This window comes from Lysinibacillus sp. GW823-FHT02G10, from assembly GCF_058797135.1.
In genome coordinates this window covers 1-115343 of the sequence record NZ_JBXAJI010000002.1, presented here as the reverse complement: position 1 = coordinate 115343, position 115343 = coordinate 1, and the positions used below count along the sequence as shown (strand labels likewise).

Below are 115343 nucleotides of genomic sequence, written 5' to 3'. Positions count from 1 at the left end.
TTTCTAGTATGATATTGAATAGTGATAGGGGGGAAACCCGTGGATAACGGTTCAAAAAAACAAGAAATGTTTTCAAAAATGCAAGAAAGAAAATCTGAGGTAAAAATGGTGAGAAAAATCGTCGCAATTATTGCCATTGTTTTCGTACTAATAATTGGAGTTGTTGGTTTATTTGGGTACAATTATGTAAAAGGTGCTTTAAAACCATTAGACCCTAATGCAACGAAAACAATTGCAGTAGAAGTACCAATTGGCTCTAGTTTGTCCTCCATTTCAACACTACTAGAGAAAAAAGGTGTCATTAAAGATGCACGTGTTTTTAAATACTATGCAAAATTTAAAAATGAATCACAATTTCAAGCGGGAAATTATGATTTAACACAGGCAATGACATTTGATGAACTCATTGAAAGCTTGAAAACAGGAAAGGTATATCGTAAGCCTGTCTTTACGATGACAGTCCCAGAAGGCTTAACACTTGAACAAATTGGGAAAGTGATTGAAAAGAAAACACCGTACACACAAAAAGAATTTATGGATCTTGTGACGAGTGACACATTTGTTCAGCAAATGATGGCTAATTATCCTGAGCTAGTTACAGAGGCTGTTTTAGCTGACAATATTCGCTATGACTTAGAGGGCTATTTATATCCAGCTACGTATTCTTATTATGAAGAAAAACCATCTTTACAAGCGATTGTAGAAGAGATGATAGCAGCCATGAACAATGTAGTGAAGAACTATAGTGATGTATTAGCTGAAAAACAAATGTCCGTACATCAGCTGTTAACATTTGCGTCATTATTGGAAGAAGAAGCGACTGCTCAAACGGATCGAGAGACTATTGCAAGTGTCTTCTATAATCGAATCAATGAAGGGATGCCACTCCAAACTGACCCAACCGTGCTCTATGCACTGGGTGATCACAAGGATCGTGTTCTATATGAAGATTTAGAAGTGGATAATGCCTATAACACTTACAAAAATAAAGGTCTACCACCTGGTCCAATAGCAGGTGCAGGTAAAACTTCGATTGAGGCATCATTAAATCCAAGTCAAACAGATTATTTCTACTTCCTAGCAGATAAAGAGGGTGTCAACCACTTCTCAAAAACCTATGATGAGCATTTGCAGAAGGTAGAAAAATATTTACGAAAAGAAGAGTAAACATATAGGAAGAACAAAAATCGTATAGCAAACAGATGGATAGAAGGAAAGAAAAATAGCTTTCCTTCTATTTTCATGCTATTATAAAGTGTGATTTTTGATCAATCCGTTCATTTATGCGGGACAAATATGCGTGGTGGCAATTGTTTGAGCATATCGAAGCAATTGCTCATTTTTGTATGGCAAAGTACCAAGACATCACGTTTGGTCTTTTTCTTTTTGTTGATAAATGATGAAGTACAGACAACGGCAAACGCTCGTTGCCTTTTAAATGAGGGTGGAAACAATGGAATTATCAGATGCATATATACAATCATTTATACAGCCACGTAATGAATTGCTTTTAGAAATGGAAGCATTTGCGGAGGAGCATCACGTACCGATCATGCAGCTAGCAGGTATTGATGCATTAAATCAACTTTTGCGTATTCAAAATCCGTCAAAAATTTTAGAGATAGGTACAGCAATTGGTTACTCTGCTATTCGTATGGCAGAGGCATTGCCTTATGTCCAAATTGTTACAATTGAACGTGATCAAGATCGTGTAGCAAGGGCAAAAGCCTATATTAAACGGTCGACTGTATCAGATCGAATTACGGTCATTGAGGGTGACGCTTTAGAAGTGGATGACGAGGCCATTAACACAACATTCGATGCGGTCTTTATTGATGCTGCAAAGGGACAATACCAACGCTTTTTTGAAAAATATGCACCTTTAGTAAAATCAGGTGGGGTATTGTATATCGATAATATGTACATGCATGGTTTGTCTGATTTAGAGTTGAAGGATGTTCCACGTCGTAAGCGAACAATGATTCGCAATTTAAAAAACTTCACGGATTGGATTATGCAGCACCCAGATTATACAAGTGCTTTTTTACCAGTCGGTGATGGTTTATTACTATGTTTGAAGAGGTGACTACTATGAAAAAACCAGAATTGCTTGTGACACCACAATCATTAGAACATATAAAAGCACTTTTAGTCGCTGGAGCAGATGCTTTTGTTATTGGTGAACAACAATTTGGTCTACGTCTAGCAGGAGAGTTCTCCGTTGAAGAAGTAGAAGAAGCGACAAAGCTTATTCATGAAGCGGGTAAAAAGGTATATGTTGCAGTCAATGCACTTTTCCATAATGAGAAACTAGAAGCACTTGCTGATTATTTAAATGAAATGCAACGTATCGGTGTGGACCGTTTAATCTACGGTGATCCAGCGGTTCTCATTATTCGTAGAGAGCAAGGTGTTACGATTCCGTTACATTGGAATCCAGAAACGACAGCTACAAACTGGTTTACGGCTAATTACTGGGGGAAACGTGGTGCAACGCGTGCCGTGTTAGCGCGTGAGCTTTCTCTTGATGAAGTATTAGAAATTAAAGAAAATACCGAAATGGAAATTGAAGTACAAGTACATGGCATGACATGTATGTTCCAATCAAAACGTCCATTACTCGGCCATTATTTCTTATATCAAGATAAAGTAATGGCTATTGAAAATCGCCAGGAAAATCGTAATATGTTCCTACATGATGATGAACGAAATAACAAATATCCAATATATGAAGATGTAAATGGTACACATATTTTCAGTCCAAATGATATGTGTATTATTGATGAACTAGGCGAATTATTTGAAGGTGGCATCGATGCTCTGAAAATTGAAGGTGTACTTCAAACGCCAGACTATGTAGTCGCGGTAACAGAAGCTTATCGAAAAGCGATCGATACGTATTTTGACGAATCAGAAGAGGCATATGAAGAAATAAAAGACGATTTATTAGCAAAAATTGAAGATATTCAACCAGCTATTAGACCATTAGATACGGGCTTTATCTTCAAGGAAACAGTTTACTAGGAGGGGACAATAACATGGCATTAGCGTTAGAGCAAAATGACAAAATCCGTGAGATTGTCAACGGTAAACGTGTCATTACAAAAAAACCAGAGCTACTTGCACCAGCTGGTAGCTTAGAGAAATTAAAAATAGCTGTCCATTACGGAGCAGATGCTGTATTTATCGGTGGGCGAGAGTTTGGTCTACGATCGAATGCGGATAACTTTTCAATTGAAGAGATGCGTGAAGGTGTAGAATTTGCCAATCAATATGGTGCGAAAATATATGTAACAACAAATATTTTTGCCCACAATGAAAATATGGATGGCTTAGAGCGTTATTTAAAGGATATTGAATCAGTGGGCGTAACTGGTATTATTGTAGCAGACCCGCTCATTATTGAAACATGTCGTACAGCAGCACCTAAGCTTGAAATTCACCTTTCTACTCAGCAATCATTGTCCAACTGGAAGGCCGTGCAGTACTGGAAAGAAGAAGGTTTACATCGTGTTGTATTAGCACGTGAAGTGGGCGGAGAAGAAATGAAGCTGATGAAGGAAAAGGTCGACATTGAAATTGAGGCCTTTGTTCATGGAGCAATGTGTATTGCCTACTCTGGTCGTTGCGTTCTTTCTAATCATATGACGGCTCGTGACTCAAACCGAGGGGGATGCTGCCAATCATGCCGTTGGGACTACGATCTATATGAATTAGAAGATGGTGAAGAAAAAGCACTTTTCGATGAGAGTCATGCACCATTTGCGATGAGTCCAAAAGATTTAAAATTAATTGAAGCGATTCCTCATATGATTGAGCTAGGTATCGACTCGTTAAAAGTTGAAGGTCGTATGAAATCCATTCACTATGTAGCGACAGTTGTTTCTGTGTACCGTAAAGTGATTGATGCTTATTGTGCAGATCCTGATAATTTTAAAATTAAACGTGAATGGCTAGAGGAATTAGACAAATGTGCTAACCGTGATACGGCTGAAGCATTCTTCCATGATGCACCTGGCTTTGAGGAGCAGATGTTTGGTGTGCATGGTCGTAAAACAACCTATGAATTTGCTGGACTTATTTTAGAGCATGATCCAGAGACAAAAATAGTGACAATGCAACAGCGTAATTATTTTAAACCTGGTGACGAAGTAGAATTCTTTGGTCCTGAAATTGAGAATTTCCGTTTAACAATGGGTGAAATTTGGGACGAGGATGGCAATAGCCTAGATGCAGCTCGTCATCCATTACAAATTGTGAAATTTAAATGTGATACACCATTGAAGCCGCATAACATGATGCGAAAGGAGAATAACTAATGGCAGTGAAGCGCCCTGTTGTCATCGGAATCGCAGGTGGCTCATGCTCGGGAAAAACGAGTGTGACGCGCGCCATTTATGATGTTTTCCGTGAGCATTCTGTTGTGGTAATTGAACAAGATTTTTATTATAAGGATCAAAGTCATTTAACATTTGAAGAACGTTTAGGAACTAACTATGATCATCCGTTAGCTTTCGATAATGATTTATTAATTGAGCACATAAAAAAGTTGCTAGTGCGTCAACCAATTGAAAAACCTGTGTATGATTACGTCCAGCATACAAGGGCAGAAGAAGTTATACATGTTGAACCAGTAGATGTTATTATACTAGAAGGTATTCTAGTCCTTGAGGATGCTGATTTACGTGATTTAATGGATATTAAATTATTTGTGGATACAGATTCAGATTTACGTATTATTCGCCGTATTATGCGTGATATTAAAGAGCGTGGACGTACAACGGATTCGGTGATTGAGCAGTATTTATCAGCGGTTCGACCGATGCATAATTTATTTATTGAACCAACAAAACGTTATGCTGATATCATTATTCCTGAAGGTGGGGATAATGAGGTGGCGATTGATTTAATGGTAACGAAAATTAAAACTATTCTTGAAACCGACAACGTATTGTAATAAGATAGAGTGGTATTGACAATATTTACATGCATATTTTGAAAAAGCATGCATACTATTAGGTCAAAGCGTAATTTGAAAACGTTTAAAAATAATAAAATTCGATTAAATGCATCTTCCGTGCATTTAGTCGAGTTTTATGTTTTTATATTGAAGAAACAAGGAGTGAAGGACTTTGGCAAATGAAAAACAGTACCCTATGACAGCTGAGGGAAAACGTAAATTAGAAGAAGAATTAGTAAAATTAGAAACTGAAACACGAAAAGAAATCGTTGAACGCATTAAAATAGCACGTGATTTTGGAGATCTTTCTGAAAACGCTGAGTACGATTCTGCTAAAGAAGAACAAGCCTTTTTAGAAGGTCGTATTTCAACATTAAAATCAATGATTCGCAATGCAGTGATTATTTCTGAAGACGAGACAGATAACAGTGTAGTATCACTAGGGAAAACGGTTACATTCGTAGAAATCATCAATGGTAAGCCATCAACAGATGAAGAATCTTATACAATTGTTGGTTCTGCTGAGGCAGATCCTATGGAATTCCGTATTTCGAATGAATCACCGATTGCAAAAGGTCTACTTGGTCGTGCTGAAGGTGAAGAGGTTGTCGTTCAAACACCTGGCGGCGAAATGAAAGTGAAAATTGTCTCAATTAAATAATATGACTATGTACAAGCAGTTAGCCTTTGGCTGACTGCTTGTACCATTTTTAGCGTGATAACTATGTAGTAAAATAGTGAGTAGAATTATTTTGCAAGTGCTGTCGAACTTGATAGAATATTGCCTAGAGAGGGGGAGACATTATGAGTGAACGACAAACTCGAAGTGGTCGTCATTTGCAGCCATCTCGTAATAAAAAGCTAGATAAACTATTGAATGTTCTAATTGGTGTTGTGGTTGTCCTCATTATTATCACAGCAACCTATGTGTTTAAATGGCAAGATGATGCAGATCAAGCAGTGAAAGAGGAACCCGTTCAAGAAGAACAGAGCGGTGATGATGAAAAAGAAGTAGAAAAAGAACCGACGGATGAAGAAAAAGAAGATCTTGCTGTAGAAGAAGATAAACCTTCAGAAGAAGAATCAGAACCTGAGACATCCCAGGAAGAACAAGGCACAGCAGAAGAATCAGCATCAGATAATCCTATTGTTGAGAAGGTCATCACGAATAAAAATTGGCAACCAACACCTACAACTCAAACAGGTCAGCATGTGTCTTCATATGACGACACGTCTGTAGACTGGGCTGAGAAAGTAGCAACAGTATCTACTGTGACAGGTATTGACCAAAGCAATATGATCATCTGGCGTATGCAAAATAATGGTGGTCCTAATTCATCCATTGCAACTGTTTCGACCAATGATAAATCTCAAATGTATCGTGTAAGCATGGAATGGGTTGATAATGAAGGGTGGAAGCCTGTGAAGCTAGAGCAACTAAATACATTAGAAGGCGCCTATTGACGAAAATCACTCTTTTGATTATTTTTAATAGAGTTGATAAAAGAAGGGAAGTAACAGTACATGAAAATTGCAGTAATTGGCGCAATGGAAGAGGAAGTGGAGCTTCTAAGAGCAGCATTAGACGATGCACACAGCACAACGATTGCAGGTAGTGAGTATACAACAGGAACTTTTGAAGGCAAGGAAGTCGTATTATTAAAAAGCGGTATTGGTAAAGTAAATGCTGCTATGTCTACGACAATTCTTTTACATGAGTTTAAACCAGATGTTGTCATTAATACAGGCTCTGCAGGTGGATATGATGAAGCTCTTGAGGTAGGCGCTGTCGTTATTTCTGATGAAGTTCGTCACCACGATGTGGATGTCACAATCTTTGGCTATGAAATTGGACAAATGGCTGGTATGCCAGCAGCATATAAATCAGATGAGAAATTGATGAAGGTAGCTGAGGAGGCTGTAAAGGCAGTTGGAGAGCACCAGTATGGCGTTGGTTTAATTTGCTCTGGGGATGCTTTTATGAATGATCCTGAACGTGTAGAGGCTGTTCGTCGCCATTTCCCTCAAATGAAAGCTGTAGAGATGGAAGCGGCTGCAGTTGCACAAGTTTGTTATCAATTTGCTACACCTTTTGTAGTCATTCGTGCATTATCAGATATTGCAGGTAAAGAATCGAATATTAGCTTTGATGAATTTTTACCAGTTGCTGCAAAACATTCGACACAAGTCGTATTAAAAGCAATTTCCTCACTATAAACTACACAGAATGGTCAAAATGTGTGGTTTATTCTGTGAGAAAAATCACAGTTGATACAAAAAACAAATGCTACACTGACATTAATAAATCTCTTCATAATAGAATGGGAGGCATTCATGATGTTATTTTTAACAGCAGGTGTAGTGATTATTACAACTTTAATAGGTACGTTGATTTCAGCAGAACTCTCTGAATCAGCACACTAGTATGACGGGAAAGCTCCTTTGCGACATAGTCATGTCGCAAAGGAGTTTTTTATATGCCATGAAATAGGCATATTCTTCTGCCATTGAAGGATTGAATTTTTTTCATAACCATTTTACAATATATTATTCAATAGTTTTTTGGTCTCGTTTATATAGTTGATAGAGTTTAATAAGTGCCCGTTTTTCAATGCGAGATACATAGCTACGTGAAATATTTAAGCGTGCTGCAATTTCCTTTTGCGTAAGTGCATCCTGTTGATTTAAGCCATAACGGAGTGTCACAATTTCGAGCTCACGTTCATCGAGCATATGCAAATAGTGGTATAGTTGTGCTACATGCTCTTTATGCTCTAGCTTCTCTGTGGCACTTTCTTCATCACACTGAAGTAAATCGCGAATTTGCAGTGCGTTCCCATCTTTATCAGTTCCAATCGGCTCAAATAGCGAAACGTCTTTTTGCACTTTCTTTTGGGTGCGTAGATGCATTAAAATCTCATTTTCAATGCAACGAGCTGCATATGTGGCAAGCCTAGTTTTTTTATCAGGGGTATAGCTCTCAACGGCTTTCATTAGTCCAATTGTTCCAATAGAAATATAATCATCGAGTTGCTCATGTTTTGGATGGAATTTTTTAACGACATGTGCGACAAGCCTCATATTACGTTCTATTAGATCAAGACGCGCCTGCTCATCGCCACCTAAAAATCGTTCAATACAAGCAGCTTCCTCTTCTTTTGAAAAGGGTTTATGGAATGTTTGCCCCTTTAAATAGCCAAGCAACGCAGGGATTTCAAGCCATAACTGCAACATCGATGTAAAAATTCCGCTCATTGAATGATTTCATCCTTTCCCCATTTTTCGACAGTATATGTTTAAAAGCCGTGGGAAATGAAAAAAGTGCAACAGCAAATGTGCTGTTACACTTTTTTTAACGTAAATGTACTAATCATGAGTAAAGCTAAAATGGGGAAAAGGAAAAGATAAAATGCCGGATGGAACGTATAAGCTGCGAAATACGTTAAAGTTAAGAACGTACCTGCGGCTGTAATTGGTAAACCTGTGAAATAACCGTTCGCTTCGCTAATATTGAAGCGAGCTAAACGCATCGCGCCACAGACGATAAATAATACGGCCATCATCATGCCGACAAAACCAAAATCAACTAGAACAACTTCATACATTAATAATGCAGGCGCCACACCAAATGATATAATATCACTCATAGAATCTAATTGTTTACCTAATTCTGACACTTGTCCGAGCGCTCTCGCTACCTTACCATCGTAGCGATCAAGAAGAGCTGCTATAAAGATAAACAAGACACTATAGCTATAGTATTCATGTAGAGTGGCCATAATAGCCGCGCCTCCAAAGGACATATTACTAATTGTTATGAAGTTAGCTGCGTGCGATTTCATTTTCTTAACCGTGGTATCCACCAACTTGTGATAAAAAAACAAGGGGGATCACTCCTTTGCACTTAAGATATTGTACCATTATACTTCGAATGCGAAAAAATTGACAGTCTAAATTAATGGATAGGGGTTTTACTGTATGAAAGAAAAACTATATCAACGCTTGATAGAACTAACGAATGGTAAGCAATCTTCCCATCTTTTGCAGACAATAGCAAAAGCGAAGTGGAGTAAACGTATAATACCAAGCTACATGAAGTTATACGATATTAACCTTGAAGAAGTTTCAAAAAAACAACAACAATTTTCATGTTTACATGATTTTTTTACAAGAGAACTTATTGAAGAAGCTCGACCTATTGAAAAAAATCCAACTGTCTATGCCAGCCCAGTGGACGCAAAAGTGGAATCCTTTGGACGTATTGAATGGGATATGACATTTCTTGTGAAGGGTAAGCCTTATGCATTACAAGATTTACTCGGCAATACAGAACGAGCTGCACAATATGCAGACGGACATTTTATTGTTTTTTATTTAAGTCCTGCTGATTACCATCGTATCCATAGCCCGATAGATGGAGAAGTCTTACGACAATATACACTTGGTCAGAAATCTTATCCTGTGAATCAGTTAGGTCTTACATACGGTAAAAAACCAATTTCTCATAATTATCGTTTAGTGACTGAGCTGAAAGCAGCAAATAATCAGCATGTTGCATTTATCAAAGTAGGTGCAACCTTTGTGAATTCCATTGTACTTACCAATACAACAACGAAATGGCAGAAAGGGCAGGAAGTTGGTTATTTCTCATTTGGTTCCACTGTTGTGATGCTGTTTGAAAAGGATACAATTAAATTTACGGATAATGTTGTAAAAGGAAGCCCAATTCGAATGGGTGAAGCCTTTGCAAATATGCTATAATGGTCGAATAATACGTTAAGATTAGGGGTCGCTATTTTGTATAATTTTTTATTACCGAACGAATTTGTGACGAATATTTTTGAAATTACGCCGGAAAAGTTACAAGAATTAGGGATTAGAGGAATCATTACGGATTTAGATAATACGCTTGTTGAATGGGATCGTCCAGATGCAACAGAAGAGCTAATCATTTGGTTACGCATTATGAAAGAATCAGGTATTCGTGTTATTATTGCGTCAAATAACAAGGAAGCTCGTGTAAAGCATTTTGCTGAGCCGTTAGGTATCCCTTATATTCACAAGGCGAAAAAGCCGCTTCGTAATGCTTTTTATAATGCACTGATTCAACTAGGCTTACGTCCAAATGAAGTAGTAATGGTAGGAGATCAACTCCTTACGGATGTAATGGGCGCAAATCGCTTAGGCTTACACACAGTGCTCGTGAAGCCTGTTGCACAATCAGATGGGCTTGTAACAAAATTGAATCGTTTCATTGAACGTCGCGTATTTAATGATTTGAAACGAAAAGGAATTATAACTTGGGAGGAACAAGAATGATTGAAATGCCAAATTGTATTGGCTGTGGTACAACAATTCAAACAGAAGATAAAACAGCAGTTGGGTATGCACCCCCATCATCATTAGAAAAGGATGTGGTCATTTGCCAGCGTTGCTTCCGTTTGAAAAATTACAATGAAATTCAACCAGTATCGTTAACAGATGACGATTTTTTACGTATTTTAAATGGTCTTGGCACACAGCAAGGCTTAATCGTAAAAATTGTTGATATATTTGATTTTAATGGAAGCTGGCTACCAGGGCTTCATCGTTTTGTAGGGAAGAATCCTGTCCTATTGATTGCCAACAAAGCTGATTTATTACCAAAGTCTGTGAAGCCAAAAAAAGTTATCAACTGGCTGAAACGTGAAGCAAAGGCTCTTGGACTACAGCCTATCGATGTCCTATTAGTCAGTGCCCATAAAGGCAAAGGGATGGCAGAAGCAATGGAAGCCATCGATGAATATCGTAAAGGACAAAATGTATATGTTGTTGGCTGTACAAATGTTGGAAAATCTACGTTCATTAACCGAATTATTAAGCAGGCAACAGGTGAGGGTGAAGTGATTACAACCTCACATTTCCCAGGTACTACTTTAGACATGATTGATATTCCATTGGATGATGGTAGTGCATTATATGATACGCCAGGTATTATTAATCATCATCAAATGGCTCATCATATTGATGCCAGTGAATTAAAATATATTATGCCGAAAAAAGAAATTAAGCCGAAAGTCTATCAACAAAATGCTGGGCAAACTCTATTTATTGGTGCATTAGCAAGATTTGATTTTATTCAGGGTGATCGTTCTGCCTTTACCATCCATGTGGCAAATGATTTACCAATTCATCGTACAAAGCTTGAGAAGGCAGATGCGTTATATGAAGAGCATAAAGGAGAATTATTGGCACCCCCAACTGCGGACTTTATCGACCAGTTACCACCATTGGTTCGTCACGAATTTTCCATCAAAGAAGCGAAAACAGATGTAGTATTTTCTGGACTTGGCTGGATTACCGTTCAACATGCGAATGTAGTAGTAGCAGCTTACGCACCAAAAGGTGTACAAGTTTCAATTCGTCCTTCGCTGATCTAAATGGAGGACATAGTAGAGAGAGGGACTAGGAAATGAAGAAATGGTTTGCAGTTATGGGTGATCCAATTGAACATTCAAAATCACCTGCCATGCACAATGCTTGGTTTGAGGACATGTCAATTGATGCGACATATATTCCTTTACATGTAACGCCTGATCAATTAGAATCTGCTGTTGCTGGTTTGAAGACATTAGGGGCAAGTGGCTGGAACGTGACCATTCCTCATAAAACAGCAATCATTCCGTATCTAGACGAGCTAGATGAGCTGGCACAAAAAATGGGCGCAGTGAATACAGTCGTACGAACAACAGAAGGAAAGCTGAAAGGCTATAATACAGATGGTATTGGATTTGTTCGATCACTGGAAGAAGCCGTTGGGGTTTTTCATAAAGACAAGCCTGTATTACTTGTTGGTGCTGGAGGTGCTGCTCGAGGCATTGCCTTTGCTATGCAGCAACAAGGCTATCGTCATGTAACCATCGCCAATCGTACGGTGACGAATGCTCAAATGATTATTGATGAAATGGGTATGGGACGTGCCATTTCATTACAACAAGCGGAAGAAACGCTAGCTGATTTCAGCATTATTGTGCAAATGACATCAGCTGGCCTTTCCACGGGCAATTTTTCAATGCCATTTTCATTAGATCGGCTGATGAAAGAAGCAATTGTTGCGGATATTGTGTATAATCCATTAATGACGCCTTTTTTACAAGCGGCTGAAGAAAAAGGAGCAACGATTGTCACTGGCTTAGGAATGTTTGTCCATCAAGGAGCCATCGCTTTTGAACACTGGTTAGGAAACTATCCAAATACAAATTCAATGATTGCGCAACTGAAGGCGCAATTAGGAGGAAACTAATTTTTATGTTAACAGGTAAACAGAAACGTTTTTTACGTGCAGAAGCACACCATTTAACACCTATTTTCCAAGTGGGAAAAGGTGGCGTTAATGATGAAATGACAAAGCAAATTCGCGAGGCATTAGAAGTACGTGAATTGATTAAAGTACGTATTTTAGATAACTGTGAAGAGGATAAACATGAAGTCGCAGAAGCATTAGCCACAGGCGCTCATGCGGAGCTTGTCCAATTAATCGGTCTGACAGTTGTTTTATATAAAGAGTCACGCAATCATAAAAAGATTGTATTACCAAAAGTAACGAAATAAGGTGAGACGATGAAAAGGGTCGGTTTACTTGGAGGTACATTTAACCCACCACATATGGGTCATCTTTTAATGGCAAATGAAGTATTTCATGCGCTAGAACTTGATGAAATCCGCTTTATGCCTAATGCCATCCCACCACATAAGAATGCACGTTTTGATGCTAGTAATGTTGAACGACTTGAAATGGTAAAACGTGCGATTCGTCCATTTCCTTATTTTTCAGTAGAGTCGTATGAGCTTGAGAAGGGTGGCGTATCCTATTCCTATGAGACACTTTCTGCATTGTGTAGAAGAGAGCCGAATGTGAAATTTTACTTTATCATCGGTGGCGATATGATTGATTCGCTACATACATGGCATTGTATAGATGATTTAGTGAAACTTGTTCAGTTTGTCGGAGTAAAGCGTCCAGGGACAGCCGCGGCAACAGAGTACCCTATACGTATGGTGGAAATACCTCAAATCGATTTATCGTCCACACTGATTCGTGAACGCCTGGCTACAGGAGGAACGGTTACATTTCTACTACCAGAAGCTGTAGAGACGTTCATACGAGAGGAAGGTCTTTATGGAACGCGAACAGTATTTAGCGGTGATTAAGCCAAGAATGCCTGAAAAACGTTATATTCATACAGTCGGAGTGATGGAAACGGCCATCAACCTAGCTCATAAATATGGCGAGGACGTAAAAAAAGCTGAAACAGCAGCTATCCTCCATGATATTGCTAAATATGCTGATATTGAGTGGATGGAAAATATCGTTCGTGATGAAAAATTAGATGAAAGACTAATTGGATGGGGTAGTGAATTACTACATGGTCCAGTAGGTGCATATATAGCACAAAGTGAGTTTGGTATCACAGACGAAGAGCTGTTGAATGCTATTCGTTTCCATACAACTGGGCGGGCTAATATGAGCCGTTTAGAAAAAATTATTTTTGTCGCAGATATGATTGAACCGAACCGTCGATTTGATGGAGTTGATCGTCTGCGCAAAAAAGCACAAAAAAATTTGGATAAGGCGATGAGTGCATGTGTACGCCATACTTTGGCATTTTTAATTGACACAAAGCAGCCGATTTATCCTTTATCTATAGAATGTTATAACGATATGATGAACAGAGAGGATAGTGAAGGATGACTTCAACTTTATTACAAGCAGCGTACAAAGCAATTGACGACAAACATGGTGAGGATATTGTCGTTTTAAATATGCAAGGAATTTCCCTTTTAGCAGATTATTTTATCATTGCTCATGGTAACTCAGATCGCCAAGTGCAAGCCATTGCACGCGAATTACAGGATGTAGCTGAACAACAAGGCTATGAAATTCGCCGTGTCGAAGGATTTGATGGAGCTCGTTGGGTACTAGTTGACCTAGGCGATGTTGTGGCACATGTATTCCATAAGGATGAGCGTGCTTATTATAATTTAGAGCGTCTTTGGGGCGATGCACCGCAACTAGACATGCCAGAGGCCTAAGTGAGTTACGAACGCTTTGCTCATGTCTATGATGAGCTGCAAACGGATATTCCTTACAATCTTTATGTAGATTGGGTTGTACAGCATGCACCAAGCAGCCAGTACCCAAAACTGTTGGATATTGGTTGTGGCACTGGTGTACTTAGCTTGTTATTTGCAAAGTCTGGTTATCAAGTCAGTGGAATCGATTTATCAGAAGAGATGCTGTCCATTGCCGCAGAACGCTTTGCTGGTGCAGGCTACCATGCACCATTATACTGTATGTCTATGGTCGAACTAGATGGATTTGAGGAAATCGATGTTGTCACAATCACAATTGATTCCTTGAATTATGTGGTAGAGGAGCACTCTGTTTATACGACATTAGAACGTATCTATGCGGCGTTGCGTGATGGAGGTCAGCTGTTTTTTGATGTTCACTCGTTATTTAAAATGAATGAGATTTTTTTAGATGGTCCGTTCACATATGATGATGGTGACATTAGTTATATATGGCATACGGAGCCTGCCGACTTTGAACATTCGGTTATTCATCAAATGACCTTTTATGTACGAGATGACGCAAGTGAATTATATGAACGCTTTGATGAGGAGCACGTGCAACGTACTTACACTATCGAGCAGTATATGGCTTGGTTGCATGCCATCGGTTTTAGTCATGTGGAAATTACAGCAGACTTTACAGATGAGGCACCTGATGAGGAAAGTGAACGCATTTTTATTCGTGCGCTGAAATAAAGAAAAGGGAGCTACACTGTGTAATACGCAGTGTGGCTTTTTTGATGGATAGAAAAGCTAAAGTAGTGGATAGAAAGATTAAAGTAGCGGATAGAAAGATTAAAGTAGCGGATAGAACACTTGAACAGGAGGATAAAGAGGCTAAATTGTCGGATAAAACTGGATATAACTAAGAGGATAGCTCTCTTCAACAGGTAAATTGAACCTTCTGACGTTTTTTTATCATTTTCAACCACCCATCCATAGTGTAAGATATATATAACTCCATATGATGACCTTTCGCAAGGAAAGGATGGTACTGTGCTACAATCTTTATGGCAAAAGTACAAAAAAAGTATGTTATTCCCCAGCATACTAGTCGTCAGTGGACTTTGTTACTTCTATTTTTCGAGTTCTGACTCTTCACCTCCCCAAGAAGAGCTCATCGAAACAATCCAACCTATTGAAGAAAAAAATTTGAGTGAATCTGCTGAGGAAGCGGTTATGCAGCAGGTATTTGTGGAAATAAAGGGTGCTGTAATGTATCCAGGCGTTTATGAACTTGAGCAAGACCAACGTATAAAAGATGTTGTACAGCTTGCTGGTGGCTATACAGAGAATGCTGACACACAATTTATCAATCATGCCCAAAAGGTACAGGATGAAATGGTAATCTATATTCCTATCATGGGCGAACAGCTAGAGGAAGGATCCTCTTCTCTGTTAACGTTACCTACTGAGACTAATAAGGAGCAAAAGATTAATATCAATAAAGCTGATGTAGCAACGTTAGCAACATTGCCAGGAATCGGTCCTTCTAAAGCACAAAGTATCCTTACGTATCGAGAGGAAAATGGGCAGTTTCAAACCATAGATGACTTAAAAAATGTTAGTGGTATTGGTGATAAAACATTTGAAAAGCTAAAGGATGCGATTACTGTAAAGTAATGCTTTTAAAGGATGGTATATTGACGCCCCTTTTCTAAAAGGGCTACACTGTAGTAGAAAAGCAAGAGAAAGTTAATTAGTTAGACAATTTTTGGAGGTAGTCATATGGAGCGAATTACTTGGGATCAATTTTTTATGGCACAAAGCCATTTACTCGCATTACGTAGCACATGTACAAGACTAGCTGTAGGAGCAACTGTTGTACGGGACAAACGCATCATTGCAGGTGGTTATAACGGTTCCATTACAGGGGACGAGCATTGTATCGAAAAAGGGTGCTATGTGGTTGATAATCATTGCGTCCGTACCGTGCATGCTGAAATGAATGCCTTACTGCAATGTGCTAAATATGGAACACCGACAAAAGGTGCTGATTTGTATGTAACACATTTTCCATGTTTACCATGTACAAAATCTATCATTCAAGCTGGCATAGAACGTGTGTATTACGCAACGGATTATAAAAATAATCCATATGCACAGGAGTTATTTGCAAAAGCTGGAGTGGAAGTAGTTCATGTACCCTTTGATGAACGTAAAATTGATTTTTTACGAGATGACAAACTAGCTTTGTATACAGAAATGCTGCACGAGCTTCGCGAGAGTGGGGTATCTGCTGAAAAATTGCTCCCATATGAACAGAAGGTGAGTGCATTATTTGGCATCAAGCTTTAAAGCATAGATGGATTATGGTAGCTCTTGCTGTATTGATAGCTGCTATTGCAGTATACAAATCAGCATGGCTACTCATTTTTTTACTGCTACTAGTCCTGTGGCTCACCATAAAAGGTGAGTCACGTTTTCTTGCAATTTTTGTGCTAACTAGTGGTCTACTAACTTATTTTTTCCTTTCTATCAATCATCTGACGGAACCTTCCCCTTTACCGTCAACCTTCCCTATAACTTGGTCAAGTGACTATAAAATAAACGGGCAAAAACTCCGTGGGTTTGCTACAACAACAAATGGCCAAAAACTTTACGTAGTTTATACCTTTTCCTCGGAACAAGAGAAAAATTTTTATGAAAATACCTCATTAACTGGAATGACGTATTCTGCAAAAGGTGAACTCGTGACTCCCTCTCCATCTGCCCATGCTTATGCCTTTTCCATGTCAAACTATTTAACGAGCAAAGGAGCAACAGGCGTTGTTGAAATCACGAATTGGCATTATGTAGGAAAACGAACCTCCATCTTCACTATTCTTGCCGAAGTAAGACACAATATGAAAAAGCATATAGAGAGGACTTTTCCAAAATCACTTGTAGCAGAGGCTCAAGCACTTTTAATAGGGGTGCAAGATCAGATGGAGGATGAACTGCAGCGTGCCTATCAAAAGCTCGGTATTACCCATTTATTTGCGATTTCTGGGCTACATGTTGCGCTGATGTCTTGGCTCTTTTTTGAAGGATTACTTAGAATAAGAGTTCGCAAGGAAATGGCTACTGTCGTGCTATTGATCCTCTTACCAGTTTATGGAGTTATTGCAGGGGGAGCACCTTCCGTATGGCGTGCTGTTTCTGTAGTAGAATTGATGATGTTACTGCGCTTTTTTAAGTGGGTTCTTTCGATCGATGATGCATTAGCTATTAGCTTTATAGGCTTTGTTTTGCTTGAGCCAGGTGTTATTTTCCAAATTGGTTTCCAGCTATCCTATTTAGCAACCGCTAGTCTTCTTTATTCTGGTATTATTTTTAAGCAGACAAGAACTTGGCTAGGTCGTTCTTTTTTTATCACATTCGTGTGCCAACTGCTCGTTTACCCACTATTACTCCATCATTTTTATGAATTATCTTTATCCTCGTTTTTTGTCAATATTGTTTTTGTTCCACTGTTTTCCTTTATTATATTACCCTTTAATATGATTGCCTTTGTGCTATCTTATCTTTCTTTACCACTTGCTAATGTCCTATTTGCTGGCTATGAACCGCTGCGTAATTGGCTGACCGAAGTAATCTTTTATATGCAAGAGCTTCCTTGGCAATTATGGTCACCAGGCAAACCATCTATTTGGCTGAGCTGCGTGGCGATGTTAAGTGTTTTAGCGAGCTTCTATTATTTGGAAATAAAAAGATTCAGGAAAGCTATTTTGATCCTTGTCATCCCTGTTATTTGGATTCATTTGGCACCCATGTTGTATAACGAAACAAAGATTACCTTCTTAAATGTAGGGCAAGGAGATAGTATTGTCATTGAATTGCCTTTTAGACGGGCTGTCTATGTTATAGATACAGGTGGAGTATTGCGCTTTGAGCAGGCATCGTGGAAGAAAGCAGATAGTCCATATGAGGTAGGGAAGCAAGTTGTCGTCCCATTTTTAAAAGGCAAGGGAATACGAACTATCGATATTTTTATTGCTTCGCATGCAGACGCAGATCATATTGAAGGAGCAGAGGAAGTCTTACAAGAGATTAACATGAAGGAAATACACGTTACACCTGGTTCATTGAATGAGCCTTTAATGGATGATTTATTGCGAGAAGCAAATAAGCGACATATTCCTATTAAAGAAAAAATGAAGGGGACTTCGTGGCATGTAGGGGATACAGATTTTTATTACTTATGGCCTGATGACGCCTTTTATGAGGGAAATGATGATTCTCTTGTCCTGTACATGCAGCAAAAGGCGTTTACAGCGTTATTTACAGGGGATTTGGAGCAATATGGCGAACAACAGCTGATCAAGCGTTATGGACCTTTATTGGCCAATCTCACATTGCTGAAGGCAGGGCATCATGGGAGTAAGACATCAAGCACAGAAGAATTTGTCGAGCTGCTACAGCCCCAATTAACCGTTTTTAGTGCAGGTCTCCATAATCGTTATGGTCATCCACATGAAGAAGTAGTACAACGTTTTGTCAGTAGAGATTTAGTGACATGGACAACAGGGGTGAATGGATCAATCGAAATACGTATTCGTGATAATAGCTGGTCCGTTAGCGTAAATGAAAAGGGCCTTGTCCAATGACCAAGGCCCTTCTCCTGCATAAGTCCAATTACTGTGATACAAATTCTACTATAGTTGCAATAATAAACATAAGCGTGAAAACGCCAAATGATACACCGAAGCCAACACCAGAATCGATGGCATCGTTACGTCGACATTGTATGTTTTTTCCTTCAAATGGATTCATTGTTATCCCTCCAATTCTGTTATTTATTATAAGACAACATGGTCATAAAAGCTATATCGAAAAGGTGATTTCCCCGTCTGGCAAGGAATCGACACAATTCGGTCAAAGACACAAAGGACTATGAAATCATGTATACTAATAGTATTGCTAGATGGAGGGGAAATTATGATTTCAACGGTTTGGAATACAATAAAAAAAGGTGAGCTTGCACCAGTATATTTGCTTGTTGGTGAAGAAAGCTATTTTATAGATGAAACCATTAAACGTTTAAAAGAGGCATTGGGTCCAGAAGAAGATCTGGAGATGTCGACATTTGATTTAGAAGAAGTACCAGTAGATGCAGTCATGGATGAAGCAGATACCATTCCTTTTTTCTCAGAACGTAAGCTTATTATTGCTAAAAATGCTTCATTTTTAAAAGCAACCGAGAAAGGGAAGGAAAAAATCGATCATGATGTGAAACGATTGGAAACATGGTTGTCGAATCCTTCTGATTTTTCCGTAACGGTTTTTATTGCTCCTTATGAAAAATTGGATGAGCGCAAAAAAGTGACTAAAATGATGAAAGAGCATGCATTATTTGTACAAGCAGAAACACCAAAAGAGCAGGATTTAGCCGTATGGATTCAAGGCATTGTCAAAACACAAGGTAATAGCATTACACAAGATGCTATTGAATTGCTTGTTACAATGGTCGGAGCCAACATGCTACAATTACAGATGGAAATTGACAAGCTAACCCTTTATTTAGGTGATGGTGGCGAAATTACAACTTCTTTAGTGGAGGATTTGGTGGCAAAAACATTAGAGCAAGATGCCTTTAAAATGCTTAACGCATATTTGGCAAATGACTCTGTCGGAGCCTTGTCTATCTATCATGATTTATTGCGACAAAAACAAGAACCTATTATGTTAGTGGGCTTGCTAGCATCCAATGTTCGTACCATGTCAAATGTTTTTTATTTATTGAAAAAAGGTTATCACCCTCAACAAATCGCTAAAAATTTAAAAATTCATCCGTATCGCGTCAAACTTATGATTGAGCAACGGCATCGGCCTTCAGAAGAAAATTTGCTACGGGCATTATATCAATTAGCAGAGGTTGATTTACAGCTAAAATCGTCTGGTGGAAATCGAGAGCGCTATCTAGAGCTATTTTTATTGCGCCAACTATAGGCAAAGAAAGCTGTCCAATAAGGGCAGCTTTTTATGTTCTCTATAAAATTAAAAAGATCAGCTACTCCTAATAGAGTATCTGATCCTTTAAACAATTACGCTTTTTTAGCAAGGCGAGACTTTTTACGAGCCGCCGCGTTTTTGTGGATAAGTCCTTTTGAAGCTGCTTTATCTAAAGATTTGAAAGCTGCTTGTAAAAGTTCTTGTTTGTTTTCAGCGTTAGCAGCAACAGCGTTTTCAGCTTTTTTCACTGTAGTACGCATTGCAGATTTAGCTTGAGAATTAGCAATGTTAGCTTTTTCGTTAACTTTTACGCGTTTAATCGCAGATTTAATGTTTGGCATATATTTCACCTCCTAAATTAGGTACGAGATGATATCTTCTCATTGATTTCTTGTGTCAATACAACAAAAATCATTTTAACAAACGCTTGGCCAAATTGCAATAGATAAATGCAAAGAATATTTACTTGACAGTTTGAACAAACTACAGCTTGAGGTGAACTGTATGCAAAATTTTAATTGGCAACGAACAGATTTAATCGATGAATCAGAAGAGGTAGTTGTCCATCAGACCAAAGAGCAAAAAGAAAAGCTTGAACAATCAAGTGGCATTCAAATTGAAGATCGGAATGCTGGTAGAGTAAAAATTACAGATGTTCTTGTAGATGCTGAAGGGGAAAAGCAAATTGGTAAAAAAGAAGGGCAGTATATTACCCTTTCTGTCCCGACACTAACATTAGAAGATCAAGAAGGCTTTGCACAACTTGAAAAAGAATTGCTTGTAAATTTCAAAAAAATGCATGACGCACTTTCTTGGCAAGAAGACGATAAAATTTTAATAGTCGGTTTAGGAAATCGCACTATAACACCCGATGCAATAGGTCCATATTTAATTGACCATTTGCATAGTTTAGATGTCATTGATGAAAAATTTGTCATGTATGCTCCTGGTGTAACAGGACAAACAGGCTACGAAACAGGTGAGTTTGTGGCTGCTATTGCTGAACGTTTGCAACCGAAATTAATCATTGTAGTAGATGCACTTGCTACAAGAGCGAGTAATCGACTCTGTAAAACGATTCAATTAACAGATACAGGCATACATCCAGGTTCAGGAGTAGGCAATCAACGGCAAGAGATTTCCTATGAGATGCTTGGCATTCCCGTAACAGCAATAGGGATCCCTACTGTAGTAGATGCACCTGTATTAATTGCGGATGCGGTAGAAACTATGCTACGTTCGATAGCTGCTCGTGTGGCTGAACGCAGTAAACCGTCATCAAAGCTTTCATTATCCTCATGGCAACCAGATATCAACAAGGAACTGGATATGACATTAGTACAACCTATATTTGGAGAATGGGCGACATGGACGAAGGAGGAGCGGCAGCAGCTGTTTGAGGAAACCTTCGCTGGCTCACACACACAACTGATGGTTACACCAAAAGAAGCAGACTATTGGATTGATCGCTATGCAAAATTAGTGGCTTCTATGCTAATGAATTGGGCAAGTGATTTATAAAATAATGAAGAAACAACGCAAAGAGTAGTCCTTCTAAAACACGCTTATTTATGCGTAAAACAAGAAATTTATTTTCGTTCTAATTAACATCCCCCCTCCATACGATATGGGGAGGAGGGTGTGACTTTGCTAAAAAAACTACAATGGTCATTTGGTATATTATTGTTCTTTTTCGTATTACCTGTCATTGCTGGGCAACTTCCGTTCAACAAGCAAGCATCGACTCCGATCAAACAATCAGAAGATAAGCAAGTCGTGTTTGCTGCTACCAATTTAGCTGAACAAAGTGTACTGGAACAAACGAAAGAACCTGAACCAGATCAAGCCCTAGACCCGGACCCATTTAAAGTGTTAGTGTTATTTACCCATACGCATGAAGCATATGAACCTATGGTGAAAGCAGTGAGTGGTAAGGTAGCGACTTCTCATGAAACGGTCAATATTATGAGCCTGAAGGATAAGATTGTGAATCATTTTAATGTAAATGGTTTAAAGACGGATGTTCTTGATGTAGATATTATGAAGAAATTACAAGAAGAAGGTAAAGGCTATCATGAATCTTATAATGTGATGAGGCCATATTTAAGTAAGCATTTAGAAACAAATAATTATGATTTAATAGTTGATTTACATCGTGACTCATTAAAACATGATCTTACAACGATCTCATATAATGGGGAAAATTATGCGAAAATCGCTATTGTTGTTGGGGCAGAACATGCTAATTACCGCTGGAATACAGCCTATGCTGAAAGTTTATCATCCACACTAAACGCCATTGTTCCGAAAATTTCCAAAGGTGTTATTTCTAAAAGTGGTGATGGGGTTGATGGGCGATACAATCAGGATTTAGCAAAGCAAATGATGATTATTGAGATTGGTGGAATTGGTAATACTGAGGAAGAGGTTAATCGTACGATTGCTGTAATTGGTAAGGCAATATCAAAAGCGTTTGTCAATGATTCAACAAAATAGACCAATCATATTAAAAAGTGGGACTCTTGTGGGCTCACTTTTTTAATATTGTATGATAATAAAATTTCCAGAAATAATTCTCATTAATTGTCTTTCCATTGCTCCATTCTTGTCTTATAATTTTCAAGTTGGCTCGCGAATTTCATGATAAAACGTTAAATGAAGGCATATGCAAATAAAGCAAACTTACTTTTGGAGTATATACCATTTTTGGGAATGCCTCTATAGCAAATATACATATGATTTTTTAGAAGACTAAAAATGATAACGTTTCATTTTTCTCTCAAACTTTTATCGTATTTCAATCGTCAAACATATAAGTGAATAAGCAAAAATAATAGAGAGGGGATGGTTATCAATCCAAAAGGTTCTATTACGTGACAACAGGTTTTATCTTGATGCAGAAGGGAATACCTTCAAAAAGCGATACTCCTTGTAGCATTTGGATGTAACTAACATCATTTAACCAAAGCCGTGTGCGGTTATTACAGATTGTGACAGCGCTTTTAGATTGACTTCTACTTTGTACAGCTAGAAAAAACCAACACATTATACCGAAACGAAATTGAGAGATTATTGAAGGAAGGAATAGTATGTCAGGCAAGTCATTAAATCATCGTTATATTCCTGGACTAGACGGGATTCGAGCATTGGCTGTATTAGCAGTTATTGCTTATCATTTTAACTTCAGTTGGGCTAGAGGTGGCTTTTTAGGAGTAGATATCTTCTTTGTATTATCGGGCTATTTAATCACCTCTACCATCTTACCTTTAAAGGGCAATCAATTAACAGTCAGCCTAAAGAAATTTTGGGTGGGACGATTTAGAAGGCTACTACCAGCTGCCTACGTTATGATTGTTACATCATTTGTTTGGGCAATGCTCTTTCATAAAGAGCTTCTCCATACTTTGCGCGGGGATGCATTGTCCTCCATTTTTTATTCAAGTAATTGGTGGTTCATTTTTCATAAACTCTCTTATTTTGATAGTTTCGGTTCTCCATCACCTTTAAAAAACCTATGGTCATTAGCTATTGAAGAACAATTTTACTTGATATGGCCATTGCTCTTAATGATTGGACTTTTTGTTGTTAAAAAACAAAATAAACTAGCAAATATCATCTTTTGTGGTGCCCTTTGTTCAGCATTCGTAATGGCATTACTCTATCAGCCAGGCGCTGATCCTAGTCGTGTTTATTATGGAACGGACACACGTTGTTTTGAATTATTAATAGGCTGTTGGCTAGCACTTGTTTGGCCAATGAAACGACTATCTTCTCAAAAATTATCAGCGAACCATGTGAAGAAACTAAATATTATGAGTTTCATTGCACTTACTATTTTTTTAGTAAGCATAGTGTATGTGGATGAATATCAATCCTTTCTTTATAGAGGAGGCATGTTTTTATTTTGCTTGAATGCTGCTGTTTTGATTGCATGTATTTCTCATCCAGTCAGCATACTAGGAAAAATATTAGCATGGAAGCCATTATGTTGGATAGGCTCTCGTTCCTACGGCATTTATCTATGGCATTATCCTGTCATGGTTTTAGGGACACCCATTCATGAAATTGGAAATCCTTCCTATTGGCGAATATTCCTGCAGCTTTTACTAATCCTGATGATTGCAGAGCTATCCTATCGCTTCATTGAAATGCCCATCCGGAAAGAAGGGTTCCGAGTCTATTGTCAAAAATATCTGATTTGTAATAAAAACAAGTGGGGAAGCCTTACTTTTCCACGAAAAATATCAACGGTTATGGTTCCTCTTTTTCTGCTTGTATTTTTCACAGGCATGACAGGTGTAGTGGGTGAAAGTCAGCAAAACCCATCTAAAACGCTGCCAACAACGATAAAAATTAATGGCGAAGAGCCTACAGCCAATCTGAACAAGCAGGACAAACAAGCTGAAGCCTCTACCGACAAGCCTTCTCAAAGTAAGGATGAGGGAGTAGAGGATGTTCAGAAGGTAGAAACACCTAAGCAAGAAGAAAATAACACCATTATAGAGCCTGAAAAGGATGAGTTTTATCGTGGCATACTAGCCATTGGTGACTCCTTAATGATTGATATTGCACCGAGCTTACATAATATGTATCCGACTATTACAATCGATGGAAAAATAGGCCGTCAAGTTTCGCAAGCTGTAAAACTTGCACCAAATTATGCAAGTTTTAATCAACCTAATCATGCAGTCATTCTACAATTGGGGACAAATGGTTATTTTACGACTGACCAAATGGATGCACTCCTTGAAGCTTTTTCAAATGCCGATATTTATTTAGTGAATACACGTGTGCCGCGATCTTGGGAAGCAAAGGTGAATGAAGCTTTACTGCAAAAAGCACAGGAACATGAGCGAATAACACTAATTGACTGGCATGCAGCAGCAATCAATCACCCTGAATACTTTGCCCCTGACGGTGTACATTTAGAGAAAAAAGGGATAGAAGTTTTAACAAAGCTCATTCAACAATCCTTAAACAAATAAAATAAAAAAGGTCAGTATACACAGTTTTATCTGCGTAGCTGACTTTTTCTATATCTTAGACCTCTATTAGTTGTTCCTGTATGGTAAGCTTGATATTTGATCTGTTCCATTATATGGAAGATGATGCGATGTCCATTCTTTCTTTTACTAATCATAGTTTAGGTTTATAAAAATGGGATTGTGTTCACGCTTTTTAGCAATATGGATGATGATATCTTTTGGAGATAGCGTGCTTTTCTTGGTTGATCAGGCGAGAATCTCTCCTCATGTCGAGTAGACGCATTTTCATTTCAACTGCTACACATCGAGTACTACTATAGCTGATTTGCCTGCATTTATATACTTAATACTGTAAAATTTAAAAACGTCATTAAACACTGAAAGTATTGATATTATAGGCTTTCAAGTCTAGTTGCTGTTGTACTTTGCGTTATGTTCATAGTATAATTCATTATAGTTTAATTAGGAGTGGAAAAGATGAACCGAGAAGCACGTTTAAAACGACAAGAGAATATACGAAATTTCTCTATTATTGCACATATTGACCATGGGAAATCAACGCTTGCTGACCGTATTTTAGAGCAAACAAAATCTTTAACTTCCCGTGAAATGAAGGCACAGCTCCTCGACTCAATGGATTTAGAGCGTGAGCGAGGCATTACAATTAAGTTAAATGCAGTTCAATTAAAGTACGAAGCAAAAGACGGCGAAGTGTATACATTTCATTTAATCGACACACCAGGACACGTCGATTTCACATATGAAGTATCACGAAGTTTAGCTGCTTGTGAGGGTGCCATTTTAGTTGTGGACGCAGCACAAGGTATTGAAGCACAAACACTAGCAAATGTTTACTTAGCACTAGACAATGATTTAGAAATTTTACCTGTAATCAATAAAATTGATTTACCTGCAGCTGACCCTGAACGTGTACGTCAAGAAGTAGAAGATGTTATTGGATTAGATGCCTCTGAAGCAGTATTAGCTTCTGCGAAAGCAGGTATTGGTATCGAGGATATTCTAGAGCAAATCGTAGAGAAGGTACCAGCGCCAACTGGTGATCCAGATGCGCCACTACAAGCTTTAATTTTTGACTCTGTTTATGATGCCTATAAAGGTGTTATCATTTCGATTCGTGTCATCAATGGTACTGTCAAGCCTGGCGATAAAATTCGTATGATGGCAACAGGTGCGGAATTCGAAGTTATTGAAGTTGGGGTACATACACCAAAAGTTGTGCCACAGGCTGAATTAACAGTGGGTGATGTAGGTTACTTAACCGCATCTATCAAAAATGTAGGTGACACACGTGTAGGGGATACTGTAACCTATGCAAACCGTCCTGCAGCTGAGCCATTAGCTGGTTATCGTCGCTTAAACCCAATGGTCTACTGTGGTTTGTATCCAATCGATACAGCCAAATACAATGATTTACGTGAAGCGTTAGAAAAACTAGAGTTAAATGACTCTGCGCTACAATATGAGCCAGAGACATCGCAAGCACTTGGTTTTGGTTTCCGCTGTGGATTCTTAGGATTACTACATATGGAAATTATTCAGGAGCGTATTGAGCGTGAATTTAATATCGACTTAATTACAACAGCACCTTCCGTAATTTACAATGTTCATATGACAGATGGTACTGAGCTGAAAGTCGATAATCCATCCTTTATGCCAGACCCTCAAAAAATCGATCGTGTCGAGGAACCATATGTGAAAGCAACAATCATGGTACCAAATGATTATGTGGGAGCGGTTATGGAACTTTGTCAAATGAAGCGTGGTAATTTCATGACGATGGATTATATTGATACATCGCGTGTAAGTATTATTTATGAAATGCCATTATCAGAAATTGTCTATGATTTCTTTGACTATTTAAAATCAAATACAAAGGGCTATGCTTCATTCGACTATGAACTTATTGGTTACCAGCCATCGAAATTAGTGAAAATGGATATTTTATTAAATGGTGAGCAAGTCGATGCCCTAAGCTTTATCGTACATCGTGACTTTGCCTACGATCGAGGTAAAATCATCGTAGAAAAATTAAAAGAATTAATCCCACGCCAACAATTTGAAGTACCAATTCAAGCAGCAGTTGGACAAAAAATCGTGGCGCGTTCAACAATTAAAGCCATCCGTAAAAACGTATTAGCGAAATGTTACGGGGGAGATATTTCCCGTAAACGAAAACTTCTTGATAAACAAAAAGAAGGTAAAAAACGTATGAAACAAGTAGGCTCAGTCGAAGTCCCTCAAGAGGCATTCATGGCTGTGCTGAAGATGGATGATTCGAAGTAATATTGATATAACAGGGTTTATAGGGGTTTATAAGGGTTTAAGCAAATAGATTTGTATCAGTTAGGTGGAGATTGCCACCGATTTGCCACTGCATTGAAATTGTGCAAGCAATTTAAAAATCTTTAGCGATGGAATCAAAAATATCGGCAGCATCTCTTGCCATCTTCTGTGTTAAATGGACATAGCGGTCTTCAGTAATTGCTGATCTGCTATGTCCTAATCTTTTTGAACTGTTTTTATTGGTTGTCCATTTTCAATTAGCATCGTTAATAATAATGCCGAGATACTCGTATTTATTGAGTATCTGGGTATTTGGCTACTATCAGCTACTTTTTTTCAGGTAGTTGGCTAATTTACAGTGAATCTTTTCACAGAGTCTCGAATCTCCTACTTTTAATTAAGTTATCTTCTCCTTACTCTTTTTCTTTTCTCTTCAATTTTTCTGAATAATAAATAAACTATTGTAATTATAAGATAAAGTATGACAAAATTTGGTATCACATTATTATCACTTTTACTGGCTATATATACATATACCCCTACTACCACCGCTAAAATTAATGGCTTATATATTGAATTCATAATCAATCCACCTTTTCTTAGTGTTAGACGTAATTCACAATATTCTCTTGGAATATATAGTTTATATATTAATATTTTAAACGTTAATCTATAATTAATTATCATATATGGAAATATTTATTTAAATTATTTTTTATGAGGTATTATTAAACTGAAAGAGATTAAGAAGTATATTATTTGTGAAAATCATATAGAGAGGGGAAGTTTAATGTAAATGAGAAAAGTGTACTTGTTATTTGCGATTATCGGCACAGTATTCCCGTATTATTTTTTGGTGCAATTCTTGAACAAAAACGGATTTGATTTAGGGTTATTAGTAGATTTATTATTTGCAAACTCGATATCGACCTTCTTCGCTGTTGACTTTTTTATTTCATGCTTTGTTTTTATAATCTTTATGTTTAATGAGTCAAGAAAGTATAACATTAAAGAAAAGTGGATATGTCTATTAACTTTGTTTACAGTTGGTTTATCGCTGGCATTACCGTTATTTTTGTTTTTCAGAGAGTCATACATAAAGAAAGAAGTGTTGTTAAACTCCAATGAAAGAACGTGAAAATCTTACATTTTCTATGGTGTTGTATTGATTTTGTGTTACATGGATGGCAAACGGAGCAGGTTAGTTTAACAACCGTAAATAATTCTACAGTCCTTATTTAGATAGAGATTACATTAATTAGGGGGAGAAAATGAGTGATTTTAGAGGGATAATCTTAGAAGGCTATTCGAATGCTGGAAAAACATCAGTCTTAAAAGCGTTGAAACAACTTCACGCAAGTGATGATGCCGAACGTAGTGTCATAGTTCTCAGTGAGCATTATTCGCAAGTATTACACAAAGTAAATGGTGAATTAAAGTCGTTAAGTCGAGAGGAACACTTACAGGTCTTAAGAGAAAGAGTCACGATGTTGAAAATGTTAAATAATTGGTCAAGAGAAATTGGACAAACTCAACGTTCAAAAGGCTTATTCTTTATTTTGGAAAGGTTTCATTTAAATCATCGAGTAGCATTTTCTCATTCAATATCAGATGACATTAAGGAATTAGAAGCCCAGTTACTTGGAATGGGAGCAAGATGTACTTTGTTAACTGTATCACCAGAGAATTTAGAGGAAAGAATAAGTAGTAGAAATCCCAATGAATGGGAAGGGAAAACCATGCAAGAAATGAAATTAGCGTGTGAATTATTATTAGACCAACAACAAGAGTATAGGAGTCAAGCTGAAAATTCAATCATACCTACAATTGAAATAAATACTGATAATAAAGATTGGGATTCCTACGCAAAACAGATTTACTTATTCAACTAACGGAATGCTTTAATTAAATACACCATAAAAGACCACTCCAAAATGGGTGGTCTTAAATTTTTCCCAATCAAACCAATAGCAAGGCTGGGGAGCGGTCTAATATGAAGTCTAATCATGCATTTCATATAAAAAACGTTCAGTACCTTTTTATAATTGATTAAATATAAGTGATAGTCTTCCAAAAAATATAAATAGACCTAATTTGGAGAATTGGCTTTTATAATAAATGGAAATAGTTATCCAAATAAACTTTATTTGAGGTATTATTAAAAGAGTTCGAACAAAATTGAACTAGAGGGAGGAGTATGTAATATGAAAATACAAAGCGTTATTATAACAATTGTCGCACTTTTATTTGTAATTATTGCAGGGTGTAGTTCAGAGACAGAAGAAGAGTCTATGGGCGAAGTTGAAAAGGAAATTCATACGCAAGAACTAGTAGAGTCTATGTTCAGTGAGGACAGCCTGGAGGCAGCGAAAGAAAGAATAGAGGAACGGGGCGGCTCAGTTTATATGATTCCACCACCTGAGCATACTGCTATCGGAGAAAATCAATCAACTGTAGTAGAACTTAAAGAGTCGGACATTTTAGACGGAGAAGATTCTAGTTTTGAAAATTATGACAACGTAGGAGAAATACGTCTTGATACGTTAGAGCTGGACTCTACTTTTGAGGAGCAAGATACATATATAAATGTCATGCTTACAGAACTAGGAATGGAGAAAGCTTATTATGCAATGCGTAAAACTTTATTGTGGACAGCCGGTAATCCTCCAGATGGACTCGAAAAACATAGTGATGGCACTCTATCTTTTTATCTAAGTAAATACTCTGAGCTTATAAATTGTCACTTTCAGAGCGCTAACCCTGACGTGAAAGAAAAAATTATCAGAAACATGCAGAACGCTTATAAAAACAATACACCTATAATTGTCTATGGAGAATTTGAGGAGTTTCTAGACGAAGAAGGATACTCTGGCTATCGTCTTATCATACATCGAATAGGCTTTAAAGAGGTCATAAATTAATAAAAGAATTTGATAAAAATCTTGAATTATTCATGGAAATGATGTTTAGAAACCTGCCAATTAAGACCACTCTGTTGTGGGGGACTTCAATGTTTTCTTCCACCTTCATGTCACCGTGTTGAGAGAAGAAACATGACCTATAGAAAAATATAATGAGCATTTCTGCGAGCTTATTGAAAATTGTGTTGGAAAAGGTAATCGGTAATATGATAAATGCATATAAAAAAGAGGAACTTCGGAATAAAATTTGGTGCTTCCTTTGATTCCAAAAAAACCATTATTTAACTCTTCAAAATGGTATAATACATACACAACATAGTAATTAGTCATAATAATGCCCAGTTACTTGTTTTTAATTGAGTACTTGGGCATTTTTTGTTTTGGCTACTATCCTCTGCTTTTTTTTCAGATAGTTTACAGTGAATCTTTTCAAAGGTCTCGAATCTCCTACTTTTAATTAAGTTATTTTTCCTTACTTTTTTCTTTTTCAATTTTTCTAAATAATAAATAAACTATTGAAATTATCATATAAAGTATGACAAAATTTAGAAGCACGCTATTTTCACTTTTACTGGCTATATATACGTATAACCCTATTACCACCGCTAATATGAATGATTTGTATATTGAAATCATATTAATTCCACCTTTTCTCAATATTAGAAATAATTTTATAGTACTTTCATATAATTTTATATTAATATCCCTTTGCAATCTCTTTAATTTTCGGAAAAATCAAATTATTCGCAAAGTGCAATTTAAAGATTTTACGAAACGATCCGTAGCTACTTGCTTTGAAATATGGAATTCAAATTCCTAACAATACATTCATCTAGATTATTTCTATTACTACGTAGGAGTTTATGACATGACTATTAAATGGAACAGAGAAGAAATACTTTTCGATACTCTATATGAAGCTGACACCTGGGCAGATTCAATTGCAAATGAAATATATGGAAGAATTTATAACGGATATGATACACCAGATTACAAAATAGCCTATTCGCTTGCTTTTAGATTAGCTTCTATAAAAGAGTGTAGAGTTTATACAGAAAATAGCATTGAAGGTAGATATAAAGTTTGGGTCATTTTTGAAATTGAATAGTAAAGATGAGGTGCTCATTTAAAATTGAGTAGTTAATTTTTAGTAATTTAAGGTTCTTCCTTTTCATTTATTTAAATGTAGTGGTGTAGAAACTAACGAAGCAACAGTATGTCCTGAGCTTCTCTCACTCTCTCTTTCATTTCCTGGAGCTTTAAGGTATATAGACACCCACAACTTCAAACGTTAGTTTGTCATCAACAATAATATATTTTATATCTATTTCTTTATCAGATTGGAACAACAGAATGTGTACTATTTGGATAACTGTTTCTACCTGAGCTTGCAGCATATTGCAGTTAATTATGGTCACAGTTAAGTAGAGTTATTATTTTGGAATTGTTGGTTTAAATAGTTCACATTTGTTTCATGAATAAATTGGGTGATTGTTTAAATGAAACCAAGCATAGAATTAGCTTGATGGTCATGTTGAAGAATTTTATAATATCGTTAAAGAACAGTATTTGGTAGTTGAGTTTAGATTAGCAAGTCAAGAAAGGTGAGAGGTCGTTGGGACAAATTAAAATTTATGGTGTTAAGGGAAGGTTAAATCCCATTAAGGAAACATTATCGAATATTATCCATTCTTGTATGGTGGACGCACTTGAATATCCATTAGATAAGAAATTTCATCGCTTTTTTCCTATGGACAAAGAGGATTTTTATTTTGCAAGTGAAAGAACTGAATCATATACAATAATAGAAATTAGTATGTTTGAAGGTAGAACGATTCAAGCTAAAAAACAATTAGTAAAGCTACTATTTGAACGCATAAATAACAAATTAAATATTTCACCTCAAGATGTTGAAATTACAATTTTTGAAACGCCTAAACATAATTGGGGAATAAGAGGGTTACCTGGGGATGAATTAGCACTTAATTACAAAGTAAATATTTGATATAAAGCCGCTATTTTTTTAGAGTTAATTCGACTATGTGAAATGTGCTCTGTCTTATTAATTATCTGACCACTAAAAATCGGTAAATGAAGAACCTATAAGGACTAAAATAATCTACATAACTTTATTTAATGAATGATTCTAAATAATGCTTGAAGCAATGGGTTTGTCGCTATTCATAATTTATTTACTATTTTTAGGGAGGAGAAAATTGTATGAGTTATATCATAGACATTTCACATCATCAAGGAGATATTGATTGGTCTGAAGCGGTTAAAGATGTTGATTTGGCTATCATCCGCACACAATATGGTACAAGCACAATTGACCGTAAATATGTTCAAAATATAGAAGCATGTATTAAGTACAAGGTACCTTTTGGTGTTTATATTTATGTTACCTTTAAAAATGGTACTGAGGCATTGGAACAAGCAAAAGACTTCTATAACAGAGCAAAAAACTATAATCCGCTATTTTATGTTGTAGATATCGAAGAAAGCTTTGGTGCTAGTGTCCAAAATATCGTACAAGGCACACAGGTGTTTATTGATTATTTAAAAAGTAAGGCTGTAAAAGTCGGGCTATATACAGGCCATCATTTTTACAAACCTTATCTGATGGATACCGTTAAAAATTATGATTTCCTATGGATTCCTCGCTATAGTGGCTCTAGCTCACCTGGACTAAAGCCAAACTTTGCTTGTGACTTATGGCAGTACACAGACAAAGGGATTGTAGCAGGTATTAAAGGAACTGTAGATTTAAACCAATTAAATGGATCTAAGTCTTTATCCTGGTTCACAGATACTGATAAGAAGAAGGAAATATCATTGTCTCAGTATGAAGAATTACAGAAAGAAAACAAACAACTAAAACAGGAACTTACTGAAATGAAAGAGTTATTAGTTGGGATAAAATCAAATGCTATGGTATCACCAGCACATAAAGAAGATTGGGAGTGGGCCATTGAAGAGGGAGTTATACGAGGCGATGGCAAGTGTATGAATCCTACAGATACACTCACAAGACAACAAATGGCAACGATGCTCAAACGGTTCTATGATAAATTTATTAAATAATAGCATTGTCTCGCCCATAAGTACCTGAGAACTAGCAACAAAATATTTAGCCTAATATTGAGTGTATTCGTCATAAAAGGAATCACTATTTATAGTGATTCCTTTTATAGTGCGACCAACCTGTTTGAAATTTAGTGAAACAATAGGAAAAACTTAGCTAATAAAAAAATGGGGACTCCTACAATTATTACGCCTGCAAAGAAATAACAAAACAACATAAAAACATCGAAAACCGCACCCGCTAAATCATCAATGAATTTTAACATTTCATTCCCCTCCAAACATAATAAGTATTGGCATTTATAATCTCTTTATTGCTTACCAATCATCATACTGATCCAAAGTCTTTTTTAGAGTCTTATCCCACATATCGAGAGTCCCGTAAATTTTTATTAGGATATTTTCATCAGATGGTAACACTTGAAAGCTAAGTGGAAATCATACTGAGTATTCATTGTAATTTGTCATACCCTAAACCACGAACCTTATGTGTAATTCCTAATAACACCCTGTAAATCATTTGGGAAAGTGTTTTATATTGTATGCATAAAGCATGTTATTGACTAAAGATTTGTTTTTTACATAGAGGTTCTTGTGTAATCTGATAGAGCATTTTTTACTTCTATATTTGAAATGGTAGTGTTCGTTTCCATATCATATGGTGACTATTTGCTCCCCAATAGTTTTCAAGGACAAAATCAGGCTGTCCAAATTTCTTCTGCCAGATCATTTGCGCTTGTTTATATCCACTATCTAAACAAAAACTAGGAACCCTTCGATTTTCTAACGTCAGGAGCATTTTCTGTAGTAGCATGGTGCCAATCCCACGATTTTGATAGTCAGGATGAACAAAAACGGTACCGATTTCTAGACAATTGAATAGTTCCTCTTTGATCGTTTGTTGAATGATTTCGTTGGCTGCACCGCATTCGATAGTGCCTATTATGTCATTGGTTTCTTCATTTAAAGCTAACCAGAAAAATCTTTTTTTGCCCTGGCTTTCTAAGTCCATTGCTACATACTGTTTTTTCGTTTCCCATTCATCCTGTTGATCGTCCACTAGCTCGGCAATTCCTTCTTTTTTATAAGTTTCCCGAATGACAAGATCAAAGAATTCGTGTAACGCCTGGATGTCCGACTGTTCTGGACGTCTAATAAGTAATTTCATGATTGCTTGCTCCTTATAATGGATGTCGTTGGTGGTTTAGTAGGGATCGAGCTCGTTGCACATCCACATCTAGTAAGTCATTTATATCTTGCTGTACTGCGGTCAATCGATCAAGTGCCAGCTGTAACCAATGATCGGAGGCATCATATTTTTCAGCGTGCCATAACAACTCTCCATAACAAATGGCAGCACGAATAAATGTGATATGGTCATTCAGCAGATTTGCCAAATGGGTGGCTTGTTTGAGACATGCTTCCCCTTGTTTTACCTTGCCATAATCTAAATAGCGAAGTGCTTTCAAAAATTCCGTGTTGGCTTGCTGTATTATCTGTTCATTCGTATGTTGCATGACAGATCGCTCCCATCCGTTATTTTTGTTCACGTTATGCATACTACCAGTCTATTTTAATGATTATAACATGTTCCCCTTATTTGGTTAATGATGGGGTATGTTAAAATGCAAGAAAGACACTTGGTCATCAAAAGGAGAGAATTCCATTGAAAGATTTAGAAAAGAAACTCGATGCAGTATTACAGCAAATGCGTGATTTTATTGATGAGCTTCAGGAGCGGGAGTCAGCCTATCCCATGGTTTTTTATCATCAATCAGAAGAGGATATTAGCCAATTTGTGGATGGTGGGTGGTCATTGCCAGCAGAGTATGTTTATTTTTTGAGACATTATGTTGTTGAAAGGGTTACATGGGCTACAGGTGATTATATTAATCTAAATATCTATGGCGCAAGAGATTTAATACGTGGGCAGGAGGGCTATAATTATAATCCAGTGACAGATGAGATGATTGAGGATTGGCCACATGATTATTTAGTCATTGCCACAGATGAAGGCGATCCCTATTGTCTAGATCTATCAAGAGGTGATACGGCTGTTTTTACCGCTCCCCATGGGACAGGCAATTGGCATTTTTCAATGGCTTATGACAATTTAATTTTGTTCCTTGAAAGTTTACTGATTCCGCCTGGTTTAGAAGAAATGTTGCCTGAAGAAAGTTCTGTAGCGTACTATGAACTAACTATTACTGGGGAAGGAAAAGATAAACTAAAGACATTATTGTTGCTAAAAAAATTATTATCTTATGATTATTCACAAGCGAGAAAGGCTTTAGAACAGCCTCCGCTAGTAATTTATAGGGGAGTTGAAGCAGGTGCCTTAAAGTTAGAAGCCGAGTTACAGGCTATCCGTGCAGATTTTCAAAAAAGGAAAATTAGCTTAGCTGAATTTATTGAATGAGGGAAATTGACAAGAATGATGGATATCCCTCCTCTAAAGCAGGGAAGGAAGTGTAAGGATGAAAATTAACAAAGCATTAGCACAACATTATCAATGGGGAGCACAGTGTGATGGCTGGCATCTTGTACAAAATAGGGAGCTTAGTGTGATACATGAGCGGATGCCTGCTCAAACAGCTGAGGTAAATCATTATCACCATCATGCACAGCAGTTTTTCTTTGTTCTTTCAGGCACAGCTACAATAGAACTGAATGACCAAAGAATTGAGTTAAAGCAACATGAGGGAATTGAAGTACCTCCAAATTTACCACATCAAATGCGAAACGATTCACAAGAAGATGTAGAATTCCTCGTAATATCGCAGCCAAATAGCAGGGGAGATCGAAAGCTTCTCTAACTATACGAAAGTAAACTTCATTCTTTTGCATGAAGCCATTCTAATCAGCTACTTGTATAGTAGGGAGTGTAAAGGGGTGCTTAAAGATGAAGATTACGAAGGTAAAATTATATGTTCATGATATGCAAAAAATGGAGCAATTTTATGTTGATTTGTTAGGTTTTACTTTGTTAGAAAGAACAGCTGACTATTTTACAATAGCCGTGGGAGAAAGCAGGATGACATTTGAAAAGATGCCTTCTAAAATGCCAAAGCAGTATCATTTTGCATTAAATATTCCTAGTAACTTATTTCAACAGGCAAAGATTTGGGCAGAAGAGCATGTAGGCTTGCTGGATTCAGAGGGGCAGGATGAAGTCTATTTTGAGTTTTTAAAAGCATATGCATGCTATTTCTACGATCCAGAAGGCAATATAGTAGAGCTTATTGCAAGACAGGAAATAAATCCGAAACATGCTGAAGTTAATTTTTCTGTAGAGCAAGTGTTACATATTGGAGAAATCAATTTAACGTCAGATGACATTCAAACAATTGCTGAAAAATTAAAGAAGTATGCTATAAACCCTATAGCAAACAAGGAAATTCAACTGGATGGCCTTAATTTTCTAGGAAACTATGAAGACGGAGCCAATATCCTATTAGGACCGAGTGGACGTCTGTGGTATTTTTCTGATAAGAAAGCAGTTATCAGCCCGATTAGTATTGAAATAGACGAAGCTTTACAATTAAATATGGATGAAGAAGGGCAATTAAAGCTTCTGCAACTCTAACATCATAAACTTATTGTTGATTAAATATGTGTTATTTTGTATATTTATTCAAAATAAGGAGGGTGTTATATGTATATAATCAAAGAAACAAATCCGACGATAGACTCGTATAAAGCATTGCACCAAACAACTGGCTGGAATGCAAAAGGGCAGTATACGTATGAACAATTATACAAGGCTATTTGTAATAGCTGGTTCAGTACATCTATATATGATGAAGGCAATCTAATTGGCTATGGACGTATTATCTCTGATGGTATCTATCAAACATTTATCTGTGATGTGATGGTGCATCCTGATTATCAACGAAAAGGAGTTGGCACAATGGTGATGGATGCTCTTTTAGAGCAATGTCAGAAAGAAAATATAAAATGGGTTCAATTATTTTGTGCCAAAGGTAAACAACCTTTCTATCAGAAGCTTGGATTTAAGGAACGTGAAATAGATGCTCCTGGTATGATGTTGTTCTATACAGAATGAATAAAGGAGCTAGGATCGTTGAAAGCAAAATGCCTAAAAATTTATGAATTTGGAAATCCGCAAGAGGTTGTAAGGCTAGAGAATAAAACAATCGAGCCTCCTCAAGGTCAAGAAATTCTTGTTCGCATGCTAGCCAGACCGATTAATCCCTCAGATTTAATACCAATATGGGGGAAATATGCTCATAGAATCACTTTACCAACTATCCCTGGCTATGAGGGAGTAGGAATAATAGAAGCTGTTGGACCGCTTGTTTCACCAAAGATTATTGGTCAGCGCGTATTACCGTTACGGGGAGAGGGAACTTGGCAGGAAGTAGTGAAAACGCAAGCAGATTTTGCAGTGACTATTCCTGACACGATGAATGATTTTACAGCAGCACAAATGTATATTAATCCAATTACAGCCTTCGTAACATGCTCAGAGGTACTTAATTTACAATCAAACGATGTCTTATTAGTAAATGCTTGTGGCTCTGCCATTGGACATCTCTATGCTCAACTTGCGAAATTGCTAGGCTATCAACTTATTGCTGTGACACGAAGTAATCAGCATACTGAAGAATTACTGCAACTTGGTGCAGCTTTTGTCATTGATACCTCTCATATGCCACTTTACGAAACCGTTATGGCATTAACAAATGGTAGGGGAGCAGATGCAGCAATTGATTCGATTGGTGGAGAGGCTGGCAATCAGCTTGCCTTCTGCGTAAAGCCCGAGGGTATTTTTTTAGCTATTGGTCTTTTATCGGGTATTCAGGTAAATTGGACAAACATTGTGAAGGAAGCAAAGGTACAAGCGAGGATGTTTCATTTACGCCATTGGCAACGTCAGACGTCAATTGAAAAATGGCAACAAACGATGCAACAACTTATACACCTTGTACAGGATGGCTCCTTAAAAATGATGAATGTACATGCTCGTTTTCCATTATTGGATATCCATAAGGCAATCGATGCTGTTGAGGGAACTAAAAAAGGAAAAGTATTTTTAACGAATGTTGATTAAATAACATACTACCGTCGTAGTTGAGCTACTACGTGTAGTATGTTTTTTTATAGGGACATGAGTGTTTTTAGCTCTGGAGAATATAGTTCATACATTGTCCTGCTCCAAAAAGTGAGCAAGTCGCTCAAAAGAAGTGAGCCTCCGCCCAGATTAAAGAATTCACTAGCAATAGTAGTAACATATCTTTAAAACTAACTAAATTAGTAATTTGAGGTAATAAAGAGGTATGATAAGGTTAGGTGTTTTTAAATAAAGGAGTACAGATGATGGAGAAGATCAACCAACTAAAACAGTCAATACAACGATTGAGTGAAGCTGATGCGAAGTCGATGCTTCTTTTAACTTTAATAAATGAACAGTCAAGAGATAGCATGTTACAGTTTTTATTACAGCAAGCTGAGGAGCGGGATGCTTCAACGGTACAAACAGTGCATATTGTATTCGGTCATTCACCTGGGGGGAGCTTGAAAGCAGCCTTTCGTAATCCTGACTATGCTAAGTCCGAGGAGATTATTGTTGTGCCAGGTAATTTTTCTGTTGGTCCTTTAAAAGATGTACATACAAGGGACGGAATTGAAGCTCGTTTTCAATGGTTGGAACAGCGCTATCTAATAGAAGATGATGGATTGATCATATGTGAGCGGGAGATGAAGGAAGCAATAGAGAAAATTAAAAATATCCCCCCTCATCAGGATATACTGATTTGGACTTGTCAAAATGCTCATGAGCAAATAGGGCTTCGACTCGTTTTGGCGATGCTCGAACAGAAAACAAATGATATCTATGTATTAGATACTTTTCAGTTATTTCATGAGTTATATACTTTACCACAGTTAGCAGAGGATCATTATCCAAGATCGACTGGAGAGGTCAGCACAGAGGATTTACTTTACTTTTATGAACATTTCCAAAGATGGCCATTAAAAGAAGCATTGAGGCACTCCCTATGCAAAGAAGGGCTAAATCTGTTAATGGATGATTACGATTGCATACATACATGGAAATATCATGAACTTTGGGGAAATAATAATGAGGATAGAGAGGATGACTTGATCATTACCTGTGCTAAACGTTTACAGGAAGAACAAGAGGAAATTCATTACGAAGTTGCAGCTAGGTTAATTGGAGAGGTACTGGGGCATATGGAAGAATTGAGAGAGGCTGAATGGATCGACTATCGTCTGCGTCAATTAATTCAGCAAGGCATTTTTTCTTATGAAGGTGAGTTAAAGGGAATATTACACTATAAAGTAAAGTTAGCAGATGCAACGAACTATAATCCTTCATGATTTTTATGATATAATTTTTTTGATATAGACGGTTAGAAGGAGTGAGATCATTGTTAAAAACAGAAGTATTTGAACAATTAAAAACGGCAATGAGAGAAAAAGATACGTTAGCGAAGGGTGTATTATCTCTTTTAAAGTCAGCATTAGATTCAGCTGAAAAAGAAAAGGGAGAGGCTTTAACAGCTGACGAAGAAATAGCTATTATTAATCGAGAGGTCAAACAAACAAATCAGGCTTTAGAAGGTGCACAAACGGCTGGGCGAGCAGACCTGATTGAAAAAGAGGAAGCCAAATTGACACTTTTGAGATCCTTTTTACCAAAGCAATTATCAGAAGAAGAAATTGCAGAGAAATTAGTGGCAGCGGGTGTTGGAAAAGGAATGAACATGGGAGAAGCCATGAAAATTGCAAAACCATTGCTGACAGGTCAGGCTGAAGGTGCCGTTATTTCAAAAGTTGTGAAAAATATTATTGCCTAAACTTTTACCATTTTGGTAGGAGAGTTTTTATGGAAAGAAGAATCCGCTATGCCGAAAATGTGCATAGCGGATTTGTTATTTTTATAACTGGAATTTTTGAATGATATTGCGAAGCTGTTGAGCCATTTCAGCTAAGTTATTAGAGGAAGCTGTTATTTCTTCGATACTTGCAGATTGCTCCTCAGAGGCAGCAGCTACGTTTTGAATATTGCCTGAAGCTTGAACAGCTACGACCCCCACTTGTTCAACAGAACTAGCAATATTGCTAACACCTTCATTGATATTGGACATCACGTTATTGACATGGTCCATTTCTCTCGTCAGTGCAGTGACTTGGGTATAAATTTCAGCAAATGCCTCTCCGGATGCATTGAATGTTGTTGAGCTTTCGGCAAGATTACTGCTACTGATAGCCATTGATTTGACGGCTTGTGCAGATTCTTCTTTAATCGTTTCAATGCGTGTACGAATACTGTTAGTTGCCTCTAAAGATTGATCGGCTAATTTACGGACTTCCTCCGCTACAACTGCAAAGCCTTTACCGTGTTCGCCTGCACGCGCTGCCTCAATCGAAGCATTTAATGCAAGTAAATTCGTTTGATCTGTAATTTGGGTAATCAATGTCACAATATCCCCAATTTCATTTGTGTATGTGCTTAAACGTTCTACTACAGCTGCTGACTCTTGAATAGCCTGAGATGTTACGGCCATTTTTTCAGTAGCATCTTGGATTGTTGTGTTGCCTTTTTCTGATATAGCAGATGCTTGGAATGCCTTATCTGTTACATCGGTTACACTTGTCACTACCTCTGACATTTTGTTAGAGATGGTTGTAATATGACTATCCACTTCTTCAATCGAAGAAGTTTGCTTTTCTGAACCCGCTGCAACCTCTTGCATAGAAGAGGTTATTTGCTGAATGGATGCACTTGTCTGTTCAGAGCTTGCTGTTAATTCCTCCGACATTGCGGCCACTTGTTCAGCATTTTGAGCGATTTGTTTAATTAACGAACGCAAATCTTCCGTCATGTTTTCAATGCCTGATGAAAGCTGGGCAATTTCATTGGAACCTTTTATGTGAAGAGGTTCAACAGCCAAATCTCCCTGTGCAACTTGACCAACATAACGTGTCATTTTTTTAATTGGCTTTGTAATGCCTACACTAATAAAGTAAGCAACGATTATACCAAAAATTACAAATACTATCGTTAAAATAATACAAATCCAAAGTGTTTCCGTTTGAAGCTTAGAAATGAAGGAAGCATCCATATCTAAACCGAAAATAATATCTGTATCTTTAAATGGGATAAAAATGGATTTATGGATACCATATTCATCCTTATAAATATCACTTGTTTGTGTGTTACCACTAGCTACGGCTTCATGCATTTCTTCACTAAATACATAATCTTGCTGATGATTGTCGGTATTACTTAGTGCGACGATATGTTCCTTACCATTTGCTTTAGAAAGGATATAGGCGTTTTCAACATCATATTTTTTAACCGTTGCATTCAATTGATCTAAAAGCTTTTTGTATTTGTCAGGGCTACCATTATCCGCTGCCTTTACATCATTTTTCTCAATATCTTCAAAAATTGTTGTCGATGTAATCTCTAAAGTAGATTCAAATTGTTTAATAACAAAGTTGTCAATAATGCGGTAAGAAACGGCAAATAACACAATACTAAAGAGCAAGGAAATAATCGCTATTGGAATGGTGAAACTGGCAATATATTTGTAGAGTAAAGAACTCTTAAATTTAGTGACGATACGCAATGTGGGACGCCTCCAGTACTTTAAGCTTTTGCTGTAAGAAATGAATCATATTAGAGATGTGTTCTGTCTCCGTATAAGGTGAGATAGAGAAAAATTTTGCCGCTGCAACTGGTACTTGTTGTGTTGTATCACTAGTACTAACCGTGCAAACACGCGTTGTGTCACCAAAGAATACTTCGTCTCGACCTTCTCCAATAATTTCAAAGAATGAAGCATTGATACCGTTTATGTGTTCTATTTGGTCTTGTGTATAGTGACCAGCTTGTTCAGCTTGCCAATTCATGCCGTCTGGATATAAACGAAACGCTGTGACTGGCCCAATATTGGATTCATTAACCACCTGTAGCATTGGCGTTTTCGCAGCTAATTGAGCACGGAATGCTAAATTCACACGTACATAATTAGCTAATAGTTGTTGATAGCCTTCCTTACCAAATGCCTGCAATGCAGCAAAAATAGCAATGGAGCTACCCATTCGAGAGCATTCTAATGTATAGCCAGTATGATAAGAGCCATAACCACGATTGCCTACATATGGCGTATCAAAGTCCTCAATATCTAGTAGCTGTAAACTTTTACCTTCCTTAATTAAAAATAGACTAGTTAAATAAGGTGTTTGGCCAAGCTTTTGGAAATCAAAGCATAGGCTATCCGCAATGGCTAGATGTTGCATACGTTCACGGATTTGTGCTAATCCCTGTAAAACCTCTGACTCGAATTGGAGTGGGTTTTTATTAAAATCATAATCATTAAAGAAGGCATAAAAACCACCTAAAGCCGAATCAGCATGAATATGTACTGGTTGTAAGTTGTATTTCTTCTCAAGGGTTGTTGTGACTTCTTTGATGGCTTGGACATCATCAATACCAAATTGATCAGTAGCACCTGTTGTCGCTACTACATAAACAGGAATACCGCCATTTTCGATGACGTCTGTCATGCGTGCACGTAAGTCTTCTACATCCATCGAATGATCTTTACCTGCTTTTACACGCACTAAATGTTTACTGCCGATACCCACGGCTTCTACTGATTTTAAAAGACTGTAATGGGCATTCTCTGAAGCAAAGCAATATAAATTAGTAGGAACACCATCTTCTTTTGCTTGAGGGAATTGTTTTGCAATGGCAAGACGAAGTCCACTAAAAACAGCACCTTGTCCACCCCATGTAGTATAGCCAAAACTTTTCGTATAATCATAGCCTACTAATTTAGACATCATTGCTACTACTTTAACCTCACACTCAGCAGCAGCAGGACCATAAACATCCCATAAATTATTGCCATTCAATAGCGCATTTGTAAACTGTCCTAACACTCCAGGAATACTTGCCATCGGTAAAACATTTGTTACAAAGTTACGTGTATGATAAGGGTGTCCTTGCATTAAATGTGTCAATTCTTTTACAACTTGATCGAGTCCGATCCCAGTTGTTGGCACTTGATGCTCTTGCATAAGCTCTTGATAAAAATTAGCAGATCGCTCTTTCATTGGACCAAGAGTTGTCTTATTTGGGTTCTTTAATTCATCTAATGAGGAAACAATTTTCTCTAATAGGGACAAAAAATTCTCTCTTTGTTGGATATTTCCATCTTCGCTCTGGAATAATTGTTGGATATTTTGCATATTCATCATCCTTTTGTAGTTCATATTTCCTCTATTTTTACTTTGATAAAAATAGGACATTATACTAAAGGTATAATAGCATATTTTAGCAGAGATGGTGATTATATTTTACTGAAAAAATATTTATAGACATTTCTGAAAAATCTAAGTTTTATTGACAAATTCTAACTATGTTACTGTAGCTTGATTTTTAAAGAAATATCTTAAAATGAAAAAGGATGATGATATTATTATAAGAAAAACTTTAAGAGCTATTACTTTTTATCTATTTGACTAGTTAAAAGAAAAAATCTGCACAAAGAAAGTGCAGATTTTAAGAATTTCGTTATAGTTTGTTTATTTTGTGGTTTCAAAATTATAGACATGCTGTGCTTGTTTTTGAATCATTACTTGGGGTGTTAATGTTAATAACTTATTTCTCAGGCTAATTAAAAAACGATTATTCATCTGAGCCATTTTGCCAATATTCCATGATTGCTTAGAGTAGTTGGCAAATGCTTGAGTGATATTTTTAAGATATTCATAGTAAACTCGATGAAAGCTATGGAAGACAAAGAAAAAGATATTTTAAAAACAGCAATCAAGATGGATAAGATTTTAGACAATATGGAATATATAAATGTTCCTGTTAAATACAAAGACATTCACAAAGACATACAAGTAGGGGTTACAGATGCAAGAAAAGCAACAAAGCTTATTAAAGACGCTAGTAAAGAGGATAAACCGAATATGCAAGAAGCTGTACTAAAAAGTACTCCACATTTATCGGGTGTAGATGGGGAAAATTGGGATAATGCACTTTATGAGTTAAGTAAGGAAAATAAAGATGCTTATCTTAAAGCACTTGATAAAATAATGAAAGAACATGCGGAATAATATAGTACTATACAACAATTATAAAGGAATTATTTCGTAAAATTAGTTCTTCAACTAACAGGGTGCTTTAGTTCAATAAGAATTAAACAACTTTAAAGAGCCTTACTACACGCTAGAGTGTAGCAAGGCTCTTATATTTTTATAATAATATTAAACAATTTTATTATCGGTTTACCTTTTAAACGTCCATAGAAGGGGATTTTTAATTAACTATTAATGGATTAGACATACCATAACATGAGAACCTAAACAACTAGCACACGCAACAGCACCTACAACATTGCCACCAAATATTACTGACGCACATGCGGCACTACAAATTTGTTTTGTTAGTTCAGGGGCATCATACCAATAGTTTTTTAAGCATTCCCATGAATCACTCCAATAACCTGCTTTAGCACTATTAGTTGATAAAAGGGAAACTTCTGAATTTTCATCGAAATAAACTTGTTTATCAATTACTTTATTTGTACCTACTTCAAGAGTCATACCAAGCATGTCTTCATTGTTTAATGTTGCATAAGTAACATTGATTTCATTATTCTCTATATCTAAAGTTGATTTCATAATGATAAATTCGCCAACTTCACCAGTGGTTTTATCATAAGTAGTCAATAATCGAATATCAAAACTTTCATTGTTCTTTTTATAAGGAATCATCAAACCATCTTTATTCTTACCGTAATCCATATACTCAGTATTTTGCCAATCAAAGTCTTCTCTACTGTATTCACTATGTGTGAAATTCTCTGCAATATCTAAATCCTGTTTCACTTCATTTACAACTACTGAGTCATTAAGGAAACCATTCTTTTCAATTTGCAAAGGTGCTTGTTGTGAGCAACTATTACAATCAGTAGTGTCAGTAGTTTCATTTTTTTCTTTAGCTAAAGCACCTAAATTTACAGATAGGGGTTGAAATGCTAAAAACATAACCATTACAAAAAAGATCAATTTTTTCTTCATTTACTATTCCTCCTAAATTTAAATTTACTTTTTTTTGAAAAATTTGTACCACGGGGTACCTATAAAGAAAACAGCAAACAATAGGATAAGAAAATCATAGGTTTGTATCCCATCTGAAAAAAGGATAAGCAATACGGCTATAAATGCCAATACTCTAAGTAGGACTGATTTTTTCATTTAAGACCCCCATTCTTTTCTGATATTTCGGGAACGGTTGATATACAAAAACCATTCATGGAAAATTTTAACATAAAAAATATTTAATTACCATAAATATACCAATTATTTTATTTTCTTTTATACTACGAAGTATATTCTGTTCTACTAAATAGGTGTAACATTAGATATTATTTTTAAAATATATGTGATATATAATTTACATAAAGTAAACTATATTTTACTCCATATATATGGAGGTTAATATATGAAAAATCATGTAAAAATTGCACGTGTCAAAGCAGATTTGACACAACAACAATTAGCCGATGCAGTAGGAATATCAAGACAGACTGTACTACGGATAGAGAAGGGGAGTTTTAATCCATCCTTGAAGCTTTGTTTACTGATTTGCTATACAGTGAATGCGACATTGGATGAAATATTTTGGGTTAATCAAGGAGATTTTGAATAGAGATTCTAAATAACCTATTTTAATGTAGAAGGAGCAGAGGGAAATGAATGTAGAAACAACTTTGATAATGATGGAAGCTGAAAGACAACAGGCTCAGATTAAAGTGCTAGAACAAATTAAATTGGCAACATACGATAAAGTGATCGCCCAATTGGAGAAAATTTCGCAAGAATAAAAGAATTTAATTACAATTACAAAGGTTTAAAACAAAGACAAAATAAATCCGATTCCACTATAAGCTAGTTTCCTTTTCATTCACTGTGTCCCCTTTCATCCTAAAGATGTATGGTTTTAATGTATGTTATCTGAAAAACAATATCCATGTTGTTACGTATTGAACGTCATTAGCTGTTTGAATACCAAAAAAATACCCATACTACAATCGAGGTGAGAACATGTATAAATTATTATCACATAACGATTTAGACGGAGTAGGGTGTGGGATTTTAGCCAAGCTTGCTTTTAACGATAAGGTGAAGATACGCTACAATTCCATTACAGCACTTGATCGCGAAATCGAATTCTTTTTGGAGAATGATCAACAGAAAACATTTTTGTTTATTACAGATCTTTCTCCAAATGAAGAGAATGAAAAAAGGATTCATGATTATTATCAGGCGACTGGTAATGTGCAATTGTTGGACCATCATAAGACAGCACTCCATTTCAATCAATATGAATGGGGAAAGGTATTAATTGAGGATGAGCAAGGCTTTTTAACGTCAGCTACATCTTTATATTATCAATACCTGGTTATCCATGGACTATTAGAAAAAACAGAAGCCGTTTCTGAATTTGTAGAGTTAGTAAGACAATACGATACATGGGAATGGGAAAAGAACGGCAATTTACAAGCACAAAGATTAAATGCACTCTTTTTTCTAGTGTCTATTGAAGAATTTGAAGAGAAAATGCTTGAGCGTTTAAAAACAAGTGATCACTTTGACTTTGATGATTTTGAAAAGAAAATTTTAAGCATGGAAGAAGAAAAAACAGAGCGTTACATTCGGCGTAAGAAACGGGAGCTTATTCAAACTACTTTGGGAGAATACTATGCTGGGGTTGTCTATGCAGAATCTTATCTTTCTGAGCTTGGCAATGAATTGGGAAAGGAAAATCCGCATCTTGATTATATTGCGATGATTAATATGGGCAGTAAAAAGATATCCTTTCGAACAATCCATGATCATATTGATGTGTCAGCTATTGCTGCCAAATATGGTGGAGGTGGACATCAAAAGGCTGCTGGCTGCTCATTAACAGAGGAAGCTTACAGGCAGTATGTAGTGGCAACATTCCATATAGAGCCTATTCCAGAGGATGCAAAAAGAAATCGTTATAATGTAAAAGGGTCTACGTTTGGAACTTTCTATAAAAATCAGCAAGATGAAATGTTTATGCTCTATTCAAACGATGAGGTTGATTGGATAATTGAAAAAAATAACATGCTACTGACACAATCCTTTGCGAGTTTTAATGAAGCGGAGTGGTTTTTAAAGCGAAATAAACAAGCATGGCTAGTAAGAGATGATCTCTTTGTGGACTATTTAATGCGTGAAGTCAATAAAGGACGTCATCTACATAAAGGGATGTAATATCCTTTTATACATAAATGAATCTTCAACATAGAAGGTTATATAATGCATTATTGAGCACTACAATGAATCATAATGATTTTTATAAAAATGAGGTGTACGGTTGTCCAATGATATGATTCGAGTTGTGGATTTGGATAAGGAAAATCGGAGAAGTAAGAAGTGGCTTATTGTTGTGATCCTTTTATTAATGATTGCTAGTGGATCGACGCTGTATTTGTGGTGGGATCAGGATGTGAATTTTGAAGCCTATAAAACGGATGTAGGGAAAACAGCTAGCAATAGCTTAGGACGGTTAACATTAAATGAAGTGATTATAGATGACAATCAAATTTTACTAAATGCAACTTTCGAACCTGGAAAAGAGTTTAAGCCAGACCATCAAGTATTTTTCTTTCCGCAAATTCTTGTCAATGGGCAAGATTATATGGTTCGTAATGGAGGACAGTCCATAGCAAAGTCTGCCAACGTCTATACGATATATAATAATATTAAAATGGATGATTTTCCGGCTGATGAACAATTAGAATTAGTTATTCGTTATAAAGATTGGAATGTTGAAACACCAATTGAGAAGCCATGGGAATTTCAGGTAGATGCTTCACAAGAGCAATTACAACAAGATCGTGAAATCTTTTCCATTGATAAAAAAGTGAAGCATGTTGATCAGCAGGAAATAACCATTGACAAAGTTGTCTCCACACCTATTTCCACAACGATTTATTTTCATGCTGAGGAAAGTGTTGTCAATGATGCGTTACACTTTAAAATCCAATCAAAATCTGGACAATCATGGGATTTTGCAGCACCCTATCCATTAAATAAAGAGGGTACAAGGTGGGGAAGTCGTGTAGATGCACTCTATCTAACAGAAAAAAAATACACTTTAATTCCAATCAATAAAGAGGGTAGTAAAGTAGGTTCTGCAATTAAAATAAAGAGAGATGAATAATGAAGTAAATTTTACAAACTCTTAATCTAAAAAAAACTGCTTTCCGTGTAAGATGAAATAAAAGATATGGAAAGTAGTTGAGAGTTTGCGAAGGCTTTGGGAGATTTTTTTTGTTGCTTTAAAATTGGGCTGTACCTCATTCGGAGGCCCAACAGCTCATCTAGGTTATTTTCAACAGGAATATGTACAGAAACGTAAATGGCTTTCTGCACATGATTATGGTCAACTCGTTATGTTAAGTCAATTTTTGCCTGGTCCTGCATCTAGTCAGGTGGGGATGGGGGTTGGTTTACTTAGAGGAGGAGTACTAGGAAGCTTTCTATCATTTCTTGGTTTTACCTTACCATCAGTTCTGATACTTATACTTTTTGCCTATTTCTCCAAGTATACAGAGTTTAAGATGGATTGGATTCATGGTTTGAAGTTAGTAGCAGTGGCGATTGTCGCTCATGCTATTTTTGATATGGGTAAAAAACTACTCTCGACAAAATGGCATTGGTTGATTGCTTTATTGACATTGATAACAGTATTGACATGGCTAAATCCATTGGCACAAATCGTAGCAATATTGATTGCTGCTTGTTTAGGCTTTCAACTACTGAAAAAAAGTGATGAGGGTAATACCTCAAAATTAGTTCATATACCCATCTCAAAAACCACGGGCATTGTTTTACTAGTACTTTTTTTCGTGCTACTCCTAGGTTTACCTCTATTAGCAGCTTTATGGCATCATGAGTGGATTTCTATGATAGAGAAGTTTTATCTTGCAGGTGCCCTAGTATTTGGTGGCGGACACGTTGTTTTACCTTTACTGGAAACACAATTTGTTCAAAGTGGTCAAATAAGTACCTCAGATTTTTTAGCTGGCTATGGTATGACACAGGCAGTTCCAGGACCTTTATTTACATTTGCTGCATATATCGGTATGGTCATTGCTGGCGTTCCGGGAGCTATTATTGCTACTTTCGCAATATTTTTACCAGCGTTTTTGCTAGTGGTTGGAGCGCTACCATTTTGGATTAGCCTAAGTCGAATTGCACGACTTAGAGGTGCGATGGCAGGCGCAAATGCGGCAGTCGTTGGCATTCTAGCCGCTGCTTTTGTACATCCCATTGTGACACAAACCATCATCAGCACGTTAGATATTTTCATAGTAGCTGTCTTTTTATGGTGTTTAATTCGATGGAAAATACAGCCTTATTTATTGGTGCTGTTAGGAATTGCTGTGGGCGTCATTTTTTATACATGAAAAATCTGCACTTTCGATTGTTAGATTCTAACTAATAATCGGAGGTGCAGTTTGTTTTGTCATTACAGAATCAATATTCATTAAAAGTACCTGTGAGGTTTCATAGCGTTCCTTCTATCGATTCGTTATAATGTAGAAATGGAAAAGACTTAACGCGAAAGAAGGGATTGCTATGGCACGAGGTGTTTACATTCATATTCCTTTCTGTCATCAAATCTGTAATTATTGTGATTTCAATAAATTTTATTTTAAAAATCAACCAGTGGATGAATATATAGAAGCACTTGGAAAAGAAATGGCCCTAACAACCGAAAAACATCCTGAAACATTCCGTAACATCGAGACGATTTTTCTTGGTGGCGGAACACCGACAGCCTTATCTCCTGAGCAATTGGACAAACTACTAACGTCTATTCATACGTATATTCCAATGAATAGTGTGACAGAATTTACATCAGAGGCAAATCCAGATGAATTGTCTGCAGCCAAATTGCAGGTGTTGTTCGACGGTGGTGTTAATCGTTTAAGCATGGGTGTACAATCTTTTGACCAGGGATTGCTACAGAAGATTGGACGCACTCATAGTAATGATCATGTCTATGAAACAATCGACTTGGCTAGAAAAATTGGCTTCCGTAATATCAGCATTGATTTAATGTATGGTTTACCTGGGCAAACGATGGCGCAATGGAAGGATTCATTAGCCAAAGCTTTTACTCTTGATTTGCCACATTTCTCTGCCTATTCTCTTATTGTGGAACCCAAAACGATTTTTTATAATCAGTACGCTAAAGGGAAACTGTATTTACCGACAGAAGATTTAGAAGCGGATATGTATGATGTGCTGATGCAACAAATGGCCTTACATGGGCTTCAACAATACGAAATCAGTAATTTTGCAAAACCAGGATATCATTCAGAGCATAACAAGATTTATTGGGATAATGATGAATATGCGGGGTTTGGCGCAGGAGCTCATGGGTATTTAGCAGGTATACGCTATTCTAATCACGGTCCATTAAAAAAGTATATGGAAGCTGTTGAGGCAAATGAGCTACCAATTGTCCACGCACATGAAGTATCACAAGTGGAAAAAAGAGAAGAACAAATGTTTTTAGGGCTAAGAAAAACAGAGGGTGTTATGCACTCTATATATGAAGAGAAATTTAAAACACCTATGACTGCGCATTATGATGTGGTAATAAAAGATCTAGTGTCAAAGGGGCTTTTAGAACAGGATGAGCTTGGTGTTCGCCTGACAAGAAAAGGGCGTTTTGTGGGCAATGAAGTATTTCAACAATTTTTGCTAGAAGATTGAGCGATATCGTTGACATAAAATGTGGGATTTGATAACTTAATAATAGTATTAGCACTCCTCTTAGTTGAGTGCTAACAGAGGTGATAATCATGCTAACAAATCGGCAGTTACAGATATTGCAAGTCATTGTAGACGACTTTATTGTGTCTGCGCAGCCGGTAGGTTCTCGCCAAATCTCCAAAAAACAAGGGATTACATTTAGTCCAGCCACTATTCGAAACGAAATGGCGGATTTAGAGGAATTAGGCTTTTTAGAAAAAACGCATACCTCCTCTGGTCGAGTGCCTTCGGAAAAGGGTTACAGATTTTATGTAGATCATTTGTTGAGTCCTCAAGGTATCAATTCCAAGGACATTCAACAAATTCAATCAATTTTTAATGATCGACTAGTAGAAGTAGAGCATATTATCCGAAAGTCAGCCAACATTTTATCAGAGCTGACATCGTATACTTCCATACTTTTAGGACCTGATGTCCAAAGGCATCGTGTTAAACGGTTTTCAATTGTCCCTCTTTCTAGCGACACAGCAGTAGCGATTATCGTGACGAATAATGGGCATGTAGAAAACCGCATGTTCAATCTACCACCTGACTTTACCGCTTCTGATTTAGAGAAAATGGTAAATATCTTAAATGATCGCCTTATTGGAGTTTCATTAGAAGATCTCCATAAAAGCCTTGAGGCTGAAGTGCTAGCAGTGTTACAGCAACATGTTCGATCAGCGGATGATTTTATTCGCGCACTTATCACAGCAACAATGCATAATTCAGAAAGTAAAATTTTCTATGGTGGGAAAACGAATATGTTCAACCAACCAGAATTCCATGACTTAAATAAAGTCCGAATGATTTTGGACTTAATGGAGACGACTAGCCAAGTGCAGTCACTTTTCCATCCGAATGAATCAGGTATTCATATTCGGATAGGCTCAGAAAATAAACAACTAGAAATGGAAAATTGCAGTGTCATTACCACTACCTATTCTATTGGTGATGATCAACAGGGAGCCATTGCTATTATTGGCCCTACACGTATGGATTATAAGCGTGTTGTGGCTTTATTAGACGTAATGCGCTTGGATTTAACACAAGCCTTTATGAAGAATCGTAGTGAATGATAATGAGGAGGATTCAAGTGACGGAAACAACGGAAAACAAAGATTTAGTACAAGAAGATGTACAAGCTGAAACGACAACTGAGGAAGTAGAGCAAACAGAAGTTCTGGAAGAAGTAGAGTTATCAATTGAAGAACAGTATGAGGCTAAGCTGGCTGAACTACAAGCAAAGCTGGCTGACGAAGAAAATCGTCACCTACGTTTACGTGCTGACTTCGATAATATGCGTCGTCGTAATCAGTTAGACCGTGAGGCAGCTGAAAAGTATCGCGCCCAAAGCTTACTATCTGATCTATTACCAGTCCTTGATAATTTTGAACGTGCTTTACAAGTAGAGACAACTTCTGAAGAGACTGCATCGATCATTAAAGGAATTGAAATGGTGTATCGCTCTTTAATTGAAGCAACAGAAAAAGAAGGTTTGCAAGTGATTAAAGCTGAAGGTGAGCAATTTGATCCAACGATTCACCAAGCTGTTATGCAAGAACAAGATAGTGAAAAAGAAACGGGTATCGTCTTACGCGAACTACAAAAAGGGTATATCTTAAAGGATCGTGTATTACGCCCAACAATGGTATCTGTGAACGAATAGTCTTTGCACTATTTAGTCAATTAAAATTAGTTAGAAAACGCATCCCTTGCGTTGACATAATAGGAGGAAATTTTAATGAGCAAAATTATTGGTATTGACTTAGGAACAACAAACTCTTGCGTTTCTGTACTTGAAGGTGGAGAACCAAAAGTAATTCCAAACCCAGAAGGAAACCGTACAACGCCATCTGTTGTTGCCTTTAAAAATGGTGAACGTCAAGTTGGTGAAGTGGCGAAACGTCAATCAGTAACAAATCCTAACACAATCATTTCTATTAAATCAAAAATGGGTACGGCTGAAAAAGTAACAGTAGAAGATAAAGACTACACGCCACAAGAAGTATCTGCAATGATTCTTCAATATTTAAAAGGCTATGCTGAAGACTACTTAGGGGAAAAAGTGACAAAAGCAGTTATTACAGTTCCTGCTTACTTTAACGATGCACAGCGTCAAGCAACTAAAGATGCTGGTAAAATCGCAGGTCTAGAAGTAGAGCGTATCATCAACGAACCAACTGCTGCAGCTCTTGCTTATGGATTAGATAAACAAGATCAAGATCAAAAAGTATTAGTATTTGACCTTGGAGGCGGTACGTTTGACGTGTCTATCCTTGAGTTAGGTGACGGTGTCTTTGAAGTACTAGCTACAGCTGGTGATAACAAACTAGGTGGAGATGATTTCGATGACGCAATTATCGAATATCTAGTAGCTGAATTCAAAAAAGAAAATGGCATTGACTTATCAAAAGATAAAATGGCGATGCAACGATTAAAAGATGCTGCTGAAAAAGCGAAAAAAGATTTATCTGGTGTAACATCAACTCAAATCTCTCTACCATTCATTACAGCTGGAGAAGCAGGTCCATTACACTTAGAAATTTCTTTAACGCGTGCGAAATTTGACGAAATTACTTTACCATTAGTAAACCGTACAGTAGGACCAGTGCGTCAAGCATTATCTGATGCAGGTTTGTCAACTTCTGAAATTGACCAAGTTATTTTAGTGGGTGGTTCTACACGTATTCCAGCAGTACAAGAAGCGGTACGTAAAGAAACAGGGAAAGAGCCTCACCGTGGTGTTAACCCTGACGAAGTTGTTGCAATGGGTGCTGCAGTACAAGGTGGCGTATTAACAGGTGATGTGAAAGACGTTGTATTACTTGACGTAACACCTCTTTCACTTGGTATTGAAACAATGGGTGGCGTGTTCACAAAATTAATCGACCGTAACACAACTATTCCTACTTCAAAATCTCAAGTTTTCTCTACAGCAGCTGATAACCAACCAGCAGTAGATATTCATGTTCTACAAGGTGAGCGTTCAATGGCAGCTGACAATAAAACATTAGGTCGCTTCCAATTAGCAGATATTCCACCAGCACCTCGTGGTGTACCTCAAATCGAAGTAACATTCGATATTGATAAAAACGGTATCGTATCTGTAAAAGCAAAAGATCTTGGTACGAACAAAGAGCAAACAATTGTGATTCAATCTGATTCTGGTTTATCAGAGGAAGAAATTGAACGCATGGTAAAAGACGCTGAAGCTAATGCTGAAGCAGATGCTAAACGTAAAGAAGAAGCAGATCTTCGTAACGAAGCAGACCAATTAGTATTCCAAGTGGATAAAACAATTGCTGACCTTGGTGAGCAAATTACAGAAGACGAGAAAAAATCTGTGGAAGATGCTCGTGACGAATTGAAAAAAGCGCTTGAAGCTGGTGAATTAGAAGGTATTAAAGCAGCTAAAGAAAAACTAGAAGGCGTATTACAGCCACTAGTGATGAAAGTTTACGAACAAGCGGCAGCAGCTGCTCAAGCAGCTCAAGGCGGCGATGCAGGTGCAGACACTGGCGCTGGTAAAAAAGATGACGGTGTTGTAGACGCTGAATTCGAAGAAGTAAAAGATGATAAATAAGAAGTAACACAGTAAAGTGAAAAAGCCAAAGACCGCTTGCGGCTTTGGCTTTTGTCATGATGTGAGGTCACTTCACGTAAATGCACCATTTATGGGATAGTTGCATACGTTAGCTGCTAGGAAGTGAGTATCTTCATTTTTGGAACTTATAGAACCTTTAATCGAAAAAATGAGGCAGTTTTTTCAACTGCATGTTACAATAGATTTTATGCAAACAGAGCGGAGTGTGAATCATGGAGAAACGCGATTATTACGAGGTGCTTGGTTTAACAAAATCGGCTACAAAAGATGAGATTAAAAAAGCATACCGTAAATTATCAAAACAATATCACCCTGACCTTAATAAAGAGCCAGGTGCAGATGAAAAATTCAAAGAAATCGCTGAAGCATATGAAGTATTAAGTGACGACCAGAAAAAAGCACGCTACGACCAATTTGGTCATGAGGATCCGAATGCTGGTTTTGGTGGTGGCTTTGGAGGGGGCGGCTTTGGCGGCTTCGAGGATATTTTCAGTTCATTCTTTGGCGGAGGTGGTCGCCGTCAAGATCCAAATGCTCCACGTAAAGGGGATGATCTGCAATATCGTATGAACATCCAATTTGAGGAAGCAATTTTTGGAAAAGAAACAGAAATAGAAATCCCGAAAGATGAAACGTGTGAAACATGTCACGGTTCAGGAGCAAAACCAGGCACGCAACCAGAAACATGTTCGACATGTAAAGGTGCAGGTCAAATCAATCAAGCAGTGGATACACCATTTGGTCGTATGATGAATCGTCGTACATGCTCAACATGTCATGGAACAGGTAAAATTATTAAAGAGAAATGTACGACTTGTCGTGGAGAAGGAAAAGTCCAAAAACGTAAGAAAATTAAAGTGACGATTCCAGCAGGTGTGGATGATGGACAACAAATTCGTGTATCTGGTCAAGGTGAACCAGGTATAAACGGTGGACCTGCAGGGGATTTATATATTATGTTCCGCGTTCAAGGTCACAAGGATTTTGAACGAGATGGAGACGATATTTACTTCGAGTTGAAATTAACATTCCCTCAAGCAGCACTTGGGGATGAAATTGAAGTACCAACAGTCCATGGGAAAGTAAAATTACGTATTCCAGCTGGAACACAGTCAGGTGCTCAATTCCGTCTAAAAGATAAAGGTGTTAAAAATGTTCATGGTTATGGTATGGGTAATCAATATGTGACAGTAAAAGTTATGACACCTGAAAAATTAACGGAAAGACAAAAACAATTACTACGAGAATTTGCAGAAATTAGTGGCGATATCCCTGAAGAACAAGGTAGTTCACTATTCGATAAAATTAAGAAAAAATTCCAAGGTGAATAATTAGAGGAGCTGAAGAGCTACGTGAAGTGGTCAGAATTATCCATTCATACAAAAAATGATGCGGTAGAAGCAATTTCGAATATTTTGCATGAAGCAGGTGCAAGTGGTGTTGTCATCGAAGATTCTGCAGAGTTTGCGAAGCCACGTGAAGATCAATATGGTGAAATTTATGCGCTAAATGAAGATGATTTTCCGAAAGATGGCGTGATTGTTAAAGCTTATTTATCAGAGTCTAGTTTTTTAAATGAAACAGTCGAAGAAATAAAAGCAGCTATCACAAATTTAACGAACTTTAACATTGATATCGGTGAAAATGTGGTATCCATTGTGGAAGTCAATGAAGAAGATTGGGCAACGGCCTGGAAGCAATACTACCATCCTGTTAAGATTTCTGAACGCTTTACTATCGTACCGACATGGGAGGAATACACACCTGTTTCAACAGATGAACTAATTATTGAATTAGACCCTGGTATGGCATTTGGTACAGGTACCCACCCAACAACGGTAATGTGTTTACAAGGACTTGAAAAGGTCATTAAAGAAGGGGATACAGTTGTTGATATCGGTACAGGATCGGGTGTATTGTCTATTGGTGCAGCATTACTTGGTGCCAAAAGTGTGCATGCGCTTGATTTAGATGAGGTAGCTGTACGTTCAGCGCGAGAAAATGTAGCATTAAATAAAGTGGAAGATAAGGTGGCAGTGTTCCATGGTAACTTATTGGATACTGTAAAAGAACCAGCAGATGTAGTAGTCGCTAATATTTTGGCTGAAATCATCATGTCCTTCACAGATGACGCGTATACAATTGTAAAACCAGGTGGATTATATGTCACTTCGGGCATCATCGGTGCAAAACGAGATGATGTGAAAGTAGCACTAGAAGCTTCAGGCTTTGTGATTGAAGAAGTATTATTAATGGAAGATTGGGTAGCCATTATTGCCCGTCGTCCACTATAACATGACTGAGGAAGCGCCAAATCGTGAGCCGTGTGCTTGTGATTTGGCGTTTTCCTTTCTTGCTAGAAAGGACTGTGTGGCATGCAACGTTATTTTATTGAGACAGCTATCGAAAATGCACGTATTAGTGGAGAAGATGCACGGCATATTGAACGAGTGATGCGTATGAAGCAAGGCGACAACATTGTAGTTGTTGCACAAAACACTGCGTATATATGCACAATTGAAGGATTTGAAGGGGATGAGGTTGTCATTGAAGCGACTGGACAAACAATCCCTTCCCCAGAGTTACCCATTCAAGTAACAGTAGCATGTGGTTTACCGAAGGGTGATAAGCTGGAGCTTATTACCCAAAAAGCCACAGAGCTAGGAATGTTTGCTTTATTACCCTTTGAAGCTGAGCGCTCCATTGTGAAATGGGACAAGAAAAAAGGAGCAAAAAAGCAAGAAAGATTACAGAAAATTGCTAAGGAAGCTGCGGAACAAGCTCACCGTACGCATATTCCAACAGTTTTTGAACCTATATCATTTAAACAGCTAGTACAACAAATAGATCATTTCGATGCCGTTTTTATTGCTGATGAAGAGGATGCAAAGGCTGAAAAGCGCACAAGGTTTGCGGAGAAGCTAAAAAACGTGTATGATATGAAGTCGAAATCAATACTTATTATCTTTGGTCCTGAGGGGGGCATTTCTCGTCAAGAATCAGAAGCGCTATTACAAGCAGGCGCTCAAACGATGTCATTAGGACCGAGAATTTTACGAGCAGAAACAGCGCCATTATACGCACTGTCTGCCATATCCTATGAATTTGAATAACAGCTATGTATAATTTATTATCAACATAACTTAGAGAAAGCCACTTAATATTATTAAGTGGTTTTTTTACGTAAATCATATTTGAAGGGGGTCTGCGTTAAATCCCTGCTTAAATGGAGTTTTAGCCCATTGTGTAAGATCAACCGGGAAAATCACAACCTCAAACATTCCAAATAAAATATGTAAAAGAACAAGTTCAATGTCCATACATAGATTTAATTGCGACATACTCTAGCGATAGGAGAGCTCACTAATACTATATTGAAATGAGGGAATTTTTTGAGTGAACAATTTAATCAGATTCAACCTTGTCCAGTAACATCAACTGAACAAATACCCTTAACGAATGAGATTACACCACTAGTTACTACACCACTTACGACGCCAACTATTAAAATTCCAGTTGTACTGGCAGAACCAACACTGCAAATCGTTGTCGAGTCCGATATTACACTTAGTCCTGCAGCGACAGAGATTAAACGAGTGAAAAAGAATGTCTTTCTAAATCAAGTGAAATTGGTACCAGTTAGCTTTGCACGTATTGCTAACACTGATTTCTTTAGAGTAACACGAGCTAAATTATTTGTAGCAGGACATATTCGGAAAAATATCGAATATGCTTCATCAGCATGTAATGGGGCCCTTCAGGATAGAATTGCTGATGTTCCGTTTTCAGGTTTTACAGATCTTATATTTCCGCAAACAGCAGGAGGCGCTACACCAATTTTAGGCATTTCTGAGTTTGCCGAAGCGAACTTCCTTAACGAAAGAACACAAATGGATGCTCGATTAGATAAGGCTTTCTTCCAAAATCTCGTTAAATACAATGAACAACCATTTGGTGAATTAGTAGCAGCCAATTTCTTTGAACTTGATTTTTCACCGATTATGGCAGCTCCTGAAGAAGCATTCAGCACATTACGTGAAAAAATTGTATTAGAACTTACTGTAAAAGTATTGCAAGTACAACAAATCCGTTTGGGCGCTGGAAGTAGTGTAGTAACACCTGTTCTACCAGGGCTTACTCCACCAGCAACACCAATTGTTCCTGATATGATTCCGCCTACTGAGCCTTGTTAATTTTTTTATGTAGTGGAGTAAAAATGGTAACAATAATACTGATATAAAATCAAATATGTTGTTGGGCAGTTGAAAGTTCACTTTTACTCGAACTTTTAACTGCTTTTTTTTGGCAAGATAAGGACATGCGCCTTCCAATTGTATCTCATAGTGGGACTGTGACAAAAGTAAAAATATTGCATAATATGGATTGTAATTAGTATTGTAGATTTTCAATTGTCCTAACATAATCGCATCAGAAGAATTAGCTAATGGATTAAAAATTGATTGTTATGCTTTTTTTGTCAAATCATTATTTGGGAGTGAATGAATGGCAACTCCATGGATTAATTTTAGAGAGATGAAAAAAATATCCTCTAAACAAAATAAATACACTGAGTGGAGGTATCAAACTAAAATAGATGACGAATCTCCATTTGAACAGACTTTTAATGGAAATAATAATCTGCTTGATGAAATAGAAGATAAACCAATTACAGAGGAATCAACTTTAACAGACCATATAATCTCTAATGAAGAGCTCCCCGAACCTATGGAGCCGATTATTGAGGAAGAAAACGAACATCACCCAAATTTTGAGAACTTCAGGGAGGATGCTAGCTTAGCAGAGCTATTAGCATCTAATGAAGATCTACCTATATCTAAAGAAACAAATGTTGAGCAAGAAAACGAACATCCTCTAGATATCGATGATAGTCACACAAAAGTGACCTTATTAGAGCAATTAGCGTCCATACCTATAGAAGCGAATGTTAAGGAGAACGAAGAAAATTTCCGACATATGGATGAGAACCATGTAGAGGAATTAACTTTAGACCAGATAGCATGCAATCAAAGTGTACCCAGTCCAACAAAGGTAGAAATTGACCATCTACTAGATAGTGATGAGAACTCCCTTGAAGAACAAAATTCAACAGCCCAATCAGACAATAATCCAAAATCTTTCAATAGAGCTCTGTCAGAGGCTGAAAATAATATGCATTTGGATGATATAGCAGAAAAGGAGAAAAACAATCCTCCAAATCGTAATAAAGAGATTGCAAAGTCTTTACAAGGAGAAGTATGCACCATTATCCAAAAAAGTCCCTTTTCTACTTATGTAGAAATTAACGATTTTCTTCATGCTCCTATTTATGGTGAAAATGTTCAAAATACAATATTTGATTTTCTTGATTTAAATGATAACCTATCTCCCCAACTTCAGACGAAGCTACTCCAAACGATTTCGATTTACCCTGAACAACCAGATTGTCGTTTGGTTAGCTCCAACATTAATCAAATGATTTCTTTAATGAGAACTGATACTAATAAAAAAAATGGTAGTGAGCAGCATCCGTTTAAATCAGTAGTAGTTCCCTTACATAACTCACAAGCAATTAAAAAAGGAGAAATTAACTCCTCTGAGCCTTTTATACATATACGAGTTCCTGTTGTGCTAGGGGAATACAAAATAGAAATATGTATGGAGGAAAAAATTGCTTTTGATAAAGGAATTGAAGAGGTTAAAGAGATCACAAATGAGGTAGTACTATCCGATTGTAGATTTGTACCTATTCATAGATCCCAGTCATTGGGAAATGGAACAAGAACTGTATTAAAGGGGAATTTATTTATAGAAGGCTACATACAGCATAATATTGAGTATAGGGTATCTAATACGCAAAATAAGTCAGCCATTCATCCCAATCGATTGTGTCAAAATATAGTATTAGAATTAATTATCCAAATGTTACAAGTACAAAAAATTAAAGTACTGTTTGACTGGCAAGGTAATGGAGGGTTATAGAAATTTATCCCTTAATTCAAATAAAAAATAAAACTAATATATACGTCCATGTATAGATTTAAATGCTACATATTCTAGCGATAGGAGAGCTCTCTAATACTAAAAAAATGAAATGAGGGAATTTTTTGAGCGATCAATTAGAAAGCCAATTTCAACCTTGTCCTGTAACATCAACTGAACAAATTCCATTAACGAATGAGATTACACCAGTAGTCACTACACCAGTTACAACGCCAACTATCAAAGTTCCAGTTGTATTGGCAGAACCAACACTGCAAATCGTTGTTGAGTCGGATATTACACTTAGCCCTGCTGCTACAGAAATCAAACGAGTGAAAAAGAATGTCTTCCTAAATCAAGTGAAACTTGTACCAGTTAGCTTTGCACGTATTGGTGGCACTGATTTCTTTAGAGTAACAAGAGCTAAATTATTTGTAGCAGGACATATTCGGAAAAATATTGAATATGCTTCATCAGCATGTAATGGGGCACTTCGAGATAGAATTGCTGACGTTCCGTTTTCTGGTTTTACAGATCTTATTTTCCCACAAACACCTGGAGGCGCAACACCAATCTTAGGCATTTCCGAGTTTGCTGAAGCGAACTTCCTTAACGAAAGAACACAAATGGATGCTCGATTAGATAAGGCTTTCTTCCAAAATCTTGTTAAATACAATGAACAACCATTTGGTGAATTAGTAGCTGCCAACTTCTTTGAACTTGATTTTTCACCGATTATGGCGGCTCCTGAAGGGACATTCAGCACATTACGTGAAAAAATTGTCTTAGAACTTACTGTAAAAGTATTGCAAGTGCAACAAATCCGCCTTGGTGCTGGCAGTAGCGTAATAACGCCTGTTCTTTTAGGACTTACACCTCCTCCTAGTCCTTGATAAATGCTAGTTTAGAGGACAGTAGAATATTATAATATATTAAGAAAGCTGGTAGTACAGATGGATATTTTGTTTGTACTACTAATTTTCTTATAGGAGCTGTCAATCTTTAAAAGCATTTATCAATATTATGAAAAATCAAATACAAGTGAATGATTAGCTTCATTAAAAGGAAAAAGGGTTGCCATATAAAATTGGCAACCCTTTTTTCACTATTTATTTCACTGTTTCTAAAACGCGTACAAATTGTCCTTTTGAGTGAGGGTAGCCTGCTTGTGTAATTTTTACTTTTACAAGTTGTCCGATTAGACTTTCTGGACCCTCAAAAACTACTTTTAAGTAATTGTCTGTATAGCCTGTTAGAAGGCCTTCTTCTTCACTGTCATCATGCACAAATTCTTCAGGGATAACTTCTAGCACTTGATCTTCAAAACGAGAAGCATACTCTTTTGCTAGCTGATCGTTTAAAGAGATTAGTCGATGCACACGCTCATTTTTAATGTCTTCATCAATTTGATCTTCCATACGTGCAGCAGGGGTTCCTGTACGAGGAGAGAATGGGAAAACGTGTAGCTCAGAAAATTTATGATCGCGAATAAAGTTATATGTGTCCATAAACTCTTCCTCTGTCTCACCTGGAAAACCAACGATTACATCAGAAGTAACAGCTAAATCAGGTAAAGCCTCATGTAATTTTGTTAAACGTTCACCGAAGAACTCCATTGTATATTTACGACGCATACGTTTTAATACCGTATCAGAACCAGATTGAATAGGGATGTGTAAATGATTCACGACAATCTTTGATTCACGTAGTACTTCAATTACTTCATCTGTTAATTGACTAGCCTCAATAGATGAAATACGAAGACGCTTTAAGCCTGTTACATTGGCCTCTAAATCACGTAGTAATTGAGCAAGATTATAATCTTTTAAATCCTGACCATAGCCACCTGTATGAATACCAGTTAAGACAATTTCAAGATAACCAGCATCTACTAATTGCTGTGCTTGATGTAATACCTCTTGTGGGTCACGAGAACGCATTAAACCACGTGCCCATGGAATAATACAAAATGTACAGAAATTGTTACAGCCTTCTTGGATTTTTAACGAAGCACGTGTACGGTCTGTAAATGCTGGTACATCTAATTCTTCGTATACTCGGTTTTTCATAATATTACGTACAGCATTAATCGGTTGTCGTTCCGCACGATATTGTTCAATATAACCAAGTAATTTCGTACGATCTTGTGTTCCAACAACAATATCAACACCAGGGATTGCCATAATTTCTGCAGGGGATGTTTGTGCATAGCATCCTGTTACACAAATAACTGCATCCGGATTTTGGCGAATTGCTCGACGAATAACCTGACGTGATTTTTTATCTCCAGTATTCGTAACTGTGCATGTATTAATGACGTAAACGTCTGCTTGTTGATCAAATTCTGTTCGATCATAGCCTTCTTCTTTAAACAGCTGCCAAATTGCTTCTGTTTCGTAATGATTTACTTTACAACCTAGAGTATGAAAACTCACGATTTTTGATCGCTCGTTACTCATGATATATATCATCCTTTCAATTCACATTACCTTGTGTTTCCAAACATTTAATAAGTTTTTCGTTGTACATATTTTAGATACGTGATTTATGATAACATAATCCTTATAAAATCAGTACATATAAGATTTTTTTGTGAAATAATTAAGTTATCACTTTCTATATAATCTTTTGAGGACTTCAGATAAACATGACTCGTTCTGGAATGTTTATATTTGGGTGTTCATTATATAGAAAGAAATTAGACGCCATCGCGAAAAAATGATATGATTCGAAGAGGTACGTACATCTTGTTTAATGAAGGAGCGTTTAACAATGGAAAAAAATTTTGCACGTATGATTGATCATACATTATTAAAGGCTGAGGCAACAAAAGAACAAATTGAAAAATTATGTGCTGAAGCTAAACAATTTAACTTTGCTTCTGTTTGTGTAAATCCAACTTGGGTAAAGCGAAGCAGTGAATTATTACAGGGTACAGACGTGTTAGTTTGTACGGTTATCGGCTTCCCACTTGGTGCCAATACACCAGCAGTCAAAGCATTTGAAGCAAAAGACGCCATTGCTAACGGTGCAAAAGAAGTAGATATGGTTATTAATATCGGTGCGTTAAAAGATAAAAACTATGACCTTGTACAAGCAGATATCGCAGCAGTGGTAGAAGCAGCTAAAGATAGCGCACTTGTAAAAGTCATTATTGAATCATGCTTACTAACAGACGAAGAAAAAGTGAAGGCATGTGAGTTAGCTGTAGCAGCGGGTGCTGACTATGTGAAAACATCTACAGGTTTTTCTACTGGTGGAGCAACAGCAGAGGATATCGCGCTTATGCGTAAAACTGTAGGTCCAGAACTTGGTGTAAAAGCATCAGGTGGTGTTCGTAGCTTAGAGGACATGAAAAAAATGGTAGAAGCAGGTGCGACTCGTATTGGGGCTAGCTCTGGTGTAGCTATTATGAATGGTTTAATTGCAGACTCCAACTATTAATATTATCTTTTTATAGAGCCATAAGCTCATGTGTACATTGACATGAGCTTATGGCTTCTTTGTGTTTAATCAGCATAATAATTTTCTATACACATATACTCCACTGATGAATGTAAATACAGAAAGGAGGATGTCATGTTTACACAGTATAAGTCTTGGAGGCCCTATATTAGCCCCTTTGATCCTTGTAAGCCTATAGAAGTTAAGTATTATGCAACACCCCCACAACTATATATGGGTTTTCAACCACCTGGACTTCCACAATTTCCAACCGCCAGAGAAGCGCTAATGGCAGGAACACTATGGCCACAGTTGTTTAGCCCATACCCATTTCCCCTAAAAGGAGGGAGGAAGCATGACTAAAAAGATGCCGCCCGAATTTTATAAGCAATTAGAAGAAATACAAGCAATTGATTTCGTCATTGTTGAATTAAACCTCTATTTAGACACTCATCCACACGATTATGACGCCATTCAGCAATTTAATGAAAATACAGAGAAAAGTATGAAACTTAAAATTGATTTTGAGCAAAAATATGGACCACTCATGAATTTTGGGAGAAGCTATTCGAATTATCCTTTTAACTGGATTGATACACCATGGCCATGGCAAGTCTAAACAAAAGACTAGGAGGAAAAATCTTTGTGGTATTATGAAAAGAAACTCCAGTATCCGGTAAAAGTTAGTACATGTAACCCAATGCTTGCAAAGTTTTTAATTGAACAATATGGAGGAGCGGATGGGGAACTGGCAGCAGCTCTACGCTATATGAATCAGCGCTATACGATTCCTGACAAAGTAGTAGGGTTATTGACCGATATAGCAACAGAGGAATTTTCACATTTAGAAATGATTGCCACGATGATTTATAAGCTAACAAAAGATGCAACACCAGAAATGCTGAAAGAAGCTGGATTGGGTGATCATTATGTAAATCACGATCGGGCTCTATTTTATCAAAACGCCTCGGGGGTACCATTCACAGCAACCTATATTCAAGCAAAGGGTGACCCTATCGCGGATTTGTATGAGGATATAGCAGCCGAAGAAAAGGCACGTGCCACATATCAATGGATTATTGACTTATCAGATGACACGGATTTAAATGATAGCTTGAAGTTTTTACGTGAACGGGAAATTGTTCATTCCCAGCGCTTTAGAGAGGCTGTTGAAATTTTAAAAGATGATAGAGATCAAAAGAAAGTTTTCTAAGACAAAAATGGCAGGCTGTATCAAGGTGAACTTGACACAGCCTTTTTGCGGTTACTGAATATTTGAGAATAAGCTAAGATCTTTTCGATGACCAATCATTACTAATAAATCTTCCTTTTCAATAATTTGCTCAGGAGAAGGGGAGATAATAATTTCACCTTCGCGCACAATCGCAATTACACTGACGTTATATTTTGCGCGCAAGTCTAAATCCCGAAGGTTTTGTCCAGCCATTTTGGAAGGAATCATAATTTCTTCAATGCTGTATTCCTTTGATAATTCGATATAATTCAACATATTTGGGGATAGGAGTTGATTAGCTACACGTTCACCCATATCTCTTTCTGGGTAAATAATCCAATCAGCTCCTACTTTATCTAACACTTGTCCATGTCTTTTACCAAGTGCCTTTGCGATCACTTTTTTGATCCCTAGCTCTTTTAATAAAGAGACGGTTAAAATACTAGATTGCATATCATTACCGATCGCTACGATAACACAATCGAAGTTACCAATACCAATCGATTTTAAGGCTTTTTCTTCTGTTGTATCTGCAACCACAGCGTGAGTCACATAGGGTTCGGCATCCTCTACTCTTTCTTCATTTATATCAATTCCTAATATTTCCTGTCCAGCTTCATGCAATCTGCGAGCGACGCTTGTTCCGAATCTACCTAAGCCAATCACAGCGTATTGTTTAATGGTCATAGCGTTCTGTCTTCCTCTCATTTGGTTATCCAATCATAATATTTCCTTTTGGGTGGCGGAAACTCTCTTTTTTTCTTCGTTTTGCAATGGCAAAAGCAATGGTTAATGGTCCTACTCTTCCTGCGAACATTGTAATAATCAGAAGAAGACGACCAGCAGGTGTTAGCTCTGGAGTTAGGCCCATCGAAAGACCAACAGTACCAAACGCAGAGGTAGCCTCAAATAAGTACATCATAAAGCTATGATGCTGTTCCGTGATACTGAGAATAATCGTCACGACTACAACAATTAATCCTCCACACATTGTAACCGTCAAAGCCTTTAAGATAGTTTCAGTAACAATTCTACGTTTAAAGAGAACGACATCTTCTTTTCCTCGAATTTGTGACCACATAGTAGCTACTAAAACAGCAAAGGTTGTGATTTTAATACCTCCAGCAGTCGACCCAGAGCCTGCCCCAATAAACATGAAAAGAATCATTAAAAATAATGTAGAATGCGTTAAGTCCCCAATAGCCAGTGTATTGGAGCCAGCAGTTCGTGGTGTAACCGCTTGGTAAAGGGAACCTAATACTTTACCCCATTCGGATAATGGTCCAAGAGTTTTTTGGTTGCCATACTCAAACAAAAATATCAAAATGGTTCCGCTAACAGTGAGCAAAAGTGTCGTTACTAAGACTATTTTTGAATGGACAGAAAGCCTTTTAGTTACACGATATTCATACAATTCATTCATCACAATAAAGCCTAATCCACCGATTGTAATAAGAGCACAGATGGTGAAAACAACAAAGGGGTCATCAACATAGGCAGTCATTCCGTTAAAGCCACCCATTAAATCGAAGCCCGCGTTGTTGAAGTTGGATATGGCATGAAAAAATCCAAAATAAAGGGCCTTTCCAATAGGCATATCAAAAGAAAAACGAATCGATAGAATTAGACCACCGATTATTTCAATACATGCTGTAAAGAGTAATATTCTTTTCACTAATCGAACAAGACCAGCAATGGAGATATTATTAAATGCTTCTTTAAGCAGCAGTCTTTCTTTTAATGAAATTTTCTTTCCAAGCAGTAAAAATAATAATGTGGCAAATGTCATAAATCCTAAACCGCCAATTTGGATTAAGAATAAAAGGACCACTTCGCCAAAAATAGAGAAGGTATCACCTGTATCAACTACAATTAAACCTGTGACACAAGTAGCTGATGTAGCAGTGAATAAAGCATCTAAAAAGGGCAAACCCTTCCCATCCTCAGTAGAAAATGGCATTGTTAAAAGAAACGTACCTATGGCAATGATAAGGGCAAAGCCCAATACAAGAACTTTGGGAGGATTTAATGCTCTTTTAAAATTGTTCATTTAATATTTCCTCAATTCTGAATAGTAAACAACTGTTTGTTAGATGGCATAATAAAAAGACCTACGATTAGAGCATGAAAAGGGTAGAAAGCATGCTAATAATGGTGGTCAATAACGACCTCCTTCGCTTTAGCCGACGAAGTTAGCTGACGGGTAGGATGGCGAAAGAGCTTTCTCATCCCTTCTGCTAAAGCAGAATTAACCCCAAAAGATTGGTTCCTCCGTTCTCAAATAGTTGAGATTTGGCCGATATGAAATTGAATGTGATTATTCTACGCCTTTATTCTATTTTTTGTAAACCCCTTAATTGTTAAGAAAATGTAATTATTTTTATTGTGGGCGAATTGTGTGTGAATAATTCGAGCAAAAATAAAACCAAAAATTCACTTGATAATTTCGCATACTTTCTATTGACCATTATTAGACAATACGATATAATTTTTTAGTACACAACAGAAGGTGATTTGCCTAATTGTGTATTGACGTGTGTTCGGAGGGAGGGAAAGAGAGATGTCAAAAACTGTCGTTCGCAAAAACGAATCGCTTGAAGATGCTCTTCGCCGCTTCAAACGTACTGTATCAAAAAGTGGTACAATTCAAGAAGTTAGAAAGCGCGAGTTCTACGAAAAACCTAGCGTAAAACGTAAAAAGAAATCAGAAGCTGCACGTAAACGTAAGTGGTAATTTAATTTCCCATTAAAAATCCCTACGTTCATAACACGCAATTGTATGATTCACTGAGCAGACAAAGTTATACCTGAAATTAATCACATTTTTGATTAATTTCAGGTATTTTACATTGCTCAACTTTACGTACATATGAAAAAGCCGAATGAAATCACTTTGATTCATTCGGCTTTTTTGCACATACTAAGTGTTAGTAATTGGCATTAGATCGAATGATAAATAATTAATAAATTTTTTAAGATTTGTGAAACTTTTCGCATGATTGACCGTATATACAGAGGAGAGGCATGTTAGAAGGGAGGGAAAAAGATGCGAAAACGGAGAATCCTCAGCTATTTACTAGTGATATGGATGACTTTTTTGTTAGCGTTTCCATTAACTTCGGCTTTTGCCAGTAATAAGGTTTATCATGTTCCGATTCATAATGAAGTAGAGCGAGGACTTCATGCATTTTTAGAACGAGCTTTTAAAGAGGCTGAAGAAAACAATGCAGAGGCGATTATCTTAGAAATACATACGCCTGGCGGTTTTGTGAATGCAGCAAGCGATATCGCCATGCTTATGGATGCAACGCAAATAAAAACGATTGCTTATATTAATAAGGATGCGCACTCAGCAGGAGCGTTTTTAGCCTTACATGCGGATGAGATCTACATGGTTCCAAATGGAACAATCGGTGCAGCGGCAGTTATCGATTCAGCAGGTAATGCAGCCGACCTAAAGGCCAATAGCGCTTGGCTTGCTCAAATGAAAGCAGCAGCAGAAACGTCAGGGCGCGACCCTAAGTATGCATTAGCAATGGCAGATACCAACTATGAACTACCAGAATACCGTGCTGGCGGAAAGAATTTGTTAACCCTATCAGCCTCAGAGGCAGCAAAGGTTAAATATTCTGAAGGGACGGTTAACGATTTTCAGGAGCTTTTAGAAGTAACCAACTTGAATGGTAGTGATGTTGTTCCCATTGAACCAACCTTTTCTGAAAAGTTAGCTCGTTTTATTACAAATCCCATCATTGTACCTATTCTATTGTCTATCGCTAGCTTAGGACTTGTGATGGAGCTTTATTCGCCAGGATTTGGTGTTCCAGGTATAATGGGCTTATCAGCACTTGGTTTATTTTTCTTTGGACATATGGTGGCCGGCTTTGCGGGATATGAAACATTATTGTTATTTATTGTTGGCTTAGCCCTTTTAATTGCAGAGTTTTTTGTCCCCGGTGGAATTGTTGGTATTTTAGGCGGTGTCTTAATAGTACTAAGTCTGATACTGGCAGGTGCAAATATGATGCAAATGATAGTAGCAATTCTCATTGCGCTTGTGATAGCGATGATAGGAATGGTGATTCTGATGAAATTTTTCGGAAAAAAACTGCATGTTTTAAACAGGCTTGTGTTAATGGATGCAACTACGACAGAAGAAGGGTATGTATCCAATGTGAATCGCACAGAACTGTTAGGAAAAATTGGGAAAACGCTTACACCACTTCGTCCATCTGGAACAATGGTACTTGGTAGTGAACGCATTGATATTGTATCAGAAGGTGGCTATATCGATGCCAATCAACATGTAGAAATTATTAAAGTTGAAGGCTCACGCATTGTTGTGAGACAAACAGATAAAGAGATGGAGGAATAGAAAATGGGTTTTGATTTAGCTTTGATTGGTCCTATTGCTGGACTAGTTATTTTATTCATTGTGCTTGCGGTATTCTTTACCTTTGTACCCGTTGCATTGTGGATTTCTGCATTAGCAGCAGGTGTACGTGTGAGTATTTTTACATTAATTGGGATGCGATTGCGTCGTGTAATCCCTTCTCGAATTGTTAATCCGTTGATTAAAGCACATAAAGCAGGTTTACCTGTAACGATTAATCAGTTAGAGAGTCACTATTTAGCAGGTGGTAATGTTGACCGTGTAGTGAATGCCTTAATTGCGGCTCACCGTGCCAATATTGAGCTGTCATTTGAACGTTGTGCAGCAATCGATTTAGCTGGGCGTGATGTATTAGAAGCTGTTCAAATGTCTGTTAATCCAAAAGTTATTGAAACACCTTTCATTTCAGGTGTAGCAATGAACGGGATTGAGGTAAAAGCAAAGGCTCGTATTACCGTGCGTGCCAACATCGAGCGTTTAGTCGGTGGTGCTGGTGAAGAAACAGTTATTGCCCGTGTAGGGGAAGGGATCGTTTCTACAATTGGTTCGGCTACTAGTCATACAGAAGTATTAGAAAATCCAGATATGATTTCTCAAACGGTTTTATCTAAAGGTTTGGATTCAGGAACAGCCTTTGAAATCTTATCCATTGATATTGCGGATGTAGATATCGGTAAAAACATCGGGGCTGAATTACAAATTGAACAAGCACAAGCTGATAAAAACATTGCGCAAGCAAAAGCTGAGGAACGTCGTGCAATGGCTGTAGCAAACGAGCAAGAAATGATTGCACGTGTTCAAGAGATGAAGGCAAAAGTAGTAGAAGCAGAAGCGGAAGTACCACAAGCGATGGCTGAAGCCTTACGTTCTGGTAATCTTGGCATTATGGATTATATGAACTATCGCAATATCCAAGCAGATACAGCGATGCGCGACTCTATCTCAAAAGTAAGCAATGATAAACCTGAAAAAAATGAACCCAATGCTTAATAACGGAAAGGAGCGAAACTAACATATGGAACAGTTAATAATCTTCGCCATAATAGCCATAGTCAGCTCTATTTTCGGAAAATCAAAAAATAAAAAGCCTCAGAAGCAGATGCCTCCTTTTAATAAAGACACCGTGGTGGAGCCTCCAGTTACGGAGAAAGCACCACATCGTACTGGGAAAGCACAGAGTTTTGAAGATTTTGCACGAGAATTTATAGGAGATTGGATTCCAGAAAATGAGAAAGTCGAGGAGCCTAAAAAATTTGTTGAACAACAAGTGAAAAGGGAAATACCAAGCTATGTTGCTCCAGCTGTCATTCCAGCAGATATCCCTAGCCGTTCTTCTAATCGAGAAGGTCGAGGACGATTAGCAGCTGGAAAAAAAGAAGTGCAATCAGTTGGCACAAATTCGACTTTACAACTACCTCAATCTAAAAATGATCTTATGCAAGCAATCGTGATGGCTGAAATATTAGGGCCACCGAAATCAAAAAGAAAATAACTAGCATGTCCTCCTTTTTCGATGCATATATTGCCGAAGAAGGAGGCATTTTTTATGAAAAAATTATTTCAATTAACGCCACTACTTGAGTTGTTAGAATACGAATCATTAAAAATTATTGGACCCTACCGTTTTATTCATGCAGATGCGACGACCTGTTCGTTTGTCTATGCAGATTATCATATTACTGTCAATGCGGATTCAGTGACAATCAATGCGCTCAAAGAAGAAATGCTACATCTCACTGTTGACAATCTACAGGAGCTTCATATGAAAATGACAAAGAATATGGGTGTGAGCAAAAATGTGGAATAATCGGCCAATTATTATACGTATAAAGCGCCATGAAAATGTTCATCCTTTTATTCAAGCATTGCACGCTCAACATGTCCCATTAAAGCGTGTTGTCTTTCGTGAGCAGGAAGTTTCCTTTGAAACGACGATGCATTATCTACCAAAAATTCGCCGTGTACGAAGACGTTTTCGCTTAAAAATGGCTGTATTTTATGCAGATGAGCTTCAAGTTTTTCGAGCGCAAATTTGGACTTTATTGGGCTTAGCCTTTATGATTGCTATTCCAATTCTTTGTGCACAAGTCATATGGCGAGTGGACATAGAAGCCGCAACACCAGAACTAGAGCAGCGTTTAGGTAAGACCTTTCATGAAACCTTTCAATTAGAAACCCCTTTATCTCAAAAAAAGTTACCTTCCAATACGGTTATACGACAAAAGCTGTTAGAGCAACACCGAGAGCTATCATGGGTTCATATTGATAAACATGGCGGACGAGTAATTTTGAGACCACAGGAATCACCTAAACAAACAGAGCAAACAACTGATAAATTAGCCTCCCATATAGTAGCAACGAAAAGTGGTGTCATTACACACTTTAATATACAGCATGGCGAGCGAAAAATTTCAGTAAATGATACAGCCTACGAGGGTGACGTCCTCGTAAGTGGTGTATTAGAAAGTGGCACAGATCAAGTTTTTGTAGGGGCGAAGGGAGAGGTTTATGCAGACTATTGGCTTGAATGTTCATTTAAAATTCCAACAAAAATTACCGTGGAAACCTTGCAGCAAAAGCAATGGCGAGTGTTGATAAAGGGTATACATGAGGAAAAGGTGGATTATGTACAAAGAAAAGATTTACCGAATTGGCTATCCCCCTATGTTTCAATTGTAGAGGAGCAACAGACGAAAACGATGCAAGTAGAGTTGGATGAATCGAAAATTGAGTCATTGCTGATTCCTTTATTGCATGAAAAAGTATTACGCTCGTTACCTGCAAAAACAATCATCAAGAAAGAAAACCTTTTACAGGCAAAGTGGGGGAATGGTACAGTTGAAGGGAAAGTTCTATTTTTAGTCAATGAAAACATTGCAAGTCCAATACAAGGCCTACAAGGAGAATGATTATGTCAGAACAGTTAACTGTATTACAGGTGGATAATCCAAATGAAGCGGTTATGCTACTAGGTATTTCCGATGCAAATATGAAATTAGTTGAAGAAGCACTTAATGTTCATATCATTACGCGTGGTGAACAAATTCAACTTGCGGGTGAAGAAAATGCTAAGGAACAGGCAACATTTCTTCTGCATGCTTTATTGAAGGTCATTCGCAAAGGAATTAATATTGATCAACGTGATGTCACAACAGCTATTGAAATGACACAAAAAGGAACAATCGAGTATTTTGCAGAACTATATGATGAAGAAATAGCACGCACAACGAAAGGTAAGTCAATTCGTGCAAAAACAATTGGTCAACGAGAATACATACAAGCAATCCGTCATAAAGACGTTGTTTTCGGTATTGGTCCAGCCGGTACTGGGAAAACGTATTTAGCGGTAGTCATGGCAACACAGGCACTTAAGAACGGTCATGTTAAGAGAATTATTTTAACTCGCCCTGCTGTTGAAGCTGGAGAGTCTCTAGGCTTTCTTCCAGGAGATTTAAAGGAAAAGGTTGATCCATATCTTCGACCTCTCTATGACGCTTTAAACGACATCTACGGCTCAGAACAAACACAGCGGCTAATTGAACGAGGAACGATTGAAATCGCCCCTTTAGCCTATATGCGTGGCCGTACATTAGATGATGCCTTTGTTATTTTAGATGAAGCACAAAATACAACACATCAACAAATGAAAATGTTCCTAACTCGTCTAGGCTTCGGCTCTAAAATGGTCATCACAGGTGATAAAACGCAAATCGACTTACCCAAAAATACAGAATCTGGCTTGATTGTAGCAGAACGTACATTAAAGTATGTTAAATCTATTCATTTCCAAGTACTAGAACAAGGCGATGTCGTACGTCACCCAATCGTAGCCAAAATCATTCAAGCCTACGAAGAACAGCAACTTTAGAATTGCGTAGCAATTCTAAAGTCTGCCCCGAAAGCGAAGCGACAGGGGCAACGAGGTTTAAAGTCTGCCCCGAAAGCGAAGCGACAGGGGCAACGAGGTTTAAAGTCTGCCCCGAAAGCGAAGCGACAGGGGCAACGAGGTTTAAAGTCTGCCCCGAAAGCGAAGCGACAGGGGTAACGAGGTTTAAAACATCCGTATAGTTAAAACCTAAACCACGAATTTAATCAAAATATGGAAAAAAATGTGACAGCTATGCGAAGATGCATAGCTGTTTTTTGCTTTCTTATACATTTTTCGAGAAAAATGTATGTTGAATTGGTATGATAGTAGGTAGATAGAGGAGGTGCCAGATGGAGAAACAACTTCGAAAATTTACAGAGCTTATCGGTTTTCGCTACTTTCTTATCATCATTCTCATTTTAACAGGTGGCCTACAATTTGGGTTCATGTATGGCAATGTTAAAGGAGTTACATATGATTTCAAACCATTACAGCTTGCGCCTGAAACCGTACGATCTACTAAAACGATTGAAGACACTTATAAAACACAGCTAGAGCGAGAAAAAGCTGCCAATGCAGTGGATTCAGTCTATCAATTTTCGGAGGATGTCGCCAAGCAAAGAGCAGCGATTGTAACATCATTATTTGATTATGTTTTGGAAGTGAAAAAAGATGTTGCAAATAGTAAGGAACCTATTCCTATTGCAGACCAGGTTACACAGCTTCGAAAAAAATTTGAATCCATTGACGAAGACCAGATGCCGTTAATTTTTACAGATTCTCAGCTAGAAGGTCTATTAGTACAAAGTGAAGATGATTTAACTAGAACAAGTACGCAATTATCTAAATTTGTAGAGGAATATTTACAAAAATCCATCCGACCAGAGAACGTCTTTGTTGCACAAAATGATTTTGAAACAAAGATTCGTGGACAACGAGGATATCCTGATAAAATATTCAATACAGTCGTGTTAATAGGACGTACAAGCATTATTGAAAATGAAACAATTAACGAAGAACAAACAAAGATTCGAAAACAGCAGGCCAAAGAAAGTGTAGAGCCGACACGAATTTTACAAGGTCAGATTATTGTTCAAGAAGGCCAAATTATTGACAATGAGGCTTTTAGACAATTAGAGCTATTAGGGATGGTTAGTAATAAAGCCTCCTTTAAGCCGATAGCAGGGCTTATTATTTTAACGCTACTGCAAATGATGTTTATGTATATTTTATTTGAGCGTTGGGAGACGAACGAACGAAAAAAACGTAATGCACTGTTAGTGACAGTGATTGTTTATAGCTTGTCTATTTTGCTAATGAAATTTATTAGCTTAGTTTCTAGTGGCTTTGATGTGACGATTGCCTTTTTATTCCCGACAGCACTAGCAACGATGCTTGTACGATTGCTAGCAGATGAGCGAGCAGCCGTATTAATTACAGTTATGACGGCTGCTTCAGCAGGGGTAATTTTTCAAGAAGGCTATTCTTCAGTTATGCAAATGGAAATTACGCTGTATATCATATTCGGAGGGTTTGCAAGCCTATTCTTTTTGCGTAGTGTGGAAAAACGCTCACATATTTTACATGCGGTTGGTGTGATTTCCCTTGTAAATATGGCATTTATTGCGTTTTATTTGTTAATGACACAATCATCCTATGGCTTACCAGAATTAGCATTTTACTTAATAGCGGCGATGTTATCAGCCTTGCTTTCAGGGGCATTAACGATGGGACTTTTACCATTCTTTGAATCGGCGTTTAGCTTGCTTTCGTCTTTACGCTTAATTGAGCTATCCAATCCCAACCATCCATTATTAAAAAAATTATTAATGGAAACTCCAGGGACATATCATCATAGTGTGATGGTAGCGAACTTAGCGGAAGCTGCGTGTGAAGAGATTGGTGCCGACGGTTTATTAGCACGTGTAGGTTGTTATTATCATGATATTGGTAAAACCAAACGACCTTCCTTTTTCATCGAAAATCAGATGTCGGGCATCAATCCGCATGATTCTTTACCACCTGAAACAAGTGCAGAGATTATTATCGCCCATACGACAGATGGTGCCAATATGTTAAAACGTTATAAAATGCCTCAAGAGATTATTGATATCGCTTTACAGCATCATGGCACAAGTTTGTTAAAATTCTTCTTGTTTAAAGCAAAGGAAGAAGGAAAAAATATTGATGAGGCAAAGTTCCGATACCCAGGGCCCAAACCACAAACAAAAGAAGCAGCTGTTATAAGTGTTGCGGATAGTGTCGAGGCAGCAGTACGTTCTATGAAAGAGCCAAATGCAGAGAAAATTCAGAAGCTAGTACGAGCGATTATCGATGATCGCGTCCAAGATAATCAGTTTGATGAATGCGATATTTCAATAAAAGAGTTAAAATGTATAGAGAGAGTACTTTGTGAAACGTTGAATGGGATATTCCATTCACGTATTGAATATCCAAAGGCAGATAAGTAGGAGGATCTATGATTTTAACAATTGATTTTACGGATGAAACAAATGAAGTGGGAGCACAGCATATCGAACTTGTTGAAAAGCTATTACAGCATGCTGCAAGTGTAGAAAATATTGAGCCAGAAACAGAGGTTTCGGTGACGTTTGTTACGAACAAGGCAATTCAAGATATTAATCGTGAATATCGTGGCAAAGATCAGCCCACAGATGTTATTTCCTTTGCACTAGAGGAGCTAGGGGAAGGGGAAATGGAAGTTACTTTTGAAGGTATGCCACGTGTATTAGGTGATATCATTATTTCGACTGATCGTGCAAAAGAGCAGGCAGAGGAATATAATCATTCCTTTGAGCGAGAATTAGGCTTTTTAGCTGTACATGGTTTTTTACATTTACTTGGTTATGACCATATGGAGCCAGAAGAAGAGAAAGTGATGTTTGCAAAGCAAGATGAGATTCTCCAAACTTTTGGCTTAGGTCGAGATTAGATGAATTTGCGAAAATACTTGCGATCTTTTGGCTATGCTTTTGAAGGCATCATAACTGCAAGTAAAGAACAAAATTTGAAATCACATATAGTAAGTGCAATCATTGTTATACTGGCTAGTTATTTGACAGGTTTATCTCGTATGGAGTGGTATATTGTGCTACTATTAATAGCACTAATGTTTGCACTGGAAATGATGAATACAGCTATCGAACGGGTAGTCGATTTAGCTTCCCCGGAGATACATCCTCTTGCTAAGCAAGCAAAAGATATTGCAGCAGGTGCAGTGCTTGTATTTGCGCTATTCAGTGCTATAATCGGATTACTCATCTTTCTGCCAAAATGGTTTTAATGGAAATGAGTGTCTTCTAATTGAAAATAAACCATAAATGTGAGGGAGAATTAGTATAGATGACAATGGATATGCATGCATTATTAGAAGAATCAAAAAAGGCACGTGAAAAAGCCTATGTTCCTTATTCAAAATTTAAAGTAGGGGCAGCTCTACTAACAAAAGATGGAGAGGTTATTCACGGTTGTAATATTGAAAATGCAGGCTATAGTATGACAAATTGTGCTGAACGTACAGCGTTTTTTAAGGCAGTATCGGAGGGGATTTACGAATTCGAGGCCATTGCCATTGTAGCTGATACGGACGGACCATGCGCCCCATGTGGAGCATGTCGCCAGGTCATGATGGAGTTTTGTGCTCCAACTATGCCTGTTTATTTAACGAACTTAAAAGGTGATGTGACGGTAACGTCAGTGGGCGAATTACTACCGTTTGCATTTACGACGGAGGATTTAGAGAATGCAGGAAACTAAAAATGGCTATAAATCAGGCTTTATCTCCATCATTGGTCGTCCAAACGTTGGCAAATCGACATTTTTAAATCGTGTCATTGGCCAAAAAATTGCGATCATGAGTGATAAGCCACAAACAACACGAAATAAAGTACAAGGCGTACTAACAACAGATGATAGCCAAATGATTTTTATTGATACACCAGGTATTCACAAGCCAAAACATAAACTAGGCGATTTCATGCTGAAGGTTTCTAAAAACACATTGCGTGAAGTAGACGTTATTATGTTTATGGTTAATGCTGAGCAAAAACTCGGTAAAGGTGATGAATTTATTCTAGAAATGCTAGCAGGAAACCCAACACCTGTCTTTTTGGTCATCAATAAAATTGATGCCATTCATCCAGATGAACTAATGGGAATTATTGAGAGCTATAAAGAGCGCTATGACTTTGCGGAGATTGTACCGATTTCTGCGCTACAAGGCAATAATGTTGAAAATTTATTAGTGACATTGGCGAAGTATTTACCAGAAGGACCTCAGTATTACCCAGCCGATCAAGTGACAGATCATCCTGAACGATTTATCATATCTGAACTTATTCGTGAAAAAGTCCTACATTTAACGCGTGAAGAAATTCCCCATTCTATCGCAGTGGTAATTGATAAAATTCGTCGTGATGAAGAAAATGAGGATAAAATTCATGTAGCGGCTACAATTATTGTGGAGCGTGATTCTCAAAAAGGGATAGTTATTGGAAAACGTGGAGCCTTGCTAAAAGAAGTAGGGACACGTGCGCGAAAGGATATCGAAATGCTTCTAGGGTCTAAAGTTTATTTAGAGCTATGGGTAAAGGTGCAAAAAGATTGGCGTAATAAAGCTACACATTTACGTGATTTTGGATTCCGTGACGATGAATATTAAGTTTTTTCTGGCTTAGCTAATGAATTGTAACGTTCGCGAACATTGCCCGTTGAATCAGGAATAGACGCCAAATTTTGACGTGACGGTTTTAGGTTAACTTCTTCTTGTAGGCACAAAAGGATCTAGAAGTATTTGATCATTTTTATTTTTGAGCTGTCCAAAATTATTTTGGGCAGCTCTCTTTGCATGGATAGTTCTTTTAAGAAAGGAGGGGGATTATGCTTCATAAATGGGAGGGGATTGTATTAAAGGTTCGCGCTTATGGGGAATCTAATAAGATTGTTATTTTGCTAACTCGGGAAGCTGGTAAAGTGGCTACGATGGCTAGAGGGGCAAAAAAACCTTCTAGTAGATTGGCTTCCATCACGCAACCCTTTACCTACGGGATGTTTATGGTACAACATCATACAGGCATGGGAACTTTGCAACAGGGAGAACATTTAAATTCAATGCGACATATTCGTGAGGATATTATGGCTACTGCTTATGCTAGCTATATTATGGAATTAGTGGAGCGAGTTGTGGAAGAAGGAAAGCCAGAGCCATTTGCGTTCGATGTTTTACTACATGCACTACAAGCAATTGAGGATGGCTATGATCCTGAAGCTATTACGCTATTTGTTGAATGGAAAATGTTGCCCTATACAGGTGTACAACCTATTTTACATGCCTGTGCTGCGTGTGGCGCAGTAGATGGGGAATTCGCTTTTTCCTTTGCTCAAGGAGGATTCTTATGCCATCGCTGTTATCAGCATGACCCCTATATCATTCGCTTAACGCCAACACAGCTGAAACTTATCAGGATGTTCTACACTGTTCCTATCGACCAAATTGGAAAAATAGAACTAAAAAAAGAAACAAAATATTTCATTAAAAAAATTATAACAACCATCTATGAAGAACAAACCGGTATTCGGTTTAAGACGAGAAAATTTATAGAGCAACTAGAACGTACCCCTGAACTGCAAATACGCTCGAAAGACAAAATGCCAGATGAATCATAATGTTCATCTGGCATTTCACGTTATTTAAAATTCATCCTCATCCTCTGTCACTAAAAAGGCCCAGTGTCCAGCAATTTTTTTACTTTCAATATAAAGGTATGCTGTTTCATTGTTTTTACCTGTTAAATGGAGAATCGCTAGACCTTCAGCTTTTGGCGTAATATGTAGTTGCCCGTCAAGAATTGTCGCTTTTACAGGCACTGGTTCAAAACCAAAGCTTTCGAGTGCTACATGTGTTGGTTCGAAAGGTAATTCTTGCGCTGTCAGTATTAATTCATCTGTCAAATGATATAAATCAATGTTGCGAACAAAATCATAGGAATACACATCTGCGGCCATCTTTTGTTGTTGCGTCCCATCTGAAAATGTAACAATGTATTGTCCATTTTGCGAGATGGAAAGTGTTTGATCTTGTTGATTAAAGTTATAGAAATTTGAAGCGAGTGGCTGTCCATTCGCGTTTTGAACCGTCACCTCTGTTGGTATGAATGGTAATTTGCTCTCAGACAAATCGAGTGGTAAATTTTCGATATAATCATCTTCTTTTACTTCTTCAAGTGTTACCTTCAGCTTACCATTTACATTTTTGACATGTACTAAATAAAAAATGTCAATAAAGTCCTCTGAATCATCAGTCAATCCAGTAATCACTAATTTACCCGTACCTTCTTTTATAGGGGTAATCGTGATAGACTCTGTCATATCTTCCTCTTCATTCCATGTGAAAATATCCTCTGCTGGCTCAAGACCACCATAAGAAGCAAAAATATAGTCCTGTTTAAATTGACTTGCATAGACGGTTGCATTGCCTAGCAACTTTTCAGCTCGTACAACAAAAGCAGCCAGCTGAGAGCGCTTTACATTGCTTTTTGGGCCGAAAGTCGTTGCAGATGTTCCTTTGGTAATCCCATTTGCAAACAATGCTCTAATATGAGGCTCAAATTCATTCCCCTTTTTAACGTCTGTAAATGGTAATTGCGTGTTACTCGTACTTATTAATCCAAAGCCTTTCGCAATCATTTTAGACATTTGCTCGCGAGTTATATTTTGAGTAGGGTAGAAATAACCATTTGCACCATTAATAATGCCAGCATTTGCTAATGCTGCAATGGCTCCGTAGTTTTCATCGCCAGGTTTGATGTCTTTGAATTGGGGATTTTTTACGTGAACTGTATCTAACTTTAAAATACCTGCTAAAATCTTCGCAGCCTGTGTACGTGTAATAGGATTAGCGGGTTTAAATGTCCCATCCATATAGCCTGAAATAATGCCACGCTCTGCTAATTGAATAATAGCCTTACCTTCTTCATTGGTTGGGTTGATATCAGGAAAAAATGATGCTGCGTGTGCGGGTGGTGCGATAATAATCGCACTTGTTGCTAAAGCAGAAGCCATAGCTAGTTGAAATAAACGTTGAGACTGCAATTAAATTCCTCCAAAAAGTACAATAGAAAATTTTATAGTATATATATTTCTGGTCAGACCTTCCTATGTATCAGTTCAAACTTCCGGACGAATGAATGTTAAAAGGTGATGTGTCTTTAGCCTGTCAATTATTCATTATTTAACAGCTAATACTAACTATAATAACTTATTTATACCAAAAAGATGGAACAACGCATAGAGGGAATTTCATCCATATCATGACTGTTCGGTAATCGATTATACCTTATGTAAAAAGGGGGAGCTAAAACTAATTAACTTGCATAGCGCAGAACTCGCTTCATTTTATCTTTTAAATAAAAAGAAATACCTTTGATTTTATAGGAGGATGCAACTAGATTACCTTTCTTTTTAATGAATAAATTTCAATTTTTACAAAATAAAATTTTTGCGTAAATTTAATTTTATTTGTTATTTTTCTGTCTTTAAATGAATAATATGAAGTCTTATTTATCTATATTTTTATTTATCTATATATTTATAAGTATTTTAATAGGTAAAAAGATTTGTATTTTTGTTTAGTTTTCATTATATAAGTGGTAGAAACTGTTCATTCGAGACCCATATACTAGTTGAAAAGGCATTTTAACCTATGATATTGTAAATGGTATAGATAATGGTAATTATATTTTTTAAATATAATTAAGTCGTTTAATCTCCATCGAAACTGATGTACGCTAGATCACTTTAGACATGCCTATGAAATATAAAAGCCTCTATCAGCAAAACGTATTGTTATACGTTTATCAGAATAGCGCAGTCCTATGGAAGAAGGAGGGAGTCACATAGTGCTTAGTACATTGCGTATGTGGCAAAATATATGCTACGAAAAGTAACCTTAAGTATTCATGAAGTTGAAGCAAATGATATATTAGCAGAAGATATTTTTTCAGAGTATCGTTTATTGGCTAAAAAGGATTTAGTTTTAACGGAGCGAATTATTGCCTTACTTAAACTTCGTAAAGTAGATGAATTATCTGTCTATTTGCCATCTAATTCAGTTCGAGTTGTACATGATTTAAGTGCTCAACGAACAAGAGAATATGAAGATCTATTTGCCCCATTAATTGAAAAAAGAGATCCTGTGGATGATTATAAAGAGACAGTTAGTCAGCTTTTTATGACAACGTTGGAGAATGTCGTGCACGAATTACGCTATGGACAAATTCTTAAAAGCATACAGGATACGGCTTATGTAAGAGGTGTTTTTGAAAAGATTTTGGAAAAAAAACATCGCTATGAGCTACTTATGCGTTTAAAGGAATGGGACGAGTATTCATTTGTCCATTCATTTGATGTGTTTGTATTAGGTACAATTTTTGCTAGATACCTAGGTTTAACAGATATTGAAACATTAGCTAGGGGCTACCTGTTCCATGATATCGGGAAGGTTTTTATACCCCAAGAAATATTAAATCTGAAACGTAAACTCTCTGAAGATGAGTTCGATATTGTAAAGACGCACACAACAAAAGGCTACGAGCTACTCATGGAACATAACGAGGAAGACATTGCCTATTTGGCACGAGATCATCATGAACGCTTTGCGGGAAAGGGCTATCCAAATCAACTTTGTGCGGATGATATGAGTGAGGGTGTACAATTATTACAAATTGTTGATGTATATTCAGCGATGACATCCAAGAGAGTCTATCATGTTGGCTATGGTGCTACAGATGCTTTAGCTGTCTTATACAGAGATCGACATTTATATAATGAGAGCTTTATGCATAAATTTGTAGAATGTTTAGGGATTTATCCAGTAAACTCTGTTGTTATGTTATCCGATAATCGCAGTGCACAAGTAGAACTTGTTTATGATTTATTTCCAACATTACCAAAAGTAAGATTGTTAGATGAGCAAAAATCAATGAATCTTCCTTTGAACTATAGTGTGAGAATTACGAAAATGATCGACTATCGAGCGAATAGCTTTGAAGAGATTTTCAACTTATTTGTAGAGCAATTAATCCGCTGTGACGAAAATAATCTGAGAATTCATTTTAATAAATTAATTGACCATTTACATCCTAAAGAAATTGTCTTAAAAATTTTTCTGCCAGCCTTTCGTATTTTACGTTTACTAACAAGGGAAATCCAAACGGATATGACAAAGTATCGCAATTCTATTGGTATTTTAAAAACGCTACTAGAGGAGCAATTAAACGTTTTATATATGGATTATCAACATGAGCAAACGACCATATTAGTTGTGGAGACATCGTTGCGTGAAAATTTCTTCATTAAGCTTGTTCAAAGTATTTTGTATATTGATAAAATTGTGCCATTCTTTATAAACCCAGGTGATGATCAACGTATTACACAATTGATGGAACATTGTGATGTTAATGTCGCTTACTTTATTGAAGATGAACTAACTTTTGACAAACGGGTTCGTCCAATGCGAGAAGGTACATTCCTTTATTACTCACTAGCGGATATTGAGGAGCTATTAGTGAGCTTAATAGGTTTGAGCATGAAAAAGTTTTCATTCGAGGAAAAAATGCAAGAGCGCTTATTTTCAACATTTAAAGCATAAGAAAGAGGGAGTTGCCTGCTGGCTACCCCCTCTTTTTTAAGTGATTAGAATTGTAGGTGTTTTTCAATATATGCTTTTACTTCAGCAATAGGCATACGAACTTGTGTCATAGAGTCACGATGACGTACTGTTACTTGGCCATCCTCTTTTGAATCAAAATCATATGTGATACAGAATGGTGTACCAATTTCATCTTGACGACGGTAACGTTTACCAATTGATTGTGATTCATCAAAATCAACAGGGAAGGCTTTACGCAGTTCAGCCCAAACATCTGTAGCTTCATCAGATAATTTTTTAGAAAGTGGTAGCACAGCAGCTTTAAATGGAGCCAGAGCAGGGTGGAAACGTAAAACCGTACGTTTATCATCACCTTCTAGTTCCTCTTCATCATAGGCATCACACAGGAAAGCTAATGTTACACGATCAGCGCCTAATGATGGTTCAATACAATAAGGAACATAACGTTCATTTGATACAGGATCAATGTAAGTGAAATCTTCACCAGAGTGCTCCATATGTTGTTTTAAGTCGTAATCTGTACGATCTGCTACACCCCAAAGCTCTCCCCAGCCAAATGGGAATTTGAATTCGATATCTGTTGTAGCGTTAGAGTAGTGAGATAGCTCATCATCCTCATGGTCACGAAGGCGCATCGAATCTTCTTTCATGCCTAGGTTTAGTAACCAATTTTTACAGAATTCTTTCCAATATGCATGCCATTCAAGGTCTTCACCAGGTTTACAGAAGAATTCAAGCTCCATTTGTTCGAATTCACGTGTACGGAATGTGAAGTTACCCGGTGTAATTTCGTTACGGAAAGATTTACCGATTTGTGCGATACCAAATGGTGTACGTTTACGCATAGAACGTTGAACGTTTTTAAAGTTCACGAAAATACCTTGTGCCGTTTCTGGGCGTAAATAAATTTCATTTGTAGAGGATTCCGTTACACCTTGGAATGTTTTAAACATGAGGTTGAATTGGCGAATATCTGTGAAATCTGCCTTTCCGCAATCAGGGCATACTACGTCATATTTAATCATTGTTTCTTTCATTTGGTCGAATGTCATACCATCAACAATGATTTCATCGCCTTTCGCTAATGCAGCGTCTTCGATAATTTTATCTGCACGGTGGCGGGCCTTACATGATTTACAGTCGATCATTGGGTCATTGAAGTTTCCTACGTGACCAGAAGCAACCCAAGCTTTTGGGTTCATCAAAATAGCAGCATCAATACCTACATTGTATTCAGATTCCTGAACAAACTTTTGCCACCATGCTTTTTTAATATTATTTTTTAATTCGACACCTAGTGGACCATAATCCCATGTGTTTGCTAAACCTCCGTAGATTTCAGAACCAGGGAAGACAAAGCCTCGATGCTTCGCTAAAGATACGATGGTTTCCATTGATTTGTTAGCCATAAAATAGCCTCCTTTAAATTTTTAATACGTTGTTTTAGCGGTAAAAACGCCATAGTTTTTTCATTCAGTTGCAACTAAATGAAAATAGCACCCGTCTCCGGGCACATTGTATGCCCAGGGACGAGTGCTAATACCCGCGGTTCCACCCTGATTGTTTTAAACGAGTAGTTTAAAACCTCTTTTCAAAAAGTTAGCTCAGGGAGTGCCTTTTCTCTGTTGCTGTGTAGACTTTCACCATCTTCTACTCGCTATAGAATGGAACAGATACTTTTTTCCCATCATCGCCTGTATAACGCAATTTGCTCGAAAATACTGATAGAGCAAGCGTATGTGTCAATATTGTAGCATGTAGTTCTTTAATTCGCAATAATTATTAAAATAGTATATAATAATTGAGCATAAGTATAACACTATTAGATTTGAGGCGGTGAGTCCAATCGAACTCAATAAACGTCAGGAAGACATATTACAAATTGTGAAAGAAAATGGCCCTATTACGGGGGAACATATTGCCGAACGTCTCAATCTGACAAGAGCAACTCTAAGACCGGATTTAGCAATCCTAACAATGGCAGGATTTCTGGATGCAAGACCAAGGGTTGGTTATTTTTATTCAGGTAAGAAGGCATCTGTTACATTAATAGATAGTATTCACAATTTAAAAGTGAAGGATTTTCATTCAGGGCCAGTAGTTGTCCCTGAAACAATGACGGTTTATGATGCAATTTGCTTTATGTTTTCAGAAGATGTTGGTACACTCTTTGTCGTAGATAAGAATGAGTTTTTGACAGGCGTACTATCTCGCAAAGATTTACTGCGTACAAGTATTGGCACGCAGGATTTAAATAAAATTCCAGTACATATTATTATGACGCGTATGCCAAATATTTCGTACTGTGAAAGATCAGATTCTTTAATTGTTGCAGCGAACAAACTTATTGAACGTGAGGTTGATTCACTACCAGTAGTTGAACCGCAAGAGGGTGGTTTAACGATTGTTGGTCGTCTTACAAAAACAACGATTACACGGGCTTTCTTATCTCTTGCACAAAATGTCTAAATGAAGGAGAGCTGCATGAAAAGACTACGCGTATTTGTTGTATCTGATTCTGTCGGTGAAACTGGTGATCAAGTTGCAAAAGCGGTTATTAGCCAGTTCCGACCGGGTCTTGAAAATACTGTGATTCGTCGATTTCCACATATTCAATCAGAGGAGCTTATCCGTAAAATTGTTTTTCTTGCTTCGCAACAGCGAGCGTTTATTGTTTATACACTTGTTCGCCAAGAAATGCGTAAATTATTACATGATTTATGTGAACAAGAAAAAATTCAGGCTGTGGATATCTTAGGGCCAGCCTTACAATCAATGGCAGCTTTTATGGAAGAAAATCCATTAGAAACGCCTGGTATTGTTCATCTGCTGGATGATGATTATTTCAAAAAAATTGAAGCGATTGAATTTGCGGTAAAATATGATGATGGTAGAGATCCAAGAGGATTATTACAGGCTGATATTGTACTAGTTGGTGTATCACGAACTTCTAAAACACCACTATCACAATATTTAGCCCATAAAAAATATAAAGTGGCGAATGTACCTTTAGTGCCAGAGGTAGAACCACCAGAAGAGCTATTACAGATAGACCCTAAAAAATGCTTTGGATTGATTATTTCCCCTGAGAAGTTAAACTCAATTCGGAAAGAAAGATTAATGTCTCTCGGCTTGAATGATGATGCTATCTATGCACAGCATGAAAGAATTCTTGATGAGATTCAGCATTTTGAAAAAATTGTCGGTAGAATAGGTTGTCAAGTTATCGATGTGACAAATAAAGCTGTTGAAGAGACAGCAAATACGATTATCGAACATATTTTGACCTGTAAATAAGGATAGAATTTTAAACCACCTCGGTTAGCAGAGGCGGTTTTTTTGAGTGGATTTTGAAAATGGTATAGATAAAAACTAATTTTTGTTTTATAATAATAAAATTGTGGTAAAAATATTTATAAGAGAAAAATCCTAATTTTTTGTCGAGAAATAAAGGAATTTTAAAACGAATAGCGAATTGTGTTTCTAGAACGCAAATATTAAAGATGGTGATGGATTTGGCAGGGAAGATTCCAGAAGAAGTAATTGAGCAGATTCGCACACAATCAGATATCGTTGATGTTATTAGTGAATACATGCAGCTTACTAAGCGTGGGCGAAATTGGTTTGGTCTCTGTCCATTTCATGGAGAGCAAACACCGTCTTTTTCTGTATCTACAGACAAGCAAATTTTTCATTGCTTTGGTTGTGGTGCAGGGGGCAATGCCATTACTTTTGTAATGGATATTGAAGGCATTTCTTTTCCTGATGCAGTTGTGAAACTTGGGGAACGTGTTGGCATACACTTAGATGTTGAGCCAAGTTTCCCTGGAGGAACGAAAAAGATATCTAAAGCGGAAGAAAGGATGAAAGAAGCACACGCTTTTGCAGCAGATTTTTTTCATCATTTACTGTTGAATACAGAAGATGGTGAAGAACCTTTAAATTATTTGCTAGAAAGAGGATTTACAAGGGAACTTATCGAATCTAATAACATTGGTTGGTCTCTCCCAAGCTTTGATGCATTAACAATATTGCTTGAAAGAAAAGGTTATAACTTACAAGAAATTGCCGAAAGTGGCTTAATCATCAAAAGAGAGGGAGAAGAGCGTTATTTTGATCGTTTTAGAGGACGTATCATGTTTCCTATTCGAGATGAGAATGGTAAAATTATTGCCTTCTCAGGACGTATCCTTTCATCCAATGGTGAGGAAGCAAAATATTTAAATAGTCCAGAATCACCAATTTTCCAAAAAAGTGAAGTGCTGTATAACCTAGATAAAGCACGAACTTCTATCAGAAAAAATCGTCAAGTAGTATTGATGGAAGGATTTATGGACGTTTTAGCAGCCAACTCTGTAGGTGTCATGAATGTTGTTGCGACAATGGGTACTTCGTTAACAAATCAGCATATCACAAAGCTAAAGCGCTTAGTAGAGCAAATTACGATTTGCTATGATGGTGATAATGCTGGATTTGATGCAGCGAAACGAGCGGCGCAGCTACTGCATACAGAGCGAATGAAAGTTGATATTGCCGTGTTGCCAGAAAAATTAGATCCTGATGAATACATTCACACTTTAGGTGGACAAGCATTTAAGGAACAAATTTTGGAAAAACCTCATGCGTATATTGCTTTTATGATGATGCATGCTAGACGCAATAAGAACTTTCAATTTGAAAATGATACGCTTCAATATATTCAAGAAGTTCTTGAGCAGCTAGTGGGAAGATCTTCACCAGTTGAACGAGATTTGTATATACGACAGCTATCAAATGAAACAAACATCTCGGAAGAAGCCATTTATGCCCAATTCCGAAAACTGGAGGCTAATCAGGTACGTTCTGCTAAAGTAGAAATGCCTACACAGATACCTTCAATGCCAGTCACGCAACAACAAAAGCCTATGGACGCAGCCGAACGTGCCGAACGTTTATTACTGGCTCATATGCTTCATAATATAGATGTAGTGGACAGGGTATTACGTAGTGAGCAAAAAGAGCCATTTGTACGAGATGCCTATATGGCAGTTTTTGTTCGCTTAGTTGGATTTTATGAGGAGTATGGTCATCCTGATTATCAACGTTTTGTGGAAATTTTGGATGACGCTGAATTACGAAAAATTGTCATGGAAGCGGCTTTAGTTGAGCGAGATCCAGATCAAGCAGAGGCAGAGGTTATGGACTCTATCCGTCAGCTTCAAAAATATAGAATTGAGCAAGAAATTTATCAAAAGATGCATGAGTCAAAGGAAGCGGAGAAGATGCATGAGTATGCACGTGCACTTGAAATCGCCCAACAGATTATTCATTTAAGAAAATCGTTATCGGCGATTTAACCCGATTCGGTTGTTTAGAAGGAGGAAGGTTTATGGCGGACAAGTCAGAACGTTCAAAAGAGATAGAAGTAGAAATTACATTAGATGATGCAAAAAAATTCCTACAAGAAAAAGCAAAAACAGAGGGTGAAATTTCAATGAAAGAAATTTCAGAGAAACTAACACCTTATGAATTGGAAAACGAAGAAATTTTCCATTTTGCTGAGGATCTTGAAAAGCATAAAGATATTCAAATCATTGGAAAAGAAGAATTTGAAGAAGAAAGTCTAATGAAAGAAGAAGCGAACGAAGAAACTTTCGACTTAAATGATTTGAGTGTGCCACCAGGTGTTAAAATCAATGACCCTGTACGTATGTATTTAAAAGAAATCGGCCGAGTAGATTTATTATCTGCTGAGCAAGAAATTGCACTTGCTGAACGTATTGAGCAAGGGGACGAGGAAGCGCGTAAACGCCTTGCGGAAGCGAACTTACGTCTAGTTGTATCGATTGCAAAACGCTATGTTGGTCGTGGAATGCTATTCCTTGATTTAATTCAAGAAGGAAATATGGGTCTTATTAAGGCTGTTGAAAAATTCGATTATCGTAAAGGATTTAAGTTCTCGACTTACGCTACATGGTGGATTCGTCAGGCGATTACACGCGCAATCGCTGACCAAGCGCGTACGATTCGTATTCCTGTTCATATGGTCGAAACCATTAATAAATTAATACGTGTACAACGTCAACTTTTACAAGATTTAGGTCGTGAGCCTTCTCCAGAGGAAATTGGAGAAGAAATGGATTTAACACCTGAAAAAGTACGTGAAATTTTAAAAATTGCACAAGAACCAGTATCTCTTGAAACACCAATTGGAGAAGAAGATGATTCCCATTTAGGAGACTTTATCGAGGATTCAGAAGCACAATCTCCTTCCGACCATGCAGCCTATGAACTGTTAAAAGAACAATTAGAAGATGTACTAGATACGTTAACAGACCGTGAGGAAAACGTACTTCGTTTACGTTTTGGGTTAGACGATGGTCGCACACGTACATTAGAAGAGGTTGGGAAAGTCTTTGGCGTAACGCGTGAACGTATTCGTCAAATCGAGGCGAAAGCACTAAGAAAATTACGCCATCCTTCTCGTAGTAAACGTTTAAAAGACTTCTTAGAATAAAATTTAAAATAGCTGGAGCTATCCAAGTAGTGAGAAAATGACTAATTGGTATAGCTCCTTTTTTATAGAATTGAAAAGTCAACAAAAAAGAAATTAGCCCTGCTATTCACCTATCGATGCTATGCAATCATAGATAATTAGAATGAGGGAAATGCTAGATTTGCGACTTTATACAGATGTGTTTTCAAATAGTGTGAGATAAAATTGTAATACAACCATTATTAAGCAATGTTTGGAGCTAACACTATGACAAATCCTCGCAAAAAAATAATCCTTAATGAAATTTTGTTTTGGAAGCAAAATAAACTTTTACCTGAGCACTATTGTGACTTTTTAGCAGCTCTTTATACGGAGGGGGCTGACATAGAGGAGTTAGAACCAGTGCAACATCCTAAACAAGCGGTCTTGCCATCAGAAAAAAGAAAAATGATCCTATTGGTAGTGGGTCTATGTATCGCCATAATGGCTGTTTTGGCACTCTATTTTACAATGCAATCTTTAACATTGATTTTTACAGTAATCGTGGGAGTAGGTGCATGCATCTTATTTATTGCTGCGTGGCAAATGGCTCGAAAAAAACATCTACTAGCTCCCATTTTTCATGTACTAGCGGCCATCCTGTTATTTAGTATGTCGATCCGAATTTGTACTACATATTTTAGTGGAAATAATACGGTTTTATTTTGCTTGATTGCAGCAAATTGTGTTATTTGGCTGTTGTCAGGTATTAAAATGAAACTTCTATATTTCACAGTCTCAGGTGCTTTAGGATTAATAGCACTAGTTGGGTACTATATCATAAATTTATCCTGATTTAGCAAATGGTATTTCTATCGATGTACAAGGAACTCCATCTACTAAATCAGGTTAGAAACTTAATTGAACTTTAGTGTTTATATAAAACCATAATTTGTGACAATTTATCTATAATAGGGTCAGTATCATGTTAAAGTTTTTACCTCAGAAGATTCAAAATCTGTACGCTAATTAAAAACGTACAGATTTTTTAATTTTGGGTATATCAATGAGTGAAAAGGGTATGATAACAGCATAAATATAATGAAAAAGAAATTGTATAAAAGGATAAATTTGACCAATTTTGGATGTTGGCAAGACATATTTTATCCAATAGATACAGAAATGTCGAATTTGTTACAAACAAAGGAAAACTTAGCGAATAGGGCTTTTCGTTTCTTTGTTAATGAAGTACAATATTAGATGTTGACTGATTCTATATTATAATAGAAGTAGACTTAAAATGAGGAGGGGAAACTTATGAAAAACAATCCAGTCGTTCCTTACATCTTAATTCTGGCATTTGGTATTGGTCTTATTTTCTTCATGTCTTTACAAGGTGCAGATAACAAGAAAGAAATTGCTGCTGAACATGAGGGTGGTGGCGAAACTACTACAGAAACAACAGATGCAGAAGCTGATGGTTCAGCACTAGTACAATCTTGTATCGGTTGTCATGGTGGTGACTTAACTGGTAGTATGGGTCCAAATCTACATGGCTTAGATGAAGCACATATCGTAGAAGTTTTAACAAAGGGTATCGAAGGTACTCCAATGCAACCAAACATGAAAACTGAAGAGGAAGCAAAAGCAATCGCTGAATACATTTCTACTTTAGAATAGTAAAACTGACAAGTAGCTGTACTGAAATAGTACAGCTACTTTTTAGATTTAAAGCATGAAGATGGGGTTGTCCACATAGAAATGTGAGACAACTCCATTTGTTTTTTTTCACGACATCATCCATACTATTAATGGACTCTATTGAAGATAGGCGGTATAAAAATGAACGCACAAAAACTTTCAAAGCGATTAGAAGCAGTAGCGAAATTTGTTCCTACAGGAGCAGTCATGGCGGATATTGGTAGTGACCATGCCTATCTACCATGCTATTTAATTCACAAAGGGACTGCCTCATATGCCATAGCAGGGGAAGTTGTAAAAGGACCTTATGAATCGGCGGTAGGACAAGTACAGAAGGAAAACTTAACTGAAAAAATTACAGTACGCCTTGCAGACGGTTTAGCAGCGATAGAAGAAGCTGACCATGTGGATACGGTGACAATAGCTGGCATGGGTGGACCATTAATTGTTTCCATTCTAGAGAAGCATCCAGAAAAGCTTCAAGGTGTCACACGTCTAATCCTACAACCGAATATTCACGCCAAGGTTATCCGTGAGTGGGCTTTAGCACATCAATGGGCGATTCTTGATGAAGAGATTTTAGAGGAAGATGATAAAATCTATGAAATCCTTGTGTTACAAAGAGGGCAAATGGAGCTCTCTACAGCCGAGATTTTGTTTGGACCTAAGCTAAGCCTGCGTAAATCACCAGCATTTACGAAAAAATGGTTGCGTGAAAAAGACAATTGGCAACGTGTACTACAATCCATTGAAGGAGCAGAACAAACACCTGAAATTGAAGAAAAGCGTGCAGAGTTAACGGCTCTGATACATTTAGTAGAAGGAGTTTTGTAAGATGAAAACGGTAAATGGCCAAGAAGTTATTCAAGTGTTCGAAGCATGGTCACCCAAAAAACTAGCTTGTATGGACAATGATCCAATTGGACTAGCGATAGGGACCCTCAACAAACCTGTAAGTAAAGTTTTGGTGACGTTAGATGTCACTGAAGCCGTGGCAAATGAGGCAATAGAAAAAGGCTGTGAGCTGATTATCGCACATCATCCACCAATCTTTAGACGCCTAGCGAATATCCGCACAGATCATCCAGCAGGGCGCTTATATGAAAAGCTCATTAAACACGATATTGCTGTATATGCCGCTCATACAAATTTAGATGTAGCCGAAGGTGGGGTAAATGATTTATTAGCAGATGCCCTACAGCTAAAAAACCGTTCAATATTAGAAGAAACGTATGCTGAGAATTTGTTGAAGCTGGCAGTCTTTATACCAACTGCTAATGCACAAGCATTACGTGAGGCGCTTGCAAAAGCTGGGGCGGGTCGTATTGGCGACTATGAAGCATGTAGTTATACAACGACTGGAGAAGGTCGGTTCCGTGCATTAGCAGGAGCTAATCCGTTCGTTGGCTCTGTTAGTGAATTACATGTGGAGGAAGAAGTAAAGGTAGAAGTTGTTTTTCCTGAATCCATTAAAGGCCGCGTGTTAAAGGCCATGCTTACTAGCCATCCTTATGAGGAGCCTGCCTATGATGTGATACGTCTTGAGCAGCAAACAAATGTGATGGGATTAGGGCGTGTAGGTTACTTAACAAAGGACATGACGTTACAACAATTTGCTGAATTCGTTAAACAGCAACTAGATGTGCCAGCTGTGCGTGTAGTGGGTGATTTACAATCGAAGGTCAGCAAGGTTGCGCTTGTTGGTGGAGATGGTAATAAATATATCTATGCGGCAAAACGTGCAGGAGCTGATGTTTTCTTAACAGGCGATATGTACTTCCATACAGCTCAGGACGCACAAGCCATTGATCTGCAAATAGTAGATCCTGGTCATCATGTAGAAAAGGTAATGATTGCAGGAGTAGCAAAAAAAATGGCTGAACTATGTGAGGATAAAAAATACTTGGTTGAATTCATCCAATCAACGATCCATACAGAACCATTTTTATTTGTATAAGTGAGGGAACTAATATGGCTAATGAAAGACCAGCTGGTAATAAAGCAGGCAAGCTATGGATCATGATTGGTTTATTCATCGTTGTTTTTGGTATTGGTATGACGGTGATGACCAATATGGTCAATGATAAGAAAATCGATGCAATGACACAGCAATGTGAAGATGATGGTGGACAAGCAATTGTAGCAAAGGAGAAAAACTTTTTATCCACTAGCTACTCATTTGAATGTAAACAATGAGATGGGGCTGAACGCTAGCAGTACTAGTGTTTCAGCCTTTTTGAATGCAAGGAATCTATGAACAGTGATAAGATGTAGATAAAATTGATTAACAGAAGTGGAGAGAGTTGTCTTGTTTATTCGTTTATCTAAAGATCAGCAGGAAATGATTCTTGCTGATATTCAACGTTTTTTTTATAATCAGCGTGATGAAGACATTAGTGAATTTGAAGCTGAACGTATGTTAGATTTTATCAAGGAGCATATTGCCCCCTATATTTATAATGCTGCCTTGTCAGATGCCAAGTATGTTGTGGAAAGACAATACGCCTCTATTGAAGAGGAATTAGAGGCATTGGAGCAGCCCATTAAAACAAAATAATCCTCTTTATCCCTCTAGATTAAATATTTGACAGGAAAGAATGGTTGATGATACCTTAATCTTGAATTAGAGATAATTCAATTCTAACTATTCAGAGCTAATTAACGGGTGATGAATAAAGGGATATTTTTCTGACCAAAATGGTTACGAGTGGCGAACACGTACGATAAACCGTGATGGAGTCACAAGAATGGATGATAAGAGGAGGCGTCATATGTTAAAAATCGGTATTATTTTAGGAAGTACGCGAGAAGGTCGTGTAAGCCCACAAGTTGGAGCTTGGGTAAAGGAAGTTGCGGAAAAACGTCGTGATGCGGAATATGAAATAATTGATATCGCTGAATTTAAATTACCATTTTTAGGGGAACCAGGTGGAGATACTTCTGGGGTAGCTGCATGGTCAGAAAAAGTAGCAGCTTGTGACGGCTTTGTCTTTATTGTTGCTGAGTACAATCACTCCATTACAGGTGCATTAAAAAATGCATTAGATTATTTACGAGTTGAATGGAACAATAAAGCTGCTGGTATCGTCTCTTATGGTTCTGTTGGAGGTGCGCGTGCAGCAGAGCATCTACGAGGAATTCTTGGAGAATTGCTAGTTGCAGATGTTCGAGTACATCCAGCATTATCATTATTTACTGATTTTGAAAACGGCTCTGTCTTTAAACCAAAAGAGGTGCAAGCAGATTCAGTTCATCAAATGTTAGATCAGCTTGTGCCATGGTCAACTGCTTTGAAAACAATTCGATCCTAAACTTAAAGCTTTGATTCAGACGGCCGCTTTCAGAAAGCGGTCGTTTTTTGATGAGGTAAAATCCATTAATGTTTGATTTCTTCAAGGACTTTTTCCTTTAAATCATTCTCCATCGAAGATAGTTTTACTGTATTGGTGAGGCGCTCTTTTAGTTCTTTATCTGTCATAATGCCACGTTCCTCTAAGATTTGTACAAGCAGATTTAATGTCAGTATATTTTTAATATCCGCTGCTTTTGATGCCATTTAAAACCCTCCATAATGATAGAATTACTACTTCTTAAGTGTACTACTTTTTGAGAAGCATGACACAGAAAGGACAAAACAAAGCAAATTTATTTCGCGTCCCGGAATATATAGGGAAAAATAAGCGATACAAATTCCATTATGAAAAGTGGAGATACTGTAGGGACACTGCATTTTAATATGAAAAGTATGTGCTGTTTCAAACTAGAAAAGCGAATATTGTAGTAAAAGGGGACATACCTTCCTATCAGGAGGGATTCAATGGGTAAACGGTTTGGGCTTGTCATCGGACTGTTGGTAGTCATTATATCTATGTTGGTCCTATTTGATAGATTTGCAGGAGAGAAAAGGTCAGAAGCAAATAAAGAGGCTCAATCGCTTATAACAAATGAAGAGTTGAGTCTGGCTCGATTGAAGGATAAGCTACTTGAAAAGTATGTCGGCATTGACGTTAAAACGACGGAAGAAAAGGAATTAGTAATCCAAGTTGTAGGCGGAGAAGACTATTTCCAGTCAATTAAAAAAGATATGGAATCCATAGCAAAAAATGCTTTAAAAACGTCTCCCTTAAAGGACTATCCCATAGTTTTTGAAAGATGGGAGTTTACCTCCTTGCTTGATAACAACAAGATAATGGGGGATGATATGAACCTTTTGATGGAAGATTTAATTGCGGGCTTAGAAGCTTTTGACGTATATGAATATTTAGTTATTGAAAATCGAACAACCATTACCATACAAACAACGATAAAGGGCGCTACGCATGAGGCACTTGAGTTAGCTTTAAGGATGGAAGAAGCCATCAAGAAGATTGTACAAGCAAAAGCATCACAAAATGCTTCCTATGTTATTAACATATTAAATGCCCAACGAGAAAAAATAAATTAGCTGTGTAGAAAAATAACATAGGATTAAGGCATCGAGATTTTAATGCTCGATGCCTTTGACATGTTTAAAGCAGCTATGTAGTTGTTGCAAAGAGAGCTTGATAAAGAGTTGCTAGGAGTGCAACAAAGCGCATATCATCCGCATGGAAAAGCTTAAACTGTATACCTATCTGTACTAGCTCAGTCTCAATAGAGCTTGCACTCGCAATCTTTTCATCATTGCAATATAAATAAGCAGTAGAGGTAAAATCCTTTTCAAAACGAAATTCTAAATCGTCCATTGTAAATGAATAAGAGGATTCTAATAATTGCACTGTTTTCCGTTGAATGGGTATCAAGCTGCCATCAGGCATAACAATTTGATGGCTGACTCCTTTTGTTAACAGGGTAGATTGTACTTGAAAAAGTGGTGCACCTAAAGTAGTTCGTGTCTCATAACGGTACGGTAATGTTTGCTGTGCAGCTACCAGCAAGACAGCATTCAGTACTTTACCAGCAGAGGTACGCTCCATTTTTTGAAGTACACATACTGTTTCGTTCTGTTCATTCACGATTGGAATATCAGTGAAGCTTTTAAAGCCCTTCGGATAGGTAAGTGTAAAAGTTGTCATAAAGAAACCTCCAGTCATTATTTATACGAGTAGGTAGTCGATGAGGTTTCAAGAAACTAGCTCTACGGTGTTTTTTATCTACTTGCCTCTTTATAAATAAAAGAACAGGCTGCTGAAGTAGCAAATTATTTCCGCTTTCAGCAGCCTGTTCATTTTATGACATTTGGGTATGACCGGATAGAGCACGCTTTTCCTGCTCTGTATCAAATTCTTTTTCCATTTTTGACACGACCACTGTAGCTACACCATTACCAATTAGATTTGTAACTGCACGTGCTTCTGACATGAAACGATCTACGCCGATTAAAAGGGCAATCCCCTCTACTGGGATCATCGGGAAGGCTGCTAATGTTGCTGCAAGTGTAATAAAGCCAGAGCCTGTTACACCAGCTGCCCCTTTAGAAGTAAGCATTAAGATGGCTAATAGCGTAATTTGATGCCAAACATCTAAATCCACACCATAGGCTTGCGCAATAAAGATAGCAGCCATTGATAAGTAAATGGATGTTCCATCTAAGTTAAATGAATAGCCTGTAGGAATCACCAGCCCAACCACTTGCTTTGAACAACCATAGTTTTCAAGCTTACGCATCATGGAAGGTAATGCAGATTCAGATGAAGATGTTCCGATAACGATAAAGATTTCATCTTTAATGTACTTGATAAATTTAAAAATACTAAAGCCAAAGTAATGGGTAATCAATCCAATGATCACAACAATAAAAATGAACATTGTAATGTAAACAGATAGCATTAAAAATCCTAAGTTTCCTAATGATTTAAGTCCAAAATTTCCGATTGTATAACTCATGGCACCAAACGCACCAATAGGAGAAATTTTCATCACCATGTTAACGATTTTAAAGAAAATATCTGCAACTTGCTCGAAAAATTTAATAACAGGTTTAGCTGGTTCTCCAATCGCCGCCGCAGCTAGTCCAAATAAAACAGCTGAGAACAAGACTGGTAATAATTCACCATTTGCTAAAGCACCAACTACATTTTCAGGAATAATTTGCATAATAAATGCACCTAAACCATGCTCTGCAGCCGCCGCGTCTGTATATTGTGAAACATCAGCACCGCTTGCTGCATCTGTATTAAAACCTTTACCTGGTTGAACAATATTGACAACGATTAAGCCAATTGCAAGGGCAAAAGTTGAAACAATTTCAAAATAAATTAAAGCTTTTCCACCAATTTTACCAACCTTTTTGACATCCCCCATGCTACCAATGCCGATTACGACTGTTAAGAAGATAATTGGTGCTATTAACATTTTAATAAGTTTAATAAATATATCCGCCAAGATTTTGAGCTTTGCCCCGAATTCTGGGAATGTTGCTCCGACGATAATCCCTAGTACAATGGCAATCAATACTTGTACTGTTAAGTTTTTAAAATTTATCCGCATATAGTTCTCCCCCTACAACATCTATGAATATTGTGTGAACGCTTTCATGTGGTTATCATAGCTGAAATTTTCCGACAATAGTGTTTATGACCGTAATGGTTGTATTGTTCATTTTGTTCATTCTGAGAGAAAGGGGTATTAAGGCTAGTAATATCAAGGGTTTTAAGCTGTTTTATAGTAGTTATGAGATTCGCGAATCTATTATAATACAATAGAAAAAATCCTTACGTTTTGTAAGGATTTTTCATTAATGAACAAAAGTATTAGGGATCAACGATTTTTTCAATCTCTGCTAAGATTTGATCGTTTTGAATATGGGCTCTATAAAAATCATAAACAGGTGCAAGTTGTTCCTTAAAGCGCTGTCTTTCTTGGGGACTCATTGTATACACATCAAAATCATCTAGCTGTTTCAACTTGTCCATATCTTGTTCATTCATAAGTTCAGCCTGCTCAAATTGCCAATCGGTTGTTTCTTTCATAGCATCCAACAACTGATGCTGAATTTTGATAGGTAGAGAATTCCAAAAGGTTTCATTCATTAACACAGCATAGCCTAAAATCCCATGCTGAGTGATAGTCATATGCTTTTGTACTTTGTAAAAACCCTTTGAATAGATATTAGAAGCGGTATTTTCTTGTGCGTCTATTGCATGCTTCTCTAAATCCGAAAAGACCTCACTAAAAGAAATAGGTATAGGTGTTGCTTTGACCACTTCAAATTGCTTTTCTAATGTTTTACTTGGCATCGTACGCACTCGTAAGCCCTGTAAATCTTCAAAAGTATGAATAGGCTGCTCAACAGAGGTTAGATGCTTAAACCCATTGTACCAAAAGCCAAGCCCTTTAATATGGAACGGCTCTAGCTCATTAACCAATTGTTCACCAATAGAACCCGTTAGGACTTCCTTTACTTCCTCATTTGTATTAAATAGAAAGGGTAAATCAAGCACCTGCCAATTAGGAACATAAGCCGTCATTTTAGAAAAAGTAGGGATGATCATTTCCACTTCTCCCTTTTGCAATGCCTGAAATTCATTTTCATCATTAAATAAAGAGGAGTTGGAGTAAACATGTACTTTGACCTTCCCGTTTGTTTTTTCTTCTACTAGCTCAGCAAATTTGTTGGCAGCTTGGCCTTTAGGGGTATTTTCAGCGACGACATGACTTAAATGAATTGTTATCTGTGTGTCTAAACCCTTTTGCTCATCATCATAGGGAAGTGGCTTGGCGAATAGTAATCCTTGTTGAACACTGATAGTGAGGATTAACACAAGCACAGTTATAATCGTACCAATAATAAATTTTTTCATTGTATACACCCAATTAATTCGTATTTTCTGATGTTTTTGTTATTCTAACATATGGAGTAAGCTAAAATATAGTAGGAGGGAGGCGGTCAGTTGAAATTTCAGAAGTTATCCATGCAGAGAAAAATTATGTCTCTGACTTTTTTTATTCTCATGCTTTCCTTTAGCATTGGCGGTACTTTTTTGTTAGGTTTTGTCATGAATGAGCAAAAGACCAAACTAAGTGATCAGGCACTCCTTGTAGCAAAAACCGTCTCTCAGCTTCCTGAAATAAAAACATATATTGCTAGTGAAAATTACTATGATGCCGTACAGCATATTAATCCTGTTGTAGAGGAAATCCGTGATATCAATGGGGCAAAATATATTGTTGTTCTTGATATGCAACGACGAAAATATTCCCATCCAAATAGCCAGGAACTTGGTCGAATATCTCAATCTGGAGATTTAAACGCCGCTTTTTCAGAGCATTACTATACGTCGATTGCACGTGGAGAACACGGTAATATGGTTCGTGCGTTTGTCCCGATTATGAACCATGAAGGACAACAAATAGGTGTTACAGTAGTAGGGTACAGTGTTCTTACGGTAGTGGAGTTACTGCAAACAATGCAAACCGAACTAATGGTTACTGTACTACTATCGTTACTATTTAGTGTATGGGGAGCACGAACATTGGGGCTTCATATGAAAAAGCAAATGTTTGGGTTAGAGCCGCATGAAATTGCCAAAATGTATGTAGAACGTACAGAAACGTTTAATGCCATGCACGAAGGCATCATTGCTATCGATAATGATTTGACCATTACGATTTTTAATGAAAAAGCCTGTGATATCTTAGGCGTTTATGAAAAACCCTCTACATTGATTGGACAGAAAATCTTTCATGTCTTGCCAGATACACGACTTCCTGAAATTTTAGAGCTGGATCAGCCGTTATTTAATCGTGAGCTGTATATTAATAATCATAGTATTATGAGTAATCGAATTCCGATACAGGTTAATGGCGAAACTGTTGGGGCAGTGGCCATGTTTAAAGACCGTACGGAAGTGAAAAAGCTTGCCGAAGAATTAACAGGCGTTAGAGCATTTGTCCAAGCCCTTCGTGTACAAACACATGAACATAAAAATAAACTGCATACGATAGCGGGTCTTTTACAGCTAGGTCATCATGAACAGGCACTTTCTTACTTAACACAAGTGAAGGAAGAGCATGATGAAATCACTAACTTTTTAAACGAACGAATAAAAAATGAAAATATTTCTGGGCTATTGCTCAGTAAAATTTCCTATGCGAAGGAACAAGGAATTCGATTGGAAATTGACCGTGAAAGCCGATTTACATCATTTCCAGCTAATTTGGATCATCATGATTTCGTCATTCTCTTTGGTAATTTGATAGAAAATGCGTTTGATGCATTAAAGGATGTACAGGTCGAGGAGAAGGTGATTCATGTTTCTGTGGATGAAGATGATGACGTATTAGCCATATTAGTAACCGATAATGGTGTTGGCATGACGGAAGAGGTCAAGCAGCACATTTTTGATAATGGTTATTCTACAAAAGAGAAAAACTACCGTGGAATAGGGTTATTTTTAATAAAGGAAATTGTCGAAAAAGGGCAGGGTGACATCGAAGTCATCAGTGAGCCTAACAAAGGAACAAGTTTTTTAATCACCTTTTATTATTCATAATGGATGGAGGGCTAGCAGTGGCACAGATTAGAGTATTATTAATTGAGGATGATCCAATGGTACGAGAGGTAAATCGTCAATTTATTGAAAAGGTAGAGCATTTTCAAGTGGTTGGACAGGCACCTAATGGGTTAGAAGGCATTACGCAAATTTGTCAACTGAAGCCTGATTTAGTTTTTATGGATATTTTTATGCCAGAGCAAGATGGTATTACAAGCTTACGCAAAATACGTGAGCTCGATTTACCAGTAGATGTTATTACCGTGACGGCCGCAAATGATATGGAGACAGTGAAACAGATACTGCATCTAGGTGTTTTTGATTATATTATGAAGCCTTTTTCTTTTGAACGTGTTAAAGGGACACTTGACAATTATTTACGCTTTAACAAGCAAACTCAAACAGAACGAGAGCTCACACAGGGAGAATTAGATCAGTTATTTCATTATCGTGATGGACAAACCATGTTGGATCAATCTGTTACATTGAAATCCGAAAAAAATCTCCCAAAAGGTTTTAATCGTACAACACTTGAAAAAGTTGTGCACTTTTTACAATCGGTGGATGGTGCCTCAGCGGAAGAAGTAGCCAGTGGAATTGGCATTGCCCGCGTAACAGCTAGAAGATATTTAGATTACCTTGAAAAACAAGAGGAAATCACAATGGATGTCCATTATGGTGGCATTGGTCGTCCTATAAACTATTACTTTAGTAAATAAAGAAAATCCTGATTGTCATAATAACAATCAGGATTTTTTGTGATTAACTAATAGGGCATGATTTTATCAACAGGTGTTGGTGTCTTAATCTTTGGCAGAATTTTATCTAGTGTTACTGTACGCTTAATCTCGTGTGTAGATGGATCATTTTCATCAAATTGATCAAGGAAGTTAATAACCTCTTTTACAATTGGTGTTGGCGTAGAAGCACCTGCTGTTACAGCAACGATGTTGATACCTTTTAACCATTCTACTTTTAGCTCTGAAACATCTGCAATTCGATAGGATGGTGTTCCTGCAATTTCTACAGAAACTTGTGTTAAGCGGTTCGAGTTATTGGATTTAGGATCACCTACAACAATAAGTAAATCCGCTTCACCTGCTTGCTGTGCAACAGCCTCTTGACGTACTTGTGTAGCTAAACAGATCTCTTTGTGTACCTCAATATGTGGGAATTTTTCTTTTAAACTATCCATTAAATGGGCGACATCCCATTGGCTCATTGTCGTTTGATTTGTGACAAGTAATTTATCATTCGTTAATTGTAAAGCATCAATATCGTTAGAAGACTGTACTAAGTGGACATGATCTGGGGCAACGCCAATAGCACCCTCTGGTTCGGGATGTCCTTTTTTACCAATATAAATAATGTCATAGCCTTCTGCTGATTTTTCACGAATTAAATCGTGGGTAACTGTTACATCAGGACATGTAGCATCAATGGACACTAAGCCTTTTCGCTTCGCAATCTCACGAATTTCCGGTGAAACACCATGTGCTGTAAAAATGACAGTACCTGTTTCAACTTGTTCAATAATTTCTAGGCGGTTATCACCATCTAACGTGATGATCCCATCCTCTTCAAACGCATCTGTGACGTGTTTATTATGCACAATCATCCCTAAGATGTAGATAGGTCTTGGTAATGTTTTATCAAGTGCGGCGTTACGAGCGATCACCATCGCATCCACAACACCGTAGCAATAGCCACGTGGATTAATTTTTAATACTTGCATGGTGGTTGTGACTCCTTTCAAGCTTACCTATCTACATTATAACGGACAGTGACAGTGAATACAAAGAAACGTTCATTTACATTGGTGGTTGGAAAATACGTGGTTTAGATGGAAGTGGCTCGGGAGGCGTAAATGATGCACTTTGCCTAGATGACCGTCTACTTCCAGCAGCCTTACTATCGCTTCCTGCTGCTTCTGTTGCTCCACCGCCAGCGGAAGGAAGTCCTTGGAATCCTTTATACAATTTTAAAAGTGATGGAATATTTTTCACCATCGGCATAGCTTGTTGGATATAAGGGGTATAGGTTTTGGCTGTATTAAATAAACTGTTGGCTTGCTGTAAAAATGAACCGACTTTCGAAGCTTCTTGCACAGGTGGCATCGGCATTTGCCCTCCAAATGAACCTATTCCATTAGCCATTGGAAAGCCGCCTGGAATTCGTGGTTGAACAGGGAAGCCTCCAGGCGGGAAAAAGGACTGTGGCGACATCTGTGGAGGTGTTTGCATGGGCATGGGCATTCTCATGCCACCCGGATACATTGGGTATGGATAAGGTGGTCGAAATACCATAATGATCTCCTTTCTACTTGTTTTTCATTGATGACATACCTGACTATAGCTATGATATGCAAAGGCTAATAGGAGGGTTCAATAAAGCTACATAAAAGCAAAATGTAATATGGAATTTGTAAAGTAGAAGTCCAAATACAGCTAGACCTTAGGCTCCATATTCATTCATCCTCTTCATGATAGCGAAGCATTCGGTAGCCTACCCGTACATGTGTCTGAATAAGTTTGGGCTGTGCTGGATTAACTTCTATTTTTTTTCGAAGTGTAGCCATAAAAACTCGTAAACTTGGAACATCTGATTGAAGAGCGTTTTGCCAGATTTCCTTTAAAATATAATTATGTGTTAGAACTTTCCCAACATTTTTGGATAAAACAATTAAAAGTTTATATTCAATCGGCGTCACATGTATTTCTTTTCCATTTACAAATACTGTATGATCAACATAATTAATTTGAAGATAACCATTTGTGAAAATGGGATTCTCTTTTTCAAGTGGTTGTTCATAGGCCATTCTTCTTAAGGCAACCCGAATTCTTGCTAATAATTCTTCCACACTAAATGGCTTTGTTACATAATCATCTGCACCTGCATCCAAAGCATTAATTTTATCATGTTCTTCTCCACGAGCACTTACGACAATAATTGGTGTTTGATTCCAACTTCTAATTTTTGTGATTAGTTCTACGCCATCTATGTCTGGTAGACCTAAATCTAAAATAAAAACGTCAGGTTTTATGGTAAGAGCCTTTTGAAGGGCACTATTACCATCACGTGCAATGTCGAATTCATAATGGTTTGTCGCTAATGTCATTTTAATTAAATTGGCAATTGCTACATCGTCCTCAACTACTAGAATTCTTTTACTCATCAAATTTCATTACTCCTTTTTTCAGCGAAAAGTTAAAAATCGTTCCTTGTGGTTTATTATCTGAAACGTTTATGCTACTACCATGTAATTTTAAAATTGTTTGACAGAGTGCTAAGCCTAAACCAAGACCACGTCTACTATCACTGCGTTGTACTTTTCCAGTTGTAAATGGTTCAAACAAGCTACTTTTTAAAGCGTCATCGATTCCAGGCCCATTATCAGAAATACTAAAACTTACGAATCCATCTGATTCTTTCACTATGATCGTAATGGCACTACCTGGTGGGGTGTAAGTCAATGCATTATCGATAATATTAATGAAAACTTGTATGATGAGTCGAGCATCCATTAAAGCAAATAAAAACTCAGGTTTAATTTCATAAGATATTTTATGTGTATTGTTTTGACGAATAACATGGGAAAGTGCCTCTTGAATAATATCTTCTACTAGTTCAATTTGCATTTCTAACGCAAATTGCCCATCCTCTAACTTAGATACAGCTAGTAAATTTTCAACCATTTGTACAAGCCATTTTGAATTTTTATAAATATCTTCATACAATTTATTTTTTTCAATCTCTGGTATTAGTGGTGCATTGTTGAGTAAGATATCTGCATTTCCAGAGATAGCAGTGAGTGGTGTCCTAAGGTCATGAGAGATTGCACGTAAAAGGTTAGCTCGCATCTGTTCCATTTCAGCTTCTCGCGCTACTTCCTCATTAAGTTTCTGTAAATACCATTTATCCAAAGCGAATGAAAAATCATTAATAATGGCGTGCAAAATATTGCGCTCAAATGCAGGCAATGGGGAGACTTTAGATAGGGCAATACCTATAACACCCTTCACATCTCCATTAGAAATAACAGGTATATAATAAGCGTTCACTTCAGGAAAGATGTCTGTAGATACACCTGCTACATGCCTATTATTTGTAACCCAACTAACAACACCACATTCATTTGGATTATCGAAAAGTACAGCTATTTTTTGATTTTCACTACTAGACATTGTTTCAGTACGAAAGAAAGATGATTTCTCAATTACCTGGTTATTTATTTCGAAAAATTGTACAGGCTTTTCTACTAATTTAACAATTTGAGACATGCCTTCAACTATTATTTCTTCAATAGACTTAGCATGTTGAAGCCTACGATTTGTTTCAAGGAGCACCTCCATTCGATAAGATTTACGAATGGCTATAATGGTTTGCTCCTTTATCTTTTTTGTTAAGCTACTCGTAATTACGCCAGAGATAAACATGATAAAAAATGTCATTGGATAGTCACGATGATAAGCATCAAATGAAAATCGAGGCTCTGTAAAAAAGTAATTAAAAAGTAAGACAGCAATAATGGAGTTAATAATACTCATCATCGATCCAGTTGACCAAATAGCAAGGATGAGGACCCCTAAAATGTAAATTGTAATGATGTTTGACTCGCTTATACCTATTGAATATAGATACAAGCCGACAATTGATATGAAGCAAAATACGATAAACATTTTGAACAAATCAAGCCATTCAAATGATAATTTATTACTTATAATAGGAAAATAAAATGGTTCATTTTCTTGATCTGGTACTATGTGTAGGGCTAAGTTCGGAACAAATTCATTCAGGCGGTCACTTATTTTTGTGCTTGGTCGCCACCATTTTTTCCTCATACTTGTTCGTCCGATAACAAGTTTCGTGACCCCACTAATTTGAGCATAATTAGCAAGGGCTGCTGCTACGTCGTCTTCTTGAACGATGACGACATGGCCGCCAAGCTGTTCCACAAGTTTAATGTGTTGTTGTAATCGTTCTGAATTTGCACTACTTCCTTCTTGCTCCTGCAGGTTTTGTACATAAAGAGCAGTAAATTTACCGTGTAATGCTTGTGCAAGTCTTGCAGTGGTTCTAATAACTTTTGCATTTGTAGGAGAACTACTGATACCAACTAGTAGGTGTTCTTCAATTTGTACAGGGTGTTTGACAGATTCATGGTTGTTTATTTGTTTATAGTTGATTGTATCCGCTGCTCTACGTAATGCAATTTCTCGTAATGATACTAAATTTTGTTTGCGGAAAAAAGAATGCAGTGCTTTTTCCGCTTGTTGTTTTGCATAAACTTTACCTTCTTGTAGGCGTTGTATTAGTTCATCTGGTTCAATGTCTACAACTTTTATTTGAGATGCTTGATCAATTAAGTAATCAGGGATACGCTCTCGTACTTTAATGTCAGTAATTTCTTCTACTAAGTCATGAAGGCTTTCAATATGTTGAATATTTACAGTTGTATAAACATGAATCCCCTTTGACAGTAGTTCTTCAACATCTCCAAAACGCTTCTTGTGCCGCATTGTTGGAACATTGGAATGTGCCAATTCATCGATAAGAACAATTTCTGGCTTGCGCTGCAATACGGCATCAATATCTAATTCATAAAAAGCTTTTCCTCTATAGGTTATTTTTTTCGTCGGAATTTGCTCTAGCCCTTCTAGTAAAGCTAACGTATCTGGACGAGGATGTTGTTCTACATAGCCAACCACCACATCTTTACCTAATTTTTGAGCTTGATGTGCTGCATCTAACATTGCGTAAGTTTTACCTACTCCAGCAGCATAACCGAGAAAGATTTTTAAATTCCCTAAAATTTGTTGCTCCTGTTGAAGTCTTGCTAAAAACATCTCAGGAGTTGGACGTGTATTTTCCATCCTCGTTCACCTCATTTGTATTATAGCGTTAACTCCCATTAAGAAAGTATAAAGATTTTGCCTCTTTATGCTTTCTTAATAGAAAAGTAGATTTCCTAACACTACATTAATTTGAAAGTCAGTATGATGAGAACAACCTAAATGAAGGAGGGGTATTTTATTGATGGACTTTTATATGGTTGTATTGTTACTGATAAGCTTCGGAAGTCTTTTGTCATTAACTACATGGTGCTTCAAACTAGTGGATGAGCAATAAGGAGGAGATAGGAATGTGGATTTTTATCGGGATTGTACTTGTATTCTTGTTTGGTTATCTAGGGCATGCATTACTTTGTCCTGAAAATTATTAAAGGCTGTTAGGAGGTAATGCACTATGTGGCAAATAGCCATAGTATTAATTATTTATTTACCGCTCGTTATCTTAACTGGGCATTATCTATATCGGGTAACATTACATCAAAAAACATGGCTTGATCCTATTTTAGACAAAGTTGATGCAGTAATTTATAAATTGTGTGGCATTAAACAAGTAGATATGAATGGTAAAGAATATGTACTTTCATTAATACTTACAAATGCAATTATGGTTTTTATTGGATATTTTTTGTTGCGCATTCAATCATTCCTGTTTTTAAATCCAAATAATATTAGCAATATGGAAGCTACACTTTCATTTAACACGATTATTTCTTTTATAACCAATACAAATCTTCAACATTATAGCGGTGAATCTGGACTCAGTTATTTATCACAGATGCTAGTCATTATCTTCATGATGTTTACATCTGCAGCTACTGGTTATGCAGCTTGTATGGCGTTTTGTCGTCGCCTTGTTGCGAAAACAGATACTATTGGGAATTTCTTTATTGATTTTGTTCGTGTTATTACGCGTATTTTAATGCCTATCTCCATCATTGTTGCCATTATTTTAGTATCTCAAGGGACACCACAAACCTTAAGTGCAAATAAAACAGTACAAACGATCGAAGGAAAATTACAAGATATTGCACTTGGACCTGTTGCTTCTCTAGAATCGATTAAGCATATAGGTACGAATGGTGGGGGCTTTAACGGAGCCAATTCAACAACACCTTTTGAAAATCCAACCGTTCTCTCAAATATAGTGGAGATGTTATCGATGATGCTATTGCCGGGCGCTTGTGTAGTTGCCTTTAGTTTGATGATTGCTTATAGAAAAAAGAAAACTATTTTTGGAAAACAAGGTTTAGCTATTTTTGCAGCAATGAGTATATTGTTTCTACTCGGATTAGTGACTGTGTACATAGCAGAGAAGGCTGGTAATCCAATTATAAGTGAACTCGGTATAACACAGGAGCTAGGGAGCATGGAAGGAAAAGAAATGCGTTTTGGAGTAGTACAATCAGCATTATTTACCACTGTCACTACTGCGTTTACAACAGGATCTGTTAACAATATGCACGATACATTGACGCCTCTTGGGGGTCTAGTACCGATGTTTAATATGATGCTAAATGTTGTGTTTGGTGGTAAAGGGGTCGGCCTGATGAACATGATGATGTATGTTCTACTAACAATTTTTATTGCCTGTTTAATGATTGGGCGATCTCCTCAGTTTTTAGGTAAAAAGATTGAAGAGAAAGAAATGAAATTAATTGCTCTATGCATTTTGATTCATCCGGCTATTATTTTGCTATTTTCAGCACTAGCAGTTGTAACACCAACAGGAATAGCAGGCATAACGAATCCAGGTGCTCACGGATTATCACAGGTTTTATATGAATTTGCTTCAGCCTCTGCCAACAACGGCTCAGGGTTCGAAGGGTTAGCAGATAATTCCACATTTTGGAACGTGACAACAGGACTTGCAATGTTCTTTGGACGATATTTAACCATTATCATTCAACTTGCGATTGCGTCACTACTTGCCAAAAAATTTTGGCACAGTGATTCAATAGGAACATTAAAAACGGATAATACTACTTTTACTTTTTTACTAGTGGCTATCGTTTTAATGATTGGTGCATTAACATTTTTACCAGCTTTAGCACTTGGTCCAATTACAGAGCATTTACAACTTTATTCTTAATGGAGGAGTGAGCATATGGAAACAGTAAGAAAGAGTTTTTTGACAAGTAAGATGCTGAAAAATGCAATGATAGACGCTTTAAAAAAGTTTAGTCCCACTTATATGCTAAAAAATCCTGTTATGTTTGTTGTAGAAGTAGGATTTTTGTTTGTGGTGCTATTAGTTCTTTTTCCAAATATGTTTGGGAGTGTAGTAGAAGAACATGCTCGATTATACAATGGAATAGTTGCTATCCTACTTTTTGTTACAATTCTATTTGCTAATTTTGCAGAGTCAATTGCAGAAGGAAGAGGTAAAGCACAAGTTCAAACTTTAAAAAAAACAAAGACAGTGACACAGGCTCGTGTGTTGCTTCATGATGGTACGGAAATCCTTAAACAGGCCAATGACCTTAAAAAAGGAGATATTGTATTAGTTCAAGCTGGAGAGGTAATTCCAAATGATGGGGAAGTCATTGATGGCATTGCTACTGTGGATGAATCGGCAATAACAGGTGAATCTGCCCCTGTTGTAAAAGAACGAGGTGGCGATTTTTCATCCGTTACGGGTGGTACGACGGTTACGAGTGATTGGTTGATGATTGAAATTACTTCATTGCCTGGCGAATCATTTCTGGATAAAATGATTACGCTAATTGAAGGGGCTAGCCGTAAGAAAACACCAAATGAAATAGCCCTTAATACACTTCTAGTAAGTTTAACAATTATCTTTCTGTTAGTGGTAGTGTCCCTCTATCCAATGACTATGTATTTGAATGTGCCAATTTCTATCGCAACATTAATAGCACTTACAGTTTGTTTAATTCCTACAACGATTGGTGGATTATTATCCGCAATTGGTATTGCAGGTATGGATAGGGTAACACAATTTAACGTCATCGCAATGTCTGGGAGAGCGGTGGAAGCCTGTGGAGATGTGGATACATTAATCTTAGATAAGACTGGCACGATAACATATGGCAATCGAATGGCAGCTGAGTTTCTACCAGTAAAAGGAATTGCCAGGGAAGAGTTAATGCAAGCTGCATGGCTTAGTTCTCTAACAGATGATACACCTGAGGGAAAATCTATCTTATCGCTTGCTTGCGAATTAGGGGTGAATACGGACGGTGAAAAAAGCATTATCCAGACAAGTAAACATATTCCCTTCACTGCACAAACACGAATGAGTGGCTTGGATAGGGTGGATGGCACAAAAATTCGAAAAGGTGCCTATGATACGATAAAAAGAGAGAGTTTGAAGGCAGGGTACAGTATTCCTTCAAATCTAGAGTTGCTGGTTCAACAAGTATCTACAGTAGGGGGGACGCCTCTGGTCGTAGCACTGAATGATAAAATTTTAGGCGTTATTTATCTAAAGGATATTGTCAAGGCTGGACTAAAGGAACGTTTTGAACAGCTTCGTGAAATGGGGATTAAAACCATTATGTGTACAGGAGATAATCCACTTACAGCAGCAGCCATTGCAAAGGAAGCTGGAGTAGATAGCTTTATCGCAGAAAGCAAACCTGAGGATAAGATTCAAGTCATTAAGGATGAACAGGCACAAGGGAAGGTAGTAGCAATGACTGGTGATGGTACAAATGATGCACCAGCGTTAGCGCAGGCCAATGTTGGTCTTGCAATGAATTCAGGTACAAATGCAGCAAAAGAAGCAGCTAATATGGTTGATTTAGATTCAAATCCAACTAAAATTATTGAAATTGTAGAGATAGGGAAGCAGCTTCTGATGACACGTGGCGCTTTAACAACATTTAGTATCGCTAACGATATAGCAAAATATTTTGCCATCATACCTGCTATGTTGATGGTGGCTGTACCTGAGATGAGCGCATTAAACATAATGAAACTTAATTCTTCAACAAGTGCGATTATTTCTGCCTTAATTTTTAATGCAGTCATTATTCCCTTGTTAATTCCAATTGCAATAAAGGGAGTAACGTATAAACCAATGAGTGCTACAAAACTTTTGAATAAAAATTTATTAGTCTATGGTATAGGTGGTATTATAGCTCCTTTTATTGGGATTAAGTTAATTGACATACTAGTTGGTCCACTATGCCGTAGTTTTGGGCTATAGGAGGAAGGTACATGCGAAAACTATTTATGAACTTAAAGCAAGCAATTCTTATTACAATAACAATGTTTATACTGTGTGGGCTAATCTACCCTTTTGCGGTGACTGCTTTAGCTCAAGGATTACTCCATCATCAAGCAAATGGTAGTTTACTAGAAATCAATGGTAAAGCTGTTGGTTCAGAACTGATCGGTCAATCCTTTTCAGCACCATCATATTTCTGGGGACGTGTTTCAGCCATTCATTATAATGTTTATACTGAGGATGATACGGTACCAGACAAAAATGGTCAGTTAAATTATAGTGGTGTGACTTCTGGAACTTTTAACTATGCACCATCTAATCCAGAATTGAAGAAGCGAATTGAAGCAGATATCAAGAAGTTTCTACATGCAAACCCAACAGTAAAACGCCAAGATATACCTGCAGATTTAATGACAGCTTCTGGCTCAGGGCTGGATCCACATATTAGTGTGAAGGCTGCAAACATTCAAGTGAAGCGCATTGCCCTAGCAAGCGGTCTTTCAGAAGAAGAGATTGAAAAAATCATTGAAGAAAATACGGAGAAACGAACACTAGGAATCTTTGGAGAAAATAAAGTGAACGTTCTAATGGCGAATTTAACTATCAAGAAAAAAATGGATAATAGACAAGAATAATAACTATAAAATCAGGTAGAGAAATGCTTTATTCTCTACCTGATCGTATTTTATGCTTGAGAATTTACAAGAATTTTAATATGATTACGTTCCTTCATTAATGCCTCAAAGCCTTCTGTTACCACCTCATCAAGAGCAATTCGTTTCGTAACAAGCTTGTCTGCAGGGAAGTAACCTTGGGTCATCAGCTCCATTACGGCTGGGAAAATATCGCGGTAGGCAATAATTCCTTTGACTGTTCGCTCTGATAGAACGATATTGTTCGGTTGGATAGCAGCTGTAGACTCCCAAATCGACACGATGATTGTTTCACCTTCAAAAGTTGTTGAGTCAATAGCTTGTTGTAATACCACAGGAACGCCCGTTACTTCAAAGGCAACATCTACACCACCATTTGTTAATTCATGTAGACGCGCAACGGCATCTTCCTCTTTAGGATTAATGACGGCTGTTGCACCAAGTTCTAAAGCTTTTGCGGCACGCTCTGCTGAAAGCTCTACAGCATAGATTTCTGATGCGCCCGCTGCACGTAATGCTTCAATGACAAGTAGCCCGATTGGTCCTGTTCCAAAGACGGCAGCTTTGTCACCGGCTTTTAATTTACTTTGACGCACAGCATGTAAAGCGACTGCTGCTGGTTCAACAAGTGCTCCTTGCTCATAAGAAAGCCCTTCTGGCATTTTGTGAACCATTTTTTCATCTACCATTGTATATTCGGAGAATCCTCCGCCACCGCCTGAAAGACCGTGGAAACCTAAATGTTTACAAATATTATATTTACCTTTTTTACAGGCAGCACATTCGCCACATGCAAGGATTGGTTCTACTACTACAGGATCACCGATTTTAACAGATGTAACACCATCGCCAATTTCAACTACTTCACCAGAAAATTCATGTCCCATTACAATAGGTGCTATGTCTTTACTTACATAGTGAGGTTGCTCCACTGGAATAAAGATTGGCCCAGCTGCGTATTCATGTAAATCACTGCCACAAATCCCTGTCCAATGTACTTTGATTTTTACTTTTCCAGGTGCGATGACTGGTTCTTCAATGTTTTCTACACGGATGTCTTTTGCTTTATACCATCTTGCTGCTTTCATAATCTACCAACCTCCCATAATATCTTACAGCTCTATCATAACATGTGGGGAATCTGCTAATCATTAGTTCCCTATAAATTGACATAAAAATTACATATTACAAGCGTTTTCGAACATTGTTACAGCGCTTTTTTGATTGCATATTCTGCGTATTTCAAGTACCTTTGATAAGGGCTTTGTTACGGTGATAATAAAACATTAAAAATATGTTTATGCTAGTAAGAAATAGGACGTAAATATACCTTAAAGTTCGAATCATGGTACAATGAAAAAGATGTTAGGAGGAACGAATGATGTCAAAATATACTGATTATAATTTTCAGCCATTTTTGCAGGACGCCATTGCAAATCTTGGCTTTACAGAACCGACACCAATTCAAAAAGAAATTATTCCGCTTTTATTAAAAGGGAAAAGTGCTATTGGACAGTCACATACAGGAACAGGGAAAACACATAGTTTTTTAATTCCAATTGTTCAACGTATTGATGTAGAAAAACAGGAAGTACAGGCCGTTATTACTTCTCCTACACGAGAGTTAGCACAGCAAATTTTTGATGCATTAAATCAATTAATAGAAGGAACAGCTATTCAAGCAAAACTATTTATTGGGGGTACGGACAAACAACGCTCCATTGATAAATTAAAAACACAGCCACAAATTGTTGTTGGAACACCAGGACGTATTCGTGACCTTGTTTCAGCACAAGCGTTATTTGTGCATACAGCACCAATTTTAGTTGTCGATGAAGCGGATCTAGCTTTTGATATGGGCTTCATTGAAGAGATTGATGGATTTGCTTCACAGATGCCCGAAAAGCTTGAAATGTATGTTTTTTCTGCAACAATACCAGAAAAACTTCAGCCATTTTTAAAGAAATATATGGAAGTGCCAGTGCATGTCCATATGAATGATAAACGACCAGTGGCAGAAGGCATCGATTTTGTACTTGTACCAGTGCGCTCAAAATCCCGTAATAAACGTTTATTAGAAGTCATTGAGGGCATTAATCCCTTTTTAGCTGTTATCTTTACCAACACGCGTAAGACAGCAGAACACGTTGCTGGCTACTTAAATGAGCATGGTATCCGTTGTGGCCAAATTCACGGTGATTTAAGTCCACGTGATCGTAAAAAAATGATGAAGCAAATCCGTGATCTTGACTACCAATACATTGTAGCAACTGACTTAGCTGCTCGTGGTATTGATATCCAAGGCATTTCTCATGTTATTAACTACGAGATTCCAGAAGACTTAGAATTCTTTATTCACCGCGTTGGTCGAACAGCGCGTGCAGGCAATAAAGGGACAGCCATTACTTTATTTGAGCCATCAGATGAGGATGCAGTAGTTCGCGTAGAAAAAATGGGCATTCCTTTTGTACAAAAAGATGTAAAAGATGGCGAATGGTCAGAGTTAAAAGAGCGTCATGCCCGTAAAAATCGTGTGAAGCAAGAGAATGAAATTGATGTGAAAGCAAAAGCGTTGGTACGTAAGCCTAAAAAGGTAAAACCTGGCTATAAACGTAATATGAAGTGGGAAATGGAAAAAATTAAAAAACGTGAACGTCGCTTAAAGGCACGCGGAAAAAAATAAGGGGGCTTTTACATGCTACTTGGCTCACATGTTTCGATGAGCGGGAAAGAAATGCTACTTGGCTCTAGTAAAGAGGCACTGTCATACGGAGCCAATACATTTATGATTTATACTGGAGCACCGCAAAATACACGTCGCAAAGCCATTGCTGACTTAAACATTATGAATGGACTCCTGCATATGAAAGAGCATGGGATGACCAATATTGTTGTACATGCACCTTACATTATTAATATTGGCAATACGGAAAAACCAGAAACATTCCGTCTCGGTGTAGATTTTCTACAATCGGAAATTGAACGTACTGCTGCACTGGAGGCAACGCAAATTGTTTTACACCCTGGTGCCCATGTAGGAGCTGGTGCTGATGCTGGTATTGCTAAAATTATTGAAGGTTTAAATGAGGTATTATCTCAGGACTATCCCGTTCAAATTGCATTAGAAACCATGGCAGGGAAGGGGACAGAATGTGGACGTTCCTTTGAAGAACTTGCTAAAATTATTGATGGTGTAACGAATAACGAGCGACTTTCTATATGCTTTGATACCTGTCATACACATGATGCTGGCTATAATATCGTGGAAGATTTTGATGGTGTATTAAACGAATTTGATAAAATTATAGGCGTGGAACGCATTAAAGTATTGCATATCAATGACTCCAAAAATGTGCGCGGTGCAGGTAAGGATCGTCACGAAAATATTGGCTTTGGTCATATTGGCTTTGATGCCCTTAACTATGTAGTACACCATCCACAATTAATGGATGTTCCTAAAATTTTAGAAACACCCTTTGTCCCTCTCAAGAGTGACGCTAAATCTAAGGTAGCTCCGTATAAAGTGGAAATCGATATGTTACGAAGTGGTACTTTTAAACCTGAGCATATTGAAGCTTTAAAAGGCTAACAGAAATAACCCGAAATCAGGCTAGTTCTGATTTCGGGCTTTT

Annotated in this window: 116 protein-coding genes, 1 pseudogene and 1 riboswitch; of the genes and pseudogenes, 93 read left to right on the top strand and 24 right to left on the bottom strand. The window is 37.3% G+C overall.

Annotation, left to right across the window (positions count from 1 at the left end; translation table 11 throughout):
* Positions 1 to 39 precede the first annotated feature (39 nt).
* The 9 genes from mltG to AC1RFD_RS10475 all read left to right on the top strand — a co-directional run bounded on the left by mltG (position 40) and on the right by AC1RFD_RS10475 (position 7384).
* Positions 40 to 1167: an endolytic transglycosylase MltG gene (gene mltG / locus AC1RFD_RS10515; protein WP_048392143.1), complete on the top strand. Its 1128-nt coding sequence runs from the start codon at positions 40 to 42 to the stop codon at positions 1165 to 1167.
* 286 nt (positions 1168 to 1453) lie between these two features.
* Positions 1454 to 2086, top strand: a complete 633-nt coding sequence (locus AC1RFD_RS10510) for an O-methyltransferase (protein WP_054550064.1) — start codon at positions 1454 to 1456, stop codon at positions 2084 to 2086.
* 5 nt (positions 2087 to 2091) lie between these two features.
* Positions 2092 to 3024 carry a peptidase U32 family protein gene (locus AC1RFD_RS10505; RefSeq protein ID WP_115674133.1) on the top strand — a complete coding sequence of 311 codons (933 nt, stop codon included), beginning with the start codon at positions 2092 to 2094 and terminating at the stop codon, positions 3022 to 3024.
* A 14-nt stretch (positions 3025 to 3038) separates the two neighbouring features.
* Entirely contained in the window at positions 3039 to 4319 is a 1281-nt protein-coding gene (locus tag AC1RFD_RS10500; RefSeq protein WP_054550066.1) for a peptidase U32 family protein, read from the top strand.
* Complete coding sequence (gene udk, locus AC1RFD_RS10495; RefSeq protein ID WP_004226858.1) at positions 4319 to 4957, top strand: uridine kinase; 639 nt, start codon at positions 4319 to 4321, stop codon at positions 4955 to 4957. Before AC1RFD_RS10500 ends, udk begins: the two co-directional genes overlap by 1 nt.
* 175 nt (positions 4958 to 5132) lie before the next feature.
* Entirely contained in the window at positions 5133 to 5621 is a 489-nt protein-coding gene (gene greA / locus AC1RFD_RS10490) for a transcription elongation factor GreA (protein WP_016994160.1), read from the top strand.
* Positions 5622 to 5764: 143 nt separating this feature from the next.
* Positions 5765 to 6424 (top strand): YrrS family protein, encoded by a 660-nt coding sequence (locus tag AC1RFD_RS10485; protein ID WP_048392147.1) that lies wholly within the window; start codon positions 5765 to 5767, stop codon positions 6422 to 6424.
* A gap of 60 nt (positions 6425 to 6484) precedes the next feature.
* Entirely contained in the window at positions 6485 to 7177 is a 693-nt protein-coding gene (mtnN, locus tag AC1RFD_RS10480; protein ID WP_016994157.1) for a 5'-methylthioadenosine/S-adenosylhomocysteine nucleosidase, read from the top strand.
* Between the two features lie 51 nt (positions 7178 to 7228).
* On the top strand, positions 7229 to 7384 hold the full coding sequence (locus AC1RFD_RS10475; protein WP_026023469.1) for a hypothetical protein: 156 nt from the start codon (positions 7229 to 7231) through the stop codon (positions 7382 to 7384).
* A gap of 123 nt (positions 7385 to 7507) precedes the next feature.
* On the opposite strand, the gene sigK is transcribed toward AC1RFD_RS10475, so the two are convergent.
* Both sigK and pssA read right to left on the bottom strand, forming a co-directional pair.
* Complete coding sequence (gene sigK / locus AC1RFD_RS10470) at positions 7508 to 8215, bottom strand: RNA polymerase sporulation sigma factor SigK (protein WP_004226867.1); 708 nt, start codon at positions 8213 to 8215, stop codon at positions 7508 to 7510.
* A gap of 86 nt (positions 8216 to 8301) precedes the next feature.
* Positions 8302 to 8802: a CDP-diacylglycerol--serine O-phosphatidyltransferase gene (pssA, locus tag AC1RFD_RS10465; RefSeq protein ID WP_048392670.1), complete on the bottom strand. Its 501-nt coding sequence runs from the start codon at positions 8800 to 8802 to the stop codon at positions 8302 to 8304.
* Between the two features lie 136 nt (positions 8803 to 8938).
* Between pssA and AC1RFD_RS10460 the strand changes: the two genes are divergently transcribed.
* The 13 genes from AC1RFD_RS10460 (at position 8939) to AC1RFD_RS10400 (ending at position 18663) form a co-directional block, all read left to right on the top strand.
* The gene (locus tag AC1RFD_RS10460) at positions 8939 to 9721 is read left to right on the top strand and encodes a phosphatidylserine decarboxylase (protein ID WP_048392148.1); all 783 of its coding nucleotides are present in this window, start codon (positions 8939 to 8941) and stop codon (positions 9719 to 9721) included.
* Positions 9722 to 9757: 36 nt separating this feature from the next.
* On the top strand, positions 9758 to 10279 hold the full coding sequence (locus AC1RFD_RS10455; protein WP_016994153.1) for a YqeG family HAD IIIA-type phosphatase: 522 nt from the start codon (positions 9758 to 9760) through the stop codon (positions 10277 to 10279).
* On the top strand, positions 10276 to 11379 hold the full coding sequence (gene yqeH, locus AC1RFD_RS10450; protein WP_131520521.1) for a ribosome biogenesis GTPase YqeH: 1104 nt from the start codon (positions 10276 to 10278) through the stop codon (positions 11377 to 11379). The genes AC1RFD_RS10455 and yqeH overlap by 4 nt, the downstream gene beginning before the upstream one ends.
* A gap of 32 nt (positions 11380 to 11411) precedes the next feature.
* On the top strand, positions 11412 to 12242 hold the full coding sequence (gene aroE / locus AC1RFD_RS10445) for a shikimate dehydrogenase (protein WP_131520522.1): 831 nt from the start codon (positions 11412 to 11414) through the stop codon (positions 12240 to 12242).
* 5 nt (positions 12243 to 12247) lie between these two features.
* A complete protein-coding gene (yhbY, locus tag AC1RFD_RS10440) occupies positions 12248 to 12550 on the top strand; it encodes a ribosome assembly RNA-binding protein YhbY (RefSeq protein ID WP_048392151.1) in 303 nt (100 codons plus the stop codon).
* 9 nt (positions 12551 to 12559) lie between these two features.
* Complete coding sequence (locus tag AC1RFD_RS10435) at positions 12560 to 13150, top strand: nicotinate-nucleotide adenylyltransferase (RefSeq protein ID WP_048392152.1); 591 nt, start codon at positions 12560 to 12562, stop codon at positions 13148 to 13150.
* Positions 13119 to 13691 (top strand): bis(5'-nucleosyl)-tetraphosphatase (symmetrical) YqeK, encoded by a 573-nt coding sequence (gene yqeK, locus AC1RFD_RS10430; RefSeq protein WP_103118467.1) that lies wholly within the window; start codon positions 13119 to 13121, stop codon positions 13689 to 13691. The genes AC1RFD_RS10435 and yqeK overlap by 32 nt, the downstream gene beginning before the upstream one ends.
* On the top strand, positions 13688 to 14032 hold the full coding sequence (rsfS, locus tag AC1RFD_RS10425) for a ribosome silencing factor (protein ID WP_004226890.1): 345 nt from the start codon (positions 13688 to 13690) through the stop codon (positions 14030 to 14032). The genes yqeK and rsfS overlap by 4 nt, the downstream gene beginning before the upstream one ends.
* A complete protein-coding gene (locus tag AC1RFD_RS10420) occupies positions 14033 to 14770 on the top strand; it encodes a class I SAM-dependent DNA methyltransferase (protein ID WP_115674130.1) in 738 nt (245 codons plus the stop codon).
* A 44-nt stretch (positions 14771 to 14814) separates the two neighbouring features.
* Positions 14815 to 14943 (top strand): hypothetical protein, encoded by a 129-nt coding sequence (locus AC1RFD_RS10415; RefSeq protein WP_492474884.1) that lies wholly within the window; start codon positions 14815 to 14817, stop codon positions 14941 to 14943.
* A gap of 127 nt (positions 14944 to 15070) precedes the next feature.
* Entirely contained in the window at positions 15071 to 15697 is a 627-nt protein-coding gene (locus AC1RFD_RS10410) for a helix-hairpin-helix domain-containing protein (protein ID WP_288583661.1), read from the top strand.
* Between the two features lie 105 nt (positions 15698 to 15802).
* Complete coding sequence (locus AC1RFD_RS10405) at positions 15803 to 16372, top strand: ComE operon protein 2 (RefSeq protein WP_004226897.1); 570 nt, start codon at positions 15803 to 15805, stop codon at positions 16370 to 16372.
* A gap of 14 nt (positions 16373 to 16386) precedes the next feature.
* Positions 16387 to 18663 carry a DNA internalization-related competence protein ComEC/Rec2 gene (locus tag AC1RFD_RS10400; protein ID WP_492474883.1) on the top strand — a complete coding sequence of 759 codons (2277 nt, stop codon included), beginning with the start codon at positions 16387 to 16389 and terminating at the stop codon, positions 18661 to 18663.
* Positions 18664 to 18691: 28 nt separating this feature from the next.
* On the opposite strand, the gene AC1RFD_RS10395 is transcribed toward AC1RFD_RS10400, so the two are convergent.
* A complete protein-coding gene (locus AC1RFD_RS10395) occupies positions 18692 to 18829 on the bottom strand; it encodes a YqzM family protein (protein WP_004226902.1) in 138 nt (45 codons plus the stop codon).
* A gap of 165 nt (positions 18830 to 18994) precedes the next feature.
* Here AC1RFD_RS10395 and holA point away from each other — a divergent pair, with 165 nt between their 5' ends.
* On the top strand, positions 18995 to 20005 hold the full coding sequence (gene holA, locus AC1RFD_RS10390; RefSeq protein WP_048392157.1) for a DNA polymerase III subunit delta: 1011 nt from the start codon (positions 18995 to 18997) through the stop codon (positions 20003 to 20005).
* Positions 20006 to 20100: 95 nt separating this feature from the next.
* Here the strand turns inward: holA and rpsT are convergent, their stop codons facing one another.
* Positions 20101 to 20349 (bottom strand): 30S ribosomal protein S20, encoded by a 249-nt coding sequence (gene rpsT / locus AC1RFD_RS10385; RefSeq protein ID WP_004226906.1) that lies wholly within the window; start codon positions 20347 to 20349, stop codon positions 20101 to 20103.
* Between the two features lie 163 nt (positions 20350 to 20512).
* Between rpsT and gpr the strand changes: the two genes are divergently transcribed.
* The 10 genes from gpr (at position 20513) to AC1RFD_RS10335 (ending at position 33302) form a co-directional block, all read left to right on the top strand.
* Positions 20513 to 21529 (top strand): GPR endopeptidase, encoded by a 1017-nt coding sequence (gene gpr / locus AC1RFD_RS10380; RefSeq protein ID WP_048392158.1) that lies wholly within the window; start codon positions 20513 to 20515, stop codon positions 21527 to 21529.
* A gap of 120 nt (positions 21530 to 21649) precedes the next feature.
* A complete protein-coding gene (spoIIP, locus tag AC1RFD_RS10375) occupies positions 21650 to 22504 on the top strand; it encodes a stage II sporulation protein P (protein WP_225340378.1) in 855 nt (284 codons plus the stop codon).
* A 593-nt stretch (positions 22505 to 23097) separates the two neighbouring features.
* Positions 23098 to 24993 (top strand): acyltransferase family protein, encoded by a 1896-nt coding sequence (locus tag AC1RFD_RS10370; protein ID WP_492474882.1) that lies wholly within the window; start codon positions 23098 to 23100, stop codon positions 24991 to 24993.
* Positions 24994 to 25470: 477 nt separating this feature from the next.
* Entirely contained in the window at positions 25471 to 27297 is a 1827-nt protein-coding gene (gene lepA, locus AC1RFD_RS10365) for a translation elongation factor 4 (RefSeq protein WP_004226914.1), read from the top strand.
* Between the two features lie 796 nt (positions 27298 to 28093).
* Positions 28094 to 28435 carry a DUF2834 domain-containing protein gene (locus AC1RFD_RS10360; RefSeq protein WP_081011009.1) on the top strand — a complete coding sequence of 114 codons (342 nt, stop codon included), beginning with the start codon at positions 28094 to 28096 and terminating at the stop codon, positions 28433 to 28435.
* A 133-nt stretch (positions 28436 to 28568) separates the two neighbouring features.
* Positions 28569 to 29189, top strand: a complete 621-nt coding sequence (locus AC1RFD_RS10355; protein ID WP_288583640.1) for an AAA family ATPase — start codon at positions 28569 to 28571, stop codon at positions 29187 to 29189.
* Positions 29190 to 29501: 312 nt separating this feature from the next.
* A complete protein-coding gene (locus tag AC1RFD_RS10350; RefSeq protein WP_048392161.1) occupies positions 29502 to 30218 on the top strand; it encodes a hypothetical protein in 717 nt (238 codons plus the stop codon).
* An 868-nt stretch (positions 30219 to 31086) separates the two neighbouring features.
* Positions 31087 to 31326 carry a hypothetical protein gene (locus AC1RFD_RS10345; protein ID WP_036076270.1) on the top strand — a complete coding sequence of 80 codons (240 nt, stop codon included), beginning with the start codon at positions 31087 to 31089 and terminating at the stop codon, positions 31324 to 31326.
* Positions 31327 to 31833: 507 nt separating this feature from the next.
* Complete coding sequence (locus tag AC1RFD_RS10340) at positions 31834 to 32223, top strand: tautomerase family protein (RefSeq protein ID WP_036076271.1); 390 nt, start codon at positions 31834 to 31836, stop codon at positions 32221 to 32223.
* Between the two features lie 215 nt (positions 32224 to 32438).
* Complete coding sequence (locus AC1RFD_RS10335; RefSeq protein WP_103118462.1) at positions 32439 to 33302, top strand: GH25 family lysozyme; 864 nt, start codon at positions 32439 to 32441, stop codon at positions 33300 to 33302.
* A 131-nt stretch (positions 33303 to 33433) separates the two neighbouring features.
* Here AC1RFD_RS10335 and AC1RFD_RS10330 read toward each other — a convergent pair whose 3' ends face one another.
* From AC1RFD_RS10330 to AC1RFD_RS10320, 3 genes are all read right to left on the bottom strand, one after another.
* On the bottom strand, positions 33434 to 33568 hold the full coding sequence (locus tag AC1RFD_RS10330) for a hypothetical protein (protein ID WP_004226973.1): 135 nt from the start codon (positions 33566 to 33568) through the stop codon (positions 33434 to 33436).
* Between the two features lie 356 nt (positions 33569 to 33924).
* The gene (locus AC1RFD_RS10325) at positions 33925 to 34470 is read right to left on the bottom strand and encodes a GNAT family N-acetyltransferase (RefSeq protein WP_376748064.1); all 546 of its coding nucleotides are present in this window, start codon (positions 34468 to 34470) and stop codon (positions 33925 to 33927) included.
* Positions 34471 to 34483: 13 nt separating this feature from the next.
* Entirely contained in the window at positions 34484 to 34819 is a 336-nt protein-coding gene (locus AC1RFD_RS10320) for a hypothetical protein (protein WP_103118461.1), read from the bottom strand.
* Between the two features lie 149 nt (positions 34820 to 34968).
* Between AC1RFD_RS10320 and AC1RFD_RS10315 the strand changes: the two genes are divergently transcribed.
* The 7 genes from AC1RFD_RS10315 (at position 34969) to AC1RFD_RS10285 (ending at position 40144) form a co-directional block, all read left to right on the top strand.
* Positions 34969 to 35721, top strand: a complete 753-nt coding sequence (locus tag AC1RFD_RS10315; protein ID WP_333879612.1) for an SMI1/KNR4 family protein — start codon at positions 34969 to 34971, stop codon at positions 35719 to 35721.
* A gap of 58 nt (positions 35722 to 35779) precedes the next feature.
* The gene (locus tag AC1RFD_RS10310) at positions 35780 to 36118 is read left to right on the top strand and encodes a cupin domain-containing protein (protein WP_103118459.1); all 339 of its coding nucleotides are present in this window, start codon (positions 35780 to 35782) and stop codon (positions 36116 to 36118) included.
* 86 nt (positions 36119 to 36204) lie between these two features.
* Positions 36205 to 36888 (top strand): VOC family protein, encoded by a 684-nt coding sequence (locus tag AC1RFD_RS10305; RefSeq protein WP_036076277.1) that lies wholly within the window; start codon positions 36205 to 36207, stop codon positions 36886 to 36888.
* Positions 36889 to 36957: 69 nt separating this feature from the next.
* Positions 36958 to 37368 (top strand): GNAT family N-acetyltransferase, encoded by a 411-nt coding sequence (locus AC1RFD_RS10300; RefSeq protein WP_036076278.1) that lies wholly within the window; start codon positions 36958 to 36960, stop codon positions 37366 to 37368.
* Positions 37369 to 37386: 18 nt separating this feature from the next.
* On the top strand, positions 37387 to 38376 hold the full coding sequence (locus AC1RFD_RS10295) for a zinc-dependent alcohol dehydrogenase family protein (RefSeq protein WP_288583628.1): 990 nt from the start codon (positions 37387 to 37389) through the stop codon (positions 38374 to 38376).
* Between the two features lie 266 nt (positions 38377 to 38642).
* On the top strand, positions 38643 to 39665 hold the full coding sequence (locus AC1RFD_RS10290) for a DUF1835 domain-containing protein (protein WP_259948140.1): 1023 nt from the start codon (positions 38643 to 38645) through the stop codon (positions 39663 to 39665).
* A gap of 50 nt (positions 39666 to 39715) precedes the next feature.
* The gene (locus tag AC1RFD_RS10285; RefSeq protein ID WP_048392170.1) at positions 39716 to 40144 is read left to right on the top strand and encodes a GatB/YqeY domain-containing protein; all 429 of its coding nucleotides are present in this window, start codon (positions 39716 to 39718) and stop codon (positions 40142 to 40144) included.
* Positions 40145 to 40225: 81 nt separating this feature from the next.
* Here AC1RFD_RS10285 and AC1RFD_RS10280 read toward each other — a convergent pair whose 3' ends face one another.
* Both AC1RFD_RS10280 and AC1RFD_RS10275 read right to left on the bottom strand, forming a co-directional pair.
* On the bottom strand, positions 40226 to 41923 hold the full coding sequence (locus AC1RFD_RS10280; RefSeq protein WP_115674117.1) for a methyl-accepting chemotaxis protein: 1698 nt from the start codon (positions 41921 to 41923) through the stop codon (positions 40226 to 40228).
* Positions 41907 to 43550 (bottom strand): pyridoxal phosphate-dependent decarboxylase family protein, encoded by a 1644-nt coding sequence (locus tag AC1RFD_RS10275; protein ID WP_054550089.1) that lies wholly within the window; start codon positions 43548 to 43550, stop codon positions 41907 to 41909. The genes AC1RFD_RS10280 and AC1RFD_RS10275 overlap by 17 nt, the downstream gene beginning before the upstream one ends.
* A gap of 546 nt (positions 43551 to 44096) precedes the next feature.
* On the opposite strand from AC1RFD_RS10275, the pseudogene AC1RFD_RS10270 reads away from it, so the two are divergent.
* Positions 44097 to 44426, top strand: a pseudogene (locus AC1RFD_RS10270) (hypothetical protein); the annotation flags it as partial.
* 213 nt (positions 44427 to 44639) lie between these two features.
* Here the strand turns inward: AC1RFD_RS10270 and AC1RFD_RS10265 are convergent.
* Complete coding sequence (locus AC1RFD_RS10265) at positions 44640 to 45392, bottom strand: hypothetical protein (RefSeq protein ID WP_227744900.1); 753 nt, start codon at positions 45390 to 45392, stop codon at positions 44640 to 44642.
* A gap of 424 nt (positions 45393 to 45816) precedes the next feature.
* On the opposite strand from AC1RFD_RS10265, the gene AC1RFD_RS10260 reads away from it, so the two are divergent.
* The 15 genes from AC1RFD_RS10260 to AC1RFD_RS10190 all read left to right on the top strand — a co-directional run bounded on the left by AC1RFD_RS10260 (position 45817) and on the right by AC1RFD_RS10190 (position 61655).
* Positions 45817 to 46023, top strand: a complete 207-nt coding sequence (locus AC1RFD_RS10260) for a helix-turn-helix transcriptional regulator (protein WP_054550090.1) — start codon at positions 45817 to 45819, stop codon at positions 46021 to 46023.
* A gap of 43 nt (positions 46024 to 46066) precedes the next feature.
* Positions 46067 to 46198 (top strand): hypothetical protein, encoded by a 132-nt coding sequence (locus AC1RFD_RS10255; protein ID WP_255501587.1) that lies wholly within the window; start codon positions 46067 to 46069, stop codon positions 46196 to 46198.
* A gap of 220 nt (positions 46199 to 46418) precedes the next feature.
* Complete coding sequence (locus tag AC1RFD_RS10250) at positions 46419 to 47618, top strand: DHH family phosphoesterase (protein ID WP_054550091.1); 1200 nt, start codon at positions 46419 to 46421, stop codon at positions 47616 to 47618.
* A 103-nt stretch (positions 47619 to 47721) separates the two neighbouring features.
* On the top strand, positions 47722 to 48570 hold the full coding sequence (locus AC1RFD_RS10245) for a DUF4179 domain-containing protein (protein WP_492474881.1): 849 nt from the start codon (positions 47722 to 47724) through the stop codon (positions 48568 to 48570).
* Positions 48571 to 48655: 85 nt separating this feature from the next.
* The gene (chrA, locus tag AC1RFD_RS10240) at positions 48656 to 49819 is read left to right on the top strand and encodes a chromate efflux transporter (RefSeq protein WP_081011011.1); all 1164 of its coding nucleotides are present in this window, start codon (positions 48656 to 48658) and stop codon (positions 49817 to 49819) included.
* Positions 49820 to 49991: 172 nt separating this feature from the next.
* Positions 49992 to 51137, top strand: coding sequence for a radical SAM family heme chaperone HemW (gene hemW, locus AC1RFD_RS10235; RefSeq protein ID WP_054550092.1), 1146 nt, complete (start codon positions 49992 to 49994; stop codon positions 51135 to 51137).
* Between the two features lie 89 nt (positions 51138 to 51226).
* Positions 51227 to 52255: a heat-inducible transcriptional repressor HrcA gene (gene hrcA / locus AC1RFD_RS10230; protein ID WP_004227036.1), complete on the top strand. Its 1029-nt coding sequence runs from the start codon at positions 51227 to 51229 to the stop codon at positions 52253 to 52255.
* A gap of 17 nt (positions 52256 to 52272) precedes the next feature.
* Complete coding sequence (gene grpE / locus AC1RFD_RS10225) at positions 52273 to 52845, top strand: nucleotide exchange factor GrpE (protein WP_054550093.1); 573 nt, start codon at positions 52273 to 52275, stop codon at positions 52843 to 52845.
* A gap of 75 nt (positions 52846 to 52920) precedes the next feature.
* Entirely contained in the window at positions 52921 to 54762 is a 1842-nt protein-coding gene (dnaK, locus tag AC1RFD_RS10220) for a molecular chaperone DnaK (RefSeq protein WP_048392179.1), read from the top strand.
* A gap of 233 nt (positions 54763 to 54995) precedes the next feature.
* Complete coding sequence (gene dnaJ, locus AC1RFD_RS10215; RefSeq protein ID WP_016995416.1) at positions 54996 to 56114, top strand: molecular chaperone DnaJ; 1119 nt, start codon at positions 54996 to 54998, stop codon at positions 56112 to 56114.
* Positions 56115 to 56135: 21 nt separating this feature from the next.
* A complete protein-coding gene (gene prmA / locus AC1RFD_RS10210) occupies positions 56136 to 57077 on the top strand; it encodes a 50S ribosomal protein L11 methyltransferase (RefSeq protein WP_004227050.1) in 942 nt (313 codons plus the stop codon).
* Between the two features lie 81 nt (positions 57078 to 57158).
* Positions 57159 to 57896 carry a 16S rRNA (uracil(1498)-N(3))-methyltransferase gene (locus tag AC1RFD_RS10205; protein ID WP_054550094.1) on the top strand — a complete coding sequence of 246 codons (738 nt, stop codon included), beginning with the start codon at positions 57159 to 57161 and terminating at the stop codon, positions 57894 to 57896.
* A gap of 279 nt (positions 57897 to 58175) precedes the next feature.
* On the top strand, positions 58176 to 58976 hold the full coding sequence (locus AC1RFD_RS10200; RefSeq protein WP_048392182.1) for a CsxC family protein: 801 nt from the start codon (positions 58176 to 58178) through the stop codon (positions 58974 to 58976).
* A gap of 310 nt (positions 58977 to 59286) precedes the next feature.
* Complete coding sequence (locus AC1RFD_RS10195; RefSeq protein ID WP_054550095.1) at positions 59287 to 60762, top strand: BC_2427 family protein; 1476 nt, start codon at positions 59287 to 59289, stop codon at positions 60760 to 60762.
* Between the two features lie 125 nt (positions 60763 to 60887).
* A complete protein-coding gene (locus tag AC1RFD_RS10190) occupies positions 60888 to 61655 on the top strand; it encodes a CsxC family protein (protein ID WP_054550096.1) in 768 nt (255 codons plus the stop codon).
* Positions 61656 to 61871: 216 nt separating this feature from the next.
* On the opposite strand, the gene mtaB is transcribed toward AC1RFD_RS10190, so the two are convergent.
* Positions 61872 to 63221: a tRNA (N(6)-L-threonylcarbamoyladenosine(37)-C(2))-methylthiotransferase MtaB gene (gene mtaB / locus AC1RFD_RS10185; RefSeq protein ID WP_048392185.1), complete on the bottom strand. Its 1350-nt coding sequence runs from the start codon at positions 63219 to 63221 to the stop codon at positions 61872 to 61874.
* 313 nt (positions 63222 to 63534) lie between these two features.
* On the opposite strand from mtaB, the gene deoC reads away from it, so the two are divergent.
* The 4 genes from deoC to AC1RFD_RS10165 all read left to right on the top strand — a co-directional run bounded on the left by deoC (position 63535) and on the right by AC1RFD_RS10165 (position 65419).
* Positions 63535 to 64206, top strand: a complete 672-nt coding sequence (gene deoC / locus AC1RFD_RS10180) for a deoxyribose-phosphate aldolase (protein ID WP_048392186.1) — start codon at positions 63535 to 63537, stop codon at positions 64204 to 64206.
* Between the two features lie 135 nt (positions 64207 to 64341).
* Positions 64342 to 64569, top strand: a complete 228-nt coding sequence (locus AC1RFD_RS10175; protein WP_004227061.1) for a spore coat associated protein CotJA — start codon at positions 64342 to 64344, stop codon at positions 64567 to 64569.
* Positions 64562 to 64825, top strand: coding sequence for a spore coat protein CotJB (locus AC1RFD_RS10170; protein WP_016994107.1), 264 nt, complete (start codon positions 64562 to 64564; stop codon positions 64823 to 64825). Before AC1RFD_RS10175 ends, AC1RFD_RS10170 begins: the two co-directional genes overlap by 8 nt.
* 24 nt (positions 64826 to 64849) lie before the next feature.
* Entirely contained in the window at positions 64850 to 65419 is a 570-nt protein-coding gene (locus AC1RFD_RS10165) for a manganese catalase family protein (protein ID WP_004227065.1), read from the top strand.
* A gap of 51 nt (positions 65420 to 65470) precedes the next feature.
* On the opposite strand, the gene AC1RFD_RS10160 is transcribed toward AC1RFD_RS10165, so the two are convergent.
* Together AC1RFD_RS10160 and AC1RFD_RS10155 are read right to left on the bottom strand one after the other, a co-directional pair.
* The gene (locus AC1RFD_RS10160) at positions 65471 to 66127 is read right to left on the bottom strand and encodes a potassium channel family protein (RefSeq protein WP_004227067.1); all 657 of its coding nucleotides are present in this window, start codon (positions 66125 to 66127) and stop codon (positions 65471 to 65473) included.
* 25 nt (positions 66128 to 66152) lie between these two features.
* Positions 66153 to 67490, bottom strand: coding sequence for a TrkH family potassium uptake protein (locus AC1RFD_RS10155; RefSeq protein WP_048392187.1), 1338 nt, complete (start codon positions 67488 to 67490; stop codon positions 66153 to 66155).
* Positions 67491 to 67606: 116 nt separating this feature from the next.
* Positions 67607 to 67748: riboswitch (cyclic di-AMP (ydaO/yuaA leader) on the bottom strand.
* Positions 67749 to 68000: 252 nt separating this feature from the next.
* Between AC1RFD_RS10155 and rpsU the strand changes: the two genes are divergently transcribed.
* The 13 genes from rpsU to recO all read left to right on the top strand — a co-directional run bounded on the left by rpsU (position 68001) and on the right by recO (position 79386).
* Positions 68001 to 68174 (top strand): 30S ribosomal protein S21, encoded by a 174-nt coding sequence (gene rpsU / locus AC1RFD_RS10150; protein ID WP_004227078.1) that lies wholly within the window; start codon positions 68001 to 68003, stop codon positions 68172 to 68174.
* Between the two features lie 312 nt (positions 68175 to 68486).
* Positions 68487 to 69815, top strand: coding sequence for an NfeD family protein (locus AC1RFD_RS10145; protein WP_259948112.1), 1329 nt, complete (start codon positions 68487 to 68489; stop codon positions 69813 to 69815).
* Between the two features lie 3 nt (positions 69816 to 69818).
* Positions 69819 to 70823: a flotillin-like protein FloA gene (floA, locus tag AC1RFD_RS10140; RefSeq protein ID WP_016994103.1), complete on the top strand. Its 1005-nt coding sequence runs from the start codon at positions 69819 to 69821 to the stop codon at positions 70821 to 70823.
* A 25-nt stretch (positions 70824 to 70848) separates the two neighbouring features.
* Positions 70849 to 71325, top strand: coding sequence for a YqfB family membrane protein (locus AC1RFD_RS10135; protein ID WP_492474880.1), 477 nt, complete (start codon positions 70849 to 70851; stop codon positions 71323 to 71325).
* A 54-nt stretch (positions 71326 to 71379) separates the two neighbouring features.
* The gene (locus AC1RFD_RS10130) at positions 71380 to 71640 is read left to right on the top strand and encodes a hypothetical protein (protein ID WP_048392190.1); all 261 of its coding nucleotides are present in this window, start codon (positions 71380 to 71382) and stop codon (positions 71638 to 71640) included.
* Positions 71630 to 72742: a sporulation protein YqfD gene (locus AC1RFD_RS10125; protein ID WP_048392191.1), complete on the top strand. Its 1113-nt coding sequence runs from the start codon at positions 71630 to 71632 to the stop codon at positions 72740 to 72742. Before AC1RFD_RS10130 ends, AC1RFD_RS10125 begins: the two co-directional genes overlap by 11 nt.
* A 2-nt stretch (positions 72743 to 72744) precedes the next feature.
* On the top strand, positions 72745 to 73701 hold the full coding sequence (locus AC1RFD_RS10120) for a PhoH family protein (protein WP_016994096.1): 957 nt from the start codon (positions 72745 to 72747) through the stop codon (positions 73699 to 73701).
* A gap of 350 nt (positions 73702 to 74051) precedes the next feature.
* On the top strand, positions 74052 to 76172 hold the full coding sequence (locus AC1RFD_RS10115; RefSeq protein ID WP_004227107.1) for an HD family phosphohydrolase: 2121 nt from the start codon (positions 74052 to 74054) through the stop codon (positions 76170 to 76172).
* Positions 76173 to 76180: 8 nt separating this feature from the next.
* Positions 76181 to 76654 (top strand): rRNA maturation RNase YbeY, encoded by a 474-nt coding sequence (gene ybeY / locus AC1RFD_RS10110; RefSeq protein WP_048392192.1) that lies wholly within the window; start codon positions 76181 to 76183, stop codon positions 76652 to 76654.
* Entirely contained in the window at positions 76655 to 77005 is a 351-nt protein-coding gene (locus AC1RFD_RS10105; protein ID WP_048392193.1) for a diacylglycerol kinase family protein, read from the top strand.
* Between the two features lie 59 nt (positions 77006 to 77064).
* Positions 77065 to 77478 (top strand): cytidine deaminase, encoded by a 414-nt coding sequence (locus AC1RFD_RS10100; protein ID WP_081011012.1) that lies wholly within the window; start codon positions 77065 to 77067, stop codon positions 77476 to 77478.
* Positions 77465 to 78382, top strand: coding sequence for a GTPase Era (era, locus tag AC1RFD_RS10095; RefSeq protein ID WP_004227129.1), 918 nt, complete (start codon positions 77465 to 77467; stop codon positions 78380 to 78382). Before AC1RFD_RS10100 ends, era begins: the two co-directional genes overlap by 14 nt.
* A gap of 218 nt (positions 78383 to 78600) precedes the next feature.
* The gene (gene recO, locus AC1RFD_RS10090) at positions 78601 to 79386 is read left to right on the top strand and encodes a DNA repair protein RecO (RefSeq protein ID WP_048392194.1); all 786 of its coding nucleotides are present in this window, start codon (positions 78601 to 78603) and stop codon (positions 79384 to 79386) included.
* Between the two features lie 24 nt (positions 79387 to 79410).
* Here the strand turns inward: recO and AC1RFD_RS10085 are convergent, their stop codons facing one another.
* The gene (locus tag AC1RFD_RS10085; RefSeq protein ID WP_492474879.1) at positions 79411 to 80811 is read right to left on the bottom strand and encodes an S-layer homology domain-containing protein; all 1401 of its coding nucleotides are present in this window, start codon (positions 80809 to 80811) and stop codon (positions 79411 to 79413) included.
* A gap of 838 nt (positions 80812 to 81649) precedes the next feature.
* Here AC1RFD_RS10085 and AC1RFD_RS10080 point away from each other — a divergent pair.
* Entirely contained in the window at positions 81650 to 83368 is a 1719-nt protein-coding gene (locus tag AC1RFD_RS10080) for an HD-GYP domain-containing protein (RefSeq protein WP_054550114.1), read from the top strand.
* A 44-nt stretch (positions 83369 to 83412) separates the two neighbouring features.
* Here AC1RFD_RS10080 and AC1RFD_RS10075 read toward each other — a convergent pair whose 3' ends face one another.
* On the bottom strand, positions 83413 to 84798 hold the full coding sequence (locus AC1RFD_RS10075; protein ID WP_004227145.1) for a glycine--tRNA ligase: 1386 nt from the start codon (positions 84796 to 84798) through the stop codon (positions 83413 to 83415).
* Positions 84799 to 85225: 427 nt separating this feature from the next.
* On the opposite strand from AC1RFD_RS10075, the gene ccpN reads away from it, so the two are divergent.
* The 11 genes from ccpN (at position 85226) to AC1RFD_RS10020 (ending at position 94855) form a co-directional block, all read left to right on the top strand.
* Positions 85226 to 85858, top strand: coding sequence for a transcriptional regulator CcpN (ccpN, locus tag AC1RFD_RS10070; protein WP_004227151.1), 633 nt, complete (start codon positions 85226 to 85228; stop codon positions 85856 to 85858).
* A gap of 15 nt (positions 85859 to 85873) precedes the next feature.
* Entirely contained in the window at positions 85874 to 86686 is an 813-nt protein-coding gene (locus AC1RFD_RS10065) for a pyruvate, water dikinase regulatory protein (protein WP_004227157.1), read from the top strand.
* Positions 86687 to 86892: 206 nt separating this feature from the next.
* Entirely contained in the window at positions 86893 to 88725 is a 1833-nt protein-coding gene (gene dnaG, locus AC1RFD_RS10060; protein WP_081011013.1) for a DNA primase, read from the top strand.
* A 32-nt stretch (positions 88726 to 88757) separates the two neighbouring features.
* Positions 88758 to 89885 carry an RNA polymerase sigma factor RpoD gene (rpoD, locus tag AC1RFD_RS10055; RefSeq protein ID WP_004227165.1) on the top strand — a complete coding sequence of 376 codons (1128 nt, stop codon included), beginning with the start codon at positions 88758 to 88760 and terminating at the stop codon, positions 89883 to 89885.
* Positions 89886 to 90131: 246 nt separating this feature from the next.
* Positions 90132 to 90698 carry a hypothetical protein gene (locus tag AC1RFD_RS10050; protein ID WP_004227167.1) on the top strand — a complete coding sequence of 189 codons (567 nt, stop codon included), beginning with the start codon at positions 90132 to 90134 and terminating at the stop codon, positions 90696 to 90698.
* Positions 90699 to 91160: 462 nt separating this feature from the next.
* Entirely contained in the window at positions 91161 to 91523 is a 363-nt protein-coding gene (gene cccA, locus AC1RFD_RS10045; protein WP_016993532.1) for a cytochrome c550, read from the top strand.
* 162 nt (positions 91524 to 91685) lie between these two features.
* Entirely contained in the window at positions 91686 to 92378 is a 693-nt protein-coding gene (locus AC1RFD_RS10040) for a tRNA (adenine(22)-N(1))-methyltransferase (RefSeq protein ID WP_048392198.1), read from the top strand.
* 1 nt (position 92379) lies between these two features.
* Positions 92380 to 93501, top strand: coding sequence for a Nif3-like dinuclear metal center hexameric protein (locus tag AC1RFD_RS10035; RefSeq protein WP_054550102.1), 1122 nt, complete (start codon positions 92380 to 92382; stop codon positions 93499 to 93501).
* Between the two features lie 14 nt (positions 93502 to 93515).
* Entirely contained in the window at positions 93516 to 93740 is a 225-nt protein-coding gene (locus AC1RFD_RS10030) for a hypothetical protein (protein WP_048392200.1), read from the top strand.
* 112 nt (positions 93741 to 93852) lie between these two features.
* Complete coding sequence (locus tag AC1RFD_RS10025) at positions 93853 to 94101, top strand: DUF2164 domain-containing protein (RefSeq protein ID WP_048392201.1); 249 nt, start codon at positions 93853 to 93855, stop codon at positions 94099 to 94101.
* Between the two features lie 214 nt (positions 94102 to 94315).
* Positions 94316 to 94855 (top strand): NADPH-dependent FMN reductase, encoded by a 540-nt coding sequence (locus tag AC1RFD_RS10020; protein ID WP_048392202.1) that lies wholly within the window; start codon positions 94316 to 94318, stop codon positions 94853 to 94855.
* 65 nt (positions 94856 to 94920) lie between these two features.
* On the opposite strand, the gene AC1RFD_RS10015 is transcribed toward AC1RFD_RS10020, so the two are convergent.
* Positions 94921 to 95100: a hypothetical protein gene (locus AC1RFD_RS10015; RefSeq protein WP_054550103.1), complete on the bottom strand. Its 180-nt coding sequence runs from the start codon at positions 95098 to 95100 to the stop codon at positions 94921 to 94923.
* A 261-nt stretch (positions 95101 to 95361) separates the two neighbouring features.
* Here AC1RFD_RS10015 and AC1RFD_RS10010 point away from each other — a divergent pair, with 261 nt between their 5' ends.
* Positions 95362 to 95988 (top strand): hypothetical protein, encoded by a 627-nt coding sequence (locus AC1RFD_RS10010; protein ID WP_048392204.1) that lies wholly within the window; start codon positions 95362 to 95364, stop codon positions 95986 to 95988.
* Between the two features lie 73 nt (positions 95989 to 96061).
* Here AC1RFD_RS10010 and AC1RFD_RS10005 read toward each other — a convergent pair whose 3' ends face one another.
* The 3 genes from AC1RFD_RS10005 to AC1RFD_RS09995 all read right to left on the bottom strand — a co-directional run bounded on the left by AC1RFD_RS10005 (position 96062) and on the right by AC1RFD_RS09995 (position 99325).
* A complete protein-coding gene (locus tag AC1RFD_RS10005) occupies positions 96062 to 96598 on the bottom strand; it encodes a tubby C-terminal domain-like protein (protein WP_048392205.1) in 537 nt (178 codons plus the stop codon).
* 154 nt (positions 96599 to 96752) lie between these two features.
* Positions 96753 to 98012 (bottom strand): dicarboxylate/amino acid:cation symporter, encoded by a 1260-nt coding sequence (locus AC1RFD_RS10000; RefSeq protein ID WP_048392206.1) that lies wholly within the window; start codon positions 98010 to 98012, stop codon positions 96753 to 96755.
* A gap of 263 nt (positions 98013 to 98275) precedes the next feature.
* On the bottom strand, positions 98276 to 99325 hold the full coding sequence (locus tag AC1RFD_RS09995; RefSeq protein ID WP_016993522.1) for a TRAP transporter substrate-binding protein: 1050 nt from the start codon (positions 99323 to 99325) through the stop codon (positions 98276 to 98278).
* A 111-nt stretch (positions 99326 to 99436) separates the two neighbouring features.
* Between AC1RFD_RS09995 and AC1RFD_RS09990 the strand changes: the two genes are divergently transcribed.
* Positions 99437 to 101017, top strand: a complete 1581-nt coding sequence (locus AC1RFD_RS09990) for an ATP-binding protein (RefSeq protein WP_048392208.1) — start codon at positions 99437 to 99439, stop codon at positions 101015 to 101017.
* Positions 101018 to 101034: 17 nt separating this feature from the next.
* Complete coding sequence (locus tag AC1RFD_RS09985; RefSeq protein WP_016993520.1) at positions 101035 to 101736, top strand: response regulator; 702 nt, start codon at positions 101035 to 101037, stop codon at positions 101734 to 101736.
* Positions 101737 to 101783: 47 nt separating this feature from the next.
* Here the strand turns inward: AC1RFD_RS09985 and AC1RFD_RS09980 are convergent, their stop codons facing one another.
* From AC1RFD_RS09980 to AC1RFD_RS09965, 4 genes are all read right to left on the bottom strand, one after another.
* Complete coding sequence (locus AC1RFD_RS09980) at positions 101784 to 102752, bottom strand: 4-hydroxy-3-methylbut-2-enyl diphosphate reductase (protein ID WP_048392210.1); 969 nt, start codon at positions 102750 to 102752, stop codon at positions 101784 to 101786.
* A gap of 76 nt (positions 102753 to 102828) precedes the next feature.
* Positions 102829 to 103323 carry a VrrA/YqfQ family protein gene (vrrA, locus tag AC1RFD_RS09975; RefSeq protein ID WP_004227219.1) on the bottom strand — a complete coding sequence of 165 codons (495 nt, stop codon included), beginning with the start codon at positions 103321 to 103323 and terminating at the stop codon, positions 102829 to 102831.
* Between the two features lie 161 nt (positions 103324 to 103484).
* On the bottom strand, positions 103485 to 104192 hold the full coding sequence (locus tag AC1RFD_RS09970) for a response regulator transcription factor (protein WP_004227221.1): 708 nt from the start codon (positions 104190 to 104192) through the stop codon (positions 103485 to 103487).
* On the bottom strand, positions 104185 to 106890 hold the full coding sequence (locus tag AC1RFD_RS09965) for an ATP-binding protein (protein ID WP_054550104.1): 2706 nt from the start codon (positions 106888 to 106890) through the stop codon (positions 104185 to 104187). The genes AC1RFD_RS09970 and AC1RFD_RS09965 overlap by 8 nt, the downstream gene beginning before the upstream one ends.
* A gap of 373 nt (positions 106891 to 107263) precedes the next feature.
* On the opposite strand from AC1RFD_RS09965, the gene kdpA reads away from it, so the two are divergent.
* The 3 genes from kdpA to kdpC are packed head-to-tail and all read left to right on the top strand — an operon-like array spanning position 107264 to position 111693.
* The gene (gene kdpA, locus AC1RFD_RS09960; RefSeq protein ID WP_054550105.1) at positions 107264 to 108958 is read left to right on the top strand and encodes a potassium-transporting ATPase subunit KdpA; all 1695 of its coding nucleotides are present in this window, start codon (positions 107264 to 107266) and stop codon (positions 108956 to 108958) included.
* A 15-nt stretch (positions 108959 to 108973) separates the two neighbouring features.
* Positions 108974 to 111037, top strand: a complete 2064-nt coding sequence (gene kdpB / locus AC1RFD_RS09955) for a potassium-transporting ATPase subunit KdpB (protein ID WP_054550106.1) — start codon at positions 108974 to 108976, stop codon at positions 111035 to 111037.
* Positions 111038 to 111048: 11 nt separating this feature from the next.
* On the top strand, positions 111049 to 111693 hold the full coding sequence (gene kdpC / locus AC1RFD_RS09950) for a potassium-transporting ATPase subunit KdpC (protein ID WP_054550107.1): 645 nt from the start codon (positions 111049 to 111051) through the stop codon (positions 111691 to 111693).
* A 50-nt stretch (positions 111694 to 111743) separates the two neighbouring features.
* Here kdpC and AC1RFD_RS09945 read toward each other — a convergent pair whose 3' ends face one another.
* Positions 111744 to 112799, bottom strand: coding sequence for a 2,3-butanediol dehydrogenase (locus AC1RFD_RS09945; RefSeq protein WP_048392215.1), 1056 nt, complete (start codon positions 112797 to 112799; stop codon positions 111744 to 111746).
* Positions 112800 to 113092: 293 nt separating this feature from the next.
* On the opposite strand from AC1RFD_RS09945, the gene AC1RFD_RS09940 reads away from it, so the two are divergent.
* On the top strand, positions 113093 to 114394 hold the full coding sequence (locus AC1RFD_RS09940) for a DEAD/DEAH box helicase (RefSeq protein ID WP_269899004.1): 1302 nt from the start codon (positions 113093 to 113095) through the stop codon (positions 114392 to 114394).
* A gap of 12 nt (positions 114395 to 114406) precedes the next feature.
* Positions 114407 to 115300, top strand: a complete 894-nt coding sequence (locus tag AC1RFD_RS09935; RefSeq protein ID WP_048392217.1) for a deoxyribonuclease IV — start codon at positions 114407 to 114409, stop codon at positions 115298 to 115300.
* Positions 115301 to 115343 lie beyond the last annotated feature (43 nt).

Excerpts from the sequence above, each read along its gene's own strand:
- AC1RFD_RS09995 (WP_016993522.1), bottom strand. The coding sequence starts at position 99,325 with ATGAAAAAATTTATTATTGGTACGATTATAACTGTGCTTGTGTTAATC.
- AC1RFD_RS10145 (WP_259948112.1), top strand. The coding sequence starts at position 68,487 with ATGCGAAAACGGAGAATCCTCAGCTATTTACTAGTGATATGGATGACT.
- AC1RFD_RS10275 (WP_054550089.1), bottom strand. The coding sequence starts at position 43,550 with ATGCAAAATATCCAACAATTATTCCAGAGCGAAGATGGAAATATCCAA.
- AC1RFD_RS10175 (WP_004227061.1), top strand. The coding sequence starts at position 64,342 with ATGTTTACACAGTATAAGTCTTGGAGGCCCTATATTAGCCCCTTTGAT.
- AC1RFD_RS10065 (WP_004227157.1), top strand. The coding sequence starts at position 85,874 with ATGAAAAGACTACGCGTATTTGTTGTATCTGATTCTGTCGGTGAAACT.
- AC1RFD_RS10305 (WP_036076277.1), top strand. The coding sequence starts at position 36,205 with ATGAAGATTACGAAGGTAAAATTATATGTTCATGATATGCAAAAAATG.
- dnaK (WP_048392179.1), top strand. The coding sequence starts at position 52,921 with ATGAGCAAAATTATTGGTATTGACTTAGGAACAACAAACTCTTGCGTT.
- AC1RFD_RS09945 (WP_048392215.1), bottom strand. The coding sequence starts at position 112,799 with ATGAAAGCAGCAAGATGGTATAAAGCAAAAGACATCCGTGTAGAAAAC.
- AC1RFD_RS10370 (WP_492474882.1), top strand. The coding sequence starts at position 23,098 with ATGTCAGGCAAGTCATTAAATCATCGTTATATTCCTGGACTAGACGGG.
- AC1RFD_RS10250 (WP_054550091.1), top strand. The coding sequence starts at position 46,419 with ATGTATAAATTATTATCACATAACGATTTAGACGGAGTAGGGTGTGGG.
- mtnN (WP_016994157.1), top strand. The coding sequence starts at position 6,485 with ATGAAAATTGCAGTAATTGGCGCAATGGAAGAGGAAGTGGAGCTTCTA.
- AC1RFD_RS10435 (WP_048392152.1), top strand. The coding sequence starts at position 12,560 with ATGAAAAGGGTCGGTTTACTTGGAGGTACATTTAACCCACCACATATG.
- AC1RFD_RS10035 (WP_054550102.1), top strand. The coding sequence starts at position 92,380 with ATGAAAACGGTAAATGGCCAAGAAGTTATTCAAGTGTTCGAAGCATGG.
- AC1RFD_RS10330 (WP_004226973.1), bottom strand. The coding sequence starts at position 33,568 with ATGTTAAAATTCATTGATGATTTAGCGGGTGCGGTTTTCGATGTTTTT.
- AC1RFD_RS10015 (WP_054550103.1), bottom strand. The coding sequence starts at position 95,100 with ATGGCATCAAAAGCAGCGGATATTAAAAATATACTGACATTAAATCTG.
- AC1RFD_RS10020 (WP_048392202.1), top strand. The coding sequence starts at position 94,316 with ATGTTAAAAATCGGTATTATTTTAGGAAGTACGCGAGAAGGTCGTGTA.
- rsfS (WP_004226890.1), top strand. The coding sequence starts at position 13,688 with ATGACTTCAACTTTATTACAAGCAGCGTACAAAGCAATTGACGACAAA.
- era (WP_004227129.1), top strand. The coding sequence starts at position 77,465 with ATGCAGGAAACTAAAAATGGCTATAAATCAGGCTTTATCTCCATCATT.
- AC1RFD_RS10255 (WP_255501587.1), top strand. The coding sequence starts at position 46,067 with ATGAATGTAGAAACAACTTTGATAATGATGGAAGCTGAAAGACAACAG.
- AC1RFD_RS10360 (WP_081011009.1), top strand. The coding sequence starts at position 28,094 with ATGAGAAAAGTGTACTTGTTATTTGCGATTATCGGCACAGTATTCCCG.
- cccA (WP_016993532.1), top strand. The coding sequence starts at position 91,161 with ATGAAAAACAATCCAGTCGTTCCTTACATCTTAATTCTGGCATTTGGT.
- kdpA (WP_054550105.1), top strand. The coding sequence starts at position 107,264 with ATGTGGCAAATAGCCATAGTATTAATTATTTATTTACCGCTCGTTATC.
- AC1RFD_RS09940 (WP_269899004.1), top strand. The coding sequence starts at position 113,093 with ATGTCAAAATATACTGATTATAATTTTCAGCCATTTTTGCAGGACGCC.
- AC1RFD_RS10395 (WP_004226902.1), bottom strand. The coding sequence starts at position 18,829 with ATGAATCCATTTGAAGGAAAAAACATACAATGTCGACGTAACGATGCC.
- AC1RFD_RS10195 (WP_054550095.1), top strand. The coding sequence starts at position 59,287 with ATGGCAACTCCATGGATTAATTTTAGAGAGATGAAAAAAATATCCTCT.
- AC1RFD_RS09965 (WP_054550104.1), bottom strand. The coding sequence starts at position 106,890 with ATGGAAAATACACGTCCAACTCCTGAGATGTTTTTAGCAAGACTTCAA.
- AC1RFD_RS10155 (WP_048392187.1), bottom strand. The coding sequence starts at position 67,490 with ATGAACAATTTTAAAAGAGCATTAAATCCTCCCAAAGTTCTTGTATTG.
- gpr (WP_048392158.1), top strand. The coding sequence starts at position 20,513 with ATGCAAAATTTTAATTGGCAACGAACAGATTTAATCGATGAATCAGAA.
- AC1RFD_RS10205 (WP_054550094.1), top strand. The coding sequence starts at position 57,159 with ATGCAACGTTATTTTATTGAGACAGCTATCGAAAATGCACGTATTAGT.
- AC1RFD_RS10030 (WP_048392200.1), top strand. The coding sequence starts at position 93,516 with ATGGCTAATGAAAGACCAGCTGGTAATAAAGCAGGCAAGCTATGGATC.
- kdpB (WP_054550106.1), top strand. The coding sequence starts at position 108,974 with ATGGAAACAGTAAGAAAGAGTTTTTTGACAAGTAAGATGCTGAAAAAT.
- floA (WP_016994103.1), top strand. The coding sequence starts at position 69,819 with ATGGGTTTTGATTTAGCTTTGATTGGTCCTATTGCTGGACTAGTTATT.
- AC1RFD_RS10050 (WP_004227167.1), top strand. The coding sequence starts at position 90,132 with ATGACAAATCCTCGCAAAAAAATAATCCTTAATGAAATTTTGTTTTGG.
- AC1RFD_RS10355 (WP_288583640.1), top strand. The coding sequence starts at position 28,569 with ATGAGTGATTTTAGAGGGATAATCTTAGAAGGCTATTCGAATGCTGGA.
- recO (WP_048392194.1), top strand. The coding sequence starts at position 78,601 with ATGCTTCATAAATGGGAGGGGATTGTATTAAAGGTTCGCGCTTATGGG.
- AC1RFD_RS10505 (WP_115674133.1), top strand. The coding sequence starts at position 2,092 with ATGAAAAAACCAGAATTGCTTGTGACACCACAATCATTAGAACATATA.
- yqeH (WP_131520521.1), top strand. The coding sequence starts at position 10,276 with ATGATTGAAATGCCAAATTGTATTGGCTGTGGTACAACAATTCAAACA.
- AC1RFD_RS10310 (WP_103118459.1), top strand. The coding sequence starts at position 35,780 with ATGAAAATTAACAAAGCATTAGCACAACATTATCAATGGGGAGCACAG.
- AC1RFD_RS09935 (WP_048392217.1), top strand. The coding sequence starts at position 114,407 with ATGCTACTTGGCTCACATGTTTCGATGAGCGGGAAAGAAATGCTACTT.
- AC1RFD_RS10510 (WP_054550064.1), top strand. The coding sequence starts at position 1,454 with ATGGAATTATCAGATGCATATATACAATCATTTATACAGCCACGTAAT.
- AC1RFD_RS10460 (WP_048392148.1), top strand. The coding sequence starts at position 8,939 with ATGAAAGAAAAACTATATCAACGCTTGATAGAACTAACGAATGGTAAG.
- AC1RFD_RS10040 (WP_048392198.1), top strand. The coding sequence starts at position 91,686 with ATGAACGCACAAAAACTTTCAAAGCGATTAGAAGCAGTAGCGAAATTT.
- ybeY (WP_048392192.1), top strand. The coding sequence starts at position 76,181 with ATGATTTTAACAATTGATTTTACGGATGAAACAAATGAAGTGGGAGCA.
- AC1RFD_RS10170 (WP_016994107.1), top strand. The coding sequence starts at position 64,562 with ATGACTAAAAAGATGCCGCCCGAATTTTATAAGCAATTAGAAGAAATA.
- AC1RFD_RS10265 (WP_227744900.1), bottom strand. The coding sequence starts at position 45,392 with ATGAAGAAAAAATTGATCTTTTTTGTAATGGTTATGTTTTTAGCATTT.
- AC1RFD_RS10400 (WP_492474883.1), top strand. The coding sequence starts at position 16,387 with ATGGTAGCTCTTGCTGTATTGATAGCTGCTATTGCAGTATACAAATCA.
- hemW (WP_054550092.1), top strand. The coding sequence starts at position 49,992 with ATGGCACGAGGTGTTTACATTCATATTCCTTTCTGTCATCAAATCTGT.
- hrcA (WP_004227036.1), top strand. The coding sequence starts at position 51,227 with ATGCTAACAAATCGGCAGTTACAGATATTGCAAGTCATTGTAGACGAC.
- AC1RFD_RS10135 (WP_492474880.1), top strand. The coding sequence starts at position 70,849 with ATGGAACAGTTAATAATCTTCGCCATAATAGCCATAGTCAGCTCTATT.
- AC1RFD_RS10500 (WP_054550066.1), top strand. The coding sequence starts at position 3,039 with ATGGCATTAGCGTTAGAGCAAAATGACAAAATCCGTGAGATTGTCAAC.
- AC1RFD_RS10325 (WP_376748064.1), bottom strand. The coding sequence starts at position 34,470 with ATGAAATTACTTATTAGACGTCCAGAACAGTCGGACATCCAGGCGTTA.
- AC1RFD_RS10125 (WP_048392191.1), top strand. The coding sequence starts at position 71,630 with ATGTGGAATAATCGGCCAATTATTATACGTATAAAGCGCCATGAAAAT.
- AC1RFD_RS10335 (WP_103118462.1), top strand. The coding sequence starts at position 32,439 with ATGAGTTATATCATAGACATTTCACATCATCAAGGAGATATTGATTGG.
- pssA (WP_048392670.1), bottom strand. The coding sequence starts at position 8,802 with ATGAAATCGCACGCAGCTAACTTCATAACAATTAGTAATATGTCCTTT.
- rpsT (WP_004226906.1), bottom strand. The coding sequence starts at position 20,349 with ATGCCAAACATTAAATCTGCGATTAAACGCGTAAAAGTTAACGAAAAA.
- holA (WP_048392157.1), top strand. The coding sequence starts at position 18,995 with ATGATTTCAACGGTTTGGAATACAATAAAAAAAGGTGAGCTTGCACCA.
- AC1RFD_RS09990 (WP_048392208.1), top strand. The coding sequence starts at position 99,437 with ATGCAGAGAAAAATTATGTCTCTGACTTTTTTTATTCTCATGCTTTCC.
- vrrA (WP_004227219.1), bottom strand. The coding sequence starts at position 103,323 with ATGGTATTTCGACCACCTTATCCATACCCAATGTATCCGGGTGGCATG.
- deoC (WP_048392186.1), top strand. The coding sequence starts at position 63,535 with ATGGAAAAAAATTTTGCACGTATGATTGATCATACATTATTAAAGGCT.
- AC1RFD_RS10005 (WP_048392205.1), bottom strand. The coding sequence starts at position 96,598 with ATGACAACTTTTACACTTACCTATCCGAAGGGCTTTAAAAGCTTCACT.
- AC1RFD_RS10000 (WP_048392206.1), bottom strand. The coding sequence starts at position 98,012 with ATGCGGATAAATTTTAAAAACTTAACAGTACAAGTATTGATTGCCATT.
- rpsU (WP_004227078.1), top strand. The coding sequence starts at position 68,001 with ATGTCAAAAACTGTCGTTCGCAAAAACGAATCGCTTGAAGATGCTCTT.
- AC1RFD_RS10080 (WP_054550114.1), top strand. The coding sequence starts at position 81,650 with ATGCTACGAAAAGTAACCTTAAGTATTCATGAAGTTGAAGCAAATGAT.
- dnaJ (WP_016995416.1), top strand. The coding sequence starts at position 54,996 with ATGGAGAAACGCGATTATTACGAGGTGCTTGGTTTAACAAAATCGGCT.
- AC1RFD_RS10100 (WP_081011012.1), top strand. The coding sequence starts at position 77,065 with ATGACAATGGATATGCATGCATTATTAGAAGAATCAAAAAAGGCACGT.
- AC1RFD_RS10485 (WP_048392147.1), top strand. The coding sequence starts at position 5,765 with ATGAGTGAACGACAAACTCGAAGTGGTCGTCATTTGCAGCCATCTCGT.
- mtaB (WP_048392185.1), bottom strand. The coding sequence starts at position 63,221 with ATGAGTAACGAGCGATCAAAAATCGTGAGTTTTCATACTCTAGGTTGT.
- dnaG (WP_081011013.1), top strand. The coding sequence starts at position 86,893 with ATGGTGATGGATTTGGCAGGGAAGATTCCAGAAGAAGTAATTGAGCAG.
- AC1RFD_RS10130 (WP_048392190.1), top strand. The coding sequence starts at position 71,380 with ATGAAAAAATTATTTCAATTAACGCCACTACTTGAGTTGTTAGAATAC.
- kdpC (WP_054550107.1), top strand. The coding sequence starts at position 111,049 with ATGCGAAAACTATTTATGAACTTAAAGCAAGCAATTCTTATTACAATA.
- AC1RFD_RS10300 (WP_036076278.1), top strand. The coding sequence starts at position 36,958 with ATGTATATAATCAAAGAAACAAATCCGACGATAGACTCGTATAAAGCA.
- AC1RFD_RS10405 (WP_004226897.1), top strand. The coding sequence starts at position 15,803 with ATGGAGCGAATTACTTGGGATCAATTTTTTATGGCACAAAGCCATTTA.
- AC1RFD_RS10010 (WP_048392204.1), top strand. The coding sequence starts at position 95,362 with ATGGGTAAACGGTTTGGGCTTGTCATCGGACTGTTGGTAGTCATTATA.
- AC1RFD_RS10160 (WP_004227067.1), bottom strand. The coding sequence starts at position 66,127 with ATGACCATTAAACAATACGCTGTGATTGGCTTAGGTAGATTCGGAACA.
- lepA (WP_004226914.1), top strand. The coding sequence starts at position 25,471 with ATGAACCGAGAAGCACGTTTAAAACGACAAGAGAATATACGAAATTTC.
- sigK (WP_004226867.1), bottom strand. The coding sequence starts at position 8,215 with ATGAGCGGAATTTTTACATCGATGTTGCAGTTATGGCTTGAAATCCCT.
- aroE (WP_131520522.1), top strand. The coding sequence starts at position 11,412 with ATGAAGAAATGGTTTGCAGTTATGGGTGATCCAATTGAACATTCAAAA.
- AC1RFD_RS09980 (WP_048392210.1), bottom strand. The coding sequence starts at position 102,752 with ATGCAAGTATTAAAAATTAATCCACGTGGCTATTGCTACGGTGTTGTG.
- AC1RFD_RS10105 (WP_048392193.1), top strand. The coding sequence starts at position 76,655 with ATGAATTTGCGAAAATACTTGCGATCTTTTGGCTATGCTTTTGAAGGC.
- AC1RFD_RS10260 (WP_054550090.1), top strand. The coding sequence starts at position 45,817 with ATGAAAAATCATGTAAAAATTGCACGTGTCAAAGCAGATTTGACACAA.
- rpoD (WP_004227165.1), top strand. The coding sequence starts at position 88,758 with ATGGCGGACAAGTCAGAACGTTCAAAAGAGATAGAAGTAGAAATTACA.
- yqeK (WP_103118467.1), top strand. The coding sequence starts at position 13,119 with ATGGAACGCGAACAGTATTTAGCGGTGATTAAGCCAAGAATGCCTGAA.
- yhbY (WP_048392151.1), top strand. The coding sequence starts at position 12,248 with ATGTTAACAGGTAAACAGAAACGTTTTTTACGTGCAGAAGCACACCAT.
- AC1RFD_RS10320 (WP_103118461.1), bottom strand. The coding sequence starts at position 34,819 with ATGCAACATACGAATGAACAGATAATACAGCAAGCCAACACGGAATTT.
- AC1RFD_RS10415 (WP_492474884.1), top strand. The coding sequence starts at position 14,815 with ATGGATAGAAAAGCTAAAGTAGTGGATAGAAAGATTAAAGTAGCGGAT.
- udk (WP_004226858.1), top strand. The coding sequence starts at position 4,319 with ATGGCAGTGAAGCGCCCTGTTGTCATCGGAATCGCAGGTGGCTCATGC.
- AC1RFD_RS10290 (WP_259948140.1), top strand. The coding sequence starts at position 38,643 with ATGGAGAAGATCAACCAACTAAAACAGTCAATACAACGATTGAGTGAA.
- AC1RFD_RS10350 (WP_048392161.1), top strand. The coding sequence starts at position 29,502 with ATGAAAATACAAAGCGTTATTATAACAATTGTCGCACTTTTATTTGTA.
- AC1RFD_RS10115 (WP_004227107.1), top strand. The coding sequence starts at position 74,052 with ATGGAGAAACAACTTCGAAAATTTACAGAGCTTATCGGTTTTCGCTAC.
- AC1RFD_RS10075 (WP_004227145.1), bottom strand. The coding sequence starts at position 84,798 with ATGGCTAACAAATCAATGGAAACCATCGTATCTTTAGCGAAGCATCGA.
- AC1RFD_RS10345 (WP_036076270.1), top strand. The coding sequence starts at position 31,087 with ATGACTATTAAATGGAACAGAGAAGAAATACTTTTCGATACTCTATAT.
- AC1RFD_RS09970 (WP_004227221.1), bottom strand. The coding sequence starts at position 104,192 with ATGAGTAAAAGAATTCTAGTAGTTGAGGACGATGTAGCAATTGCCAAT.
- AC1RFD_RS10120 (WP_016994096.1), top strand. The coding sequence starts at position 72,745 with ATGTCAGAACAGTTAACTGTATTACAGGTGGATAATCCAAATGAAGCG.